Origin of the sequence: Achromobacter insuavis (assembly GCF_902859645.1) — a bacterium.
Taxonomy (GTDB): Bacteria; Pseudomonadota; Gammaproteobacteria; order Burkholderiales; family Burkholderiaceae_B; genus Achromobacter; species Achromobacter insuavis.
The window spans coordinates 54,540-166,428 of sequence record NZ_CADIJR010000004.1 but is presented as its reverse complement, the minus strand read 5'-3'; the positions used below and the strand labels follow the sequence as shown (position 1 = coordinate 166,428).

Below are 111,889 nucleotides of genomic sequence, written 5' to 3'. Positions count from 1 at the left end.
GTCCATGATGCGGTCGCTGTGGAACGGCCCGCGGTCGTTGACCCGCACGATGATGGTCTTGCCGTTGACCAGGCTGGTGACCCGCGCATAGCTGGGAATCGGCAGCGTGGTGTGGGCCGCCGTCATGGCGTACATGTCGTATGGCTCGCCGATCGAGGTCGAGTTGCCGTGGAATTTCTTGCCGTACCACGAGGCGATGCCCTGGCGCTTGTAGGGCTGGCCGGTGGTGTCCGGCACGTAACGCTGGCCGAACACCACGTAGGGGCGGTTGGCGCCGCTGGCGTAGGGCTCGATGCGCGGCACCGCGTCCGGCACCTGGTCCAGGTTGGACGGCGGATTGGCGTCCGGGCCGTCGTCCTTGTAGTACCCGCCGCCCTTTTTACGTCCCCCGGTGGAAGAGCAGCCGGCCACGGCAATGGCCAGCAACAGCATCATCAGGATATGGAGCGGACGGGACAGGATCATGCGGATTCGTCGGGCAGTTGGGTGCGATGGCGCACCAGCAGCGGGTCGTGGTCGGCAAAGCGCTTGGCCAGTTGTTCGACCACATAGACCGAACGGTGCTGGCCGCCGGTGCAGCCGATGGCGACGGTGAGGTAGTTGCGGGTGTCTTGCGTGTACTGCGGCAGCCAGCGGTTCAGGAAGCCGGTGATGTCGTCGATCATCAGCCCCACCTGTTCATAACCCGCCAGCCAGGCGGCGACGGGTTCGTCGCGGCCGGTCAGCGGACGCAGGTTGCGGTCGTAGTAGGGATTGGGCAGGCAGCGCACGTCGAACACCAGGTCGGCGTCGCGCGGCACGCCGCGCTTGTACGCGAACGATTCGAAGGTCAGCACCAGCGGCGCGCGGTCGGCCTGGATCAGGTCGCGGATCCAGGCGCGCAATTGGCCCGGCGTCAGCTCCGAGGTGTCGATGACGTGTTCCTGCTCGCGCAGCGGCGCCAGCAGTTCGCGTTCGAGCGCGATGCAGTCGGTCAGCGACGGCGCGGTGCCGCCGCGTTGCAGGCGGTCGGTCAGCGGATGGCGGCGGCGGGATTCGGAATAGCGCTGCACCAGGGTGTCGGTGCTGGCGTCCAGGAACACCACGCGCAGGCTGGTGCCCATGGCGCGCAGCGCGGTGACCACATCGGGAAGTTCGGCCAGTTCGCCGGGCGAACGCACGTCGATGGCGACGGCCACGCGTTCCAGGCCGTCGTCGCGGGCGTTGGCCACGAACTCGGTCAGGAACCGCACGGGCAGGTTGTCGACGCAGGTGTAGCTGGCGTCCTCGAGCATGCGCAGGGCAACGGACTTGCCTGAGCCTGAGATGCCGGTAACGAGGACGACTTTCAACATGGACATGATTGTGGCACGCTTTTCCAGGAGGATGCCGGCGGGTTGGCATCTGATATGGCCGTAAACTGCGAATCTGCGCCTGTACTGCCTGGCGGGACCCGGCGTAAGCTTGGGCACCCGCACATACGACCGATTCATCTACGCGCCCCGCCGCCATGCGCTTTCGGGGTTGGAATTCGACTTAGTGTTAACTGATCCTAGATGTTAGCCTTCATTTCCTTTCGTAGTGTTTCACTGCCACGGTTCCGGGCAAAATCCCGCCTCCTGGCCGCCGCCGTTGTTGCCTTTTCGACAGCGCCCGCGTTGGCCCAGGACACGCCCCAGGCGCTGCAGCCCGGCACCATGGCGGCGCGGGTGGCGGCCTGTACGGCCTGTCATGGCGAGCAGGGCCGCGCCGGCGCCGACGGGTACTACCCGCGCCTGGCGGGCAAGCCGCAGGAATACCTCTACCACCAGCTGCTGAACTTCCGCGACGACCGGCGCCAGTACCGGCCCATGGCGCACCTGTTGACGGGCCTGCCCGACGCCTACCTGCACGAGATGGCCGCCTATTTCTCGGCGCAGCACGTGCCGTATCCGCCGCCGGTGCGCGCCGAGGTCTCGGCCGCCACGCTCGAGGCCGGCCGCAAGCTGGCGCTGTCGGGCGATGCCGCCCGTGGCCTGCCGGCCTGTGCCGCCTGTCATGGCGCCTCGCTCGGCGGGGTGCTGCCGGCCATTCCCGGCTTGCTGGGCCTGCCGCGCGACTACGTCGGCTCGCAGATCGGCAGCTGGAAGAACGGCCTGCGCCGCGCCGCCGCGCCGGACTGCATGGCGGACATCGCCCACAAGCTCACGCCCGAAGACATCGGCGCCCTGGCGGCCTGGCTGTCGTCGCAGCCGGTGGCCGACACCTATGCGCCCGAGCCCGCCGGCGCTTTGCGCCTGCCCGCCGAGTGCGGCAGCCAGGCGCAACGTTGAGGGCCCGCCGGATGAAACTGATGAAGCGAATCCTGGGCGCCTTGCTGGCGCTGGCCGTGATCGCGCTGGGCGCGCTGTATTGGCTCGGCACGCGCGACGACGCCAGCACCGGCGCGGCCGTGGCGCCGGCCGATCCGCAGCAGCGCATCGAGCGCGGCCGCTACCTGGCGCTGGCCGGCAATTGCATGGCCTGCCACACCGCGCGCGGCGGCAAGGCCTATGCCGGCGGCACGCCCATCCCGACGCCGTTCGGCACGATCTACGGACCCAACATCACGCCCGACGAGAAGACCGGCATCGGCGCCTGGAGCGCGGACGATTTCTGGCAGGCGCTGCACAACGGCAAGTCGCGCGACGGCACGCTGCTGTACCCGGCCTTCCCGTACACCGAATACACCCGCGTGACGCGGGCGGACGCCGATGCGCTGTTCGCCTACCTGCGCACGATCACGCCGGTGAACCAGCCCAGCCGCGCGCCCGATCTCGATTTCCCGTACGACCAGCGCCTCCTGCTGGCCGCCTGGCGCGCCCTGTATTTCCGGCCGGGGGTGCAGGAAGCCGATCCGGGCCAGTCGACGCAGTGGAACCGCGGCCGCTATCTGGTCGAGGGCCTGGGGCATTGCGCCGCCTGCCACGCGCCGCGCAACAGCCTGGGCGCGACGCGCGCGGCCGACGGCCTGGCCGGCGGCATCATCCCGATGCTGGACTGGTACGCGCCGCCGCTGACCAATGATCCGCGGACGGGCCTGGGACGCTGGTCGGCCGAGGATATCGCCGCCTTGCTGCGCACCGGCATGGCGGCGCATTCCAGCGCCAGCGGTCCGATGGCCGAGGTGGTGCTGGGCAGCACCCAGCACCTGACCGAGGACGATGCGCTGGCGATGGGCGTGTACCTGAAGTCGTTGCCGGCGACCCCCGTGGCGGCACGGCCGGCCACGCCGGTCTCGCCGGCGGCCATGGAGCTGGGCGGCAAGATCTACCGCCAGCAATGCGTGCAATGCCACCAGCCGCAAGGCGAGGGCAGTCCCGGCGCCTGGCCCGCGCTGGCGGGCAATCCGACGGTGACCGCGCCGTCGCCGGTCAACGCCATCCGCATGGTGCTGGACGGCGGCTTCGCGCCCGCCACCGCGGCCAACCCGCGGCCGCACGGCATGCCGCCGTTCGGCCAATTGCTCAATGACAACGATATCGCGATGCTGGTGTCCTACATCCGCAACAGCTGGGGCAACGAGGCGGGCGGCGTGATGCCGCTGGAGGTCAAGCGCGCCCGCGCCGCCTCGACCCGCAACTGATCAGGACGATCGCGCGGCCGCGCGCGCCATCTCGCCCAGGACGCGGATGGCGTCGGCCTGGGCCTCGTCCCAGGGGTGGCCGTAGTTCAGCCGCAGCGCGTTGCCGAACCGGCCGCTGGCCGAGAAGATCGGGCCGGGCGCCACGCTGATGCCGCGCGCCAGCGCCTGCCGATGCAGGGCCAGCGCATCGACCGCCGCCGGCATCTCCAGCCACAGGAAAAAGCCGCCCTGCGGCCGCGTCACGCGGGTGCCCGCGGGAAACTCGCGCGCGATCGCATTGGCCATCAGATCCTGTTGTGCCTGCAGCGTTTCGCGCAGGCGGCGCAGGTGGCGGTCGTAGCCGCCTTGTTCCAGGTATTCGGCGATGGCGCCCTGCGCCGGGCTCGACGCCGACAGCGTGGACGACAGCTTCAGCCGCTGCACGCGCTGCGTATAGCGGCCCGCGCTGGCCCAGCCGATGCGGTAGCCCGGCGCCAGGCATTTGGAGAATGAGGAGCAGTGCAGCACCAGGCCCTGCTTGTCGAAGGCCTTGGCGGGCACCGGCCGCGTCGCGCCGAAATACAGTTCTCCGTAGACATCGTCCTCGATCAACGGGATCTGGTGGCGCGCCAGCAGTTCGACCAGTTGCCGTTTCTTGTCCTCGGGCATCAGGCTGCCCAGCGGATTCTGGAACTGCGTCATCAGCCAGCAGGCCCTGGGCGCGTGACGCTGGATCGCGGCTTCCATCGCGCCCAGGTCGATGCCGGTGCGTGGATGCGTCGGCACTTCCAGCGCCTTCAGCCCCAGGCGCTCCAGCGCCTGCAGCGCGCCGTAGAAGGTCGGCGCTTCGACGATGACCGTATCGCCGGGCTGCGTCACCGCCTGCAGACACAGGTTGAGCGCTTCCAGCGCGCCGTTGGTGACCACGATGTCGTTGGCCGGCACGTTGATGCCGGCGATCAGGTAGCGCAACGCGATCTGCCGGCGCAGGCCTGGGTTGCCGGGCGACAGGTCCTCCATCGTGTCCAGCGGATCCTGGCGCTTGAGATGCGCCGACATGGCCTGGGCCAGCCGTGGCAGCGGGAACAGCAGGGGGGACGGAAAGGCGGAGCCCAGCGGCGTGACGTCGCGGTTGCGCACCGAATCGAGGATGTCGAAGATGCGTTCGCTGATCGCCAGTTCGGTCGATTCGCCGTCGGGACAGGAGGTGTCGGGTTCCGGCGGCAGGCTGTCGCCGCGCGCGTTGACGTAGTAGCCGGAGCGGGGGCGGGCGCGGATCAGGCCGCGCGCTTCCAGCAGGTAGTAGGCCTGGAACACCGTCGACGGGCTGACGCCGCGGCTGGCGCAGGCGTCGCGCACCGACGGCAGCTTGTCGCCCACGCGCAGCACGCCGTCGCGGATGGACCTGGCGATCTCGTTGGCGAGTTTCTCGTAAAGGCTCACGGTGCCGCGCGGCGACGCGCGTTCACTTGCTGCTTTGCAGGATCGCCATCGCCTGGCGTTCCATGAATTCGCCCAGGGTGTCGATGCCGCGCAGCTTGAGGATGGTGTTGCGCACCGCGGCTTCGACCAGCACCGCCAGGTTGCGGCCGGCGGCCACCTGCAGCATGACCTTGCGCACCGGCAGGCCCAGCATGTCCTGGGTGATGTCCTGCAGCGGCAGGCGTTCGAACTTGTCCTGCGCGGTGGCGCGCACCAGGTGCACGATCAGCTTCAGGCGCATCTTGCGGCGCACCGAGGTCTCGCCGAAGATGGTGCGGATGTCGAGCAGGCCCAGGCCGCGCACTTCCAGCAGGTTCTGCAGCAGCTGCGGGCAGTGGCCTTCTATCATGTTGGGTGCGGTGCGCGAGAACTCGACCGCGTCGTCGGCCACCAGGCCGTGGCCGCGCGAGATCAGTTCCAGCGCCAGTTCGCTCTTGCCCAGGCCGGATTCGCCGGTGATCAGCACGCCCAGGCCCAGCACGTCGAGGAACACGCCGTGCACGGTGGTGGTGGGGGCGAGCTTCTTGCCCAGGTAGATGCGCAGCAGGTCGATCAGCTGCGCGGCCGCCACCGGGGTGGACAGCAGCGGCACCTGGTGCTGGTCGCACTGGTCCACCAGGTCCTGCGGCGGCGTGAGGCCGTCGGCCAGCAGGATGGCGGGCACGCCGCCGATCAGCAGCTCGTCCATGTGGTGCATGCGGCGGCGCAGGTCGAAGCGGGTGTAGTACGCCAGCTCTTCCTGGCCGAACACCTGGATGCGCGACGGGTGGATCAGGTTGAGGTGGCCCACCAGGTCGGCGGCCGCCATGCCGTCATCGGGAATCGCGCGGTCCGCGGCCCCTTGGCCGGAAATCCAGTTGAAAGGGATTTTGTCGGCGTTGTCGTCGACGAGTTCCTGCACCGTGAGCATGGCAGCGTTTCCGCGAGGGGTCAGAGTTGGCCGGTGGTGAGCATCTTGTGGACGACGGCCGGGTCGGTCTCGGTGGCCAGCGCTTCTCGCAACGCCTTGTTCGACATGAGCTGCGCCAGTTCCGCCAGGATATCCAGGTGCTGCTGCGTGGCGGTTTCGGGCACCAGCAGACAGAGCAGCATCGATACGGGCTGGCCGTCAGGCGCGTCGAACGTGATGGGCTGCGCCAGGCGGATGAAGGCGGCAAGCGCCTGCTCCAGGCCCTTCACGCGGCCGTGCGGCACGGCCACGCCCTGGCCGAGCGCGGTCGAGCCCAGGCGCTCCCGCGCAAACAGGCTGTCGAACACGAGTGCGCGTGCCAAGCCGTGGTTGTTTTCAAAGAGGAGGCCAGCCTGTTCGAACGCGCGCTTCTTGCTCGTGGCGAGCATATCGAGGACGACGTTGCCGGCGGGAAGGATGCGCGACAAATGATTCATCAGGTCATTATAGGGTTATATGACGCACTGCAAAAAAACGCCGGCCGGGGACATCCGCGTCGTGGTCTGAACCCTCCTGGATCAGGCCGCCGGTCCCGGGACGAGAGCGACAGCATAGACCGATAGCGCGGGGTTGTGGGCATTCTTCTCGCGCAGGCGGGTATACCAGTACGGTATGGCGTTGGTGCGCGGCGCGGGTTTGCAGGCGGGAAAAGGCGATCCGCGGGCGTGTGCCGGCGAATGGGGGACGGGAGGTGCGGGGAGGGGAGGGAGTTTGCCGATGCCCCGGCTGGACGATACGTCTAGCGGGACACCGGGACTTAGGCAGGATTCAAGAATCGCTGTTTAGCTTGGCTCGCACGGCGAGCAGGTCATGAAGCGCGGTGTTACTGGGTTGGCGAAAGATTCGCCGCTTGCCGCTTCACGGACTCTGCCGTGTGACTTCGTACCTTGTCCTTGTGCTTGATGACCTGACGGTCGACTTTGTCAGCAAGAAGGTCGATCGCGGCGTAGAGATTTTCATCGGTTGCTTCACAATGAATGTCCTTGCCACTAAGACGCATGGTGATTTCGGCTCTGTGCCGCAGGGGCTCTACTGAGAGCATGACCTGGGTATCGATGACGTGATCGAAATGCCGCAGCACTCGCGCCAGTTTGTTCATGACATATTCCCGGATGGCCGGGGTGACGTCGAGGTGACGACCGCAGATGCTCAGGTTCATAGTGTGCTCTCCTTCTAAAAGAGGAAAAAATGGTGCGCGGAAGGCGCGGTTGGGGTCGTTAGGCGTTCTCCTTGTTTGAGGGGTTCGTTTGATACTAGTGTATAGACTCGGGCCGATAAAACAAGCTGACCTAACGCAAGTTCATGGCATTTTCATGGCGACCGCCCAGGGGCGCGCCCGGGCCCGCGCGGGGGCCCTGGGACTTTCCCCTATCCGGGGGTGTTACATGCGGAAGTGTTCGCCCAGGTAGACGCGGCGCACGGCCGGATCGCCGACGATTTCGTCGGGATGACCGTCGGTCAGCACCTTGCCTTCGCTGATGATGTAGGCGCGGTCGCAGATGCCCAGCGTTTCGCGCACGTTGTGGTCGGTGATCAGCACGCCGATGCCGCGGCCCTTCAGGAAGCGCACGATGCGCTGGATCTCGATCACGGCGATGGGGTCCACGCCGGCGAACGGTTCGTCCAGCAGGATGAAGCGCGGGCTGGTGGCCAGCGCGCGCGCGATTTCGACGCGACGGCGCTCGCCGCCCGACAGCGAGATGGCGGCGTTGCTGCGGATATGGCCGATCTGCAGTTCTTCGAGCAGCAGTTCCATCTGCTCGTTGATCTTGGGCGTGGACAGCGTGCGGCCGTCCGGCCCGATCTGCAGTTCCAGCACCGCGCGGATGTTCTGCTCGACCGTCAGGCGGCGGAACACCGAGGCGTCCTGCGGCAGGTACGACAGCCCCATGCGGGCGCGCTTGTGGATCGGCATCGCGGTGATGACCGAGCCGTCGATCTCGATGCGGCCGGCGTCGGCCGGCACCAGGCCCACGATCATGTAGAAGCTGGTGGTCTTGCCGGCGCCGTTGGGGCCGAGCAGGCCGACCACTTCGCCGCTGGAGACGGACAGGGACACGTCCTGCACCACGGTGCGGCCGTTGTAGGTCTTGCGCAAGCCGGTTGCGCGCAGGCTGCCCTGCTTGACGCCCGAAGGGGCGGAGGTCACGGGAGTCTGCACTGAAGGTTGGTTCATCGTGGCTGCGTGTGGGTGACGTGGTAGGCGCTTTCAGCGCCCCTTCTTCGATTCCTGCTGCTTGCGGCACTCGGCCACCGCGGCATCCGACTTGGCGCGCGGTTCGGCCACGGAACGGACCCGGCCGCCGGCCGCCGAGGAGTTCGGGCCACCCTGGGCTTCGTAGGTGCCGCTCTTCTCGTTGTAGCGCACCCGGTCGCCGCGGATCGTGTCAAACGGTTTGCCACAGACGTAGCGCACCACCACGGCCTGGCCGATCAGGTCGAAGGTGCTGTTGGTGCCGTCGTATTCGGCGCGCAGGCCCTTGCCCTCGATCAGTTCGAAGGTCTCGGGGCGTTCCTGGCGGATGGTGACGACCTTGCCCTTGTTGGCGGTGGCGGTGCCGTACTGGTTGCCGGCGGCGTCCTCGCGCATTTCCAGGTTGTCGGAGGTGAGCGTCATCAGGCCGCGCGTCATGTTGACGTTGCCGGTGAATACGCTCTGCTTCTTCACGTCGTCATAGTGCAACGTGTCCGACAGGATCGTGGTGGTGGGCTCTTCGGCGGGGGCGGTCTTGCTCGAGCCGGCGGCGGCCGGCTTGGGGTCGGCCGCGAGCGCCGGCGCTACCGCCGATGCCATCAGCAGCACCGCGCCAAGCAGGCGCGTGGTGGGGGCAATGCGAATCCGGAAGTCGGTCATGGTTTCTTCTGGTCAGTGGTGTTGGCAGGCGTTTCGGCCGGGCGGCGCGATTTGTTTTCCGTGCCGGCGATTTCCACGTCGGTGGAGGCGGATACCTGCAGTTGGCGTGTCTTGTTGTTGTAGTGCATGCCCTTGCCGTTCATGCGCGAGCGTCCCTTGATGACCTCGGCCGGCAGGTCGGTGTAGACCACGTCGTCGTCGGGCAGCAGGATCAGTTGCTGGCTGCGCACGTCCAGGACGTCGTTGTTGGCGTCCGGCTGGCGGTGCACGTGCGCGTCGCCGTTCATGACGATGCGCTTGCCGCCCTGTTCCATGACGGCCGTCTTGGACACGCCCACGGTGATGGGGCTGGCTTCGCGCTGGCCGACGGCCCGCGGCTGGGTGATGTGATACGAATCGTCGTCCGGGAAATGCTCGGCGTATTCGCCCTCCAGCCGGTTGATGGGGCGGCCGGTGGGGTCGGTGCGCAGCATCACGAAATTGCGCGACCAGGCGTCCATTTCGTGCGTGACGCGGCGCGGCGGGTCCGTCTGGATGGCCCGCTGCGCGTAGTCGGCGGCCCAATACGTGCTGGCGACGAGCACCAGCAGCAGGAACAGCGCGATCAGGGAAGGGAAACGATCTTTCATCAGGTCTGAAGGGCGTGATTGGGGGCGCGTTTACTGGATGGCGCCAGGACCGAGCAGCCCCGGCGCCGCCAGGAAACCGCCCAGCCGGCCCTGGGAGGCCAGCAGCAGGTCGCAGCATTCGCGCACCGCGCCGTTGCCGCCAGGTTGCGTGGCGATCCAGTGGGCCGCCTGGCTGACGTAGCCCGGCGCATTCGGCACGCTGGCGGCGAAGCCGGCGCGTTGCATGGCCGGCAGGTCGATGATGTCATCGCCCATGTAGCCGGTCTGGTTCAGTTGGACCGCGCTGCGCTGCGCAAGTTCGGCCAGCGCGGTGCCCTTGTCGCGCACGCCCTGCATGATCTCGGAAATGCCCAGCTCGGCGGCGCGGCGCGCGACGATCGGGCCGGAGCGGCCGGTCATCAGCGCCACTTTCAGGCCGCCTTCCATCAGCAGGCGCAGGCCGTGGCCATCGAGCGCATGGAAGCGCTTCTGGACTTCGCCGGTCTCGCCGTAATACAGGCCGCCGTCGGTCAGCACGCCGTCCACGTCGAAGACCATCAGGCGCACGGCGGCGGCGCGTTCGCGCACGGCCGGCGCGATACGGGCCAGGACCAGGGCTTCGGCGGGGTGGGTGATCGAGGAGGGAAGGGTCATAGTCATACCACTTTGGCGGCCATCAGGTCGTGCATGTGCAAGGCGCCGAGCAGGGCGCCATCGGCGTCCAGCACCAGCATGTGATTGAGCCGCAGTTCGTCCATCTGGCGCGCGGCCTCGACGGCGAGCGCGTCCGGGTTGATGCTGCGCGGCGAGCGCGTCATGCCGGCCTCGACCGTGAGGCTGCGGATGTCGCCGTGGCGCGCGATCAGGCGGCGCAGGTCGCCGTCGGTGAAGATGCCCACCGGGCGGTGCTGGGCATCGCTCACCACGGTCATGCCCATGCCCTTGGCGGACATGACCTCGAGCGCCTGCGAGACCGGCGTGCCCTGCGCCACGACGGGCAGGGCGTCGCCCTGGCGCATGACGTTGCGCACGTGGGTCAGCAGGCGGCGGCCAAGCGCGCCGCCCGGGTGCGAGCGGGCGAAATCCTGCGGCCCGAACCCGCGCGCCTCGAGACAGGCCACGGCCAGCGCATCGCCCAGGGCCAGGGCCGTGGTGGTGCTGGCGGTGGGCGCCAGGTTCAGCGGGCAGGCTTCCTGGGACACGCTGGCGTCCAGGTGGACGTCGGCCAGCAGGGCCAGTTCGGATTGCGGATTGCCGGTGATGGCGACCAGGCCGGCGCCCATGCGGCGGGCCACCGGCAGGATGGTCAGCAGTTCCTGGCCGGTGCCGGAGTACGAAATGGCGATCAGGACGTCGTCGCGGGTGATCATGCCCAGGTCGCCGTGCACGGCCTCGGCGGCATGCACGAAGAAGGCGGGCGTGCCGGTCGAGGCCAGCGTGGCGGCGATCTTGCGGGCGATGTGGCCGGTCTTGCCGATGCCGCTGACGACCACGCGCCCACGGCAGGCCAGCAGCATCTCGACGACCCGCGCGAAGCTGTCGTCCAGCCGCGCGGACAGGTCCAGGATGCCCTGGCTTTCGATTTGCAGCGTCCGGCGCGCAGATGCCAGCGCGGTCTCGGACGTTGTGGTGGGATGGTCGGTCATCAGGGGATTTTAATATCAGGTTGCGGGTTTGCCCCTGGGAGGGGGGTATGGCATCCTGGCGACTCTTTTATCCGGCTATCAATCTTTCCTTTCCAGGCCCGCTCATGTCCAGCATTCCCAGTCCCGTCCTTGGCACGCCCCTGTCCCCCCTGGCCACCCGAGTCATGCTGCTCGGATCGGGCGAATTGGGCAAAGAGGTCATCATCGCCCTGCAGCGGCTGGGCGTGGAAGTCATTGCGGTGGACCGGTATGCCGACGCGCCTGGCCACCAAGTGGCGCATCGCGCCCACGTGGTGTCGATGACGGACCCGGAAGCCCTGGAAAAAATCATCCGGCAGGAGCAGCCGCACGTTATTGTCCCCGAAATCGAGGCCATTGCCACCAATTTGCTGGTGGACCTGGAAGCCGCCGGCGTGGCGCGGGTCACCCCGACCGCCCGGGCGGCCCAGCTGACCATGAACCGCGAGGGCATCCGCCGCCTGGCCGCCGAGACCCTGGGCCTGCCCACCTCGCCCTACGCCTTCGTCGATACCGAAGACGAACTGCGCCAGGCCATCGACGGCGGCATCGGCTATCCCTGCGTCATCAAGCCGGTCATGTCCTCGTCGGGCAAGGGCCAGTCCGTCATCAAGGGCGCGGACGACCTGGCCTCGGCCTGGCGCTACGCCCAGGAGGGCGGCCGGGTGGGCGGCGGCCGCGCCATCGTCGAGGGCTTCATCCGCTTCGACTACGAAATCACGCTGCTGACCGTGCGCGCCCGCGGCGCCGACGGCCAGGTCGAGACCCGCTACTGCGAGCCGATCGGCCACAAGCAGGTCGACGGCGACTACGTCGAGAGCTGGCAGCCCCATCCCATGTCGCCCGCCGCCCTGGAGCGCGCCCGCGAGATCGCCCTGGCCGTGACGGCCGAGCTGGGCGGCCTGGGCATTTTCGGCGTCGAGCTGTTCGTGGCCGGCGACCAGGTCTGGTTCTCCGAGGTCAGCCCGCGCCCGCACGATACCGGCATGGTGACCATGATCACCCAGGCCCAGAACGAATTCGAGCTGCACGCCCGCGCCCTGCTGGGCCTGCCGGTGGACACCTCGCTGCGCCAGCCCGGCGCCAGCAGCGTCATCTATGGCGGGGTCGAGGCCAAGGCCGTGTCGTTCCACAACGTCGCCCAGGCGCTGGTCGAGCCCGGCACCGACATCCGCCTGTTCGGCAAGCCCGAATCCTTCGTCAAGCGCCGCATGGGCGTGGGCCTGGCGGTCGCCGAGGACGTGGCCGCCGCGCGCGCCAAGGCCAAGCGCGTCTCCGCCGCCGTGACCGTCAAGGCTGGCTGACCCGTTGGTCAGTCCCGGGCGCGCCAGCCGCGGCGCCCCGGATTTCCCGTTGCTTCCCAGCCACCCGCCGACAGGCGGGTGGCTTTTTTTCGTCGTGCGCCCACAACAGATTGCGACTGATTTCGGGGGCGGAGCGACAGAATTGTCATCCCTTGCGGCTATACCCCTGTCATCGGTGTGGTTTGTGTTTTCGCACAGTTTGTTCGATAATTTCAGGAATTTCTGAAAGCGGCGTAACTATTTATGTTTGCCGTCGTTGCATTTGTTGGCCTGGATGGATCATGGTGCTTACCCCTCAAAACGAACGTTTCGTCCTGCACTTCGGCGAAATGGGCAGCCGTTGGGGCGTCAATCGCACCGTCGGCCAGATCTACGCTTTGCTGTTCCTGGCGCCCCAGCCCCTGCATGCCGATGACATCGCCGAGACGCTGGGCTTCTCCCGTTCGAACGTCAGCCTGGGCCTGAAGGAGCTGCAGTCCTGGCGCCTGGTGAAGCTGGTGCACCAGGTCGGCGACCGCCGCGACTACTTCGAGACGCCCAAGGATGTCTGGGAGATCTTCCGCATCCTGATGGAAGAGAAGCGCAAGCGCGAAATCGATCCCACCCTGACCTTGCTGCGAGACACCCTGCTCGAGCCTCCCACGGGGCCCGATGGCGCCTACGCGCAGCAACGCATGACCGAAATGCTGGAGCTCATCGAACTGTCCACCGGATGGTTCGATGAGGTTCAACGTCTGCCGCCGGAGACGCTGCAGAACCTGATGAAGCTGGGTTCGAAAGTGCAGAAAGTGCTGGGCTTCGCCGGCAAGTTGCGGGGCAAAGGCTGATCGCTGATCCGCCCCGATTTTTTCAGGAAACCTCTATGAAGCTGTATACAACGCCCTTATCATGGCGCGAGAGACGGCCTGGGAACCATGCCGGTTGCTGTGGCTACTCACCTGCATGGGAGCGCCCCAATGATTGATCTCGACGTCGTCAACCTGTCGCGATTCCAGTTTGCCGCGACCGCGCTGTACCACTTCCTCTTCGTCCCTCTCACGCTCGGCCTGTCGTTCATCCTGGCCATCATGGAAAGCGTGTACGTCATGACTGGCCGCCCCATCTGGAAGCGGATGACGATGTTCTGGGGCACCCTGTTCGGCATCAACTTCGCGCTGGGCGTGGCCACGGGCGTGGTCATGGAGTTCCAGTTCGGCATGAACTGGTCGTACTACAGCCACTACGTGGGCGACATCTTCGGCGCGCCGCTGGCGCTCGAAGGGCTGATGGCCTTCTTCCTGGAAGCCACCTTCGTCGGCCTGTTCTTCTTCGGCTGGAACCGCATGTCCAAGGTCAGCCACCTGGTGGTGACCTGGCTGGTGGCGTTCGGCACCAACTTCTCGGCGCTGTGGATCCTGATCGCCAACGGCTGGATGCAGAACCCGGTGGGCGCGGTGTTCAACCCCGACACCATGCGCATGGAAATGACCGACTTCGCCGCGGTGATCTTCAACCCGGTGGCGCAGGCCAAGTTCGTGCATACGGTCAGCGCGGGCTACGTGGCCGGCGCCATGTTCGTCATGTCGATCAGCGCCTGGTACCTGCTCAAGGGCCGCCACACCGACCTGGCCAAGCGCTCGATGGCGGTCGCCGCCAGCTTCGGCCTGGCGTCGGCGCTGTCGGTCGTCGTGCTGGGTGACGAAAGCGGTTATCTCACCACCGAACACCAGAAGATGAAGATCGCGGCCATGGAATCCATGTGGCACACCGAGCCGGCGCCCGCGTCCTTCAACCTGATCGCGCTGCCCAACCAGGCCGAACGCAAGAACGACTTCGCCATCGAGATTCCCTACGTCATGGGCCTCATCGGCACGCGTTCGCTGACGACGCCGCTGCTGGGCATCAACGACCTGATCCTGCGCGCCGAAAACCGCATCCGCGACGGCATGGTGGCGTACGACGCCCTGCAGAAGATCCGCGCCAATCCCAAGGATGTCGATGCGCGCATGGTGTTCGACCGCACCTGGCCCGATCTCGGCTACGCGCTGCTGGTCAAGCGCTACCAGACCGACATGAGCAAGGTCACCGAGGAAGACATCAAGAAGGCCGCGGTGGATACCGTGCCGAACGTGGCGCCGCTGTTCTGGGCGTTCCGCGTCATGGTGGCCGTGGGCATGTACCTGATCCTGTTCTTCGGCGTGGCGTTCTGGCTGGCCTCGCGCGGCCGCCTCGACAGCCGTCGCGGCCTGCTGAAGGTGGCGCTGTGGAGCCTGCCGATGCCCTGGATCGCCATCGAGAGCGGCTGGTTCGTGGCCGAGTATGGCCGCCAGCCGTGGGTGATCGAAGGCGTGCTGCCGACGTACTACGCGGCGTCCGGCCTGACCATCGCCGACCTGGCCATCAGCCTGACGATCTTCCTGGTGCTGTACACCGCGCTGTTGATCATTGGCGTCAAGGTCATGCTGCACGCCGTGCGCAAGGGCCCGAAGTCCGACGCGCCGGCCCCGGCCAGCGCCGCCGCCGATCCCGTCCACGCCGCCGTGCGCGCTTAAGGGAGAGAAGCCATGGATACCCTTATTCCTTTTGACTACGCCACCTTGCGGGTGGTCTGGTGGGTGCTGCTGGGTGCGCTGCTGATCGGCTTTGCCGTCATGGACGGCTTCGATCTGGGCGTGGCCGCGCTGCTGCCGGTGGTCGCCAAGACCGACGCCGAACGCCGCGTGGTGATCAATGTGGTCGGCCCCGTGTGGGAAGGCAACCAGGTGTGGCTGATCACCGCGGGCGGCGCCATTTTCGCCGCCTGGCCGCTGTTGTATGCCGCGTCGTTCTCGGGCTTCTACCTGGCGATGATGCTGGCGCTGATCGCGCTGATCCTGCGTCCGGTCGGCTTCAAGTACCGCAGCAAGATGGAAGGCACGCGCTGGCGCAACAGCTGGGACGGCGTGCTGTGCTTCTCGGGCGTGGTGGCCTCGCTGGTGTTCGGCGTGGCCGTGGGCAACATCATCCTCGGCGTGCCGTTCACGTTCGACGAGAACGCGCTGCGCATGGTGTACCAGGGCCACTTCTACCAGCTGTTCACGCCGTTCGCGCTGCTGTGCGGCGTGCTGAGCGTGGTGATGCTGGCGATGCATGGCGCGGTGCTGCTGGCCTGGCGCACCGAGGATCCGATCTCGTCGCGGGCCCGCAACTGGGGGCGTCTGTTGGCGCTGTTGACGCTGGTGCTGTTCGTCGCGGGCGGGTTCTGGGTGAAGGCGCTTGGCGGTCACGCCATCACCAGCGCCGTCGACATGCAGGGACCGTCGGATCCCATGCTCAAGACGGTCGCGGTGCAGGCCGGCGCCTGGATGGCCAACTACGCCAAGTGGCCGCTGATGTGGATCGCGCCCGCGCTGGGCGTGGCGGGCGCCGTGCTGGTGCTGCTGTTGTTGACGCTGCGCGCCAACGTGCTGTCGTTCCTGGCGTCGGCGGTGTCGATCGCCGGCGTCATCCTGACGGTCGGCTTCTCGCTGTTCCCGTTCCTGATGCCGTCGTCGACCAACCCCAAGGCCGGCCTGACGGTCTGGGACGCCTCGTCCAGCCACATGACCCTGTGGATCATGGTGATCGCCGTGGTCATCTTCCTGCCGATCGTCACGCTCTACACCGCCTGGGTGTACCGCGTCATGCGCGGCAAGGTGACGCACGAATCCGTGGGCGACACGCCCAACTCGTACTGATCTAAGGAGCCTTCACCATGTGGTATTTCTCATGGGTACTCGGTCTGGGATTGGCGTGTGCGTTCGCCATCCTCAATGCAATGTGGTTCGAGCTGCGCGAAGGTCACTCGCATGACCCGCGCGCCAGCCGTAACGACGAGTGAGCGGCCGCGCCAGCAGCCTCGAGCATGACCCCTCGGCCACCCTGCGCAAGCCGCCGCGCGAGCAATCGCGCTGGCTGATGGCGCTGGCCGGGGCGGCCCGGCTGCCTCTCATCCTGGCGGGCGCGGCGCCGCTGGTGTCGGGCGCGTTGCTGGTGGTCCAGGCCTGGCTGCTGGCCAGCGTGCTGGACGCCGCCATCGTGCGGCAGGCGCCGCGCCTGGAACTGCTTGGCCAGATCCTGGCCATCGCCGCGTTGATGCTGGCGCGCGCCTGCATCACGTGGGCGGGCGAGCGCGCCGGGGCCGATGCCGCCGAGCGCATCAAGCGCCACGTGCGCCAGGCGCTGTTCGCGCGCCTGCTGCGCAAGGGGCCCGACTGGAGCCGCCGCCAGGCCTCGGGCGAAATCGCCAGTGCGCTGGTGGACCAGGTCGAGGCGCTCGACGGCTTCTTCTCCAAATACCTGCCGGCCATGGCCGCGGCGGCGCTGCTGCCGGTGGCGTTTGCCGTGCTGCTGTTGCCGGTGGATGTGATCGCGGGGCTGGTGCTGTTGATCACTGCGCCGCTGATTCCGCTGTTCATGGCGCTGGTCGGCTGGGGCGCGCAAGGCGCCAGCCGGCGTCACCTGCGGGCCTTCGCGCGGCTGTCGGGATTCTTCGCCGACCGCCTGCGCGGCCTCTCCACCCTGAAGCTGTATGGCCGCGCCGAAGCCGAGGCGGCTTCCGTCGCCGCCGCCAGCGATGCGCTGCGCCAGCGCACCATGTCCGTGCTGCGGATCGCCTTCCTGTCGTCGGCGGTGCTGGAATTCTTCGCCGCGCTGGGCGTGGCGGGCGTGGCCGTCTACATCGGCCTGAGCTACCTGGGGTTCCTGGACCTGCGCTGGTCGCCGTTCACGTTGCAGGCCGGCCTGTTCTGTCTGCTGATGGCGCCGGAGGTCTATGCGCCGTTGCGCCAGTTCGCCGCGCACTACCACGACCGCGCCACGGCGCTGGCGGCGGTGTCGCAGATCGCCACGTTGTTCGATGGCCTGCCGCAAGAGGAAGCCGTCGAACCGCGCCAGGATGCGTCGATGGCGCTGGCATCGGGCGCCGCCGGGTTGACGGTGACGGGCTTGACCATGACGGCGCCTGGCCGGCCCGTGCCGGTGTTGTCCGCGGCGGCGTTGACGCTGGCCCCGGGCGAGCACGCGGCCTTGATGGGCCCGAGCGGCATCGGCAAGTCCACCCTGATCGAGGCCATCGCGCGCCTGCGCCCGGGCGACGGCGACATCCGTCTCGATGGCGTGCCGCTGGGCCAGTGGGGCGAGGCCGACCTGCGCGCGCGCGTGGCGCTGATCGGGCAGAAGCCGCAGCTGCTGGCCGGGTCGATCGCGGACAACATCCGCCTGGGACGTCCCGATGCGTCCGATGCCATGGTGCATGACGCGGCGCGCCGCGCCTGTGTGCTCGAATTCGCCGCCGCGTTGCCGCAAGGGCTGGACACGCCGCTGGGCAGCCGCGGCCATGGCCTGTCGGGCGGCCAGGCGCAACGCGTCGCGCTGGCGCGCCTGTTCCTGCGCGATCCCGGGCTGATCCTGCTGGACGAGCCCACGGCGCATCTGGACGAGGCCACGCAGGCGCGGGTGCTGGACGAGATCCTGGCATTCGCCGCGGGCCGCACGCTGCTGCTCGCCACCCACTCGCCCGCGGTGGCGGCGCGTTTCGCGCGCGTGCTGCGCGTGGCCGATGCCAAAGTGAAAGACGCATGAAGAACCTGTTGCTGCTTCTGCCCCTGTACGTACGCCGCAAGGCCGGCCTGTTGCTTGCGCTGTTCTGTGCGCTGGCGACGGTGGCCGCGGGCGTCGGCCTGCTGGGCGTGTCGGGCTGGTTCCTGACCGGCGCCGCATTGGCCGGCGCCGGCGGCGCCTTCAACCTGTTCGCGCCGTCCGCGCTGGTGCGGGGCCTGTCGTTCCTGCGCATCGTGTCGCGTTATGCCGACCGGGTGGTCGGGCATGCCGCCACGCTGCGCCTGCTGGCCGACCTGCGTGCGGCGGTCTTCACGGCGCTGATCCGCCTGACGCCGCGCCAGCTGGCGCGTTACCGCAGCGGCGACCTGGTGGCGCGCATGACGGGCGACGTCGACGCGCTCGATACCGTGTTCCTGTTCGTGCTGGCGCCGCTGGCGACGGCCATCCTGGCCGGCGCGGCGTTGACCGCGGTGCTGGGGTATTGGGTGCCGGCCGCGGCCCTGGTGTTCGCCCTGGCGCTGCTGGTGGTTTGTGCCGTGGTGCCACTGTGGCTGCTGCGCGCCGCGCGCAAGCCCGGCGAGGCCGCGCAGGAGAGCGCCGCCGGACTGCGCGCCGCCGTGCTCGACGCGGTCGATGGCCATGCCGATATGGTCGCGCTGCACGCGCAGTCGCAGACCCAGGCGCATTTCGAACAATTGTGCGAAGCCAGCGCGCGGGCGCGCGGCAGCCAGGCCCGGGTCGCGGCGCGCGGGCAATGGTTCCTGCAGGCGGCGGCCGGGCTGTCGGTGCTGGCGCTGTTGTGGTTCGGCCTCGCGCGTTACGAAGCGGGCGCGCTGCAGGGGCCGTTGCTGGTGGGGCTGCTGCTGGCCGTGATCGGCATCTTCGAGGTGGCCGGTCCGATCATGCGCGGCGCTTCGCGCATGGGGTCGGCGCTGTCGGCCGCCGCGCGCATCCGCGACGTGGCGCAGCGCGAGCCCGACATGCGCGACCCCGCCGCGCCTAGCCCGCTGCCGACGCGCGGCGCGCTGGAACTGGTCGATGTGTCGTTCGCCTATCCGGCGCGGGCCGGCGAGACGCCGGCGCCGCTGCTGCGCAACGTGCAACTGCGGGTCGAGCCGGGTGAACGGGTCGCCATCCTGGGAGAGAGTGGCGCGGGCAAGTCCACGCTGCTGCATCTGCTGCTGCGCCTGGAGGATCCGCTGGCCGGCCAGGTGCGCTATGCCGGCGTCGATGCCCGCGCCTGTGCGCAGGCGGACTGGCATCGGCGCATCGCGTTGCTGTCGCAGGACGCGCCGGTGTTTCTCGGCACCCTGCGCACCAATCTGCTGATTGGCGATCCGCAGGCCGGCGACGCCGAGCTGGGGCGCGCGCTGGACGCCGCCCGCCTGGGGGAGTTCGTGCGCGGCTTGCCCGACGGGCTGGATACCTGGGCCGGTGAAACTGGCTCGTTGCTGTCCGCCGGGCAGGCGCGGCGCCTGTGCCTGGCGCGGGCGTTGTTGTCGCCGGCCGACGTCATCGTGCTGGATGAACCGACGGCCGGACTGGACGCGGCGGCCGAGGCGGCGTTCTTTGCCGACCTGGAACACGCGGTGCGGGGACGCACCGTCGTGCTGGCCACGCATGCCGTTCTGCCGCCCGGCGCCGTCGACCGCTGTTGCACCTTGCGCGGCGGACAGTTGCATGACATGTCAACACCGGTGGCGGTCCTGGCTTAAGCGCGGTTGCGCGGTTATAGTTCGCCTTGCTTCAATTCTCCAGGGCCAGCTTCCATGCAGACCGACAACGCCGAGTACATCCGGCGCACCATCCGCAGCGTGCCTGACTGGCCCCAACCTGGTGTCATTTTTCGCGACATCACGCCAGTGCTGCAGGACCCGCGTGCGTTCCGGGTGCTGATCGACCTTTTCGTCTACCGCTACATGCGCCAGCGCCTGGATCTGGTGGCGGGCGTGGACGCGCGCGGCTTCATCATCGGCAGCGTGCTGGCCTATGAACTCAACCTGGGTTTCGTGCCGGTGCGCAAGAAGGGCAAGCTGCCGTACCGCACCGTGGCCGAGGAATACTCGCTCGAATACGGCAACGCGGCCGTCGAGATGCACACTGATTCCGTGCGCACCGGCCAGCGCGTCCTGCTGGTGGATGACCTGATCGCCACGGGCGGCACGATGCTGGCGGCCATCAAGCTGCTGCAGCGCCTGGGCGCGAACGTGGTCGAGGCCGCCGCCATCATCGACCTGCCCGAACTCGGCGGGTCGACCAAGATCGCGGCCACCGGCACGCCGCTCTATACCGTCTGTCAATACGATAGCGCGTCGGTCTGAGGCCGGCGCGGGCGCGGACGCTTCAGGCTTTCGCCTCAGGCGTCTGCGTTACGCATCCGCGTCACGCATCCGAGAGTCGCGGCTGGATGAAGTCCAGGAAGGCCTTGGTCTTGGCCGGCAGCATGCGCGACGGCAGCAGGGCGAACAGGGGCAGGGGCGTCAGGCTCCAGTCGGGCAGCACGCGCACCAGGCCGGCCTGCTTGATGGCCCGCTCCATTGCATCGAACACCAGCAGCGGCGTGATGCCCAGGCCCTGTCCGGCCAGGCGTCCCAGCATGCCGACATTGTTGGCCGACAGCCGGCCCGACACCTGCACGCGCTCCACCTTGTCACCCGAATGCAGCATCCAGAAGGATGACTCGTCGCGCATCGTCGGGCGCAGGCACTCGTGGTGGCTCAGGTCCGCCGGCACCCGCGGCTCGCCATGGCGCGCCAGATAGTCGGGCGAGGCGTACAGCTGGTGCGCCATCAGCACGATCTTGCGCGAGATGAGGCTGGAATCGGGCTGTTGCCCGAAGCGCAGGATCAGGTCGAACGGATTGCTGATCGGGTCGATCGGCCGCATGCTCAGGTCGAAATCACATTCGATATCGGGGTGCTGTTCGCGGAACTCGCGGATCACGGCGGGAAGGAACAGCTGCGCCAGGCTGGTGGGCAGCGAGATGCGCAGGCGGCCCTTGGGCTGCACCGCCATGTCCAGCAGCTGGTCGTGGGCGATGCGGGCTTCTTCGACGATATGCCGGCAGCGCTCGAAATAGATGGCGCCGGCTTCGGTCAGGTCGATCTTGCGCGTGCTGCGGTTCAGCAGGCGCATGCCGACGCTGCGCTCAAGTTCACTGACGCGCCGCGAGAGCGTGGACGTTGGAATATTCAAGGCTTCGGCGGCGTGGCTGAAGTTCTTGCGCTTGGCGACCTCGACGAAAAGCGCGATGTCGTTAAGCTGAATATCCATGGTGCCCTCAAACTCCAAATTCCATTTCTGGCAGGTTCATATGATAAGTGGAAATATTGTCCCGCCAGTGGAAATGTCTATTTAGCCAACATGAATGACTATTCCGTCAGATGGGAAACATACGTTCCGTTACCAGGCTGGCGCGCGGCTGAATGCCCGTGTGGCCTTGCGCCATAGGACGCGACCCGTTGTTGCGCGGCGCGAAGCCCGTTCCGGCGGGATACGCTTTGCAATTGTCCCGTACATGCAAATATGTTCACCAAAATAAGGGTTTTTACTAGGGCCTGATCGCCAGATACTGCATCCCAGCAATCGAATTGTCACATTGCCGCCGCCGCCCTGGTGGCGGACGGTGTGCCAGGTTTAGGATGGAGTCATCACAATGAAAGCCCTAGCTACCGCACTCATGGTTACCGCAACGCTGGCGGGCATGTCCGCCGCCCACGCCGATGGCAAGACGCGTGAACAGGTCCAGCAGGAACTGCAGGCCGCCAAGGCCGCCGGCCAGGTCACGTTCGGCGAACTGGACTATCCGCCCGCCATCGCCCAGCAGACGGGCATGACGCGCGAACAGGTCCAACAGGAACTGCAAAGCGCCAAGGCCGCCGGCCAGGTCACCAGCGGCGAGCTGGACTACCCGCCGCGCGCCGCCGCCACGCAGACGGTCGGCAAGACCCGCGAACAGGTACGCGAAGAACTGGCCCAGGCCAAGGCCCGCGGCGAATACACCTTCGGTGAACTGGACTACCCGCCCAAGGGTCGTTGATCCGAGGCTGTCCGCCACGACGCCGAATCGGAAAGCCCCTTGCCCGCCAAGGGGTTTTTTATCTCTCGGTCCGGGGCTCGCCGTCGCCGCCGTTGTCGTGTTTATGCCGCATCGACTGTGCCACCCACGCAACATGTGATGTCGATTTCCCTCGGGCACGGCGACTCGCGGCAGTCCTGAAAACACGAATTGTGAGCAAGAATTCACATTTGATATCAAGGCCTTAATACGCATCTTCCGGAACCGTGCGCGGCATGCGGCGGGCATTATCCCGCCCATGGAAAGTAGTTCTTCGAAATCCGGGTTACTTCAAATTGTTCCAGGGCAGACACTAGATTCAGTGCAGACGCCGCTCGCTTTTTTCGTAGCGGCACGCAGGCCGCGGCGATGTCGCCGCGCGGTTGCGGAATGCCTTTATCTCTCGCCATCTTGGGGACTTTTATGAAGAAGACGCTATTGGCAGTCGCGTTGCTGGCCGGTTTCGCCGGCGCCGCGCATGCCGCTGATTCCGTGACGCTGTACGGTTTGATCGACGCCGGTGTCGGCTACGAGCAAGTGAAGTTCAAGGGCCAGTCGCAAAGCCGCATCGGCGCCGTGCAAGGCGTGAGCAGCGGCTCGCGCTTCGGCCTGCGCGGCACGGAAGACCTGGGTGACGGCCTGCGCGCCGTGTTCAACCTGGAAGGCGGTTTCGGCCCGATGAACGGCCAATCGCTGCAGAACGGTCGCCTGTGGGGCCGCCAGGCCACCGTGGGCCTGGACAGTGATTCGTGGGGCCGCCTGGAATTCGGCCGCCAGACCAACCTGGCCTCGAAGTACTTCGGTTCGATCGATCCGTTCGCCATCAGCTACAACACCGCCAACCTGGGTACGACGTTCAGCAGCGCCAACACCATGCGCCTGGACAACATGGTCCTGTACCAAACCCCCAGCATGGACGGCTTCAAGCTGGGCGTGGGCTATTCGTTCAGCGCCGATGACACCGTCGAAGACGGCGTCAAGGAAAAGCACCAGACCGGCTTCGCCACGGGCAACAACAACCGTGTCCTGACCGTGGGCGCCCAATACCTGAACGGTCCGCTGAACCTGGCCGCGGCCTACGACCGCTTCAATCCGTCCAATGACAGCATCGGCGGCAAGTCCAGCTCGCGCGTCCAGGAATACATCATCGGCGGCACCTACGACTTCGAAGTGGTGAAGCTGGCGGCGGCGTTCAGCCAGACCCGCGACGGCTGGTTCATCGGCCAGAACATGGGCACGACGCCGGACGGCATGCAGAAGCTGGGCTCGTTCAAGCTGGCTGACGGTTTCCGCGCCAATTCCTACATGATCGGCGCCACCGTGCCCCTGGGCCGCCACGCCATCTTCGGTTCCTGGCAGCGCGCCACGCCGAACAACGACAAGCTGACCGGCGACGACGCGACGTTCAACGTCTACAGCCTGGGCTACACGTACGACTTCACCAAGCGCACCAACCTGTACGCGTACGCCTCCTACGGCGACAACTACGCGTTCCAGCACGATGCGCGCGACACCGCGTTCGCGGTGGGTCTGCGTCACCGTTTCTAAGCGAGGGTATCGGCCCGACCGCACCTTGCTGAATGCGCGGCACATCTCCGTGAGCCGCCGAGTGACAGCGAACCCCCCCTTCAGGTTGCGGCCGGGCGAGTCCTGAGCAGAGAAGGGAAGGGCCTCCATGTGGAGGCCCTCTCGTTTTTGGGCGCCTGCTTTTTCGAGGCTTACAGGAACAGCTTGTAGGCCGGGTTGTCGGTCTCGTTCCAGTGGGGGTAGCCGAGCTCCGCCACGAAGCCGCGGAATTGCTTCTTGTCCGCCGCCGGCACCTGGATGCCGATCAGGATGCGGCCGTAGTCGGCGCCCTGGTTGCGGTAATGGAACAGGCTGATGTTCCAGTCGGGGTTCATGGCGTTCAGGAAACGCATCAGCGCGCCCGGGCGTTCCGGGAATTCGAAGCGATAGAGCAGTTCGTCGCGCGCCTGCGCGGACCGGCCGCCGACCATGTGGCGCAAGTGGGTCTTGGCCATTTCGTCGTGCGTCAGGTCGAGCGTATCGAAGCCATGGCGGCGGAAGTGGCTGGCGATCTTGTCGGGTTCGGCCGGCGACGAGACCTGCAGGCCGACGAACACGTGGGCGCGGTCGGAATCGGAAATGCGGTAGTTGAACTCGGTGACGCTGCGTTCGCCGACCAGTTCGCAGAAGCGGCGGAAGCTGCCGCGCTGTTCCGGCATGGTGACGGCGAAGACGGCCTCGCGCATTTCGCCGACCTCGGCGCGTTCGGCCACGAAGCGCAGGCGGTCGAAGTTCATGTTGGCGCCGCAGGCGATGGCGACCAGCGTCTTGCCCTTCAGGTTGTGCTCGGCGGCGTACTGCTTGGCGCCGGCCACGGCCATGGCGCCGGCCGGTTCCAGCACGCTGCGCGTGTCCTGGAACACGTCCTTGATGGCGGCGCAGATCGAGTCGGTGTCCACCACCACGAAATCATCGACGTACTTGCGCGTCAGCTTGAAGGTCTCGGCGCCCACCAGCTTGACGGCGGTGCCGTCCGAGAACAGCCCGACATCGTTCAATTGCACCCGGCGGCCGGCGCGCACGCTGCGCAGCATGGCGTCGGAGTCTTCGGTCTGCACGCCGATGATCTTGATCTCGGGGCGCAACTGCTTGATGTAGGCGGCCACGCCGGCGATCAGGCCGCCGCCGCCGATGGCCACGAAGATGGCGTCGATCGGGCCGGGGTGCTGGCGCAGGATCTCCATGCCCACCGTGCCCTGGCCGGCGATCACGTCGGGATCGTCGAACGGATGCACGAAGGTCAGTTTCTCTTTCTTTTCCAGCGTCTGCGCGTGGGCGTAGGCGTCGGAGAAGCTCTCGCCGGCCAGCACCACTTCGCCGCCCAGCCGGCGCACCGCGTCGATCTTGACCTGGGGGCTGGTGGTGGGCATGACGATGACCGCGCGGCAGCCGAGCCGCGACGCGGCCAGCGCCACGCCCTGGGCGTGGTTGCCGGCCGAGGCCGCGATCACGCCGCGGTTGCGCGCCGCCGGCGCGAGGTTGGCCATCTTGTTGTACGCCCCGCGCAGCTTGAAGCTGAATACCGCCTGGGTGTCCTCGCGCTTGAGCAGGATCGTATTCGCCATGCGCTGCGACAGCAGGGGCGCGGCTTCGAGCGGCGATTCGACCGCGACGTCGTAGACCTTGGAGGTCAGGATGCGTTTCAGATAATCGGTGGACATGGACTGCGCTTGGGGTAGGGGCGGAAAAATGGAGCGCCAGGCTCGCGGGCCCGATGGCGTGAGCGGGATTATTGCAGGGAAAGCCGGGTCGCCCGACGGTTTTCCGCCAGTTTCATCATGGATCGGACGGGCCCGGCCGGCCGCCGGCCCGCGCGCGGCTACACTCGCTGGCATCATGGAAGAAAGCCTGCTATCGGCCATTCATTGGCTACTGAACCTGTTGGCCCTGCCCTCGGTAGGCCTGCCCGCCATCTTCATCGTTTCGCTGATCTCGGCGACGTTGCTGCCGCTCGGCTCGGAGCCGGCGGTGTTCGGCTACATCAAGCTGTCGCCCGACATGTTCTGGCCCGCCATCCTGGTGGCGACCGCCGGCAACACCATCGGCGGCGCCATCAGCTACGCCATGGGCCTGGGCGCGGAAAAGGCCTTCCAGCGCTGGAAGGAACGCCATCCCCATGCGGCGGACGAACATCGCATGCGGGGCCGCTGGAACGAACGGGCGCATGCCTGGATCCATCGCCTGGGGCCGCCGGCCCTGCTGCTGTCCTGGCTGCCGGGGGTGGGCGATCCGCTGTGCGCCGTGGCCGGCTGGCTGCGGCTGCCGTTCTGGCCCTGCGTGGCCTATATGGCCATCGGCAAGTTCCTGCGCTACCTGGCGATGACGGCCAGTCTGCTGTGGCTGTTCCCGGGTCAGGTATAGCGCTGACGTCGCGCTTAATAAGGGACATATTGCGGCGATATTTTGCGGGTTTTGAGCATTTCCCTGGGGGTATTCGGGGGCAGTTCCGGCCAATGGCATAAAATAATTTTTTAAGGGCCCCCTCTTGCCGCCATGAACGCCCCACTCGCCAGCCACATCTTGAACGGGGCGACGCCGCCCGCAGCACCCGCGCGACTGCGCGAAATCCCCTACAACTACACGTCGTTCTCCGATCGCGAGATCGTCGGCCGGCTGCTGGGCGATGACGCCTGGAGCCTGTTGACCGATCTGCGCGGCGAGCGCCGCACCGGGCGGTCCGCCCGCATGCTGTACGAGGTGCTCGGCGACATCTGGGTGGTGCGCCGCAATCCCTACCTGCAGGACGACCTGCTGGACAACCCCAAGCGCCGCAAGCAGCTGATCGATGCGCTGCACCATCGGCTGGGCGAGATCGACCGCCGCCGCGAACCCGGCGCGCCGGCCGAGGTCGGCCACGATCCGCACCGCGACGAGAAAGTGCTGGGCCTGCTGGGCCGGGCGCGTTCGGCCATCGCCGCCTTCGAGGGCGAGTTCGACCAGACCGCCATGCTGCGCAAGCAGGCGCAGAAGGTGCTGGGCCGCATCACCGCGCGCGACAACATCAAGTTCGACGGCCTGTCGCGCGTCTCGCACGTGACCGACGCCACCGACTGGCGCGTGGAGTACCCGTTCGTGGTGCTGACGCCGGATACGGAAGACGAGATCGCCGCGCTGGTCACCGCCTGTATCGAGCTGGGCCTGACCATCGTGCCGCGCGGCGGCGGCACCGGCTACACCGGCGGCGCGATTCCGCTGACCTGGAAGTCGGCCGTCATCAACACCGAGAAATTCGACAAGCTGGGCAAGGTCGAGTCCTGTATCCTGCCCGGGCTCACCGAGCCCGTGGCCGTCATCCATGCCGGCGCCGGCGTGGTGACCAAGCGGGTGTCGGAAGCGGCCGAGGCGGCCGGTTTCGTCTTCGCCGTGGACCCGACCTCGGCCGAGGCCTCGTGCGTGGGCGGCAACATCGCCATGAACGCCGGCGGCAAGAAAGCCGTGCTGTGGGGCACCGCGCTCGACAACCTGGCCTGGTGGCGCATGGTCGATCCGGACGGCAACTGGCTCGAAGTGACGCGCCTGGCGCACAACATGGGCAAGATCCATGACGTGGACGTGGCCCGCTTCGAACTCAAGTGGTTCGATGGCCGCGGCAAGCCGGGCGAGCGCCTGCTCAAGACCGAGACCCTGGAGATCGCGGGCCGCGTGTTCCGCAAGGAAGGCCTGGGCAAGGACGTCACCGACAAGTTCCTGGCCGGCCTGCCGGGCATCCAGAAGGAAGGCTGCGACGGCCTGATCACGTCGGCGCGCTGGGTGCTGCACCGCATGCCCAAGCACACCCGCACGGTCTGCATGGAATTCTTCGGCCAGGCGCGCGACGCGATTCCGTCGATCGTCGAGGTCAAGGGCTACCTGGACGGCGAGGGCCGCGCCCGCGGCGCCATCCTGGCCGGCCTGGAGCATCTGGACGAGCGCTATCTGCGCGCGGTCGGCTACGCCACCAAGAGCAAGCGCGGTTCGCTGCCCAAGATGGTGCTGATCGGCGACATCGTCGGCGACGACGAAGATGCCGTGGCCGCGGCCGCCAGCGAAGTGGTGCGCCTGGCCAACACGCGCCACGGCGAAGGCTTCGTGGCGGTGAGCGCCGAGGCCCGCAAGAAGTTCTGGCTCGACCGCTCGCGCACCGCCGCGATCGCGCGCCACACCAACGCCTTCAAGATCAACGAAGACGTGGTGATCCCGCTGCCGCGCATGGGCGAGTACACCGACCATATCGAGCGCATCAACATCGAGCTGTCGACCCGTAACAAGCTGCGCCTGCTGGGCGCGCTGGACGACTACCTCTGTACGCCCTTGCCGGTCGGCAAGGCCGAAGACGCCGCCGACGACGATGAAACCCGCGCCGAGGTGCTGGCCGAGCGCACGCGCCAGGCCATCGAGCTGCTGGCCGCGGCGCGCCAGCGCTGGCAGTGGCTGCTGGACAACCTGGACCTGCCGCTGGCCGAGGCCATGCCGCAGCTGGACGGCCTGGGCATGTCGCACCTGAGCGCCGCGCTGGCCGAGCGCCTGGCGGCGCAGCCGCAGGCGCGCGTGTTCGACGTGGTGCAGGACCGCACCATCCGCGTGTCGTGGAAGACCGAAGTGCTGGCCGGCCTGCAGGCCGCATTCTCGGGCGCGGCGCGCAAGCCCATCCTGGACGAGCTGGTGGCGATCCACGGCCGCGTGCTCAAGAGCCGCGTGTTCGTGGCGCTGCACATGCACGCGGGCGACGGCAACGTGCACACCAACATCCCGGTCAACTCGGACGACTACGGCATGCTGCAGGAGGCCCACCAGGCCGTGGAGCGCATCATGCAGATCGCGCGCGACCTGGACGGCGTGATCTCGGGCGAGCACGGCATCGGCCTGACCAAGTACGAGTTCCTGACGGAAGCCGAGCTGGCGCCGTTCCAGGATTACAAGCGCCGCGTCGATCCCAATGGCCACTTCAACGCCGGCAAGCTGATGCCCGGCGCCGACCTGCGCCACGCCTGGACGCCCAGCTTCAACCTGATGGGCCACGAGTCGCTCATCATGCAGCAGAGCGACATCGGCGCCATCTCGGATTCGATCAAGGACTGCCTGCGCTGCGGCAAGTGCAAGCCGGTGTGCGCCACCCACGTGCCGCGCGCCAACCTGCTGTATTCGCCGCGCAACAAGATCCTGGCGACCTCGCTGCTGGTCGAGGCCTTCCTGTACGAAGAGCAGACCCGCCGCGGCGTCAGCCTGAAGCACTGGGAAGAATTCGAGGACGTGGCCGACCACTGCACCGTCTGCCACAAGTGCTACAACCCCTGTCCGGTCGACATCGACTTCGGCGACGTGTCGATGAACATGCGCGCCGTGCTGCGGCGCATGGGCCGCAAGTCGTTCAATCCGGGCACGGCCAGCGCCATGTTCTTCCTGAACGCCAAGGATCCGGCCACCATCAACGCCACGCGCAAGGCGATGGTGGGCGTGGGCTACAAGGTTCAGCGCGCCGCGCACGACCTGCTGTCGGGCCTGGTGAAGAAGCAGACCTCGGCGCCGCCGGCGACCGTCGGCAAGCCGCCGCTGCGCGAGCAGGTGGTGCACTTCGTCAACAAGAAGATGCCGGGCGGGCTGCCCAAGCAGGCCGCGCGCAAGCTGCTGGACATCGAGGACGCGAACTACGTGCCGATCATCCGCGATCCGAAGGCCACCACGGCCGACACGGAAGCGGTGTTCTACTTCCCGGGCTGCGGTTCGGAACGCCTGTTCTCGCAGGTCGGCCTGGCCACGCAGGCGATGCTGTGGCATGCCGGCGTGCAGACCGTGCTGCCGCCGGGCTACCTGTGCTGCGGCTATCCGCAGCGCGGCAACGGCATGACCGACAAGGCCGAGCAGATCATCACCGACAACCGGGTGCTGTTCCACCGCGTCGCCAACACGCTCAACTACCTGGACATCAAGACCGTGGTGGTCAGCTGCGGCACTTGCTACGACCAGCTGGCCGGCTACGAGTTCGAGAAGATCTTCCCGGGCTGCCGCCTGATCGACATCCACGAATACCTGCTGGAAAAGGGCATCAAGCTGGAAGGCGCCAAGGGCGTGCGCTACATGTACCACGACCCCTGCCACACGCCGATGAAGCTGCAGGATCCGATGAAGACCGTGCGTTCGCTGGTGGGCGACGGCGCCGTCAAGAGCGACCGCTGCTGCGGCGAGTCGGGCACGCTGGCGGTCAGCCGGCCGGACATCTCGACCCAGGTGCGCTTCCGCAAGCAGGAAGAGCTGCTCAAGGGCGACGCCGCGCTGCGCACCGACGGCTTCACGGGCGACGTCAAGGTGCTGACCTCGTGCCCGTCGTGCCTGCAGGGCCTGTCGCGCTACCAGGGCGACACCGGCATGGACGCCGACTACATCGTGGTCGAGATGGCGCGCCACATCCTCGGCGAAGGCTGGATGGAAGAGTACGTGCGCCGCGCCAACGCGGGCGGCATCGAGCGCGTGCTGGTGTAGCGCGTCGCCGGCCAGTGGCCGGCGCGCCGCGTCTCGCAACGCCCGGCGGATTCGCCGGGCGTTTTGTTTTTCGCGCGGGGAACGAGGCGCATCGTGGCCGCCCGTGACTTGTGCTGCTATTTCATTGCAAATAACATTGCGTCTCAATTGTAATGTGAGGTGTCAGCAGTTTCCATGCCCGTTTTCCCCCGAACCCCGCTCCTCGCCGCCGTCCTCGCGACCATGGCCAGCCTGCCCGCCCAGGGCGCCCTGCAACCCGTCGCCGAAGCGCCGCTGTCCGGCGACACCGAATTCCACTGCCGCTTCGGCCAGGACAACAGCACCGAGTGCGTGAGCACCTACCGCTACACCATCCTGACGCTGGCCGGGCGCGAGCTGGTCTCGCGCATCGACCGCAGTTATGCCGAGAACGACAGCGTCGAGGTCGAGCGCGCCGAGCTGATCCAGCCCGGCGAAAAGCCCGTGCCCCTGACGGCCGACCAGATCGATACCCGCATGGCGCCGAATCCGGACCAGGGTTTCCTGCGCAACAAGCAGACCTCGCTGGCCTTTCCCAACCTGCGGGTGGGCAGCACCATCGTCTACACGCTGCGCGAGCGTTACGCCGGCATCCCGTCGGCCACGCAATTCCACTACGTGCTGGGCTTGCAGCCGCGGGCGGTGCGCCAGGAGCGCTTTCGCGCCGAGTTCAGCGCCGAGCGCCCGATGGTCTGGCGGACCGAGGCGATGGACGCCTATCGCATCGAGGCCTCGCCCGATGCGCGCCGCATCACGGTGGAGCTGAAGGCCACGCCGTACTACTACGCCTACGTCAACGAGTCGGACAAGGGCTATCTGCGCCAGTCGCCGCGCCTGGAGATCGGCAGTTCGGCCGCCTTGCAGGACCATTTCGGCCCATTCGCGGCGCGCTACAACGCCATCCTGGCGGCGGCCTTGCCCGAAGGCGCGGCCGCGGCCGTCGCGGCCCAGCGGGGCAAGGCCCCGGCGCAGATCGTGGCCGCGCTGATGCGCCACATCCATGAGCGCTATCGCTACCTGGGCGACTGGCGCAACAGCGAACGCGGCCAGATTCCCTTCGCGCTCGATGAGATCGAGCGGCGCGGCTATGGCGACTGCAAGGACCTGTCGGTGCTGCTGACGGCCATGCTGCGCGCGGCCGGCATCGCCGCCGAACCCGCGCTGGTGACGCGCGGCACGGTGGCGCCGGCGGTGCTGCTGCCAGGGCTGTCGGCGCCCAACCACGCCATCGTGCGCGCCCAGGTGCAGGGCCAGACCTGGTGGCTGGACCCCACCAATCCGGTGTTCGTGCCGGGCTTCACCATGCCCGACATCCAGCAGCGCTGGGCCTTCGTCATGGACGATCAGGGCAATGTGCGGCGCGAGGACATTCCGCTCGAACGCCCCGCGCCCAGCGTCGTGGTGACGCGCCATGAACAGTTCGACAAGGACGGGCAGGCCAGCGTGCGCGCCTCTGTCGAGGTCAGCCGCATGGTGGCGGCGGAAGTCAGCGTGGGCGATCAGCAGAACGGCGCGACGGCCATGGACCAGGCGCTGTGCCGCAGCTTCGCCGCAGAGAACCGCGACTGCCGGCTGCGGCGCGCCGCCAGCGATTTCGTGGTGCCGGCGGCCTACCGCATCGACGCCACGCTGGTGGACCTGCGGGCGCTGGAACGGGTCGGCCGCCAGCAGGTCTACACGCACACCGAATTGAGCGATGACTGGGAGTTCTTCGCGCGCTACCGCCAGGCGGGCCAGCTGGCCGACATCTACCTCGGCACGCCGGAAACCACCTCCTATGACGTGACGCTGGCCGGCGGCAAGGTCGACGCGCCGCCGCTGCATTGCCAGGTCCGGTCGCCGTGGATCGACGTGGACCTGGACGGCAAGGCGGCCAAGGCGGGCTACCAGTACCGCTACCGCAGCGCCAGGAAGGTCAGCTGGTTCAGCCATGACGAGATCGGCTCGGAGGCGTTCGGGCAGGCGATCGAGCAGGGCCGGCAATGCGTCGAGGCATTGCGCATGGTGGTGACGCTGCCGCGCAAGTGAGCGCTGGACGCGGCAGCGCCACCCAGGAAAAACGCGGCCGGAGGGCCGCGTTTTTCATATCAGGCAGGTCGCGCTCATTCGAGCTTGATGTTGGCCTTCTTGATCACTTCCGCCCAGGCGGTGCGTTCCTGGTCGGCATAGGCCTTGAATTCCTGCGCCGACAGCGGCATCGGGATGACGCCCATGTCCAGCATCTTCTGCGACACGGCGGGCGACTTCAGCGCGGCGTCGAGTTCGGCGGACAGCTTCTTGACCACGGGCTCGGGCAGGCCGCCGGGCGCGACCAGGCCTTGCCAGGCGTAGGCGGTGAAGTCCGACACGCCTTGCTCGGCCATGGTGGGCGTGTCCGGCAGCACGGCGACGCGCTCGGGCGTGGCCGCGGCCAGCACGCGCAGCTTGCCGGCCTTGACGTTGGGCAGGCCCGCGGCCAGGTCGATGAACATCACATCCACCTGTCCGCCCAGCAGATCCTGGATGGCGGGCGCCGCGCCCTTGTAGGGCACGTGCAGCAGGTTGGCGCCGGTGCGCTGCTTGAACAGTTCCAGCGCCAGGTGGTGCGGCGAGCCGGCGCCGGCCGAGGCGGCGGTCAGTTTGCCGGGTTCTTTCTTGGCGGCCTGGATCACGTCGTCGACCGTCTTGTAGGGCGAGTTGACGTTCACCGCCAGCAGCAGCGGGAACTTGGCGATGCCGCCGATGTAGGTGAACTTGGACGGGTCGTAGGCCAGCTTGGCGTACAGCGTGGGGTTGTACGCCAGCGTGCCGGAATCGGCGGTGCCGATGACGTAGCCGCTGGGTTCGGCCTGCGAGATCGCGGTGGCGCCGATGATGGTGGCGGCGCCGGGGCGGTTCTCGACCACGATGGTCTGGCCGAGCGGCTTCTCGATGCCGCTGGCGACGGTGCGCGCGACCACGTCGGCGCCGCCGCCGGCCGGGTAGGGCACGATCCAGCGGACGGGTTGGGCGGGCCAGGATTGGGCCGAGGCCGCGGTGGCGGCCAGCGACAGGGCGGCAAGCGCCAACAGGCGCCGGGCGTGTTTGTGCATGGGGTGTCTCCTCGTTTTTTTGCGAGGGTATTATGCCCCGGCCGCCCGGCAATATGCGCTCGTTTGCGGCCCCGGAATCAGCGGCTTATTGCGGATCGGGGTAGCTGCGGGCGCCGAAGATGGCGGTGCCGATGCGCACTTCGGTCGAGCCTTCCTCGATCGCCAGCTCGAAATCGCCGCTCATGCCCATGGACAGGCGCTCCAGCGACACCCCGGCGATGCTTTCCTGGCGCAACTGGTCGCGCAGCTCGCGCAGGGCGCGGAAGCAGGCGCGCACTTCCAGCGGGTCGGGCGAATTGGCCGCCATGGTCATCAGGCCCTGCACCCGCAGGGTGGGGAAGTCCGCCGTGATGCGGCGCAGGAACGCCGCCACGTCGGCGGGGGCCATGCCGTACTTGCTGGGTTCGCTGGAGGTTTTGACCTGCACCAGCACGTCCAGGGTCCGGCCCTCATTGACCAGGCGGCGGTGCAGGGCCTCGGCCAGATCGAGCCGGTCGAGCGACTGCAGCTCGGTGGCGTCGCGCGCCGCGTCCTTGGCCTTGTTGGTCTGCAAGTGACCGATCAGGACCCATTGCAGGCCCTGGCCGGCCAGCGCGGCCGCCTTCTGGCGCAGTTCCTGGGTTTTGTTTTCGCCGAAACGGGTCAGGCCCAGGGCCATGGCCTCGCGCACGGCATCCACCTCGAACGTCTTGCTGACGGGCAGCAGCGTCACGCTGTCCGGCGCCCGGCCGGCGCGTTCGCAGGCCTGGGCGATGCGTTGCCGGATCCGGGCCAGGCGGGTGGCCATGGTGTCTACATCGGTCATGCGGGGTCTCTTGGGAACGGAATGTCCCATAGTGTAGGACGCGCGTGCACCGTTTCGCCACACCGCGCCGCGCAGGGGCGCGTGTTCGTTGACCCTGTCTGAGCGGCAGGCTTAGAATTTGTCGATATTTGTTTAGATTTCAATGTTCTAAACCCGCCAGCGCCGTCGTTGAACGGCGCGGGTCCTTCCTTTCTCCTCGTCGTCCCTTCCGCCATGTCCAGCGCCGCGCCCGAGTACGCTTTTGCCACGCCTTTCCTGAATCCCCCCGCTTCCCCGATCCGTTCGCTCATGCCTTACGCGATGCGCCCCGGCACCATTTCGCTGGCGGGCGGCTATCCCGCGCAGGAACTGTTCGACGTGGATGGCCTGACGATCGCGTCGACCCAGGTGCTGGCGCGCCTGGGCGCCTGCCTGCAGTACTCCAACATCGATGGCCAGGCCAGCCTGCGCAACGAACTGGCGCGCCTGTCGGCGGCGCGCGGCCTGCACTGCAATCCGGACACCGAACTGGCCGTCACCGGCGGTTCGCAGCAGGCCATGGCCTTGCTGTCGCGCGTGATGCTGCAGCCGGGCGACCACGCCATCATCGAATCGCCCGCGTTCCCCAATTCCGTGCAGGCGCTGCGCTACACCGGCGCCACCGTGCACACCGTGCCGTCCGGCCCGGATGGCGTCGACATCGATGCGCTCGATGAACTGGCCGCGCGTATCAAGCCCAAGATCGTCTGCGTGGTGGCCTCGTTCTCCAATCCCTGTGGCGCCACCATCTCGCGCCAGCGCCGCCTGCGGCTGCTGGAGCTGGCGGTCAAGCACCGCTTCCTGATCGTCGAGGACGATCCCTATAGCGAACTGCGCTTTGCCGGCGAAGCCGTGCCGCCCATCATGGCGCTGGCCGAGGGCGAAGCCCGCAACTGGGCCGTGTACCTGGCCAGCATGTCCAAGACCATGGCGCCCGCGCTGCGCATCGGCTGGCTGGTGGCCCCGCCCGAGATCCGCCGCCGCTGCGTCGGCGCCAAGGCCGCCGACGACATGGCCTCGTCCGCGTGGATCCAGGAAGTGGTGGCGCAGTACCTGGCCAACGGCCGCTATGAAGAACACGTGCCGCGCATCCGCGCCGCCTACGGCCTGCGTTGCGACGCCATGGCCGCCGGCCTGGAGCGCGAACTGGCCGGCCGCATCACCTTCAGCAAGCCCGAAGGCGGCATGTTCTTCTGGGCGCGCCTGAACGGCGAGGTCGACGCGACCCGCCTGCTGCCCTATGCCATCGAGCACGAAGTGGTCTACGTGCCGGGCAAGGCGTTTTACGCCGACGCGGCCCAGGCCGACCTGCACGCCATGCGCATGTCGTTCGCCACCATGAACGAAAGCCAGATCGCGCAGGGCATGCAGCGGCTCAGCCGCGCGCTGGACGCCTGCGAGGCCAACCAGCCGGTGTCGATTTCGCTGGCGGCGTGATATACCCAAATAAGCGCTTGTTATTTGGCGCGGGCGCTTCATGTCGATAAGCTTCTCGCCTCGGCGCGCTTGCGCGCCCTGCTACAACAGGGCGCTTGCGCGTCCCGGTACAACAGGAAAACAAGTCATGAACATTGCAAAAGGGTTGGCGGGCGCGGCGTTGTTGTTTGCCGCGGCACAAGGGGCACAAGCGGCGACGCTGGACGTCGTGCGCCAGCGCGGGGCGGTCACCTGCGGCACCACCACGGGCTTCGCGGGCTTCTCCGCCCCTGACGCGCAGGGCAAGTGGCAGGGCCTGGACGTGGACCTGTGCCGCGCCATCGCCGCGGCGGTGTTCGGCGACGCCGACAAGATCAAGGTCGTGCCGCTCAACTCGCAGCAGCGCTTCACCGCGCTGCAGTCGGGCGAAGTCGACGTGCTGACCCGCAACACCACCGTGACGCAGCAGCGCGACACCGCGCTGGGCATCATCCACGCCGGCATCAACTTCTACGACGGCCAGGGCTTCCTGGTGCCCAAGTCGCTGGGCGTCAAGAGCGCCAAGGAAATCAACGGCGCGACCATCTGCCTGCAGACCGGCACCTCGAACGAGAACACGCTGGCCGACTGGGCGCGCGCCAACAAGGTCACTTACAAGCCGGTGGTGATCGAGACCTTCAACGAAGTGGTCAACGCCTTTGCCGCGGGCCGTTGCGACGTGTTCTCGACCGACGCCTCGGGCCTGGCCTCGATCCGCATCTCCAAGCTGCAGAAGCCCGACGACTACGTGGTGCTGCCCGAGATCATCTCGAAGGAACCGCTGGGTCCGTTCGTGCGCCAGGGCGACGACGCGTGGCTGAACATCGTGCGCTGGTCGCTCTCGGCCATGATCGAGGCCGAGGAATACGGCGTGACCTCCAAGAACGTCGACGAGCAGGCCAAGAGCGACAACCCCAACATCAAGCGCATCCTGGGCGTGACGCCCGGCGGCGGCGCCAATCTGGGGCTGGACGAGAAGTGGGCCTACAACATCGTCAAGCAGGTCGGCAACTACGGCGAGAGCTTCGAGCGCAACGTCGGCGAGGGCAGCCCGCTGAAGATCAAGCGCGGCCTGAATGCGCAGTGGACGCAAGGCGGCCTGATGTACGCGCTGCCGATCCGCTGAGCGCGGCGTGATCCGGCGCGCCGGCCGGATCCGCCAATAAAAAACCGATGCCGCGGCATCGGTTTTTTATTGGGCGCGTATTGCGTCGCGGGCCGTCAGCCGCGCCGGTAGACCTGCGCGATCCGGGTGAAGGCGTTGCGCAGTTCGCGCGTGCCGCCCTGGAAGATCACGGGCCGGCCGCGGTGCGTGAACACCACCAGCCGCTTGGAGAAGATCATCGGCACGAAGCGCGCTTCGCGCACGTCTTCCCAGGCCACCTCGCGGCGCGAGAACCAGGTCTGGCGCAAGCCGCGCTCGTCGATGGTGGTGATGGACGTCTGCATGTGCCAGGACACGAACAGCAGGCCGATGAAGCACAGCCCCACCACCAGCGCCATCGAGCTTTCGAGCGGCTGGCCCGGCGCGCGGATGGCGGTGGTGACCACCTGCACGCCCAGCACCGCCAGGATCACCCAGGTCAGGATGCGCACCCAATCGGGCCACGCCTGTCCCGACAGGGGCAGCGGGCCGAGGGCGCGAAGCAGGGCGGCGTGTTCCTCGGGCGAGGGGGACGGGACGGGGGACGTCATGCGGCTGCGGAGTTCCGGTAGCGTTGCGGAAAGACTTGCGCCGGTCGACCCGGGCGCTCACGCGAAACGCGCGCAGCCATTCTACGGCGTTTCGCGTCAGGCGGCCCGCTTGGCGGCAATGGCGTTGCCGGCCCGGCTGGAGCCCTTGCGATTGAGGTTGGCCGACATCCATTGGCCGATATCCACCACCGCGTCGAAGTCGACGCCGGTGTCGATGTCCAGGCCGCGCAGCATGTACAGCACGTCTTCGGTGGCGACGTTGCCGGTCGCGCCCTTGGCGTAGGGGCAGCCGCCCAGGCCGGCCACCGAGGCGTGGAAGATCGAGATGCCGGTCTCCAGCGACGCCAGGATGTTGGCCAGCGCCTGGCCGTAGGTGTCGTGGAAGTGGCCGGAGACGCGCGCCGGGTCCACCACGCGGGTGACCGCGGCCATCACGTCGCGCACGCGCTGCGGCGTGCCCACGCCGATGGTGTCGGCCACGTCGATCTCGTCGACCTGCATGGCCAGGTAGCGCTGGGCCACGTCGACCACGGATTCGATCGGCACTTCGCCCTGGTAGGGACAGCCCAGCGCGCAGCTGATGCTGCCGCGCACGCGGATGCCGGCTTCACGGGCGGCCTGCACCACGGGTTCGAAGCGCGCGATGGATTCGGCGATCGAGCAGTTGATGTTCTTTTGCGAGAAGGCCTCGCTGGCCGCGCCGAAGATGACGATCTCGTCCGCGCCGGCCGCCAGCGCGCCCTCGAAGCCCTTCATGTTGGGCGTGAGCACCGAATAGATCGTGCCCGGGCGGCGCTGGATGCGCGCCATGACGTCGGCGCCGTCGGCCATCTGCGGCACCCACTTGGGCGACACGAACGAGGCCGCCTCGACGTTGGGAAAACCGGCGGCCGCGAGGCGGTCGATCAGTTCCACCTTGATGTCGGTGGGGACGAATTCCTTTTCATTCTGCAGACCGTCGCGGGGCGAAACCTCGACGATCTTGACGCGTGTGGGCAATGCCATGTCTCTTCCTGTATCGGTATCGGGGGCGGCCGCGGCGGCGGCTCGGCGCCAACGCCAATATTAGCGCCATCGCATCCGGCCCCGCTCGCGGCCGGGCCAAGGGTTGTCCGGGCGCTGGCCGGCCCCGGCCTTGCCCGTGGCGCGGTCCCTTATTTCAGGCGTTGGAAGCGGCCGTCGTCCAGGCGCGCCACGCGCGCGGCCAGTTCCAGCTCCAGCAATTGCGCCTGCAGGTCGGCGGTATCCAGGCCGCAGCGGGCCTGGATCGCGTCCAGGTGCAGCGGGTCGAAGCCCAGCGCCTCCAGCACCGGATGGGGGGCGGCTTCCCTGGGCGCGGCGTCGTCGGCCGGCGCGGCCGGGCGGGCGTCGGGCCGCGAGCCGCCGCCCAGTTCGTCGGTGATGTCGGCCGCGGTTTCCACCAGCTTGGCGCCCTGGCGGATCAGCGCATGGCAACCGCGCGACAGCGGCGAGTGGATCGAGCCGGGAATGGCGAACACCTCGCGCCCGCTTTCGCCCGCCAGCCGCGCGGTGATGAGCGAGCCGCTCTGTTTCGCGGCCTCGACCACCAGCACGCCGCGCGCCAGGCCGGCCACGATGCGGTTGCGCTTGGGAAAGTGCTGCGGCAGGGCGCCGGTCCCCATCGGCAATTCGGACACCAGCGCGCCGTGCGCGGCGATGCGATGCGCCAGGTCGCGATGCCGCGCCGGGTAGATGCGGTCGATGCCGGTGCCCATCACCGCGACCGTGCCGGCGCCGCCGGTGCCGGCGTCCAGCGCGCCCTCATGGGCCGCCGCGTCGATGCCCAGCGCCAGCCCGCTGACCACGCGCCAGCCATTGCCGGCCAGGTAGCGGGAGAAGGCGCGGGCGTTTTCCTGGCCGCCGGGGGTCGCGTTGCGGGCGCCCACGACCGCCAGCGCCGGCCCCTGCAGATAGGCCGGGTCGCCGTTGACGTAGAGCAGGATGGGCGGGTCGGCGATGGTGAGCAGGCTTTGCGGATAGGTGGGATCGGCCAGCGTCAGGATGTGATGGCCGGGCGCCTCGACCCACTGCAGCGCGCTGTCGACCTGCGCGGCCATCTCGGCCGGCATGGGGGCGGCCAGCTGGCGGGCCAGCGCATCGGGCAATTGGCGCGCCAGGGCCGAGGCGCGCTGCGCGTAGATCTGTTCCGGCAGGCCCAGCGCGCCCAGCAGGGTGCAGGCGGTGGCCGAGCCGATACCGGGTTCCAGGGACAGGCGCAACCAGGCGGACAGTTCAGCGGGGGTGTGGGTGAGCGGCATGTTCGAGAGTGTCGCATGGCGGCCACGGCGGTCCCGGCAAGGGGGATCGAATGGTCCCGGCCGGACCGGCCCGTAAATCGGGGGCGGGTGGGGCCGGATAATCCTCGGCTTAGCCGAAAACTATTAGAAATCAAGAATCTAATGAATTAAACTGTTGGTCAGGCACTCTTACCGACGATTCCTTTTCAATGGCATTACTCCCTATTCTTCGCTACCCGGATCCGCGCTTGCACAAGAAGGCCAAGCCGGTCGCCGAGGTCGATGACCGCATCCGCCAACTGGTGCGCGACATGGCCGACACCATGTACGACGCGCCGGGCGTGGGCCTGGCCGCGACGCAGGTTGACGTGCACGAGCGCGTCGTCGTCATCGACGTCTCCGAAGAAAGCAATCAGCTGCTGGTGTTGATCAATCCCGAGATCACCTGGCACAGCGACGATTACAAGATCTACGAAGAAGGCTGCCTGTCGGTCCCGGGCATATATGACGAAGTCGAGCGCGCCTCGCGCATCCGCTGCAAGGCGCTGGACATCGACGGCAAGCCGTTCGAGTTCGAGGCCGACGGCCTGCTGGCCGTGTGCGTGCAGCACGAGCTCGACCACCTGGAAGGCAAGGTGTTCGTCGAATACCTGTCCAACCTGAAGCAGAACCGCATCAAGACCAAGCTGAAAAAGGCCGAGCGCGAAGCGCTGCGCGCCTGACGCCCGTTTCCTCCTTCCCGGTCCGATCCCCATGCGCCTAGTTTTCGCCGGCACGCCGGAATTCGCCCGTATCGCCTTCGACGCCCTGCGGGCCGCCGGCCACGACATCCCGTTGGTCATGACCCAGCCCGACCGTCCCGCGGGTCGCGGACTCAAGCTGACCCCGAGCCCGGTCAAGCAGGCCGCGCTCGATGCCGGCATCGAGGTCGCCCAGCCGCGCAGCCTGCGGCTCGATGGCCGCTACCCCGAGGAAGCCGCCGAGGCCCGCGCCCTGCTCGAGCGCATCGCGCCCGACGTCATGGTGGTCGCGGCCTATGGCCTGATCCTGCCGCAGTGGGTGCTGGACCTGCCGCGCCTGGGTTGCCTGAACATCCACGCCAGCCTGTTGCCGCGCTGGCGCGGCGCGGCGCCGATCCAGCGCGCCATCGAGGCCGGCGATGACCGCACCGGGGTCACCATCATGCAGATGGACGCGGGCCTGGACACCGGCGACATGCTGCTGGAACGCATCGTGCCGATCGGCGCCGACACCAATGCCGCGCAATTGCACGACGCGCTGGCGCTGGCCGGCGGCGAGGCGATCGTGGCGGCCCTGGCCGCGCTGGGCCAGGGCGGTTTGACGCCGACCCCGCAGCCCGAGGAAGGCGTGACCTACGCCGCCAAGCTGGACAAGGCCGAGGCCGCGCTCGATTGCAGCCAGGCGGCGGAACTGCTGGCGCGCCGCGTGCGCGCCTTCAACCCGGTGCCGGGCGCCAGCATCCGCCTGCCAGGCCTGGCCGATCCGGTGAAGGTGTGGCGCGCCCAGGCCTTGCCGCAGCCCGCCACGGCCGCGCCCGGCAGCGTGCTGCGCGCGGACGCCGAGGGCATCGACATCGCGACCGGCGAGGGCGTATTGCGCTTGCTGGAGTTGCAGAAGGCCGGCGGCAAGCGCCAGCCGGTGGACGTGTTCGTGCGGGGCTGGCAGCCGGCCTGAGGCCGGCCGTCGCCGCCAGGGTCCGGCCGCCGTGGGGCGGGCGGACCGTTTTCAGGGACGCCGGGCCAGCAGGTCCAGATAGGCGCCCGACAACAACTGCTCCGGCGCGATCTGCAGGCTGGCCAGCAGTTCATGGGCCTCGGCCATGCCGTCCTCGACGCTTTCGCCGTCGCGCAGCACCACTTCCAGTTCCAGGAATTCCCCCAGCCCCTCGACCCGATCCAGGTGGATGCGGGTGCGGCCGGCCATGAACAGCAGGCGCTGCTTGCGCACGCGCCCGATCACGCCATAGGCCAGCCCCAGCGCATCGCGCAGGGTGTCGGGCGAGGCGGTCGGCGAAATGACGTAGAAGCTTTCCTTGGGGCCGGCGGCGTCGGCGCGGCGGTAGAAGATCAGTTCGCCCTTGCCATCGGCGAACACGCGCAGCTTGAGCCGGCCGTCGGGGCAGGCGAAGAAGGTGTCGTCCTGCGCGATGGCGACCGGCGCCTTGCCGGACAACGCCGCCGCCAGCGGTTCGAGGGCCGCCAGGCTGGCGACCCTGGCCTTGATTTCGACGTTGCGCGCCATCAGCGTGTCCTTGTCGGGGCGCCGCGTCAGGCCAGCGCGGCCGGCAGTTCGGCGACCTGCATGAACAATTCGTCGGGGCCGCGGTCGCGCAGCGCGTCGACGTGGTTGTAGCCCCAGGCCACCGATCCCACGCGCACGCCGGCCTTGCGGGCCGCGTCGATGTCGCGCATTTCGTCGCCCACCAGCAGGAAACGTTCCGGCGCGGTGCCGTGGCGCTGCAGCAGGCGGTCGATCTTGGCGGCCTTGCCGAACAGGTCGGTGCCGCATTCGTAGTCGTCGAACAGCGCCGCGGTGTCGGGGCCGAGCACGCGCTGCACATTTTCGAGCGAGTTCGAGCTGACCACCGCCAGCCGCAGCCCGCCCGCCTTCAGGCGGGCCAGCGCGTCGGGGATGCCGTCGAACAGGTGCACGCTGGGATCGATCTCCTGCATCAGGGTGCGCACGTGCGCCATGATGGCGGGCAGTTTCCACAGCGGGATGCCGAGGAACTTCAGGATCTCGCCGGCATCGCGGTGGCGCAGCTGGTCGCGCTCGGCGGCGTCGATCTTGCGGAAGCCGTACTTGTCGGCCACCGTGTTGAGGATGGAATTGAACCAGGGCATGGTGTCCGCCAGGGTTCCGTCGAAATCAAAAGCTGCGATGTCGTATTTCAAGAAAAAATCCGATGCCGATCTACATGGGGTGAAGCAGATACTGCACCACCGGCGCCAGGTCTTCAAGCGGCGGTGCGCCCGCGACGACGCGCTGGGCGTTGGTCCAGGGGTAGTCCAGCGCCAGCAGCCAGCCGAATACCGCTTCGGCGTCGGCGGGCGGCAGCGTCACCATGGTCTCGATCGTAATGGTCAGGTGGGTGGCGCGGTACGGCTCCGGCTGGAAGGTCCAGGCGTAGCGGCCGCAGCCCACGCGCACGTTGCCGGTGGCCTTCTCGGTCATGCCGACGATCCAGTCACAGGAATAATCGGACAGACGCACGTCCGCCTCGGGCCGCGCCAGGTAGAAGGTGTAGACGTTGTCGTAGGTCTGGCCGAACTTGCGCACCAGCGTGTCGGTGATCGCGGCCAGGCCGTGGGATTCGGGCGGAAAGGCGATGGCCTGCGTGCGCAGCGCCATCTTCAGCACCGCCTGCGGCGCGAAGGCGCGCGCCATGTAGTGCGGGCGGTTTTCGTCCTTGGCGTGGAAGTAATCGCGCAATACGGACTCGGTGCTGGCGGGAGACGACGAACCGGTGGACATTGCGGGTTTTCCTTGGGGGCGGTTTAGGGGGCGCGATGCTCGGGCTTGACCGGCTCGAACCACTTGGAAACGTTGGGCGGCTCGTAGATGGCGTAGCGGTCCAGCAGCGTCGCCGGATCGCTTTCCACCACCAGCATGTCGCGATGCTGCGGGCGCATGAAGGCTTCGTCGACGGCATGGTCGACGAACTGCATCAGCGCGTCGTAGTAGCCGGCGATGTTGAGCAGGCCGCAGGGCTTGCTGTGCATGCTGAGCTGGGCCCAGGTCCAGACCTCGAAGAATTCCTCGAGCGTGCCGGCGCCGCCGGGCAGCGCGATGAAGCCGTCGGCCTTGTCCATCATCATGGCCTTGCGCTCGTGCATGCTCTGCACCAGATGCAGTTCGGTCAGGCCGCGATGGGCCTGTTCCTTCTTCTGCAGCAGTTCCGGGATCACGCCGATCACGCGGCCGCCGCCGGCCAGCACCTCGTTGGCGATCACGCCCATGATGCCGACGACCGAGCCGCCGTAGACCAGGCCGAGGTCGCGCTTGACCAGTTCACGGGCCAGCACGCGGGCCTGTTCCAGGTATTCGGGGCGCGCGCCGGGATTGGAGCCGCAATACACGCAGATGTTCTTCAGGGTCATATGAAGCTACTAATTGCCGGGCCCGTTACAGATTGCGTCACGGGCCGTCCGGGAAGCCGATAGTTTACGAGAAGCGCCGGACGCGTTTTTGCGCGGCGCGCGAAAGCCCGATATGGGGCCATGGGCAATGTTTGGACACAGCATCTTTTCGCATGGCCGGTAGACTGGGTTGTTCGGAACGACTGGAAGTCCAGCGTCGTATTGCCAACCCCACAAGGAGCTAACGATATGGAAAACACGACCCGTAACCACGACAAGGCGAGCCGCCCCTTCGACATGGATGTGAAGGCGATTCGCGCCAAGGCGCGCCAGGACATCGAGTCCGGCGCCGTCACCGACACCTACCGCGCGGACCGCAAGACCGTGCTCAAGCTGCTGAACGAAGCGCTGGCCACCGAGATCGTCTGTGTGCTGCGCTACAAGCGCCACTTCTTCATGGCCCGCGGCCTGAACGCCGAGCCGGTGGCGGCGGAATTCGCCGAGCACGCCACCCAGGAACAGGACCACGCCGACAGGCTGGCCGAACGCATCGTGCAGCTGGGCGGCGAGCCCAACCTGTCGCCCAAGGGCCTGCTCGAGCGCAGCCACTCCGAGTACATCGAGGGCGCCACGCTTGAGGAGATGATCAAGGAAAACCTGATCGCCGAGCGCATCGCCATCGACAGCTACCGGCAGATGATCGACTACATCGGCGAACAGGATTCGACCACGCGCCGCCTGCTCGAAGAGATCCTGGCGGTCGAGGAAGAGCACGCGGACGACATGTCCGATTTCCTGGCCAAGCACTGAGGTGTTGCCGGCCCGTGCCGGCCTTTACGGAGCGCCGGCGGCCGCATCGTGGCGGCGCGCCGCCGCATCCAGTTGCGCATGGTGCCTTTCGGCCCAGCGGTCCAGCGCCACCAGCGCCACGTTCAACGATTTCCCCAGGTCGGTCAGGTGATAGCGCACGTGCGGCGGCACGGTGCGCATGTCCTCGCGCCGCACCAGCCCGTGGCGTTCCAGGTCGCGCAGCGTCTGCGTCATCATCTTCTGTGAAATGCCGTCGAGCTTGCGCAGCAGTTCGTTGTTGCGCAGCGGGCCGCGCGCCAGCGCCGGCAGCACCAGCGGCACCCACTTGCCGGAGATCAGCTCGAGCGCGCGGCGCGACGGGCAGGCGGCGTCGAAGACGTCGCCGGAGGAAGCGGGAGAGACAGCCATGTCGGGCCCTTCATGGTTACCAAAAGGTGCGTACTTGTGCCTGGGTAACTATAGGCCCTAAGCTGGCCGCATTCCAATCTCGAAGGGAGGCCGCGATGGCCTGGTGGATCCTGTTGGCCGCGAGCGCGGTGGAAATCGTGATGGCGCTGGCGTTGAAGTACGCCGACGGTTGGACGCGGTTCTGGCCCAGCGCCATCGGCATCGTCGCGGCCCTGGGCAGCATCTTCCTGCTGACGCTGGCGATGCGGCATCTGCCCGCTGGCACCGCCTACGCGGTCTGGACCGGCATCGGTTCCGTGGGCATCACTGTGCTGGGGATCGCGCTGTTCGGGGATTCGCCGTCGGTCGCGCGCCTGGCGTGCATCGCGCTGATCGTGGGCGGCGTGGCGGGATTGAAACTGCTGGAAGCCTGAAGGCAGCCGGCGGCGGACGCCGCCGGCAGGCAGGACAGTTAGATCGTGTCGGCCCAGAGGTCGTATTCGTCGGAGTCGGTGACGCGCACGCGCACCATGTCACCGGCCTTGAGGGCGCGGTCCGAACTGACGTAGACGCAACCGTCGATTTCCGGCGCGTCGCCGGCGCTGCGGCCCACGGCGCCATCTTCATCCACTTCGTCGATCAGCACGTCGATCTCGCGGCCGACCTTGCGCGCCAGGCGCGCGGTGGAAATCGACTGCTGCAGTTCCATGAAGCGTTCCCAGCGTTCCTGCTTGACCTCGTCCGGCACCGGATTGTCGAGCAGGTTGGCGGGCGCGCCTTCCACCGGCGAATACTGGAAACAGCCGACGCGGTCGAGCTGGGCTTCCTGCATCCAGTCCAGCAGGTACTGGAAGTCTTCCTCGGTCTCGCCGGGGAAGCCGACGATGAAGGTCGAGCGGATGGTCAGGTCGGGGCAGATCTCGCGCCACTTCTTGATGCGCGCCAGCGTCTTGTCCTCGAATGCCGGACGCTTCATGGCCTTGAGGATGCGCGGGCTGGCGTGCTGGAACGGGATGTCCAGGTAGGGCAGGATCTTGCCCTCTGCCATCAGCGGAATCACTTCGTCCACGTGCGGATACGGATACACGTAATGCAGGCGCGTCCAGACGCCCATTTCGGACAAGGCCGTACAGAGCTCGGTCATGCGGGTGCGCACCGGGCGGCCGTTCCAGAAGCCGCTGCGGAACTTGACGTCGACGCCGTAGGCGCTGGTGTCCTGCGAGATCACCAGCAGTTCCTTGACGCCGGCCTTGACCAGGCGCTCGGCCTCGCTGAGCACATCGCCCACCGGGCGGCTGACCAGGTCGCCGCGCATCGACGGGATGATGCAGAAGCTGCAACGGTGATTACAGCCTTCCGAGATCTTCAGGTAGGCGTAGTGGCGCGGGGTCAGCTTGACGCCCTGCGGCGGCACCAGGTCCAGGTAGGGGTTGTGGTCCTTCTTGGGCGGCGCGGCGTTGTGCACGGCGCGCACCACTTCCTCGTACTGCTGCGGGCCGGTCACGGCCAGCACGCTGGGGTGCACGTTGCGGATCACCGATTCCTCGACGCCCATGCAGCCGGTGACGATGACCTTGCCGTTCTCGGCCAGCGCCTCGCCGATGGCTTCCAGCGACTCGGCCTTGGCGCTGTCGATGAAACCACAGGTGTTGACCACCACGACGTCCGCGTCGTTGTACTCGGGCGTGACTTGGTAGCCTTCGGTGCGCAGTTGGGTCAGGATGCGTTCGGAGTCGACCAGGGCTTTGGGACAGCCCAGGCTGACAAAGCCGACTTTGGGGGAAGACATGGAATACCTCGGTGGGCGCGAGCCGGCGCCAATGATCAAATACTGCGCAATTTTAGCGCGGCAGGGCGGGGGGCCGTTATTTTAGCGGGTTGCCGGGCGCGTCAGCGATTGAAGTGCGTCCCCAATATCCGGAGGGGCGCCGCCGGGCGTCACGCGCCGCTGCGGCGATACAGCGCCAGGGTGCCGGCTAGCCCGATCATGAGCGAGCCGCAGACCCGGTTCAGCCAGCGCAGGCCCGAGCCCTGGAAGGCCCGCACCAGCTGCGCGCCCAGGGTGGCGTAGGCCAGCATGGTCAGGATGTTCATCAGCGCCAGCACGGCGGCCACGGTGGCGTATTGGGGCAGCAGGGGCGCCTGGGTGTTGATGAACTGCGGCAGGAAGGCGGACATGAACAGCAGCGCCTTCGGGTTGGTCAGCGCCACCACGAAGCTGCGCAGGCCCAGTTTGAGGCCCACGGGCCGGGCGGCGCCGGGTTCGGCGGCCGGCAGCACCAGCGCGGCGTCCGAACGCAGCATCTTCCAGCCCAGGTAGGCCAGATAGGCCGCGCCCGCCCATTTGATGGCATGGAAGGCGACCTCGGAAGCGGCCAGCACCACGCCCAGGCCGGAAGCCACCGCGCCCACCAGGATGAAGTCGGCCAGCACCGCGCCGCCCATGCCCCAGCAGGCGGTGCGCACGCCGTGGCGCGAACCGTTGCTCATGGCGAGCAGGACGGTCGGGCCGGGCGTCACGATGGCGACGGCCGAGGCCAGGATGAACAGCAGCAGCGTGGCGGTGGACATGGCGGGCTCCGAGGCAAGCGGCCAGTGTGACGCGCCCGGCGCGGTTCGTCCAGCGCCCGCCACGAGGCCGTCGGCGGGGGCGGCGGCCCGCGCCGGGCTACCATAGCGGTCTTGTCCTTTGATTTGCTGCCATGTCCACGCGTTCCGATACCCCCCATCTGGCTCCCCCGCTTTCCGCCGTCCTGCTTTCCAGCGCGCGCGTGGTGGAGGACGTCCTGGAAGGCCGCTCGTTGACCGATGCCCTGGCCGAGGTCGACGGCGCCCTGCGCCCCGCGGCGCAGGCGGTGTCGTTCCACGCGATGCGCTACCTGGGCTGGGCCGACGCGGTCGGCCGCGAACTGGTGCAGCGCTACCCCAACGTGCTGTTCGAGTCGCTGCTGCTGGTGTCGCTGACGCTGCTCAAGGCCGAGGGCGAGGCCGCGGCCGCGCTGCCGGGCATGCCGGTCTACGCGCCCCACACGGTGGTGGACCAGGCCGTCACGGCCGCGGCCTCGACCCGTTCCCTGGCCTCGTTCAAGGGCCTGCTCAACGCCTGCCTGCGCCGCTTCCTGCGCGAGCGCGCGGCGCTGGAGGCCGCGGTGGCCGACAGCCCCGAGGCCGAATGGAACCATCCGGGCTGGTGGGTCAAGCAATTGCGCGTGGCCTATCCGCAGCAATGGCAGGAGATCCTGCGGGCGGCCAACGTGCCGGCGCCGCTGACCCTGCGCGTCAACCGCCGCCGCGCCAGCCGCGAGCAGGTGCTGGCCGCGTTCCAGGACGCGGGCCTGGCCGCCGAGCCGGTGGGCCAGGCCGGCCTGGTGCTGGCCACGCCGCGCCCGGTGACCCAGTTGCCCGGTTTCGCCGAGGGCTGGTGGTCGGTGCAGGACGCCGGCGCCCAATTGGCCGCCGAACTGCTGGCGCCCAAGGACGGCATGCGGGTGCTGGACGCCTGCGCCGCGCCGGGCGGCAAGACCGCCCACCTGCTGGAGCTGGCCGACATCGACCTGCTGGCCCTGGACGCCGACGCCGACCGTCTGGTGCGGGTCGGCCAGAACCTGGACCGCCTGGGCCTGGCGAGCGAGCGGGCGCGGCTGCAGGCCGCCGACGCCGCCGACCTGGACGCCTGGTGGGACGGCAAGCCCTTCGACGCCGTGCTGGCGGACGTGCCGTGCACCGCCTCGGGCATCGTGCGGCGCCATCCCGATATCCGCTGGCTGCGCCGCGAAAACGACGTGCGCCGCACCGCCACGCTGCAGGCGCGGATCCTGGACGCGCTCTGGCGCACCGTGGCGCCCGGCGGCCGCCTGCTGTACGTGACCTGCTCGATCTTCCCGATCGAGGGCACGCGCCAGGCACTCGAGTTCCTGCAGCGCCACCCCGAGGCCCAGCGCCTGGACGCGCCGGGCCAATTGCTGCCAGTTGCGGTCGATGCAACACCCGCGGCGCAACGCGATGGATTTTTCTACGCCTTGTTTGCCAAGCAGTCCTGAATCGCCAAGAATAGGGGGCATGACGGGGTTTCGGTGTCGTATGTCCATCATTTCACGCTTATTTCTGGGGTTGTTGTTCGTAACTGCCGCGCTGTCGTTGGCGCCGGCCGGTCAGGCACACGGGTCCGAACCGAAGGTGGTGCGCGTCGAACCGGTGGTGCGGGGCGACAAGCTTGAAATCGACGCCGACATCGAGTTCGAACTGAACCAGCAACTGCGTGACGCCGCCCAGCGCGGCGTGCCCCTGTACTTCACCGCCGACCTGACCATCACGCGCGAGCGCTGGTGGTGGTTCGACAAATCCCTGGTGGACACTTCCCGCACCTGGCGCGTGATCTACAACGCGCTGACGCGCCAGTGGCGCGCCGGGGTCGGCGAGCTGTCCTTCCCGGTGGCGTCGCTGGACGACGCCATGAGCGTCATCCGCCACGTGCGCAACTGGCAGGTGGCCGATGCCGACGATTTCGACGAAGGCGTGGTCTATGGCGGCCAGTTGCGGCTGCGGCTGGACACGTCGCTGCTGCCCCGGCCGTTCCAGGTCAATGCCCTGAACAGCAGCTCCTGGGTCCAGGGCACGCCGTGGACCGATTTCTCGTTCTCGCTGGGTGACAAGGAGAAAGACCCCTCATGAGGCTGTTGCTTCGGCTGGCCCTGATGGTCGGCGCGGTGAGCGGCCTGGCGTTGCTGGGCCTGCTGGCATGGTCCACGGGCAATGCCTCGCGCTTCGCCCGTTATTACGACACCCTGCTGATTCTCAACGGTATCTTCGCCCTGGCGCTGTTCGTCTGGGTGGTGGCGCTGACGGTGCGGCTGGCGCGGCAGATCCGGCGGCGGCAGTTCGGCGCCCGGCTGACGGCCCGCTTCTCGCTGGCCTTCGCCCTGATCGGCGTGGTGCCCGGCGCCCTGATCTACACGGTCTCGGTGCAGTTCATGTCGCGCTCGATCGAGTCCTGGTTCAACGTGCGGGTCGACACCGCGCTGGAGGCCGGCCTGAACCTGGGCCGCGCCGCGCTCGACTCGCTGCTGGCCGACCTGGACGCCCGCGCCCGCTCGATGGCGGCCGAACTGAACCGCAATTCCGATACCGGCGTGACGCTGGCCCTGACCCGGCTGCGCGAAGCCAACGGCGTGCAGGAAGCCATGGTCTTCACCGGCAGCGGCCGCATGGTGGCCTTCTCCACCAGCCAGTACGGCCAGTTGCTGCCGGCGATGCCGCCATCCACGGTCATGAACCAGCTGCGGCTGTCGCGCGGCTATTCGGCGGCCGAGGCCGACGATCCGGTCAAGCCCGGCACCGACGGCGGGCTGCACCTGCGCGTGGTGATTCCGCTGACCGGCCCCGACCGCTACGACAACCTGCTGGGCGCCGCCTCGGAGCCGCGCTGGCTGCAGCTGCTGCAGCCGGTGCCCGAGCAGATCGCGCACAACGCCAACCTGGTGCAGCAGGGCTTTCGCGACTACCAGGAACTGGCCCTGTCGCGGCTTGGCCTGCGCAAGCTCTATGGCATCACGCTGACCCTGGCGCTGCTGCTGGCCGCCTTTGGCGCCATCGCCGTGGCGCTGTCGCTGTCCAAGCGGCTGGTGCGGCCGCTGCTCAGCCTGGCGGGCGGCACCCAGGCCGTGGGCGTGGGCGACTACCGGCCGCTGCCCGAACCGCCCGAACGCGACGAGGTCGGCCAGCTCACCCGCTCCTTCAATGCCATGACGCGCCAGCTCGACGAGGCCCGCCGCATGGTCGAGAGCAACCGCCAGCAGCTCGAACGGTCCAACGTCTACCTGGAAAGCGTGCTGTCGAATCTGTCCTCGGGCGTGCTGGTGTTCGACGAGTCCTTCCGCGTCACCACCGTCAACCAGGGCGCCCAGACCATCCTGCAGGCCGACCTGCGCTCGGTGATCGGGCGGCCGCTGGAAACCGTGGACGGCATGCTCGAATTCGCGAATGTCGTGCGGCAGGCGTTCTCCACCCACGCCGCCGTGGGCTCCGAACGCCAGCACTGGCAGCAGCAGTTCGAGATCGCGCCCAAGCAGGGCGACACCCCCAACGGGCCGCAGGCGCTGACGCTGCTGGCGCGCGGCACCCACCTGCGGGTGGACGGCCGCGGCAACGGTTACCTGGTGGTGTTCGACGATATTACCGAGGTGATATCGGCCAACCGCACCGTTGCCTGGGGCGAAGTGGCGCGCCGCCTGGCCCACGAAATCAAGAATCCGCTGACGCCGATCCAGCTGTCCGCCGAGCGCCTGGCGATGAAGCTGGAAGGCAAGCTGCCGCCGGCCGAGGCCCAGATCGTCGAGCGTTCCACCAACACCATCGTCAACCAGGTGGCCTCGCTCAAGCAGATGGTGGATGATTTCCGCGAATACGCCCGCACGCCGCCGGCGGTGATGCAGCGCATCGACTTCAACGCGCTGGTGGCGGACGTGCTGTCCCTGTACGGCTGGGAGCCGGACGGCGCCGCCTCGGTGCGTTCGACCTCCGGCAAGGCGCTGAACCTGGACGTCAGCCTGGGCGCGGACCTGCCGGCCATCGAGGGCGATCCGACCCAGCTGCGCCAGGTGATCCACAACCTGCTGTCCAACGCCCGCGACGCCATCGCCGAGAAGGGCGGAGAAGGCCGGGTCAGCGTCACCACCCAGCTGATGCGCAGCGAGCAGCCCGACCGCGCCGACCAGCAGGCCCTGCGTTTCACGGTGGCCGACACCGGGCCGGGCTTCCCGCCGCAGGTCATGCAGCGGGCCTTCGAGCCCTACGTAACCACCAAGTCCCACGGGACTGGGTTAGGATTGGCAATCGTACGCAAGATCGTTGAAGAGCATGGCGGGCGGATCGACCTTGCGAATCGCAAGGAAGGAGGCGCGCGGATCTCCATCTTGTTGACCCGGCTTGCTCCCGGGGCAGATACTATGGACGCGACCGCGCAAGAAAAGGATAATGCGGCTACGCAATAGGTGGATGCTTTATGGCCAGAATTCTGGTGGTTGACGACGAAGTCGGTATTCGCGAGCTTTTGTCGGAAATCCTTTACGACGAAGGGCACACGGTCGAATTGGCCGAAAACGCGGCGCAAGCGCGCGCCGCGCGCCTTCGCATGCGTCCCGATCTGGTGCTGCTGGACATCTGGATGCCGGACACCGATGGCGTCAGCCTGCTCAAGGAATGGGGCTCGCAGGGCCTGCTGGACATGCCCGTCATCATGATGAGCGGCCACGCCACCATCGACACGGCGGTCGAGGCCACCCGCATCGGCGCCATGGATTTCCTCGAAAAGCCGATCACGCTGCAGCGTCTGCTCAAGACCGTGGCCGCCGGCCTGGCCCGTGGCCGCGTGCCGCATCCGGCGCCCGCGGCCGCGCCCGCGACGGCCAGCGCCACCGTGGCCCTCGAAGACGAGCTCGATCCGCCGGCCCTGTCGACGGCGCCGGCCAACGAAGTCCCGGTCACCGCCAACGGCCAGCTGGGCAGCATCTCGCTGGACCAGCCGCTGCGCGAGGCGCGCGATGAGTTCGAGCGCATCTACTTCGAATACCACCTGGTCCGCGAAAGCCACAGCATGACCCGCGTTTCCGAGCGCACCGGCCTCGAGCGCACCCACCTCTACCGCAAGCTCAAGCAATTGGGCATCGAGTCGGCGCGCAAACGGGGCGCATGAAGATCCTGATCATCGGCGCTGGTCGCGTAGGCACCAGCGTGGCTGAGAACCTGGTGTCCGAGCAGAACGACATCACGGTGATCGATTCGGATCCCTCGCAGCTGCAATACCTGCAAGAACACTTCGACCTGCGCGTCGTCCATGGCGACGGCTCGCAGGTGTCGGTGCTGGAAGGCGCCGGCGCCGCCGATACCGACCTGCTGATCGCCTGCGCCGCCTCCGACGCGGCCAACATGGTGGCCTGCAAGATCGCCCGCCAGCTGTTCAACATCCCCCGCCGCATCGCCCGCATCCGCTCGGGCGAATTCTCCGAACATCCCGAGTTGATGAGCGAAGAGGGCTTCTGCATCGACGCCATCATCAGCCCCGAGCGCAGCGTCACCACCTATCTGCACAGCCTGATCGAGTTCCCCGAGGCGCTGCAGGTGGTGGAGTTCGCCGAGGGCCGCGTCAGCGTCGTGACCGTGCGCGTCAGCCATGGCAGCCCGATGGCGCATCATCCCGTCGACAAGCTGCGCGATGTCTGGCCCGACGTCACGGCGCGGGTGATCGACGTGCTGCGCGGCGGCCGCCCGCTGCGGGCCGGCTCGGGCACCGTGATCGCCCCGGGCGACGAGGTGGTGCTGGTGGTGGACACGCGCCACGCCCGCCGCGCCGTGCGGCAGCTGCGCGAAGCCGAAAAGGCCGTGCGCCGCGTGATGATCGCCGGCGGCGGCAATATCGGCCTGCGGCTGGCGCGCGCGCTGGCCGAAGAGAACTACAGCGTGCGCATCATCGAGCGCGACCTCAAGCGCTGCGAATACCTGGCCACGCAGCTGCCCGACAGCGTGCTGGTGCTGCACGGCAGCGGCACCGACGAGGCGCTGCTGGAGCGCGAGAACATCGAGGACATGGACACCTGGCTGGCGCTGACCAGCGACGACGAGGACAACATCATGTCGTCGCTGCTGGCCAAGCGGCTGGGCGCGCGCAAGGTGATCGCGCTGATCAACCGCCAGGCCTATGGCGAGCTGATGCAGGGCAGCCATATCGACATCGCCGTGTCGCCGTCGCAGGCCACCATGAGCGAGCTGCTGCGCCACGTGCGCCGCGGCGACGTGGCGGCGGTCCATCGGCTGCGCCAGGGCGTGGCCGAGGCGCTGGAAGCCATCGCCCACGGCGACCGCTCCAATTCCAAGGTGGTGGGGCGGAAGGTGGGCGAGATCAGCCTGCCCAAGGGCGCCAGCATCGGCGCGCTGGTGCGCGAGGACGAGATCATCCTGCCGGATGCCGATACCGTGATCGAGACCGACGACCACGTCATCGTCTTCGTGCCCTCGCGCAAGCAGATGCCGCGCGTGGAAAAGCTGTTCCAAGTCTCGGCGTCGTTCTTCTGATGAGCCCGCGCGTCCCGTTTCCCGACGGACCGGCGGCGGCCGGGGAGGCCGCATGAGGCGCGTCCTGGCGACCCTGCACATCCTCGGCCTGACCATGGTGATGTTCGCCCTGACCATGCTGATCCCGCTGGGGGTGGCCTACATCGGCGGCGACGCGGCGCGCGACGCCTTCCTGCATGGCTTCCTGATTTCCGTCGGCATCGGCGTCGCGCTGGCGGCGCTGACGCGGCGGGCCCGCAGCGAGCTGCGCGCCCGCGACGGCTTCGTGCTGGTGTCGGCGGTGTGGGCCGGCCTGCCGCTGCTGGCGGCGATCCCGCTGCTGATCTACTTCCACCGCGCCGGCCTGCCGCTGTCGTTCACCGGGGCCTATTTCGAGGCCATGTCGGGACTGACGACCACCGGCGCGACCGTGCTGACCAATCTGGATGCCTTGCCGCCGTCGATCAACCTGTGGCGCGCCACCCTGGTCTGGGTCGGCGGCATGGGGATCCTGGTGCTGGCGGTGGCGATCCTGCCGCTGCTGGGCGTGGGCGGGCACCAGGTGGTGCGGGCCGAGACGCCCGGCCCGATGAAGGACGAGCGCCTGACGCCGCGCATCGCCAGCACCGCCAAGGCGCTGTACGCGGTGTACTTCGCCTTTTCCATCCTGTGCTTTCTGGCCTACCGCGCGGTCGGCCTGTCCTGGTTCGAAGCCTGGTGCCACATGGCCACGACCATGGGGCTGGGCGGGTTCTCGACCTGGGACGACGGCTTCGCGCACTTCGATTCGGTGGCGGTCGAGATGGTGGCCATGGTGTTCATGCTGATCGCCGGCATCAACTTCGCCACGCACTTCAATGCCTTCCGCCAGCGCAGCGGGCGTGCCTACCTGCGCTGCCCGGAGGCGATTCCGTACCTGGTCGTGGTGCTGGGCGTGGGGCTGGTGATTTCGGTGTTCCTGTACGTCAAGGGCGTCTACCAGGAGCCGCTGGAGGCCCTGCGCTACGGCATGTTCAACACCATTTCGATGGCCACCACCACGGGCTACGCCAATACCGATTTCGCCCAGTGGCCGCTGTTCGCGCCCCTGACCATGCTGCTGCTGTCCGGGTTTGCCACCTCGGCGGGGTCCACGGGGGGCGGGATCAAGATGATCCGGGCCATCCTGCTGGTCAAGCAGGCGCGCAACGAGCTGGTCACCATGTTGCATCCGCATGCCGTCAGCCCCGTGCGGGTCAACGGCCGCGCGGTCGAGGCCCGCACCATGTCGTCGGTGCTGGCTTTCATGCTGTTCTACGGCCTGTCCATCGCTGTCTTCACCAGCCTGCTGCTGCTGTCCGGGCTGGACCCGATCACGGCCTTCTCGGCCGTGTTCGCCAGCGTCAACAACACCGGCCCCGGCCTGGGACCGGTCGGGCCCATGGGGAATTTCGCGGTGCTGTCGGACTTCCAGATCTGGGTCTGCACCTTCGCCATGCTGATCGGCCGCCTGGAGCTGCTGACCGTGCTGGTGCTGTTCACGCCGATCTTCTGGCGCAAGTAGGCGGCGTCGCCCGGATGTCCGGGGCCTTGGACGTCGAGCCGCAGGCCCTCGGGGACGGATCCAATTCATAAGGGATAACCCTGATTCGGGTTATCCCGCCCACACTGAAAAGCCGCGCCCAGACTGCGCTCGCGGGCCGCCCGGTCCGGCGAGCCGCGCCGTCATTACGTTGTGAGTGCTCGCTCACTTTGTTCTAGAGGGCAAAACCGAATGCATCGTGATGTTGCACACAAATGTCACGATTTTCAATCGTTTTGCCACAAACATGCGGCTATTATGCGTTCACAAGCCGCCGTCTAGCGCCCCCCGGGAAGTTGCCGGGCTTCAAGGTCGAACGGCGCACCCCCTCATCAAACATCCGAAGGAGTCCGAGATGGAACAGATCCCGTTCATTTCGTCGGCCCCCAACACCCTGGGCATCGAACTCGAGCTGCAACTGATCGACCCCCGCAGTTTCGACCTGACCGCAGCCTCTGACGAGCTGCTGGCCCAAATGGCCAACCACCCCATCGCCGATCGCGTGAAACCGGAAATCACGCGCTCCATGATCGAACTGAATTCCTCGGTGCACGAGCACCCCATGGGCCTGCTGGCGGAAATGCGCGAAATGCGCGATGCCCTGGTCGAAGCGGCCGACGCCGTGGGCGTTTCGGTGGCCGGCGGCGGCGCTCACCCATTCATGCGCTGGCAGGAACGCTCCATCTCGGATACCCCGCGCTTCCAGTACCTGGCCGAAATGTATGGTTACCTGGCGCGTCAATTCACGGTGTTCGGCCAGCACATCCACCTGGGCGTGAAAAGCGGCGACGAAGCCATCAAGCTGCTGCGCCGGCTGTCGCCCTATGTGCCGCACTTTATCGCGCTGTCGGCCTCGTCGCCGTACTGCGAGGGCGTCGATACCCTGTTCTCGTGTTCGCGTCTGAACGCGGTCAACAGCTTCCCGCTGGCCGGCCACATGCCGCCCGAGGTCAAGGACTGGTACCAGTTCGAGGCCCACATTGCGCAACTGCGCGCCTATGGCCTGGCCGAGAGCATCAAGGACCTGTACTGGGACATCCGCCCCAAGCCCGAATTCGGCACGGTGGAAATCCGCGTCTGCGATACGCCGCTGACCGTCGAGCGCGCCTGCCAGATGGCGGCCTTCGCCCAGGCGCTGGCGGTGCTGCTGATGCGGGAGGACGATCCCAGCGACAAGGCCTGGCTGTCCTACCGCAGCAACCACTTCCAGGCCTGCCGTTTCGGCCTGCAGGGCAGCTACGTGACGCCGGACGGCCAGCGCCTGCGCCTGATGGATCACCTGCGCGCGCTGTTCCAGCGGCTGATGCCGGTGGCCGAAGAGCTGGGGACCGGCGACATGATCGCGTCGCTGCGCGACGAGGCCATGCGCAGCGGCAATGATTCGCGCTGGCTGCGCAGCCAGTTCCATCGCCTGCGCGACCTGCCGCTGGTGGTGGAATCGATGTCGCAGGCCTGGCGCGGCGAGTCCGCCCAGGCCGCGCCGGCCGAGCCGACCGCGGTGTTGCGGCGGCGGATCCGCGCCACGTCCGAGCCGATGCAGCCCCTCTCGCCGGCGGAACCGGGCGTCACCGCGCCGCTGCCCGAACGCCTGCACTAGGCGCCAGGCCTTTCCGGGCCCATCCGCCCCGGCTGGCCGTCCCGTTTCGGGGGCGGCACGCCGGGGCGTCTTGTTTCAGGGCGTGCCGCGCTGGCGGCCGCCGATGGCGCTGACCGACAGCCGGGTCTCGCCGGCGGTGCCGCGGTGGGTGGCGGCGCGCCAGGCGTGGCCGTAGGCTACTTCGATGCTCAGGGCGATGACGCCGTCCGGGCGGCGCTGGGCCTCCAGCGCGGCGCACAGGCGCGCCCGCCAGTCGCGCCCGACCAGGCCGCCGCGGCGGCCGGCGGCGGGGTTGCCGCCCAGGGCGCGCACGTCCTGCAGCAGCTTTTCCGGGGTGCGGTAGGTCAGCGTCAGAATCTCCTGGTCCATGACCGGATCGGCGAAGCCGTTTTCCACCAGCAGGTCGCCGAAGTCATGCATGTCGACGAAGGCCGGGGTGGCGGTGCGCAGTCCGGCGTCGTCCAGCGCCTGGCGCAATTCGCGCAGCGTGGCCGGCCCCAGACAGGAAAACATCGCCAGCCCGCCGACCTTGAGGATGCGGCGCCATTCGGCCAGCACGGCATGCGGTTCGCGGTGCCAGTGCAGGGCCAGGTTGGACCACACCAGTTCCAGCGATTCCGGCGCCAGGCCGGTGGCGGCCAGGTCGGCGTTGACGAAGCCATTGGCCGGACCGCGCCGCGCCAGCTTGCCGATCCAGGCCGACAGGCCGGCCGGGGCGTGGCGCTTGCGGGCGATCTCCAGAAGCGGCTCGCAGTTGTCCAGGCCGGTGTAGGCGGCTTCGGCATAGCGTTCGCGCAGCAGCGCCAGGTTGTCGCCGGCGCCGCAGCCGGCGTCGAGCATGGCCTGGGGCTGCACGCGGATGTACTGCAGCCTGCCGAGCATGCGGCGGGCGACTTCGCCGTACAGGAACTGGGCGTCCGACAGGTCGCCACGGCGGGCGAATTGGCGCGGCACGTCGGCGGCGACGAGCGGGAGCGAGGGCGGGGTGGCGGGTGCGGGCAGGGACATTTCGGTCGCGCCCGGGGCGGCGCCGCGGGCGGATCATGATTTCATGGGGGATGGCTCACATTATTGCCCATCCCGGCCGCGGCGGCCGATTGTCCCTACAGGCCATGGGGCGGCGGTTGCTGGCCCGGGTGCCCTGCGACTGCCCGCTGTGCGGGGCGCGGGTCGGTGGCGCCCGCCTGTGCGAGGGCTGCGAAACCGACCTGGCCGAAGCGTCGCTGGCGCCGCGCTGTCCGCGGTGCGCCCAGCGGCTGGCGCCGGACGCGCTGCATTGTGCCGACTGCCTGGCGCGGCCGCCGGCTTTCACCGGCACGATCGCCGCCTTCGACTACGAGCCGCCCGCCGAGGTGTTGATCCGCCAGCTCAAGACCCAGCTGCGGCTCAGCGCGGCGCCGGTATTGGCGCGGCTGCTGGCGCATGCGGTGTGGTCCGAGCCGCCGCCGCACGCCTTGCTGCTGGCGCCGGTGCCGTCCAGCCGCGCGTCGCTGCGTCGGCGCGGCATGAATCCGGCGGCCGAGATCGCCCGCGGCCTGGCGGCGCTGCTGGGCTGGCCGCTGCTGCGCGGGGCCTTGCGGCGGCGGCGTGAAACGCCCCGGCAGACCGCCCTGGGGCGCCGCGCCAGGCTGAGCGGCGCCCGGGGCGTGTTCCATTGCCCGCGCGACCTTTCAGGCCGCCATGTCGGCTTGGTGGATGACGTCATGACCACGGGCAGTACCGCGGATGCGGCTGCTCGCGCGTTGCTGGCCGCGGGCGCGGCCAGCGTGACGGTGCTGGTCGCGGCGCGCACGCCGCGCACGGGCTGACGCCCGGCGCCGGCGCGGGGGCTGCGCGCCATGCGGCCTCGCGGGCCGGGGCGGCCGTCCAAATCGGCGACAATCGCTGCTGCGCGGCCAAGGCCGGCCGCCCGTCATTCAACGTCTTTGCATCCGTCCGCCATGTTCCACGTCATCCTCGTCTGCCCCGAGATTCCGCCCAACACGGGCAATGCGATCCGCCTGTGCGCCAATACCGGCGCGCAATTGCACCTGGTGCGCCCGCTTGGTTTCGAACTGGACGATGCGCGCATGCGGCGGGCGGGGCTGGACTATCACGAGTGGCAGCCGGTGCGCGTGCACGACACGCTGCAGGAGGCGCTGGCGGATACGGGGGCGGCGGCTTCCCACATCTATGCCTTGACCACGCAGGCGCAACGCAGCGTGGGGGATGTGCGGTTCGAGGAGGGGGATGTGTTCGTGTTCGGGCGGGAGAGCGCCGGGTTGTCGGCGGAGCACCATGCGATGTTCGCGCCGCAGCAGCGGTTGCGGTTGCCGATGCGGGCGGGGCAGCGGAGCTTGAATTTGTCCAATGCCGTGGCGGTTACGGTGTTTGAGGCTTGGCGGCAGTTGGGGTATGAGGGGGGGACTTAGGTTCTTTAGGCGCGAGTGACGGGGCAGGCGGGGGATGGCGGGGCTACGATTGCGGTCCGGAGCCTTCGCTCCGGACTTGCCTAGGCGGCCCCCCCCTTCGTCATCTTCGTCACAGCCTTCGGCTGTTCCTTCAGATTCCCTCGGGCGCATCTACACGCCCCGCCATCCCCCGCCTGCCCCGTCACTCGCTCGCGTCGTGACTTGACCGCGGGTGGTGGGGCGAGTTGTTTGCTTGGCGTTTTTGCCGGCAATCTTTGGGGGAGAGGGCTTGCGGGCTTAGTCCAGTGACAGGTTCAGCTTCTGGATGACTTGGTCCCAGCGGGCCTTTTCGTCCTGGATGCGGACGGTCAGGGCCTCGGGGGTGGAGGCGGCGGGGGTGAAGTATTGCAGGGCCATCTGCTTGCGGACCGCGTCGCTGTTGATGATGCGGTTCAGTTCGCTGTTCAGGCGCTCGATGATGGGCATCGGCGTTTCGGCGGGGACCAGGATGGCGTTCCAGGAGATGGCTTCGAAGTCGGGGTAGCCCTGCGAGGCCATGGTGGGGATGCCGGGCAGGGTGTCGCTGGGCTGCAGGCTGGTGACGGCGAGGATCTTGACCTTGCCGTCGCGGGTCTGGGGCACGGCAATGGCGGGGACCATGAAGCCGGCCTGGATGTCGCCGCCGATGATGGCGCTGATGACCTGCGGGAAGCCGGCGTAGGGGATGTGCGCCATGTCGATGCCGGCGCGTTCCTTGAACATTTCCATGGCCAGGTGGGCCGAGCTGCCGGGGCCGACGGAGCCGTAGTTCAGCGAGCTGCCGTGTTCCTTCACCATGCGGACGAAGTCCTGCACGGAATTGACGTTCTTCAGGTTGCCGGGCACGGTCAGCACATTGGGGCTGGTGCCGACCAGCGTCACGGGCGCCAGGTCCTGCAGCGGGTCGTAGCCCAGCGTCTTCTTGTAGAGCGTGGGCGCGGTGACCAGCGGGCCGTTGATCGTGTAGAGCAGGGTGTAGCCGTCGGGTTTGGCCTGGGCGACGATGCGGGTGCCGATGTTGCCGCCGGCGCCGGTCTTGTTGTCGATGACGATGGGTTGCCCCAGCGCCTGCGCCAGCGGTTCCGAGATGGTGCGCGCCAGGATGTCGGGCGATGAGCCGGGCGGGAACGGCACCACCATGTGGATGGGGCGGTCAGGCCAATCGGCGTGGGCGGCGGCGGGCAGGATGGCCGCCAGGCTCAGGCAGAGGCCGCGCAGCAGGGGGCCGACCCGGAACGTGCGGGTTTGCGTCATGAAGGATGTCTCCTGGGTGTCGTGCGTCGTGTTGTTATGAGGACGGGGATGGGGTCCGGGAGCGCGGGCGGTGTCAGCCCGCGTTGCCGTGTTCGTCGCGGGCGTCGCGCGCCAGCAGAGTGGATACGGCCGTCATGGGCGCGACGCCGTCGAACAGCACGGCGCATACGGCTTCGGTGATGGGCAGTTCGACGCCGATGGCGCGGGCGCGTTCCAGCGCGGCGCGCGCGCAGCGCACGCCTTCGGCGGTGATGCCGCTGGCCAGGATGTCGGCCAGCTTGCGGCCGGCGCCGATTTCCAGGCCGACGCGGCGGTTGCGCGACAGTTCGCCGGTGGCGGTCAGGACCAGGTCGCCCAGGCCGGTCAGGCCGGCGAAGGTCTCGGGCTGCGCGCCCAGCGCGACGCCGAAGCGCGTCATTTCAGCCAGGCCGCGGGTGATCAGCGCGGCGCGGGCGTTGGTGCCCAGCGCCAGGCCGTCGCCGATGCCGCAGGCCACGGCGATGACGTTCTTGAGGGCGCCGCCCATTTCCACGCCGACCAGGTCGCCGCTGGCGTAGACGCGCAGCGCGGCGCCGTGCAGGGCCTGGGTGGTGGCGGCGCGCAGGGCGGCGTTGTCGCTGGCGACGGTCAGCGCCACGGGCAGTCCCTGGGCGACTTCGCGAGCGAACGACGGACCCGACAGGACGCCGCCGACGGCGCCGGGCAGGGCCTCGCGCACGATTTCGTGGGGCAGCCTGGCCGTGTCGGCTTCAAAGCCCTTGCAGGTCCAGACGATGGGCGTGTCTTGCAGGCCCAGTGCGGGCAGGCGGCGCGCGAGTTCCGCGCAGGTGGCGGCCAGGCCGGCCACCGGGACGCCGAGGATGATCAGCCCCGCCGCGCCGTCCTGTTGCAGGCTGCGCAGCGTGGCGTCGAGATCAGGGGTAATCGTCAGTGCCTGGGGCAGGGCGATGCCAGGCAGGTAGCGCGCGTTTTCGTGGCGGGCGGCCATGTCGGCGGCCTGCGCCGGATCGCGCGCCCAGAGTACGGTGGGGTGGCGGCGGCTCGCGGCCGCCGCCAGCGCGGTGCCCCAGCTGCCCGCGCCCAGGACGGCGACGCGCAGGCTGGGCGGAGTGGGCTGGTTCATGGGGCGCCGCGGTCTGCCTTATTGGCGGGTGGCGCTGGCGGGCAGGATGATGCCCGAGTCGCTGCCATTGCCGTTGGCGTTGCTTTGCTGCTGTTGCAGTTCCGCCAGGCGCTGTTCGTACAGGGCCTGGAAGTTGACTTCGGTCAGGTGCAGCGGCGGCATCGAGGTGCGGGTGATCGCGTCGGCGATGTTGGCGCGCAGGTACGGGTACAGCATCGTCGGGCAGACAATGCCCAGCAGCGGATCGAGCTGCTCTTCGGGGATGTTGGCGGCTTCGAAGATGCCGGCCTGGGTGCCCTCGACCAGGTACACGACCTTGTCGTTGATGCGGGTGGTGACGGTGACGGTGACCGTGGTCTCGAACACGGTTTCGGCCAGGCGCTGGCCGCCCACGGTGATGCTCACTTCAACCTGGGGCGCTTCTTGCTCCAGGAAGACGTGGGGCGCGTTCGGCATTTCCAGCGAAAGGTCTTTCAGGTAGACGCGCTGCAGATTGAACGAGGGCGCGTCGTTGCCGCCTTCTTGCTGGGTGTTTTGGTCTTGATCAGCCATGAGTGTTTCCGTTGGTGGGAGGGGCAAAAAGGGGCGTTAGCCGTTGAGCAATGGGGTCAGGCCGCCCGAGCGGTCCAGCGCCATCAGGTCGTCGCAACCGCCGACGTGGGTATCGCCGATGAAGATCTGCGGTACCGTGCGCCGGCCGGTGCGTTCGATCATGCGATCGCGCTGGCCGGGCTCGCGGTCGATCTGGATGATCTCCAGGTCGGTCACGCCGCGCTGCTCCAGCAGCGCCTTGGCGCGGGCGCAGTAGGGACAATAGTCCTTGCTGTACATGACAACTTTATTCATAGGCGCTCCAGGCGGATTCTGTCGATAAGATGGGGGCGCGTCGCCCGCGTTCAACCCTTCTGGGTGACCGGCAGGCTGGCGGCCAGCCAGGCGCGCATGCCGCCATCGAGCGGCACCACGTCGGCGAAGCCCTGCGCGCGCAGCTTGGCGGCGGCGCGGGCGGAATCACGGCCATTGTCGCAAACCACGACCAGCGGCTTGTTCTTGGGCAGCGAGGCGGCCTTCTGTTCCAGATCGGCGGCCGGGACGCTGCGGGCCTGGGCGATGTGGCCGGCCTGGAACTGTTCGGCGGGGCGCACGTCGACCCACACGGCCTGGCGCTGGTTGACCATCTGGATGGCTTCCGTGGTGCTGACGGCCGAGCCGGTGCGGCCCTTGCGCAGGGCGGGAATGGCCAGCATGACGCCGGAAACGACGGTTACGGCGACAATGAAGATGTTGTTTTTATCGAGCAAGAATTGCAGAAGGTCCACGGGGCATCCTGAAGGGCGGCGTCTAGCCTGGTAAGGGCGAACCCTGAAGCGCCGCGCCGCCAAATTCACGGGTGCGCCGGGGCAAAATCAAGGGCAAAATCGCTCAATTATAAAATGAGCGCATTCCGCAACTTTAACCCGCGTTACAAGCGTGCCAAACCATGCATAAACTCGTTCTGATGCGCCACGGCGAAAGCCAGTGGAATCTGGAAAACCGTTTCACCGGCTGGACTGACGTCGACCTGACCGAAACCGGCCGTGAACAGGCCCGCAAGGCGGGCGAATTGCTCAAGAAAGAAGGCTACACCTTCGATCTGGCCTACTCGTCGGTGCTCAAGCGCGCCATCCGCACCCTGTGGATCGCCCTGGACGCCATGGATGCCATGTACACCCCGGTGGGCGTGAACTGGCGCCTGAACGAGCGCCACTATGGCGCCCTGCAGGGCCTGAACAAGGCCGAGACCGCCGCCAAGTACGGCGACGAGCAGGTGCTGGTCTGGCGCCGCGCCTACGCCATCGCGCCGGAACCCCTGGCGCTGGACGACGAGCGTCACCCGCGCTTCGACAGCCGCTACGCCAAGATCCCGGCCGACCAGCTGCCGGCCACCGAGTGCCTGAAGGACACCGTGGCGCGCGTGCTGCCGTTCTGGAACGAGTCCATCGCCCCGGCCATCCGCGCCGGCCGCAAGGTGCTGATCGCCGCCCACGGCAACAGCCTGCGCGCCCTCATCAAGCACCTGGACAACGTCTCGGACGACGACATCGTCAACCTGAACATCCCCACTGGCCAGCCGCTGGTGTATGAATTGGATGATGACCTGCGTCCGATCCGCCACTATTATCTCGGCGATGCCGCCGAGATCGAGGCGGCCATGGCCGCGGTCGCGGCCCAGGGCAAGGCTAAGAAGGACTGATATCCATGGTGCGCATGGCGGGGTGGTTGTTGGCGGTCATGCTGGCCGGCGGGGCGCTGCCGGCGGGCGCCGCGCCCAACGATCTCGCCGGCCGCCAGTCCGAAGCCGAGAAACAGCAGGCGCAGCTGCGCGACCGTATCGAGAATCTGCAAAAGGACATCGATACGCGCGAGGCCGCCCGCAAGGAAGCCGCCGACGCCTTGAAGCAGTCGGAATCGGCGATTTCCCGCATCAATCTGCGCCTGAAGGAACTGGCCGAGTCCAGCCGCCAGGCGACCACCGACCTGTCCGGCCTGGAAAAGCAGATCACGGCCCAGCAGGCCGTGCTGGTCAAGCGCCGGGTCGAGCTGGCCGACCAGCTGCGCACCCAGTACACCAGCGGCCTGTCGCCCTGGACCGCGCTGCTGTCCGGCGACGATCCCCAGGTGCTGGGCCGCAACCTGGGCTACCTCGATTACGTGTCCCAGGCCCGCGCCCGCGCCGTCGAGGCGCTGCGCGCCGACATCGACCGCCTGGCGGCCCTGCAGGGCCGCGCCGACGCCCGCCGCGCCGAGATCGAGAAGCTGGTGGCCGAAACCTCCGAGCAGAAGGCCGCCCTGGTCGCCCAGCAGAAAGAGCGCGGCACCCTGCTGGCGCAGCTGGAAGGCCAGATCGCCGCCCAGCGCGCCGAAGCCAACAAGCTGGGGCGTGACGACCAGCGCCTGTCGCGCCTGATCACCGACCTGGACGCGGCCATCGTCAAGCAGGCCGAAGAGGCCCGCAAGGCCGAGGAAGCGCGGCGTCGCGCCGAGGAAGCGCGCAAGGCCGAGGAAGCCCGGCGCGCCGAAGAGGCGCGCAAGAAGGCCGAAGCCGATCGCCGCGCCGAGGAAGCCCGCAAGAAAGCCGAGGCCGACCGCAAGGCGGCGGCCGACAAGGCCACGGCCGACAACGCCCGCCGCGACCGCAACGCGCGCGAGGCCCGCGAGGCCGCCGAGGCGCGCGAACAGGTCGAGGCCGCGTCGCGCCAAGGCCGCGGCCCGGTGGTCGTGGCCGATCCGGACGCCGCCGGCCTGCGCCCGGCCGACACCCGCCATCCGCGCCTGACCGGCCCGGCCGAGACGCCGCCCGCGACAAAACCCGCGGATCCCCCCAAAAAGACGGAACCTGTCGAGGAAGAAGCCGCTCCAACCCGTAGTGCGTCGACCCAGCAGACTCCGCGCGCCGCCCCGGTGGGCGGCGGCAACGGCCTGCGTCACGGCCTGGCCGCGCCGGTGCGGGGCCAGGTGCAGGGACGCTTCGGGGTCGACCGCCCGGATGGCGGCGTCTGGCGCGGCGTGGTGCTGCGCGCGGCCGAAGGCACGCCGGTGAAGGTGGTGGCCCCTGGCACGGTGGTCTATGCCGATTGGCTGAGGGGTTTTGGCAATCTCATCATTGTGGATCATGGCCAGCAATATTTGACCGTCTATGCTTACAACCAAAGTCTGCTCAAACGGGTGGGCGATTCCGTCGCGGCGGGAGATACTATTGCTACGGTAGGCGCAACCGGCGGCCAAGTGGAATCCGGCCTATACTTTGAAATTCGCCATCGCGGCGCTCCTGTGGATCCAGCCCAGTGGCTGGCCCAGTAAAGCCAAAAACCCTCAAGGGCGAAAACCATTCGGGAAGTGTGCATGAGCACTCGCAAGTTTCGCGGTTTCGGTCTGATTGCCATCGGTGCGGTGGCAGGTGTCTTGCTCAGCGTGGGCGTGACGGCTGTCGCCCAGCGCGGCAGCCCCTTGCCGCTGGATGAACTCAGGCAACTGAGCAACGTCTTCGCCGCCATCAAGAACAACTACGTCGAGTCGGTGGACGACAAGACGCTGATCGACAACGCCATCTCCGGCATGGTGTCGAACCTGGACCCGCACTCCGCCTACCTGGATGCCGACGCGTTCCGCGAAATGCAGACGGCCACGCAGGGTGAATTCGGCGGCCTGGGCATCGAAGTCGGCGCCGAAGACGGCTTCGTCAAGGTCATTTCGCCCATCGAAGACACCCCCGCCGCGCGCGCGGGCGTCATGGCCGGCGACCTCATCATCAAGATCGACGACACGCCCACCAAGGGCATGTCGCTGAACGACGCCGTCAAGCTCATGCGCGGCGCGCCCAAGTCGCCCATCACGCTGACCATCATGCGCGCCGACCGGCCGCAGCCGATCGTGCTCAAGATCGTGCGCGACATCATCAAGGTGCGCAGCGTGCGCAGCAAGATGCTGGACAACGGCGTGGCCTACGTGCGCATCGCCCAGTTCCAGGAAAAGACCGGCGTCGACCTGGCCAAGCAGCTCAAGGACCTGGGCGCCAAGGAAGCCCCCAAGGGCCTGGTGCTCGACCTGCGCAATGACCCGGGCGGCCTGCTGACCAGCGCCATCGGTGTGTCCGGCGCGTTCCTGCCGGCCGACGCCCTGGTGGTGTCGACCGACGGCCGCACCCCGGACGCCCGCCACAAGTACCTGGCGACCCCGTCGGAATACGCCCGCGGCGAAAGCAACTACCTGTCGGGCCTGCCGGCCTGGACCAAGACCGTGCCGATGGTGGTGCTGGTCAACGTCGGTTCGGCCTCGGCTTCCGAGATCGTGGCCGGCGCGCTGCAGGACCACAAGCGCGCCAAGGTGCTGGGCAACCGCACCTTCGGCAAGGGCTCGGTGCAGGTGATCCTGCCGCTGTCGGAAACCACCGCGGTCAAGCTCACCACCTCGCGTTACTTCACGCCCAGCGGCCGTTCGATCCAGGCCACCGGCATCGAGCCCGACTACGTCGTGGCCGACACCGCCGACGGCGACCTGTTCCGCCTGCCGCGCGAAGCCGACCTGCAGCGTCACCTGTCGAACCCGGGCACGGCCAACGAAGTGAAGTCCAACTCGGACCAGGACAACGTCGACGTGCCGACCAAGGTGTTCGAGTTCGGCGGCAAGGATGACTTCCAGCTGCAGCAGGCGATCAACCTGCTGGCCGGCAAGCCGGTGCAGAAGGGCTCGGCCCGCGCCCAGGCCAAGGCTGACGCCAAGCCCGGCGCCGGCAACGCCCAGCGCATGAAGATCACGCCGACCGGAGTCGAGCCCAGCAAGGACAAATGAACGACGAGCAACTACTGCGCTACGCCCGCCACATCCTGCTCGACGAGCTGGGTATCGAAGGGCAGGAAAGACTGCTGGCGGCGCGTGTGCTTATCGTAGGGGCGGGTGGACTGGGTTCGCCCGCCGCGCTCTACCTGGCCACCGCCGGCGTCGGCGACATCACGCTGGCCGATGACGACGTCGTCGAGCTCAGCAACCTGCAGCGCCAGATCCTCCACACCACCGCGAGCGTCGGCCGGCCCAAGGCCGAGTCCGGCCGCGATATGCTGGCCGCCTTCAATCCGCAGACCCGCGTGCATGCCCGCGTCGAGCGGTTGCAGGGCCAGGCCCTGTCGGACGCCGTGGCGCAGGCCGACCTGGTGCTGGACTGCACCGACAACTTCACTACCCGCCACGCCATCAACCGCGCCTGCGTGCAGCATCGCAAGCCGCTGGTGTCGGGCGCGGCCATCCGCTTCGACGGGCAGGTCAGCGTCTACGACCTGCGCGACCCCGAGGCGCCTTGTTATCACTGCCTGTTTCCCGAGGCCGACGACGTCGAAGAGGCCAATTGCGCCACCATGGGCGTGTTCGCCCCGGTGGTCGGCATCATCGGCAGCATGCAGGCGGCCGAAGCGCTCAAGCTGCTTTCCGGCGTGGGCGAGAGCCTGTCGGGGCGCCTGCTGTGGCTCGACGTGCGCACCATGCAGTGGCGCAGCGTCAACGTGCAGCGCGATCCCGAGTGCGCGGTTTGCGCGGCCCGAGGGCATTGATCCGTCCGCCCCGTGGATATTCTGTCCCCGTAAAATCTGCATGTCATGATCCGTGCGAACAATATTAAAGGTTTGAAATACCTGCTATAACGCCAGCCAGCCTTCCTCTCATGGCAGGCAGCTTTGGACGTATCGGAGTGGAAACAGGATTGAGCTTCAGCCTGCCGAAATGGCGGCTGACCCGATGGTTGACGGATTCCGGGCAGCACACGCCTGCGGACATCCGCGCCGCGCTGATTGCCAGTCTGTTCGGCACCCTGCCCATCTTCGCGGGCGGCGTCATCAATACCCTGATGATCTCGGGCGTGGTCGCCTGGCGCCGGCCCGAGCCGCTCTATATCTCCTGGCTGGCCCTGGAGATCGTGCTGGCGGTGGTGCGGGTCACCATCCTGCGCTCGGCCTTGCGCAACGCCGCCCGGGGCGGCAACACCCATACCGACATCTATATCGTGCTGGCGCTGCTGTGGGCGTTCAGCGTCGGCTACGGCGTCTTCGTCACCTTCCTCAACCATGACTGGCTGGCCGCCACGCTGGCCGGCGTGTCCTGCGGCGCCATGGCGGGCGGCATCTGCTTTCGCAACTACGGCGCGCCGCGGCTGGTGGCCGCGATGATCTTCCTGAGCCTGGGGCCGATGTGCCTGGGCGCGCTGTTCGCCGGCGAATACGTCACCGCCATCGTCTTCATCCAGATCCCGTTCTACCTGGTCAGCATGAGCATCGCCTCGCAGCGGCTGCGCCGCATCCTGGTGTCCACCATGCTGGCCGAGCGCGAGAACGAACGCCGCGCCAGCCTGGACGCGTTGACCGGCCTGGCCAACCGCGCCGGGCTGGAAGCGGCGCTCGAACGCATCTGCGCCAGCGCGCGCGGGCAGGACAGCGCCGCCGCGCTGTTCTACATGGACATGGATGATTTCAAGATCATCAACGACACCCACGGCCACGCCGCCGGTGACCATGTGCTGAAAACCATCGCCCAGCGCATGCGCGCCATGCTGCGGGTGGACGACGTCGCGGCCCGCATCGGCGGCGATGAATTCATCGTGCTGGCCACCGGCATCGACGCCACCGCCGCGCTGCGCCTGGGCAACCATCTGCTGCGCGATGCCATCCAGCCGATCACGCTGGCCGACGGCACGCGGGTCAGCGTGGGATTGTCGATCGGCATCTCGATCATTTCCGGCGCCGACCGCAAGGCGCAGTCGGTGCTGGATTCGGCCGACGCGGCGCTGTACCGCGCCAAGGCGCAGGGCGGCCGCCGCTGCGCGGTCGCCGGCGCGCCCGATCTGGACGAAGTCCGCGAGACCGGCGACGCCGCCGCGACGGCCTGAGGGCTGGCGCCTCAAGCCGCAAGCCCAAGGCACGACACATTCCCCGGTTTCTTCAAAGTTATCAGATAACCTGAAAAGTCTGCGCTATACTCGGCCGCTATGCTGACCAAGAGCCTCACCCTGACCGAACAGGTCGCCCGCCAGATCGCGGGCGACATCGCCCATGGCGTCTATCCCGTGGGCGCCAAGCTGCCGGCCGGCCGCGTGCTGGCGGAACAGTACGGCGTCAGCGCCGCGGTCATCCGCGAGGTCACCGAGCGCCTGCGCGCGCAGGGCCTGGTGCAGAGCCGCCAGGGATCGGGCAGCGTGGTGCTGGCGCGCACCGGCGCGCAGGGCTTCCAGGTGCCCGCCGACATCGCCGTCAGCCGCGAGCAGCTGGCCAGCGTCTACGAACTGCGCATGGAACTGGAAGGCGGCGCCGCCGCGCTGGCGGCCGAGCGTCGCAACGCCGCCGACCTGGAGGCCATGGCTAGCGCCCTGGCCGACCTGGAACATCACCAGCACCATCCCGAACACGGGGTCGAGCACGACATCGCCTTCCACCTGGCGATCGCGGCCGCGACCCACAATCCGTTCTACCAGGACCTGCTGCAGTACCTGAACCTGCAATTGCGCCTGGCTGTCAGCACCGCGCGCGCCAACAGCCGCCAGCTGGCCGGCATGACGGACGCCGTGCACCACGAACACGTCGCCGTGTTCGAGGCCATCCGCGACAGCGATGCGCCGCGCGCGCGGCTCATGGCCGAACGCCACCTGCGCCAGGCGGCCAGCCGCCTGCGCCTCGATTCCCTCTTTCCCGCCTCCAGGCAGACATCATGAGCCCAACCGACATCGCCCAGCGCCTGGTCCAGGCCCTCGGCCCCGACACCGTCTTCACCGCCAGCGAGGACATCGCGCCCTGGCTGTCCGACTGGCGCGGCCTGTACAACGGCCACGCGCAGGCGGTGGTCCGTCCTCGCACCACCGCCGACGTCGCCACCTGCCTGGCGCTCTGCAACGAGGCCGGCGTGCCGGTGGTGCCGCGCGGCGGCAACACCGGCCTGTGCGGCGGCGCCACGCCCGATGCCGCGCCCGTCAACGTCGTGCTGAGCCTGGACCGCATGAACGCGGTGCGCGCCATCGACACCGTCGCCAACACCATGGTCGCCGAAGCCGGCTGCATCCTCGGCAATCTGCGCCGCGCCGCGCAGGACGCCGGCCGCCTGCTGCCGTTGAGCCTGGCCGCCGAAGACTCCAGCCAGATCGGCGGCAACGTCGCCACCAACGCCGGCGGCGTCAACGTGGTGCGCTACGGCATGGCGCGCGAGCTGGTGCTGGGCCTGGAAGCGGTGCTGCCCAACGGCGAGATCTTCAACGGCCTGCGCACCCTGCGCAAGGACAACACCGGCTACGACCTCAAGCAGCTGCTGATCGGCTCCGAAGGCACGCTCGGCGTCATCACGGCCGTGGCGCTGCGCCTGTACCCGCGCACCGACGTGCGCTCGGTGGTGCTGGCCGCGGTCGAATCGCCGGCGCAGGCGCTGCAGCTGTTCGAGATCCTGTTCGAGCAATGCGGCGCGCGCCTGCAGGCCTTCGAGTATTTCTCCGGCGACTGCCTCGACCTGGTCCTGACGCACGCCGCCGGCGTGCAGGAGCCGTTCGATCAGCGCTACCCCGCCTATGTGCTGGTCGAGCTGGCCGACACCACCGACGAAGCGGCCCTGACCGCGCTGCTGGAAAACGTGATCGGCACCGCGCTCGAACGCGGCCTGTGCCTGGACGCGGCCGTGTCCGCGTCGCTGGCGCAGCTGCAGGCGCTATGGAAGCTGCGCGAGGAAATCTCCGAAGCGCAACGCGCCGACGGCCCGCACCTGAAGCACGATGTGTCGCTGCCGATCGAGAGCATTCCCGATTTCATGGTGTCGGCCGAAGCCCGCGTGCGCGCGCTGTACCCGGACATCCGCCCCTTCATCTTCGGCCATTTCGGCGACGGCAACCTGCACTACAACCTGTCGCGCCCGGCGGGCGCGGATCGCGGCTGGGTGGCCGAACACGGCGCCGCCATCACCGACGCGGTCCTGGACGAGGTCAACCGCTACGGCGGCAGCATCAGCGCGGAGCACGGGATCGGGCAGCTCAAGCGGGAGCATTTCCTGCATAGCAAGGATGCGGTGGAGTTGCGGTTGATGCGGGAGATCAAGCGGGTTTTGGATCCTAAGGGGATTATGAATCCTGGAAAGTTGCTGTAAGAGGGGCTTGTTGGCGGGGGGGAAGGCGCTTCGTAGGTCGCCCCTCGTCCGGGCGGACCCGATGGCGGGCGCCCACGATTGCGGTCCGGAGCGTTCGCTCCGGACTTCCCCGTTGTCATCCTCGTCCGCCTTCGGCTCCCTTCGGATTCCCTCGGGCGCATCGAGGTTGCCCGCCATCGGGTCCGCCCGACCGAGGGGCTACGTGCGTCTTGGCTCGGTGCGCTGCTAGACCTGTGTGCAGGGCATGAAACCTGCAGGGCTGCCCATTGCGGCCGCGCGGGCGGCCGCAATGGGCGTTTGTGTCGCTGCAAGTGATTTGGGTGCGCTGCGCGATGGTGCAGAGTGGTTTTCTGGTGCGCCCATCTCCTTTGGGGGGCGGTGGTGGGCGGTGCGGTGGGTACTGGTTTGCGCGTGGCGAGCGCTTGCGCCGCCCCCAAACAGTCGTGGGGCTTGCGGTGTTTCTGTGGCGCGCGGCTTTTGGACTTCGGTTTTTCGACGGTCTTCCTTTTCTCTCTTTTCTCTCGCCATCGAGTTCGCTCTCTGCAAGCCAGGGATCCCGCGCGCTTAGCTATTCGCTTCTCCAAGCCTGATGCACGCAGATCATTGCCATCCATTCGTAGCGCCTTCGAGAAACGCGCAGCGCCACCCGGCACTCGTCGACCTCGCGTAAGCCAAAAAAAGGCCGCCCGCGCGGCCGGCTTTTGGCGGGCATGCCCAGCCCTTTTGAAAATACCCCGGCCCCCGCAAAAATGCCAAGTACGCAGATATCCCCGGCGACCGCCCACACCGACACCGCTCCGGGCGTCTCAAGAATCCAACCCTCGCAACCCAAGATCAGACCAACTCCGCAAAAAAACACCACGGATAACAAAAAAGGCCTGGAGCAACGCATCCAGGCCTTTCATATCGCCCCAAGTCCACCAAACCGCCGCCATCAGCGACCAGCCCGGCAAAGGCGAAATCCGTTCAGAAGATCACTGCCGGTGATAAACCTCGGCGCCCTTCTTCACGAACTCGATCGACTTCTCCTGCATGCCTTTTTGCAGGGCGTCTTTTTCGCTCACGCCCTGCGACGCCGCGTAGTCGCGCACATCCTGCGTGATCTTCATGCTGCAGAAATGCGGTCCGCACATCGAGCAGAAGTGCGCCACCTTCATCGAATCCTTCGGCAGCGTCTCGTCGTGGAACTCCTTGGCCGTGTCCGGATCCAGGCCCAGGTTGAACTGGTCGTCCCAGCGGAACTCGAAGCGCGCCTTCGACAGCGCGTTGTCGCGGATCGCCGCGCCCGGATGGCCCTTGGCCAGGTCCGCCGCGTGCGCCGCGATCTTGTACGTGATGATGCCGTCCTTCACGTCCTTCTTGTTCGGCAGCCCCAGGTGCTCCTTGGGCGTCACGTAACAGAGCATCGCCGTGCCGTACCAGCCGATCAGCGCCGCGCCGATGCCCGAGGTGATGTGGTCGTAGCCCGGCGCGATGTCGGTCGTCAGGGGGCCCAGCGTGTAGAACGGCGCCTCGTGGCAGTGTTCCAGCTGCAGCTCCATGTTTTCCTTGATCATCTGCATCGGCACGTGGCCCGGGCCTTCGATCATCACCTGCACATCGTGCTTCCAGGCCACCTGCGTCAGCTCGCCCAGCGTCTTGAGCTCGGCGAACTGGGCTTCATCGTTGGCGTCATAGCCCGAGCCCGGGCGCAGGCCGTCGCCCAGCGAGAAGCTGACGTCGTAGGCCTTCATGATTTCGCAGATTTCCTCGAAGCGCTCGTACAGGAAGCTCTCCTTGTGGTGCGCCAGACACCACTTGGCCATGATCGAGCCGCCGCGCGAGACGATGCCCGTCATGCGGTCCGCCGTCATCGGAATGAACGGCAGGCGCACGCCGGCGTGGATCGTGAAGTAGTCCACGCCCTGTTCGGCCTGCTCGATCAGCGTGTCGCGGAAGATCTCCCAGGTCAGTTCCTCGGCCTTGCCGTCGACCTTCTCCAACGCCTGGTAGATCGGCACCGTGCCGATCGGCACCGGCGAATTGCGGATGATCCATTCACGCGTTTCGTGGATGTGCTTGCCCGTCGACAGATCCATGACCGTGTCGCCGCCCCAGCGGATCGCCCAGGTCATCTTCTCGACTTCCTCGCCGATGCCCGAACTGACGGCCGAGTTGCCGATGTTGGCGTTGATCTTGACCAGGAAATTGCGGCCGATCGCCATCGGCTCGACTTCCGGGTGGTTGATGTTGGCGGGGATGATGGCGCGGCCGCGCGCGATCTCGTCGCGCACGAACTCCGGCGTGATGGCGGCCGGGATGGCGGCGCCGAACGACTGGCCCGGGTGTTGGCGCAGCAGGCGCTTGACCATTTTCTCGCCGTCCGGACCGCTGTCGCGCAGCGTCTGCAGGTAGTGTTCGCGGCGCAGGCTTTCGCGGATCGCCACGTATTCCATTTCGGGCGTGATGATGCCGCGGCGCGCGTAGTGCATCTGCGAGACGTTGGCGCCGGCCACGGCGCGGCGCGGCGGGCGCTGCAGGTCGAAGCGCATGGCCGTCAGCTTGGGATCGGTCAGGCGTTCCTTGCCGTAGTCGCTGGTCGGGCCGGACAGCACTTCCGTGTCGCCGCGCTCGTCGATCCAGGCGCGGCGCACTTCCGGCAGGCCGCGGCGGATGTCGATCTTGGCATCGGGGTCGGTGTAGGGGCCGCTGCAATCGTAGACGGTCAGCGGCGGGTTCTTTTCGCCACCGAACATGGTGGGCGTGTCGTCCTGCTCGATCTCGCGGAACGGGACGCGGATGTCGGGACGGGAACCGACTTCGTAGACCCGGCGGGATTTGGGCAACGGGGCGACCGCGGCCGCGTCGACTTCGGCGGTGGCGGCCAGGAATTTGGGATTGGCGTTCATGGAAAGCTCCAAGCGAATGGTTTGGAGCCGATCGGGAATGGACTCCCGCCATGCAGGCATGGCGGGAATACGGCTCCCAGCATCGGCATTATCCGTACTGGTACGAAGGGACTCTCTCAACACGTCGGGCCGGTTCGGCGCGACGAGTACCCCTGCGCGAAAGCGAAGTATAGAGCCTGCCCGGTCCCCGCGCGAATGACGGTCGATGCTGCGCTGCGGCAGCGCGATCCTCGATGGATTGCCGATGCTGGTAGTACCGCTTTACATTTGGAATCAGTCTGCGGAGACAGTGCCATATAGGTTCTGTACACTTTTTCGGTCAGCCGGGGGTCAGCCCTCCGGCCTCAGTCCACTCAAGAAGGAAACGAGCATGCAACTTACCCTACGCAAACTGGCACCCGCCCTGGTGGTCATGACCCTTGCGCTTGCGGGTTGCAAGACCGCCCCGACCAAATCCGGCGCCGCCGCCACGCCCGATGCGGCCGGCCAGCAGCAATCCTCCGGGCAGCAGCAGCCCGCCACCGCCTCGGTGGTCGAGTTCTACGTGGCCCAGACCCAGGCCGCCCCTGGCCTGGTCGAAGTCAGCCTGCCCGACGGCAAGCTCTACATGCAGCAGCAGCCCGTGCTGACGCGCGCCGACCTGACCGAAGCCGCCGCCCTGGTGGATCGCCAAGGCGCCAATTTCGTTGGTCTGCGTTTCTCGGAAGCCGGCACGCGCAAGCTGACCGAGATCAGCACCCAGAACGTCGGCAACATGCTGGCGCTGGTGATCGATCGTGAACTGATCGCCGCCCCGCGCATTGGCGAACCGCTGAACCGTGGCGTGCTGGCCTTCGGCGTGCCGTCGGCGCAAGCGGCCTCCGACATCGCCGCCAAGATCCGTGGCGAAAGCGCGCCGGCCCCGGCGCCCGCCAAGCCCTGATCTTTCCAGGCATGAAAAAACCCGGCGATGCCGGGTTTTTTTTGTCCTGCTTCCGCCCTTGTCTCAGCCCTTGCGGCCGCGCGGCTTGACGCCGCGACGCGCCGTCATGGCTTCAATGAAGGCCAGTGTCACCGCCTCCAGCGCCACCCGGTCCTCGGCCGTGAGCGTGTCGAGCATGGCGGGCGAGATCGTGGCGTAGGGCCATGGCGCCAACGGCCGCCCGCGTCGCGCAATGGCGCGGGGCAGGGGCTCCGAGACGCCGGTGGCCGGCAGCGTATCGCTCAGGTCGTAGCTTTCCATGGGCAGTTCCATGGGACCCTTGCCGGTCTCCAGCCATTCGAGTTCCACCTTCAACACCTGCGCCAGCTTGCGCAGGGAACGGCTCGAATGCCGCAGCCCGCTCTCATAGCTGCCGATCGCGCTCTGCGACAGGCGGGTCAGGCGCGCCAAGGTTTTCTGCGTGTGGCCACGCAAAAGACGGGCGTGCTTCAGTCGGTCTGAAAAAGTCTTCACGCGTCGATTGAAGCTTGCGCCGTAGGCACTTTGGTGGATATAAATATTACTTAAGTGATAAGTTCGAAGAGGCGCTCACATGCAGGAAAGAGGTTACGTCCTCGTCGTGCAACTTGGTGGAATGGCATGCAACAAGTTCGTGCATACCTTACGTCAATTTCAATGGGAGGTCGGTCTGTGCCGCTCGCCGGAGGGCCTGTTGGCGCGGCTGCGCAATGAACCCGCCGATGCCATCGTGTTGCGCGGCGCCACCGACGACCTGCCGCAACTGATTGCGGCGTTGCGTCGCGCCGCGCCGGGTTGCGCCGTGGTCTGGCAATCCCCCGAAGATTCCGCGCCGGCCCGCATCGCCGCGCTCGACGCGGGCGCTCATGTGTGCGTGCCGCTGCAGGCGAACATCCCCGAATGGGATGCCGTCCTGCGCAACCTGATTCGCTACCAGCATCCCGCGGCCGACGCCATGCCGCGCTGGCGCGTCGATGGCCGTGGCCGCATGCTGGCCGGGCCCGCCGGTGAACGGCTGCCCCTGACCAACACCGAACGCGCCTTTTTCGTCAGCTTGTTGAATGCGCCGCACCAGTGCCTGCCGCGCGAGGGCTTCTTCCCCGATGCCACGCGTGATTCGCTGGACGGCGCGCGGCGTGTCGATGTGCTGGTGTCGCGCCTGCGTTCCAAGGCGCGTCGGCTCAACATCGACCTGCCGGTGCTGGCCGTGCGCGGGTGGGGCTACATGCTGCTGCCGCAGGGCGTGCCGGCCGAACAGCAGTAACCTGGCCCGCCGCCGGCGCGGTCCGGCTGGCGCGGTGCGGACGGCCATTGCGATCACGTGCTCCCGGTCGCAAGCAGGCGCTGTCCCGACCACAAAAAAAGGCGCCCCTGAGGGCGCCTTCTTCATCGTCAACCGGCGGTGCCTGTCAGAGCACGACCAGGTTGTCGCGATGCATCAGTTCGGGGTCGGTCATGCTGCCGAGGATGCGCGCGATCTGCGATGACGGCTGGCGCAGGATGCGGCGCGTATCCACCGACGAATAATTGATCAGGCCGCGCGCGCATTCGCGGCCCTGGCCGTCGACGCAGGCGACCACGTCGCCGCGGCCGAATTCGCCTTCCACGTCCACCACGCCGATCGGCAGCAGGCTCTTGCCTTCACGCAGCAGCGCCTGCACGGCGCCGTCGTCCAGCACCACGCGGCCGCGCAGGCGCAGGTGGTCGGCCAGCCATTGCTTGCGCGCCGACCAGACGGGCAGTACGGCGCGCAACTCGCTGCCGATGCATTCGCCTTGCGCCAGGCGCGTCAGCACGTTGCGTTCGCGGCCCGAGGCGATCACGGTGTGCGCGCCGCTGTGCGCGGCGCGCTTGGCCGCCAGCACCTTGGTCAGCATGCCGCCGGTGCCGATGCCGCTGCCGGCGCCGCCTGCCATGGCTTCCAGCGCCGGATCGCCGGCCTGGGCGTGGGCCATGAACTTGGCGTCGGGATTCTTGCGGGGGTCGGAGTCGTACAGGCCGCGCTGGTCGGTCAGGATGATCAGCGTGTCGGCTTCGATCAGGTTGGTGACCAGCGCGCCCAGCGTGTCGTTGTCGCCCAGCCGGATCTCGTCGGTGACCACGGTGTCGTTTTCATTGACGATCGGCACCACGCCCAGGCGCAGCAGCGCGAACAGCGTGCTGCGCGCGTTCAGATAGCGGTGGCGGTCGGCCAGGTCTTCGTGGGTCAGCAGGATCTGCGCGGTGCGCAGGCCGTATTCGGCGAAGGCCGCTTCGTAGGCCTGGCACAGGCCCATCTGGCCCACCGCCGCCGCGGCCTGCAGTTCGTGCATCACCGACGGGCGCTTGCGCCAGCCCAGGCGGGCCATGCCTTCGGCGATGGCGCCGCTGGACACCAGCACCACCTGCTTGCCCTGCTTGTGCAGCGCGGCGATCTGGGCGGCCCAGTGCGCCACGGCGGCGCGATCCAGGCCTCGGCCTTCATTGGTGACCAGCGACGAGCCGACCTTGGCGACAAGGCGCTGGGCGTGGGTGACGACGGAAACGGCGGGTGATTCGGCAGACATGATGGCGGCGGGCTGCGGCGCGAAAAAGGCGTAATCGAATGAGATTGCGATTATGGCTTATTCGTCGCCACGCGGCGCGGCCGGCTTCTTGTCGGCGTCGGTGCGGGTGTCGTCGAAGCGCGGGTCTTCGGCGACGTAGGTGCCGTCGGCCTGGTCCTGCGCCAGCTGTTCCTTTTCGCGTTCCGCGTCGAGGTAGTCCTGCAGCGCGTAGATCAGGTCCTGGGTGCCTTCGCCGGACAGGCCGGAAATGCCGAACACCGGGCCCTTCCAGTCGTACAGCTCGATGAAGCGGCGCTTGGTGTCCTCGGGATCGGTCACCATGTCCAGCTTGTTCAGCACCAGCCAGCGCGGCTTGGCGGCCAGCTCGGGATCGTAGCGGCGCAGTTCCTCGACGATGGCGCGGGCATCGACCACGGCCTGCTCCACGGGATCCGCGTCGGGATCGGGGGTGGACACGTCGACCAGGTGCAGCAGCACGCGGGTGCGCGCCAGGTGGCGCAGGAACAGGTGGCCCAGGCCGGCGCCTTCGGAGGCGCCTTCGATCAGGCCGGGGATGTCGGCCACGACGAAGCTGCGCGACGGCGAGGTGCGCACCACGCCCAGGTTCGGGTGCAGCGTCGTGAACGGGTAGTCGGCGATCTTCGGCTTGGCGTTGGAGATGCGGGTGATCAGCGTGGACTTGCCGGCGTTGGGCAGGCCCAGCAGGCCGACGTCGGCCAGCACCTTCAGTTCCATGCGCAGGTAGCGGTGTTCGCCTTCCTTGCCGGGCGTCCACTGGCGCGGGGCGCGGTTGACGCTGGACTTGAAGTGCATGTTGCCCATGCCGCCCTGGCCGCCCGCGGCCAGCACGACTTTCTGCTCGTGGCGGTTCAGGTCGAACAGGACTTCGCCGGTGTCGGCGTCATGGATGATGGTGCCGACGGGCACGCGCAGCGTGATGTCCGGGGCGGCGGCGCCGTACTGGTCCGAGCCGCGGCCGTTTTCGCCGTTCTTGGCGCGGTGCAGGCGCGCGTAGCGGAAGTCGATCAGCGTGTTGATGTTGCGATCGGCCACCGCGAAGATGGTGCCGCCGCGTCCGCCGTCGCCGCCGTCCGGGCCGCCCTTGGGGATGAATTTTTCGCGGCGAAAGCTCGCCACGCCATTGCCGCCTTTGCCGGCGACGACTTCAATGGTGGCTTCGTCTACGAATTTCATGATGTCTGCGCGTGTATGAGATAGGGGGCTTCGCCGCAACGCGGCGAGGGTCACCGCGCATTTGCGGTGGCCGGAAGGAAAAAAAGCCCTGCCGCGTGCGACAGGGCTTTGCCGTTCTGGCCTGCGGCGGATCGCTGAGGCGACCGCGCCGCTGGCCGGATCGTGCTGCGTCGAGGATTACTCGGCGGCGACGATCGAAACGGTTTGCTTGTTCAACGCGCCCTTGAAGCCGAATTGAACCTTGCCGTCGATCAGCGCGAACAGGGTGTGGTCCTTGCCCATGCCGACGTTCACGCCAGCGTGGAAACGGGTACCGCGCTGACGCACGATGATCGAACCAGCGGGAATCAGTTCACCGCCGAAAGCCTTGACGCCCAGACGCTTCGATTCTGAGTCGCGTCCGTTTCGCGTAGAGCCGCCGCCCTTTTTCTGTGCCATGTTTAGCTCCTGCTAATGTGGTACCGAGTCGCGTCTTAAGCCGTGATGGCTTCGATGCGGATTTCGGTGTAGTTCTGACGGTGGCCCTGACGCTTCTGATAGTGCTTGCGACGGCGCATCTTGAAGATCTTGACCTTGTCGTGGCGGCCTTGCGCAAGAACCGTTGCCTTGATCACGGCGCCGGCGACGAGGGGCGTACCAACTTTCAGTTGGTCGCCTTCGCCCACGGACAGCACTTGATCCAGGGTGATTTCTTGCCCAATGTCAGCCGGTATCTGTTCTACCTTGAGTTTTTCGCCAATGGCAACACGGTACTGCTTGCCACCGGTTTTTACGACCGCGTACATGGGGTATTCCTTAAATAGGTAAATGGGCTTATTCGCTTGCCGGCCCTGCTGGGCTGGCGGTACTTGCCTGGCGGTTGGACGACCCTGGATGTTCGGGGCCGTGCTGCATGCTGGAAGGCTGCGTATCAAGCGGGCGTGGACTCTGGGCCCATCCGCTTTTCCCCGCGTTTGCTTCCCTGCGGTTTACCGGGCGCGTAGTGCGTAATTCACCGACGTAATTCGGCCATCACTGACCGAATCCGGGATATTAGCGTGGGGCTGGGGAAAAGTCAAAAAGCGCTTGCGGGGTAAGGGCTTAGGTGTCGCCTGGACGCCGCGGCGGCCGTTCCGGATGGTGAAAAAAGGGGGGCCGATCAATGCGGATGACGGCCGTCGATGGCGGGCGCGTCCCGGGGCGCGGGGCGTTCCCGGGTCCGGCTTTGGTTCCTGACAGCCCGTATAATCGCTGGTCGAATCCCCCGCCATTGCGGCGGCCCAGCGGTAAGAGCTGTTACATACGGCTCGTTTCACTCTCCGGATACGTCTTGAATCTCCCCGCGCTCATTGCTCCCATAGTTGACGATATGAAAGCCGTCGATGCGGTTATCCGCGAGCGGCTGAATTCCGAGGTGGTGCTGATCCGTACGATCGGCGACTACATCATTGGCGCCGGCGGCAAGCGCATGCGTCCGGCGATGGTGCTGATGGTGGCGCGCGCGCTGGGCTACGAAGGGACGCATCACCAGTTGCTGGCCGCCGTCGTGGAATTCATCCATACGGCGACGCTGCTGCATGACGACGTGGTCGACGAGTCCGACCTGCGCCGTGGCCGCGAGACCGCCAACGCGGTGTTCGGCAACGCCGCCAGCGTGCTGGTGGGCGACTATCTCTATTCGCGTTCGTTCGAGATGATGGTCGAGGCCGACTCGATGCGCATCATGAGCATCCTGTCCGAGGCCACCACGGTGATCGCCGAGGGCGAGGTGCTGCAGCTGCTGAACGTGCACGATCCGGACGTGTCGCAGGAGCGCTACCTGCAAGTCGTGCGCTACAAGACCGCCAAGCTGTTCGAGGCCGCGGCCCAGGTGGGCGCGGTGCTGGCCGGCGCCACGCCCGAGCAGGAAGCCGCCGCCGCCGCGTATGGCCGGCATGTGGGCACCGCCTTCCAGCTGGTCGACGACGTACTGGACTACAGCGGCGATGCCGCCGCGCTGGGCAAGAACGTGGGCGATGACCTGCGCGAGGGCAAGCCGACGCTGCCGCTGATCCGCGTGATGGAAGTGGGCACCCCGGAACAGCAGCAATTGATCCGCGACGCCATCAAGACGGGCGATGCCGATTTCGCCGCCGTGGCCGCCGCCATCCAGGCGACGGACGCGCTGGAACACGCCCGCCAGGCCGCCGAGGTCGAGGCGAATCGGGCCCGCGAAGCACTTTCTTCGTATCCCGTTTCCCCTTTTCTAAATTCTCTGTTAGAATTCTGCGCTTTCGCGGTGAATAGAGATCGCTAGCTGAAAAGCAGTGCTGGAAACAGTCGCTAAACAGCGTGGTGGTGAAATGTTCACCAGGCGGGAAGGCCCAAGCCTTCAAGCCGAAGCGGAAAGATGATTTGGTTGCACTGAGCGCAACGAAGTCAGTAGCTGTAAGGTGTGGGTGATGTATAGGCCCATACCCAGACTCGGGGCGTAGCTCAGCCTGGTAGAGTACTGCGTTCGGGACGCAGGAGTCGGAGGTTCGAATCCTCTCGCCCCGACCACTTATCTGTGGTCGAATTCTTGGTGGTGTTCCCGACACCATCAGCAATAGCCGGATCCGCGAAAGCGGCGCCGGCTTTTTTGCGTCTGGGGCCCGTAATCGGGGGAAGCGGCGCGGGATCGTGCGCGGCAGGGGCGTGCGGTCGGCATGGCCGGCGAATACGTTGCCAGCCAATACGTCGCCGGCCTGTACACGCCGCCGGGTCAGCGGATCACCGCGTAGCCGGCCGTCTCGGCCGCCTGTGCCATGCCGTCCAGCACCGTGTACGCGGCCGGGTCGGGCCGGGTGAAACGCGCCACGTGGGCGGCGCGCAGCAGCGGCTTGTGCGCCGGATCCTCATGCATGGCCAGTAGTGCGTCCGAGAGGGCCTGTGCGGCGGCCGGATCCACGTCGGGGCCCGCCACCAGCAAGGGGTTCGGGGTCCAGGGCGTGTACGCCAGCGTGCGCAGCCCGGCCAGCGCGGCCGGATCATGCTCGCGCAGCAGATCCAGATACCAGGCGTCCGCGGCGGTCAGGTCGATCTCGCCGTCGGCCAGGGCGCGCAGCAGGCCGCGCGGGTTGCCGTAAGGCCCCTTGGAGGCCGCGAACAGGGCGCCGCCGGGCGGGGCAACCTTGGCGAGCGCCGCGCGCGGCGCGTTCCAGCCGGATTGCGAGTCCTGCACCATCCAGCCATAGCGGCTGCCGGCCGCGTCGGCCAGCGACGACCACGTGCAGTCGGCGCGAACCAGGAATTCGCTGCGATAGCGTGGCAGGCCCTCGTAGGCCGGCCAGTCGGGCACCACCGCGGCCATGGCGCCGAATGCCCTGCCGGCCTTCAGCGCCCTCACGTAGGGCCAGCCGCACATGAAGACGCCGCACAGGCCGGGCCGTTCCCAAAGCTCGCCGATCGGCGCCGGCCAGCCATGTTCGACGAATCGCACGCGCAGCCCGGCGCGATCATGCGCGGCCCGCAGCAGCGCATGCCAGGCGGCCCGCGCCGCGGGCGCGACGTCGTACATGCGCGTCGAAGTCATGAATTCCATGGCCGGCTTCCTACGCGAACTTGAGGGTCTGGCCGAGGCCCATCTTGCGGGCTTTCTCCAGCATGGCGTGGCCGAGCGCGATGTCGGTGGTGGACAGGCCGCGGTGCCAGAACAGGATGGTCTCGTCATCGCGCTCGCGGCCCGGCTTCAGGCCGGCGACGATCTGGCCCAGTTCGGCGTGCAGGTTTTTCTCGGTAATGCGGTCGCTGTCGACGTGGGCGCGCAATGCGCCGTAGGGCAGACCCTTGCGGCATTGGCCCCAGTCATCGACCACCACTTTGCTCATGATGTCGGTCAGGCTCAGTTCCACCGCGCTCATGGTGCCATAGGGCATGACCAGGGCGCCGGGCTTGATCCATTCGGTCTTGAGCAGCGGCGTGGGCTGGGGCAGGCGCGAGGCCTCCACCACGATGTCGGCGCCGCGCACGCAGGATTCCCAGTCGTTGACGACCTTCACGGGCTTGCCCAGGTCGCGCGACAGGCGTTCGCCGAAGGCCTGCTGGCTTTCGGGGCGGCGCGAATGCACGCGGATCTCGTCGAAGTCGTAGAGGCTGTCGAGCAGGCGCACATTCCAGTACGAGGTGCCGCGCGAGCCGATATGGCCCAGGACCTTGCTGTCCTTGCGGGCCAGGTACTTGGCGCCCAGCGCGGTGACCGCGCCGGTGCGCATGTCGGTAATGGCGGTCGCGTCCACCACCGCCAGCGGCTTGCCGTTGACCGGATCGAACAGGTTTAGCAAGGCCATCTCGGAAGGCAGGTCGACCTTGTAGTTGTCGACGAAGTCGCTGACGACCTTCACGCCGGCCACATGCAGCGGCGCGATATAGCCGCGCAGCACGTTGAAATGCCCCTTGTCGGAGGATTCCGGCACCAGATGCATGCGCGGCTCGATGACGGTCTGGCCGCGTCCCTGGGCGTCCAGCGCGCTTTGCACGGCGGCCAGGATTTCGGCGTCGGTCAGGCCCAGCGCGCGCACGTCAGGGCCGTTCAGATAGGTGATGTCGATGGATTGCATGTTGTCTCCCTTGTTTATTGAATTGGCTGGATGCCGGCCTGCTTGACGATGGCCGCCCATTTGTCGGTTTCCTGCTTGATCGCCTGGCCGAAGTCGGCGCGGTTGGATCCGGCCGGATCCACGCCCAGGCCGGCGAACTTCTGGCGCACGGATTCCTTCTGCAGCACGGCGGCGATATCGGCCTGCAACTGATCGAGGATGTCGGGCGGCACCTTGGCCGGCGCGACGATGCCGTACCAGGAGGTCACGTCAAAGCCCGGGTAGCCGCTCTCGGCCACGGTGGGCACGTCCTTCAGTTGCGGCAGGCGCTGCGGGCCAGCCACGGCCAGCGCGCGCAGCTTGCCGGACTGGATGTGCGGCAATACGGTGGATACGCCGGCGAACATCATGTCGACGTTGCCCGCCACCACGTCGTTGACCGCCGCGGCCATGGCGTTGTACGGGATATGGCGCGTGACGATGCCGGCCGACTGGTTGAGCAATTCACCCGCCAGATGGGCACCGCTGCCAGGTCCGGGGGAGGAGTAATTGAGCTTGTCCGGATGCTGGCGGGCGTAGGCCACCAGTTCGGTGAAGGTCTTGGCGGGCACGCGCGCGTTGACCACCAGCACGTTGGGCGAGGTGGCCAGCATGGTCACCGGCGCGAAGTCCCTGGCCGTGTCGAAGGGCAGCTTGGTGTAGAGCAACGGGTTGACCGTCAGATTGCCCGCCGGCGCCAGGGCCAGCGTGTAGCCGTCCGGATTGGCGCGCGCGACATAGTCCATGCCGATATTGCCGGACGCGCCGACTTTGTTCTCGATGATGACCGGCACGCCCCATTTGCTGTTGAGTTCCTGGCCGACGATGCGCGGCAGCGCGTCGGCGATGCCGCCGGCGCCGAACGGGACGACGATGGTGACAGGGCGGGCGGGATACTTGCCGTCGGCCGCGCCGGCGGGCGCGGACAAGGCAGTGGCGAGAAGGGTGCTACTCAGGCACAGCGCGACATACTTGTTCATGGTCATTCCCCTTGTTGCAGATCTGGCTGCGGCGCGGCGCCTACGGTGTGACGGCGCGCTCTTCATCAAGAAACCGTTCGGCGCGCGCAATGTCGTCGGCCAGTCTCCTGTCTTGTGAAAGAAACGGTACTTCCTGGCGGAATGCGGCCAGCACGGCGCCGGTTCCCTTGCCCACCGGGCGCTGTCCATCGGCGCGCGTGCGCAGGTCCACCGCCTGCGCGGCGTGGATCAGTTCGATGCCCAGCAACGTGCGCAGGCGCACGGCCTGTTGGCCCAGGCGCTGCGCGGCCAGCGGCCCGTTGGTGGCCACGTCCTCGATGTTGCCGGCGACCGCCAGCGCATCGGACGAGACGGGATGCGACAGCGCGCGGATCTCGGTGGCCAGCAACGAGACGGGCTTCTGGATGGTGGTGTAGGCCAGCGTGGTGTCGTTGGGCGACAGGAAGCGCGGCAGCCTGGTGAAGGCGGGATCGCCCATGCGCAGCACGCGTTGCGCCGAGGACTGCGCCACCTGTGACAGCGCGATCCCGACCGATTGCAGGGGCACCACCCAGGCCGTGGGATCGAACCCGGCGCTGGGCACCACGGCGCCGCGCTGTGGGCCCTGGGTCACGTAGTAACGGGCTTCCTGGGCAGAAACGCCGGGCGGCGGCGCCGCGTCCAGGATCACGGTCGGGTTGTCGTCGGAACTGTTGATCTGCACCCGCAACTGGACATCCAGCTGCCGCAGGGCTTCGCGCGCCGCGCCGTGCACCTGGCTCACGGTGCGAAAGCTCAGCGGGTCCTGCAGCGAGCGCTGCTCGTCCGCCTGCCACAGCGCGCTGCCGTCGAGCAGGGACAGGATGCGTTGGGCCACCTGTTGCTGGGCCGGATAGGGCCGCTGCGCCTGGGTGATGGCCAGCAGGGGCGCGATATTGCCGTTCAAGCCCTCGAGTGACAGGGCCGCGACTTCATCCGCGCGGTCGAGCATGCGCCCGGCTTCGTCCGCGGCCAGGATGGCCAGCGCGGCGCCGTAGGCATTGGAGCTGAGCAGGGACAGCGAGTCCTTGGCGTAGGGCTTGACCGGCGCCAGGCCGACGCGGCGCATCGCGTCGGTCGCGGGCATGGCTTTGCCGTCCAGCTCGATCATGCCTTCGCCCATCATGGCCAGGCCGATCTGCGGCAGGATGGTGATGTCGGCCTGGCCGACCGACCCCTGCCCGAGTACGACGGGCGTCAGGCCCTTGTTGAGGAAGTCGACGTATTGGCGCACCAGGGGCGGGCTCATGCCGGTGCCGCCGAACAGCGCGGTATTCAGCCGGATCAACATGGCGGCGCGCACGGTTTCGGTCTTCGCCGGCTCGCCGTAGGCGACGGTGTGCGACAGCAGCATGCGGTGATTGAAGGCGGCTGACGCTGCCCGGGCCTCGTCGGACAGCGTGTCGCCCGAGAAAATCGTCTGGTCCTTGTTCTGGCCGACGCCACGGTTCAGCCCGTAGACGGGCTGCCCCAGGCGGCCATATGCCAGCAGCAGGTCGTGCGAGCGGGTCACGCGCTGCCAGGAGGCGTCGGTGGGCGCCACCGCCTGGCCGCGCCGGGCCACCGCGATCACGTCCGACGGGGTGAGCGACCCGCCGTCCAGCGCCAGGGAGCTTTGCTTGTCCGCGACGCGCGCTTGCGCCTCGGGCGGCGCAGCGGCCGCGGTGGGCGTGGCGGGCAAGGTTGCCGCCAGGGCCAGCAGCAGCGGTCCCGCGAGCCTGCGCGAGACCGCGCTCAGCTTTCGTCGGAAGCCCCTGATGGAGCGCGGCCCTGCAAGGGCGCGGGAAAACGATGGCGTAGCGCACTGCGTTGCATTCATGGACACGTTCCAGAAAGTGCAATGTCGGAGGGAGTCTTTTGTACTTGCCTATACAAGTACAGTCAACCGTGTTTTCCCGACATGGCACCCGCTGGCGCGTGTCCCGGTGGCGCGAAGGTCAGTCCTTCATGGCGCTGCCGTCATAGAGATCCGTGCGGCGATGCTCCCAGGCCGGCAGGCCGGCGCGCAGGGTGGCCACCCGTTCCGGGTCGAGGTCGGCCGTGATGTGGCCGGTGCGGTCGGGCATGCAGGCCAGCACGGTGCCCCAGGGGTCGATGATCATGCTGCGCCCCAGGCAGGGCAGGCCCGGGCCGTCGCCGCCGATCTGCGCGGCGGCGATCACGTAGCACTGGTTTTCGATGGCGCGGGCTCGCAGCAGGGTTTCCCAATGGTCGCGCCCGGTGTGCAGGTTGAACGCCGCGGGCACCACCAGCACGTTGGCGCCGCGTCCGCGCAGCGCGCGGTAGAGCTCGGCGAAGCGCAGGTCGTAGCAGATGCTCAGGCCCAGCGTCAGGCCGGCGGCCTCGACCGTCTGCAGATGGGCGCCCGGCGCGAAGTCGGCGGATTCGCGGTAGGGCGTGCCGTCGACCACCGCGTCATACAGGTGGACCTTGCGGTAGGCGGCGGCGATGCTGCCGTCCGGGGCGAAGGTGACGCCGGTGTTGCCGAGCCGCTCCTGGCCCGCCAGCCGTTCATGCATCGAACCCAGGTGGATCCAGCAGGCGTGGCGTTGCGCCAGCGCGGCCAGGCGCGCGGTGACCTCGCCGGGAATCGGGCTGGCGGCGGCCCGCAGCGTGGATGGGGCGCCGCGCACGTCGCTGTATTCGGGCGTGACGATCAACCTGGCGCCGTCGTTGGCCGCGGCCGTGATCGCGTGTTCCAGCGCCGCCAGGTTGGCGTCGCGGTCGCCGCGGCTGTCGAGCTGGATGGCTGCGACTCGGATGGACATGGGGGTTTCCTTGTCAGTGTTCCCGCGCCTGGGCCTGCAGCCCCAGCGCGACGGCGCGCGCGATCTGGCCCAGCAGCGCGGCGCCTTCGCCGCCCTGGAGCGTGTGCGCGGTCTGCCAATCGGTGAAACCGTCGGCTAGCACCGCCAGCACCACGCTGCGGTCGGCCACGGTGAGGATGCCGGCATCGTGGCGCAGGCCCGGCAACTGGCCGGCCTTGCTGGCCAGATGGGCCGGCGCGGGCAGCGCGGCGCCGAAGTGGGCGCGTTCGCGCTGGTCGGCCAGCAGGTCGAGCGCGAAGGTCCGCAGGGGCGCGGGCAGCATGCCGTCGCGCAGCAGCCAGCAGAGCGCGGCCGTGGCGTCGTCGGCGCTGGTGAAGTTGTCGCGGCCGGCCTCGCGCGCGGCGGCGTCCATCATGCGGCGCTGCAGGCGGCTCGCCGGCAGTCCGGCGCGCTGGCTCCATTGGTTGATCTCGTCGAACCCCAGCAGCTCGATCAGCGCGTTGGTGGCGACGTTGTCGCTGAGCACGATCATCAGCCGCGCCAGTTCGGCCAGCGACAGGATGGTGACGCTGGGCAACTGGGCCAGGATGCCGGTGCCGCCGGCGCGGTCGGCGCAGGCGGGCAGCACCAGCGGCTGGCCAAGCGTGTAGCGGCCGCCGGCCACGGCTTCGAGCAGCGCCAGCAGGATGGGGATCTTGATGATGCTGGCCGACGGTTGCGCGCGGTCGGCCTGGCGCGCCAGCACGACGCCGCCATCCAGGTCGCGCAGGCTCAGCGAGACCCGCGCGGGCGTGGCCGCCAGCAGGGGCGCCAGCGCCGCGTCGACGTGCTGGCGCAAGGCATGGTGGTCCAGCGGCTGCGATCCCAATGGGAACATGGTCGATCTCCTCAGACCAGGAAGAAGAACAGGGACGAGAACAGGCAGAGGTTCACCAGGATCACCGCCCATCCGTTGTAGAGCATGTATTTGAGCTCACCCGAGCGCGCCAGGCCCATCTGGCCGAACATGTCCGAGGTGGGGAACGGGCCGAACCAGTCGATCTGCGAGCTGCCGAGGATGACCGCGGTGGTGGCGGCGGGGCCGACGCCGGCGGCCGCCAGCAGCGGGCCGAAGATCTTCGCGGTGAAGGTCATCTGCGCGACCGCGGCGCCGGGGATGTGGCCGATCACGTTGAACCACAGCACGATGACGCACAGCATGGCGCCGCTGATGCCGGCCAGGTGCGGCTTCGCCAGCTCCAGCACGGCGTGGTAGGCGTTGAGCTGGTCCACCAGCACCAGCACCGGATTGAACAGCCAGAACAGGAAGAAGATCCAGATCAGCTTGCCGGCGCCCGCGTACATCGCCTGCAGGATCGCGCGCGGACCCATGCCGCCGGCCAGTCCGGTGGTGGTGGCCAGCGCCACCATGACGATGATGGCGAAGGCATAACCCGCCTTGGCGAGCACGCCGACGATCGCCAGGAGAACGATGGTCAGGCAGAACGCCCACGCCGCCCGCACGGCGCTGCGCGAGGGGGCCGCATCGAGGTCGAAGGCGGCCGCGCCGGCGCCGGCTTCGTCGTATTGGTGGCTGGCTTCGGTCTTTTTCTGGATGCGGCCCGACATGAACCAGCCCGCCAGCAGCGTCGCCACGGCCATCGGGATGCCCGCCACCATCAGGTACTGCGGATAGCTCAGTCCGGTCAGGCCGGTCACCGTGACCACGTTGGGCGTGAAGGGGCCCAGCACCAGTCCGGCGGAGCCCGCGGTCTGGAACAGGGCGGCCACCGTGGGCGGCGACAGGCGCACGGCGGCGGCGATCGGGATGACCACCGCGGCGATGATGGCGTTGCCGCCGGCCAGGGTGCCCAGGGCGCCGCAGATCAGGGTCGAGGTCACCATGATGCCCAGGCGCACGCGCACCTGGTTCGACAGGCCGATGCGGCGCACGATGGCGCGCACCATCTGTTCCGCGGCGCCGGTGCGCGCGGCGACTTCGCCCACGCCGGCGCCCAGCACGATGATCAGGCCGACCACCGCGATGAACGAGCCGAGCGAGTCGGCCAGCAGCTTGCCCATGGCGATGGGCGTGGTGCCGGTCATGATGGCGCCGAGCACGATGGCGGCGATGGTGGACAGCACGATGTCCACGCCCAGCAGCGCGATGATGGCGAACACCAGCACGGGCGTCAGGCCCCACAGGCTGGTCTGGCCGGGCAGGGTGAAATGGGTGTACAGCGCGATCGCCAGGCCCACCAGGAATGCCGCGATGGCGGCATTGCGCCGGCGCGGGTGCAGCGAGCCGCCGGCGGGCGGGCGTGGCGCCGCCGCCGTCTGTGCCAATGAAGTCATGTCTTCTCCGTCCCTATCGATTTGTGGCCAGGCCGTGACGCGCTGCGCATCCGGCGGTGTCGGCCTATTGTTGTGATCCCGTCCTGCGGTGCGGCAGGCGTGGATGCCCAGCGGTCCCATGTCCAGGTCGCCAGGCCGCATCGGGCGGCCCGGCGCTGGACGGTGAGAGTGTGGGCGCGACGGGCGACAGGTTCAAATGAGTGGTGCGGGTGTGACCATAACCAAAGGTTATGTGTGATGCGCGGCCCCGACGCGCATCACGGACTTGCCGATCTGTTCGCGCGCCTCGAGCCGGGCATGGATCCGTTGCACGTCTTCCATCTCGTAGCGGCCTTCGATGGCGATATCGAGCGACCCTTCGAGCAGCGCGCCGAATACCGCGTCGGCGCGGCGCTGCACCGTGGCGCCGTCGCGCATGTGGTCGGCCAGGCGCGGCCGCGTCAGGAACAGCGAGCCGGCCTCGCCCAGTTCGATCGGGTCCAGGTCGGTGACCGAGCCGGAGACGTTGCCGTAGTTGATGACGAGTCCGCGCGTGCGGCAGGCGCGCAAGCTGTCGCGCAGGGTGGTCTTGCCGACCGCGTCGAACACCACGTCCACGCCCGCGCCGCCGGTGGCCTCGCGGATGCGGTCGGCGAAGCGGCCATCGTCGTAGGGCAGGGCGTGATGCGCGCCGCGCGCGAGGGCGACGGCGCATTTCTGCGCGCTGCTGGCGGTGGCGAAGATGGTGGCGCCGCGCCGCGCGGCCATCTGCACCAGCAACTGGCCGATGCTGCCCGAGGCCGCGTGGATCAGGCAGGTGCTGCCGGGGCCGAGCCGGGCGATGTCTTCGACCAGGTAGTGCGCGGTGGCGCCCTGGAAGATCGCGGCGGCGGCCAGGTCGAACGGGATGGCGTCGGGGATCTTCGCGACCTTGGCCGCCGGCACGCTGGCGTACTCGGCATAGCTGCCCCAGGCGATGCACCAGGCGACGCGGTCGCCCGGCGCCAGGTGCGTGACGTCGGCGCCGACCGCGACGATGTCGCCGGCGCCTTCCATGCCGAGGGTGCAGGGCAGGCGCACGGGGTAGGTGGCGGAGGCCGCGTACTTGCCCTGGCGGGTGTGCACGTCCATGAAGTTGATGCCGGCGTAGGCGACCCGCACCACCACGTGGCCGGGGGCGGCGGCGGGCATGGGATGGTCCGTGCGTAGCTGCAGGACCTCGGGGCCGCCGTAGCGTTCTATCAGGATGGCTTTCACTGCGAAGGATTCCTTGTGGGGAGGGGCGCGTGGTCGCGCCGATCAGTGCCAGCCATCGTAGAAGGCGTGAATCGGTCTGGGAATTCCCCAGGAATTCACGGGGTCCGTGCGGAAATGATCGGAACGGGCGAGGGCCAGGCGCGCCAGCCGGGGGCGCCGGATCGGACGCGGCCTTGGCCTGAAAAGCAGGATCGAGTCGCGCTCCTGTCTGGGCTATCCTGCGGCAGGCGCCAGCCGTGCTGGCGCGCCGCGTTGTTTCCCCTGTTGCCGCCAGGCCCGCGCCTGCCGGCACGCATGATTCCGAGAAGCCGATGTCCTCCCGCACCCTGTTCCGTCTTTGCCTGGCCGCCATGTTCAGCGGCGTCTTCGGTAGCCTGGGCGCACAGGCGCAGGCACCGGCACCAACGCAGATACCGGCGCGGACGCCCTCCGCCGCCGGCGCACCGGCCGCGCGCGGGGACCAGCTCGTCGGCGAAACCGTGGCCGACCGGCCGTCGACGGTCTATCGCTTTGAAACGCATCGCCTCGATTCGGCCGATGGCAAGCGCCATTACCGCATCCAGATCGCCGTGCCGCGCCAGGCCGCGCCGGCTGGCGGCAGCGCGGTGTTGTACCTGCTGGACGGCAACGCGGCGCTGGCCACGCTGACCGACGCCGATCTGGCCCGGCTGGGCGCGGCCGGCGCGCCGGTGCTGGTGGCCGTGGGCTATGACGTGCCGACGCGCAACGACGTGGTTGCGCGCGCCTATGACTACACGCCGCCCGTGTTCGAGCAAGGCGTGCGGCAGCCGGATCCAGTGGTGCTGGGCCGCGCGGGCGGCGGCGCCGACGTGTTCCTGGCTTTCCTGCGGGAACGGGTCAAGCCGCTGGTGCGCGGGCGCGCCGCGGTCGACGTGAAGCGCGAATACCTGTGGGGCCATTCCTATGGCGGCCTGTTCGCGTTGCATGTGCTGTTCACGCAGCCTGACACGTTCGCGCGCTACATCACGGGGGACCCCTCGGCCTGGTGGGCGGACGGCGCCTTGCTGCGGGAGTGGCGGCGCTTCGATGCGCGGCGCGCGGCCGGCAAGCGCGTGATCGTGCTGGCGGGCACCCGGCCGCGCGACCCGGCGCGCCAGCGGCCCGATGCGCCGTCGACGCGGCCGGATGGCACGCCGATCGACTTGCAGCCTGCCGTGCGCGCGATGGTGGCTGGCCTGCGTGAGGGCGGCGCGGATGCCCGCTACGAGGCGTTCCCGCAGTTCGGCCATGGCGAGATGCTGCGGGTGTCGCTGGCGCACGCGTTGCAGGTCGCCGTCGAACCGTAGGCGTGCCCAGGCGTCAGGACGGCGCATGGTAAAAACGGAATCAGGATCCGGGAATTTTCTCCCACAAGATCTTTCTCTTCGTGAGCAGGTAATCCGATGTTCGACTGGCAGGACCTGTATTACTTCACCGTATTGGCCCGCACCCAATCGTTGTCGGCGGCCGCCCGCGAGTTGCAGGTCGAGCATGCCACCGTGGGGCGCCGCATCGACGCGCTGGAGAAATCGCTGGGCCTGCGGCTGGTGGACCGGTTGCCGCGCAGCCGGCCGCTGACCGAGGACGGCCGCGCGCTGGCGCGCCTGGCCGGCGCCATGACCGAGATCGCCACGGGCGTCGAGCAGCTGTCGCGCATTGCCTCGATCGAGGTGGCCGGCACGGTGCGGGTCAGCGCGCCGCCGTCGCTGGCGAGCCATTGCATTGCGCCGTGCATGGCCGCGCTGCGCGAGCGGCATCCGAAACTCAACGTGGTGCTGTTGCCGTCGCGGTCGCGGGTGGCGCTGGACCGGGGCGAGGCCGACATCGCGCTGCGCACCGTGCGTCCGGAAGAGGAGGCGCTGGTGCGCAGGAAGATCGGCGTGGTGCGCTTCGCGTTGTACGGCAGTCCCGGGTTCGGCGAGCAGCCCGCCGACCAGTGGCGCTTCATCGCGTACGACGAAAGCGGCGATGCGCTGCCGCAGCAGGCCTGGTTGCACCAGATCCGCCGCCACCGGCCGGTGGTGTTCGCGGCCAGCGACCTGGCGGCGCAGCAGATGGCGGCGCGGTCGGGGCTGGGCGCGGTGGTGCTGCCGACGATCGTCGGTGACAGCGACGCCATGCTGCAACGGCTGGCGGTGGAGGGCGAGGCGCCCTCGCGCGATCTCTGGCTGGCGGTGTTTCCGGATCTGCGCCGGTCGCCCGCGGTCAAGGCGGTGATGGATTTCCTGGTGGAGTGCGTGCAGCAGGAGCCGCGCTTGCGCGCTTGACCGCCGCGAACGGCGTGGCCGCGGGCGGCTATTTCCCGGGGGCCGTGGCGCCCTCGGCCAGCATCTGGCGCAGTCGGGCGCGGCGCCGTTCCAGGTCGGCGATCTGCCGTTCGACCGAGGCCAGCCGTTGGCGCTGCACGTCGGAGGTTTCCGGGCAGGCCGCCGCGCCTTCGATCATGCGCATGCAATCGGGAAAGCCCTGGATTTCGGCGAGGCTGAAGCCGGTCGCGATCAGGCGCTGGATCTGCCGTACCTGGCTGACCGCCGCGGACGCAAAGCTGCGGTAGCCATTGGCGGCGCGCGAGGAGGCCAGCAGGCCGTGCGCGTCGTAATGGCGGATCGAGCGCAGGCTGGCGCCGGTTGCGCGGGCTAGGGCGCCGATCGACATCGGCTTGGCGGCGGGCGGGGGCGTCATGGCATATCTTCACGAAACGACCGCTTGACTCTAACACCGGTGTGACGGTTGAGACTGTGATTCCCCTTTTGTCATCCAGGAGTCAGTCCCATGCCGGGCCCCTTGTTTTTCCGTTGTTTCCGCCGCCTGCTGGCGGCCGCCGCGCTGCTCCTGGCGAGCGCCGCGGCGCATGCCGACAGCCGCCAGTACACCGCCGTCGCGCCCGACGGCGTGACCCTGGCCATCCAGGAGTCCGGCGATCCGGCCGGCCCCGCCGTGGTGTTCGTCCACGGCCTGCTCGGCAGCCGCCTCAGCTGGGACGCGCAAGTATCCAGCCCGTTGCTGCAGCGCTACCGCCTGATCACGTACGACCTGCGCGGCCATGGCCAGTCGGGCCAGCCGACCGCGCCGCAGGCCTACACCGACGGGCGCCGCTGGGCCGATGACCTGGCGGCCGTGATCGCGGCGTCGGGCGTGCGCCGGCCGGTGCTGGTGGGCTGGTCGCTGGGCGCGGCCGTGACGACCAATTACCTGGCCGCGCATGGCGACGCGGACATCGCCGGCGCGGTCTACGTGGGGGGCGTGATCGAACTGGAAGCCAGCCAGATCGCGCCGCATCCCGAGGTGTATCGCGGCATGGCGTCGAGCGACCTGAAGACGCACCTGGACGCCGAGCGCGCGTTCCTGGCGCTGTGCTTCGCGACGCAGCCCGACACGGTGACATTCGAGCGGCTGCTGGCCAATGCCGCGCTGGCGTCGCCCGGGATGCAGGCCGCGGTGCCGCGGATGACGATCGCGGCGCGCGAAGGCCTGGGCGCGATGCGCAAGCCGCTGTGGCTGATCTACGGGGCGCGCGATGCGCTGGTGCGCGTCGAGCCGTCGCTGGAGCGCGCCAGGCGCCTGAATCCGCGCCTGCAGGCCACGGTGTATGCGGCGTCGGGACACGCGCCATTCCTGGAGGAGGCCGAGCGCTTCAACCGCGATCTAGCGGGATTCATCGACGCCGCCAACGGGCGTTGACGCCAGCAGCGCGCGGATGCGATCGGCGGCCTGCGGCGAGGCGGGGTGATAGACCACCATGGACAGGTCCGGCCGGCCGTCGACCGAGAACCCGGAGTATTCCAGTTCGAGCAGGCCGGCGCGGGCGTGGCGCAAGCGCTTGGTGCCTTCGCCGTGGACGCGCACGTCGTTGTCGCGCCACAGCGCCGCGAATTCCGCGCTGTCGCGGCTCAATTCCTCGACCAGCCGGGCGACTTCGGAGGCGGCGCCGGCGCGGGTCACGTCGGCGCGAAAGGCGCCCACCACGAAACGGGCAATGCCCTCCCAATCGTCCTGCGCCTGACGCACGCGGGGATTGCAGAAGACCAGCCGCAGGATGTTGCGCTGCTCGGGCGCCAGGGCGCCGTAGTCGGTCAGGACGACCGCGGCCGCGCGGTTCCAGGCGACCACGTCCCAGGTGGCGGTGCGGATGATGGCGGGGCTGATTTCGAGCGCGTCCAGCAGGCGCTGCAGGCGCGGCGTCACGCCCTGGGCCGACTGGTATTTGACGTCCGGGGGATGGCCACGGCCCAGCAGGAACAGATGATGCCGCTCGGCCTCGGTCAGCATGAGGCCGGCGGCGATGCGGTTGAGCACGTCGGCCGAGGGCGCGCCGCCGCGGCCCTGTTCGAGCCAGGTGTACCAGGTGGCGCTGATGTTCGAGAGCTGCGCCACCTCTTCGCGGCGCAGGCCCGGCGTGCGGCGGCGGCTGGCGGTGAAGCCGAACGCGGCCGGGTCGAGCCGGCCGCGGCGGTCCTTCAGGTAGGCGCCGAGCGGGTTGTCGGTGGGCGATGTCATGGCCAGCCAGTTGAGATATATACCCCTATAAGCTCACTACTTTAACAGGATAGATCGGCGTCGCATGATGGCAGCCTGACAACCCAGGAGAGCGATCTTGCGCATCTTTCTGACCGGCGCGACCGGCTTCATCGGCTCGAAAATCGTGCCCGAACTCATCAACGCGGGGCACCAGGTGCTTGGCCTGGCCCGCTCCGACCGCGGCGCCCGGGCGCTGCAATTGGCGGGCGCCGACGCGCACGCCGGCGACATCGAGGACCTGGACAGCCTGCGGCGCGGCGCGTCCGCCTGCGACGCCGTGATCCATACCGCCTTCGACCACGACTTCGCCCATTTCGTGGCCAACTGCGAGAAGGACCGGCGCGTCATTCTCGCGCTGGGCGAGGCGTTGCAGGGGTCGGCGCGGCCGCTGCTGATCACCTCGGGCACGCCGATGGGCAGCGCGGCGCCCGGCCAGCCGGCCACCGAGGACCATTTCAATCCGGCGCATCCGAATCCGCGCAAGGCGTCGGAGCTGGCGGGCGAGGAATTGCTGGCGCGCGGCGTCCGCGTGTCGGTGGTGCGCCTGTCGCAGATCCATGACACCGAGAAGCAGGGGCTGGTGACCGAGATGGTGGCGCTGGCGCGGGCCAGGGGCGTGTCGGGCTATGTCGGCGACGGCGCCAACGGCTGGTCGGCGGCCCATGTGTCGGACACGGTGCGGCTGTACCGCGCGGCGCTGGAACACGGCGAGGCCGGCGCGCGCTATCACGCCACGGCCGAGTCGCCCATTCCGTTCCGCGATATCGCGCAGGCCATCGGCGACCGCCTGGGCGTGCCGGTGATCCGCATGGACGAGGCGGCGGCGGCCGCGCATTTCGGCTGGCTGTCGCACTTCGTCGGCCATGACATGTCGGCCTCGAGCGCGGCTACGCGCGACCGGCTGGGATGGCGGCCGACGGGGCCGGGGCTGCTCGACAGCCTGGCACAGTTGCCGGTCTGAGGCGCGGGGCCAAGGCTGGCGACGTCCAGGCCGGACGCGCCGCCGTGGGCGGCGTCAGCCGCCGGAATCCGACCCCGGCGCGCGCCGCGTCGGGCGGGCGCCGGCGTCGTTGGCGGCGCCGCTTTCGTCGTCCACGGTGAGGCCGCCGCCGGACATGATGCCCTTGGCGATGTCGTCGGCGGACTTGCCGCCAAAGCCGTGCTCGCCGGCGACGATGCGGAAGCTGTCGCCCTCGAGCGGGCTTTGCAGCGTGGCCGAGGACAGCAGCACACCGTTTGACCGCAGCTGCACGCGCTTGCCGACGCGGTTGCGGGTGAAGTCGGCCAGGACCTGGCGGCTCTCGGGTTGCAGCACCACGTCGACGAAGCGCATTTTGGTCTGCGGTTCGATGCCGGGCGTGGCGCTCTGCGCGCGCAGGGCCACGGTCTCGGCGTGGGAGGCGGCGGCGGCCAGCAGCAGGGCGGCGCAGGCGAGGGATCGGAAGGCGCTCATGGGGGCTCCGGGAAACGGACGGATCGATGCCGGCATCCTAGCCCGATCGGCGGCGCCGCATATTACGACTTGTATGCGAACGCTGGCATTGCCTGCCGCCGGCCTTTGAGCGCGGATTGTTGGCCGCTAATATGTCGGCTCGATGATCGTCCCAGGCCGCGGATCCGCCGGCCGCTCCGAGGAAACCCGTCCCATGAAGCTGCATGCCCCCTGGTTCCTGTCCTGTCTGCTGCTGGCGGGCGTTGCCCACGCGGGTTCGGCGCCCGCCGAACTGTCGTGTGTGTCGGAGAGCGGCAAGGTCGCGCTGCGCGGCGTCATCCCGTCGCCGTCTTCGGAAGAGCTCAAGCTGACGCTGACGTATGTCGGCGCCACATTGGGATTCGACGCGGACCGGGATCCCGCCTATGTCGTGTCGGATTTTCCGTTGGGCGTCTTCACCCTGGTGGCGCCGGACGAGGTCTGGCCGTTGACGCTGTATGCGCTGCCGGCCAGCGTGGCGGTCAAGAAGGATGGCACCGGCGCCGTGGTGGGCACCTTCCAGGCCAAGCTCACCGGGCCGCGTCCGGGCGGACCGGGCGCGAATCAGCCGCTCAAGGCCACGGTCAACTGCAACTACCACTACTCGGTCTGAATCCGGCGGGGCATTCCGGGTAATCCCGATACCGGGATTTTCGGCAAAATTTGTATGATGACCATATGAATAAGCCCCGGGAGTTCCCCATGCCGTACCCGCTTTCCGCCGCCCGCGGCCGCCTCGTGGCGAGCGCGCGATGACCCCGGAAACCCGCATTCGCGAGGAGATCTGCACGGTCGGCGCCAGCCTCTACCAGCGCGGCTACACCGTCGGCGCGGCCGGCAACATCAGCGCCCGGCTGGACGACGGCTGGCTGATCACGCCCACCGATGTCTGCCTGGGCCGCCTGGACCCGGCCGAGCTGGCCAAGGTCGACCTGGCCGGCAACTGGGTCTCGGGCGCCAAGCCCTCCAAGACCCTGGCGCTGCACCAGGGCATCTACCAGGCCGACCCCGCCGCGCGCGGCGTCGTGCACACCCATTCGACCCATCTGGTCGCGCTGACGCTGGCGGGCGTGTGGCGCGAGGACGAGGTGTTGCCGCCGATCACGCCGTACCAGGTGATGAAGGTCGGGCGCATTCCGCTGATTCCCTATCGCCGCCCCGGCGATCCGGTGGCGGCGGCGCAGGTGGCGGCGCTGGCCGCGCAGGTGCGCGGGGCGCTGTTTGAGCGTCTCGGGCCGGTGGTGTGGGAACGCTCGGTGTCGCATGCCTCCTATGCGCTGGAGGAACTGGAAGAGACCGCGCGGCTGTGGCTGATGTCCGATCCGCGCCCCGCGCCGCTGTCCGAGGACGCCATCGAGGAACTGCGCGCCACCTTCGGCGCGCGCTACTGATACGACGGGCGCCCCGCGCGCCGGCGGTCCGCGTGGACGCGGACCGCGAACCTACGGAGACGACGAGATGCCGCGCCTGGCCGCGAACCTGAGCATGATGTATGCGGAGCACGCTTTCCTGGACCGGTTCGGCGCGGCCGCGCGCGACGGCTTCCAGGGGGTGGAGTTTCTGTTCCCCTACGAATTCGCCGCCGCCGAGATCCGCGCGCGGCTGGATGGCCACGGCCTGTCGCAGGCCCTGTTCAATGCGCCGCCCGGCGACTGGGCGGCGGGCGAGCGCGGCATCGCCGCGCTGCCGGGGCGCGAGGACGAGTTCCGCCGCGGGCTGGATCTGGCGCTGGAATATGCGGCGGCGCTGGGCAACCGCAGGCTGCACGTGATGGCGGGCCTGGTGGCGCCGGGAAGCGACCGCGCCGCCCACCGCGAGGTCTACCTGCGCAATCTGGAAAGCGCGGCGCGCGCCGCCGCCTCGGCCGGCGTGACCATCGTGATCGAGCCGATCAACCCGCGCGACATGCCCGGCTTCTTCCTGACCCGCCAGGACGAGGCGCAGGCCATCCGCGCCGAGGTCGGCGCCGACAACCTGCGCGTGCAATTCGATTGCTATCACTGCCAGATCGTCGAGGGCGACCTGGCGGTCAAGCTGCGCCGCGACATGGCGGGCATCGGCCATATCCAGATCGCCGGGGTGCCGGACCGGCACGAACCGGACCTGGGCGAACTCAATTACCCCTACCTGCTGGCGCTGATCGACTCCCTGGGCTACACGGGCTGGGTCGGCTGCGAATACCGGCCCCAGGGCGCGACGTCGGCGGGCCTGGCGTGGGCCCGACCCTATCTCGCGGGAGGCGAGCGATGAAGATACTGATCACCGGCGGCGCGGGCTTCCTCGGCCAGCGCCTGGCGCGCAAGCTGCTGGAGCAGGGAAGGCTGGCGCTGGGCGGCGCGCCCGAACCCATCACGCAGATCGACCTGCTGGACGTCACGCGCACCGACGCCATCAACGACACCCGCGTGCGCTCGGTCCAGGGCGACATCGCCGACCCGGCGGTCCTGGATGCCCTGATCGGCGCCGACACGGCGGCGGTGTTCCACCTGGCCGCGATCGTCAGCGGCCAGGCCGAGGCCGATTTCGACCTGGGCATGCGCATCAACCTGGATGCGTCGCGGGCGTTGCTCGAGGCCTGCCGCCAGCGTGGCCACCGGCCGCGCGTGGTGTTCACCAGTTCGGTCGCGGTCTATGGCGGCGCGTTGCCGGAGACGGTGCGCGACGACACCGCGCTCAATCCGCAGTCTTCCTACGGCACGCAGAAGGCGATCGCCGAGCTGCTGCTGGCCGACTACACGCGGCGCGGCTTCGTCGATGGCCGCGCGTTGCGGCTGCCGACCATCAGCGTGCGGCCGGGCCGGCCCAACGCGGCGGCCTCGTCGTTCGCCAGCGGCATCATCCGCGAGCCGCTCAATGGCGAGCCGGCGGCCTGCCCGGTGGGGCCGGACACGCGCCTGTGGCTGCTGTCGCCGCGGCGCGCGGTGCAGGCGCTGATCGCGGGCTGCGAGCTGGACGCGGCCGCGGTGGCCGATCGCCGGCCGATCAATCTGCCGGGCGTGTCGGTGACCGCCGCCGACATGGCGCGGGCGCTGCGCGAGATCGCGGGCGATGCGGTCGCCGACCGCATCAGCTGGCAGGCCGATGCGCGGGTGCAGGCCATCGTCGGCAGTTGGCCGGGGCGCTGGGACACGGCGCGGGCCACGCAACTGGGCCTGGAAGGCGACAGCGATTTCGCCGAGATCATCCGCGCCTACATCGGCGACGACTTGCGGGGAACGGTATGAGCCATCATGAGCAAGCCGCGCGCGATGTCGGCGTGATCGGCCTGGGCGCCATGGGCGCGGGCATCGCGCAGAGCCTGCGGCGCGCCGGCCATCGGGTGCATGCCTACGATATCCGGCCGGGCGTGGCGGCGGCGTTCGCCGAACAGGGGGGCGTGGCCTGCGACACGCTGGCGGCGCTGGCCGCGGCCTGCGACGTGGTGGTCAGCGTGGTGGTGAACGCGCAGCAGACCGAGAGCGTGCTGTTCGGCGACGGCGATCTGGCGGCGGCCCTGCGGCCCGGCAGCGTGTTCGTGATGTGCTCGACCGTGGATCCGTCCTGGTCGAGCGCGCTGGAGGCGCGCCTGGCGGCCCTGGGCGTGCTGTACCTGGATGCGCCGATCTCGGGCGGCGCGGCCAAGGCCGCGGCGGGCGAGATGACCATGATGACCGCCGGCGCGCCGGCCGCCTACGCGGCGTGCGGGCCGGTGCTGGACGCGATGGCGGCCAAGGTCTACCGGCTGGGCGACCGCGCCGGCGCGGGCAGCAAGGTCAAGATCATCAACCAGCTGCTGGCCGGCGTGCATATCGCCGCCGCCGCCGAAGCCATGGCGCTGGGGTTGCGCGAAGGGGTCGATGCCGATGCGCTGTACGAGGTCATCACCCACAGCGCCGGCAACAGCTGGATGTTCGAGAACCGCATGGCGCACGTGCTGGCGGGCGACTACACGCCGTTGTCGGCGGTGGACATCTTCGTCAAGGACCTGGGACTGGTGCTGGACACCGCGCGCCACAGCAAGTTTCCGCTGCCGCTGGCGTCCACCGCGCACCAGATGTTCATGCAGGCGTCGGCCGCCGGACACGGGCGCGAGGACGACAGCGCGGTCATCAAGATCTTTCCCGGAATCACCTTGCCGGAGTCCGCATGACGATCAAGCTGGGCTGCATCGCCGACGATTTCACCGGCGCCACCGATCTGGCCAACAACCTGGTGCGCGCCGGCATGCGCACGGTGCAGGCCATCGGCGTGCCCGACGGCGCGCTGGAGACGCCCGCCGACGCGGTCGTGGTGGCATTGAAGACCCGCACCTTGCCAGCCGCCGACGCGGTGGCGCAGTCGCTGGCCGCGCTCGAATGGCTGCGCGCGCAGGGCGCCGAGCAGATATATTTCAAGTACTGCTCGACCTTCGACAGCACGACGCAGGGCAATATCGGCCCGGTCGCCGACGCGCTGATGACGGCGCTCGGCACCGATTTCACCATCGCCACGCCGGCCTTTCCGGACAACAAGCGCACGGTGTTCAAGGGCTACCTGTTCGCCGGCGACGTACCGCTGAATGAATCGGGCATGCAGCATCATCCGCTGACGCCGATGACCGACGCCAACCTGGTGCGCGTGCTGTCGGCGCAGACCCGGCGCAAGGTCGGCCTGATCGACTATGCGGTGGTGGCGCGTGGCGCCGAGGCGATTCGAGGCCGCATCGATGCGTTGCGGCGCGAGGGCGTGGAGATCGCCATCGTCGACGCCATTTCCAACGATGACCTGCTGGCGCTGGGGCCGGCGCTCAAGGGCATGCCGCTGGTGACGGCGGGCTCGGGCGTGGCCATCGGCCTGCCCGGCAACTGGGGGCTGGCGCGGGGCGCGGCCGCCGGCCTGCCGCGCGAGCCGGGAACGCAGGCGGTGGTGGCGGGAAGTTGCTCCATCGCGACCCAGGGCCAGGTCGCCGCGTTCATCGCGGCGGGCGGGCCGGCGCTGGCGCTCGATCCGCTGCGCATCGCCGCGGGTGACGACGTGGTGGCGCAGGCGCTGGCCTGGGCCGCGCCGCGCCTGCCCGATGGCCCGGTACTGATCTATTCGACCGCCCGGCCCGACGCCGTGCAGGCGACCCAGGCCAGCCTGGGCGCGGCGCGCGCCGGGGCGCTGGTCGAAGACGCGATCGCGCGGATCGCGGCGGGCCTGGCGCGGCTCGGGGTGCGGCAGCTGATCGTGGCCGGCGGCGAGACCTCGGGCGCGGTGGTGCAGGCGCTGGGCCTGACGCAATTGGCCATCGGCGAGCAGATCGATCCGGGGGTGCCGTGGTGCGCGGGCCAGGCGCAGGCGGTGGGGGCGCGCATCAGCATCGCCCTGAAGTCAGGCAATTTCGGCGGCGTGGATTTCTTCACGCGGGCCTTCGGCCAGGACGCCTGACGGCGCGCATTGACGGCGCGTATTGGCGGCGCCTATTGAGGCCGCATTTCAACCAGGCGGATTGACGAGCCGCCTCAGCGATGCGCCTGGCGCAGGCGTCCGGCGGCGTTGACCATGTGGATGCGGGCGGCTTCGCGCGCCGCCTCCACGTCCTGGCGGCGGATGGCATCCGCGATGGCGGCGTGTTCCTGCAGCACCGCGCGCATCTGGTCGGCGTGGCGCGCCTCGTTGCCGCGCGTGACGCGGGTGGCGGCTTCCAGGTATTGGCTGACGAACGCCAGGGTGGCCAGGAAGTAGGGGTTGCCGGTGGCCTGCGCGATGCAGCGGTGGAAGGCCACGTCTTCCTTGACGCCGTCGCCGCCGCGCTCGACCGCGGCGGCAATGGCCGCCAGCGCGTCGTCGATGGCCGCCATGTCGCGCTTGCTGCGCTGGGCCGCGGCCTGCGCCGCGATTTCGGTTTCGAGCGCGCGCCGCAGGTCGACGATGTGCAGCACCGCGTCCAGCGACGACAGTTCGGCCGCGTCGATGCGCAGCGCGCGCTGGCCGCCTTGGCCGGTGACGAACACGCCGCTGCCCTGGCGCGCCTCGACGATGCCGTCCTGGCGCAGCCGCGACACTGCTTCGCGGATGACGGTGCGGCTGACGCCGAACTGCTCGGCCAGGCGCGTTTCGGTGGGCAGTTTTTCGCCGGGCAGCACGCGGCCCGCGTCGATCTCGGCGAGCAACTGCTTGGCCACCGTATCGGTCAGCGTGGGGGGCGTGTGGAGTCGGGGAAACGCCATGGCATGGGACCGCGCAAGGCGGGCGGGACGTGGCTCTGGGATGGGGGGCTCATGATAACCCGCCGGCTCACGCCGCCGCGCGGGCGCGGTTCAGGCAGTCGATGAAATACTGCGCGGCCGGCGTCGGCGGCGAATCCGCCCGCGTCAGGATCGACACCCGCGCCGCGGGCAGCGGATGCGCCAGCGGCAGGATGCACAGCGACGTCGGCGCCAGCACGCGATGCAAGCCGTTGCGCACGAAGAAACCCACGGCGTCGCTCTGGCCCAGTATCGCCAGGGCGATGGCAATGGATTGACAGGGAATCACGTCGGCGGGCGGCGGCAGGCCGCGTTCGGAGTAGGCCAGCCGCAGCAGGTTGGTGGGCGTCTGCGTATTGCCCGGCATCAGCCACAGCAGGTCGCTCAGCTCGGCCAGGTCGGTCGCGTGGCGCAGGGGATGGTCGGCGCGCGCGCCCACCGCCAGCGGCAGGGTGAACAGCGTGGTGCGGGCGAAGCCGTCGTAGATGTCGCCGTCGTATTCGGTCTGCACCACCAGGTCATAGCGGCCGGTTTCCAGCTGTTCGTGGCTGTAGGGCGGCGCGACCTCATGGAAGGCCACGGCGACGCGCGGCATGCGCGCGCGGAACGCGGCCAGCGCCGTCGGCAGGATCGGCAGCACCGACGAGCTGATGGCCAGGTTGAGCGTGCCGCCCTCGCCATCGCGCATCTGGTCGATGTCTTCCTGCGCCCGCCGCGCTTCCTGCAGGATCAGCACGGCGCGCTTGTGCAGCGCCTGGCCGTAGGGCGTCAGCTCGACGCCCTTGGCGCTGCGCCGCACCAATTCCGCGCCCAGGCTCTGTTCCAGTTCGCGCAGGCTGCGCGTGGCCGCCGGCTGCGTCACGCACAGGGCGCGCGCGGCGGCGCGGATGCTGCCGTGCTCGGCGATCAGCACGAAGGCGCGCAGCTGGCGCAGGTTCATCGGAGCGGGCACGGTGGGGTATAAGCAAAAGTCATCGCTGCAGCAAAAATACTGTCTTTTGCGTTTCGCCCGCCATCCGTATATTCACTAGCACCGCACGGATACCGGCACACGGACCGGCGGAGACGGATCGGACATCAAGGGGAAAACATGTCTATCGCCATCGCGGCCGGCGCCGGCGCGCGCAGCCTGCATACGCCTTCCATGCGCCGGCGGGTCATCGCCGGCACCACCATCGGCAACGCGCTCGAGTTCTTCGACTTCACCGTATTCACTTTCCTGATGCTGGTCATCGGGCCGCTGTTCTTTCCGGCGGCCTCCGGCTACGGGCAACTGCTGCTGACCACGGCCACCTTCGGCGTCGGCTTCCTGATGCGGCCGGTGGGCGGCATGCTGATCGGCTCTTACGCCGACCGCCATGGCCGCCGCGCCGCCATGACGCTGACGCTGTGGCTGATGGGTCTGGGCTGTGCGCTGATCGCCGCCGCGCCCACGCATGCGCAGATGGGGCTGCTGGGGCCGGTGATGATGGTGCTGGCGCGGCTGATCCAGGGCTTTGCCGCCGGCGGCGAGGTGGGCGCGTCGACCACGCTGCTGGTCGAGCACGCGCCGCCCACGCGGCGCGGCTTCTATTCCAGCTGGCAATTCGGCAGCCAGTCGCTCGGCGTGGCGCTGGGCGCCGTGGTGGTGGGCACGCTGACCGCCGCGCTGACCGCCGAGCAGATGCAGGCCTGGGGCTGGCGCGTGCCGTTCGTGATCGGCATCCTGACGGTGCCGGTGGGCGCTTACATCCGCCGCAATCTCGAAGAGACGCTGCACGTCGACGAGCCGGCTGGCGGCCGGCCGCGCGCCGTGGGCCACCAGCCGCTGCGCCGCGTGTTCGCCGAACACAAGACCGAGGTCGCCAAGGGCATCCTGCTGATGATCGGCGGCATGGTGTGCGCGCAGATCATCGGCTTCTACATGCCCTCGTATGCGCATCGCGAACTTGGCTTGCCGGCGACCTCGACGCTGTCGGCCAGCGTGGTGGTGGGCGCGGTCGGCTTCCTGTTCGCGCCGCTGGTCGGCATGCTGGCCGACCGGGTGGGGCGCAAGCGCGTGATCTTCTGGTCGCGCGTGACGACGGTGGCGGTGCTGCTGCCGTGCTTCCAGTGGTTGATCGCGGCCCCCAGCAGCGCGCGGCTGATGCTGGTGGTGGGGCTGCTGTCGATCCTGCTGGCGCTGCAATCCGCGCCGGGCATCACCATGCTGCCCGAATTGTTTCCGAAAGCCGTGCGTACCACGGGCATGTCGGTGGTGTACGGTCTGGGGATTTCCGTCTTTGGCGGCTTCGCCCAGTTCTTCGTGACCTGGCTGCTGCACGTGACCGGCAATCCCATGGCGCCCGCCTGGTACCTGATGGTGGCGGTGGCGCTTTCCACGGTGGTGCTGTTCTGGATACGCGACCGCACCGGCGACGATATCGACAACCAGGAGGCCTGATGCAATCCGCTAGCCCTTACTTTTCCCGCAGCTATGCCCTGGCGCGCGAGCGCTTCACCGCCGCCGCCCGGCCGCTGGCGACGCGTTTCGCGTCCTATGCCATCGAGCCCAAGGGGCGCGAGGGCGAGGACCTGGCCACCGATGTCGCCCTGATCGGCGATGCCGGCGCCAGGCGGCTGCTGATCATGACCTCCGCCACCCATGGCGTGGAAGGCTTCTGTGGCTCGGGGTGCCAGCTGGCGTTGCTGGACGACGCCGAGATGCTGGACCGCGCGCGCCAGGCCGGCGTGGCGCTGCTGCTGGTGCACGCGGTGAACCCGCATGGCTTTTCGTGGATCGCGCGCACCGACGAAGGCAACGTCGACCTGAACCGCAACGCGCAGCCGTTCGACGGCCAGCCGCTGCCGGCCAACCCCGGCTACGGCCGGATCCATGAGCTGCTGCTGCCGGCGCAATGGCCGCCGTCGGACGCCAACCGCGAACAGATCGCCGCCTACATTGGCGAACATGGCCTGGCGGCCTTCAAGCAGGCCGTGACCCGCGGGCAGTACACGCACGCGGACGGCCTGTTCTATGGCGGCGACCGCCCAGCCGCGTCCCTGCGCAACCTGCGCCGCATTCTCGAAGAGCACGCCGCCGGCCATGCGCAGATCGGCTGGATCGACGTGCATACCGGGCTGGGGCCGCGCGGACACGGCGAGAAGATCTATGCCGGCCGCCGCGACGAGGCCGAAGTGGCGCGCGCGCGCCGCTGGTGGGGCGCCGATATCGCCGTGCCCTACCAGGGCACATCGGCCTCGGTGGACATCACCGGCCATCTGGCCGGGCTGGCCTACCAGGCCTGCCCGGATGCGGTGCCGACGCTGATGGCGCTGGAGTACGGCACGCAGCCGTCGGAACAGGTGGTGGACGCGCTGCGCGGACGCAACTGGCTGCGCGCGCATCCCGATGCGCCGGCGGCCTTGCGCGACCAGATCCTGCAGGCCACGCTGGACGCGTTCTATTGCGACGCGCCGGACTGGCATGGCGCGGTGCTGGGGCAAAGCCGGGTGGCAGTACTGCAGGCCGTGCTGGGGCTGGAGGCCGCGGCGGACTGAGGTATCAGGGCCGATCCAGGGGATCGGCTTGCTTTGTCATCGAAATGTTATATCATCCTTCAGCTATTTGTAATGATATAACATCCATGAGGGTAAAGATGACAGGCAAGACGCAGGGATCGCAGGGAACCCGGGGCAAGCGCGGCGCGGTGGCGGCGCGGCGCAGGAACGGCGCGCGGGCGCTCAAGCCGCTGGTCTGCTCGCTGATGCTGGCCGCGCCGGTGGCGCAGGCCGAGACCGAGGCCGATCCGTCGCGCCATCGCACGCTGGCGCCGATCACGGTGTCCGCGAATCCCTTGGGCCTGGACCTGAACAGCACCATGCTGCCGGCCTCCGTGCTGGAAGGCGATGAACTGGTCGAGCGCCGCGCCGGCACGCTGGGCGAGTCCCTGAAGAGCCTGCCGGGCGTGAACAGCGATACCTTCGGCGGCGGCGCCAGCCGGCCCGTGATCCGCGGCCAGACCGCGCCCCGCGTCAAGGTGCTGTCCGACGGTTCCGAGGTGATGGACGCCTCCGGCATCTCGCCGGACCACGCGGTGACGGTCGAGCCGTTGCTGGCCGAACGCATCGAAGTGCTGCGCGGCCCGGCCACGCTGCTGTACGGCGGCGGCGCGATCGGCGGCGTGGTGAACGTGGTCGACAAGAAGATTCCCACCGCCGTGCCCGAGAAAGGCGTGGAGATGGAAGCCGAATTGCGCGGCGCCACCGGCACCAAGGAGCGCGCCGGCGCGATCGGCATCACCGCCGGCGAAGGCCAGTTCGCGGTGCGGGTCGAAGGCATGAAGCGGCGCACCAGCGACTACGACGTGCCGGACTGGCCCGGCGGCAAGCTGGCCGGCTCCTACAGCGAATCGACGCAGGGCTCGGTCGGCCTGTCGTGGATCACGCCGCGCGGCTACGTGGGCCTGGCATTCACGCACCTGGAAAGCAAGTACGGCCTGCCCGGCCACAATCACGAGTACGAGGGTTGCCATCCGCATGGCACCCACCTGCATTGCGGCGGCCACGACCACGACCATGGCGACGGCGATCACGAAGATCACGACCATGACCACGCGCACGGCGGCGTGCCCTACGTGAAGCTGCGCAGCGACCGCGTGGACCTGCGCGCCGAATACCAGGACCCGTTCGCCGGCTTCGAGAAGATCCGCGTGCGCGGCGGCCTGACCGACTATCAGCACGAGGAGATCGAGGGCGGCCAGGTCGGCACCCGCTTCAAGAACAAGGGCTACGACCTGCGGGTCGAGTTGCAGCACAAGCCGCTGGCCGGCTGGCGCGGCGTGATCGGCTTGCAGAACGCCTACAGCGACTTCCGCGCCGACGGCGAGGAAGCGTTCCTGCCGCGCAGCCGCACCCGTTCCAACGGCCTGTTCGTGCTGGAGGAATACCAGCTGAACGACTGGCGCTTCGAACTCGGCGCGCGCCAGGACTGGCAGCGCATCGCGCCCGCCGGCGGCGCGCCGCGCAGCAGCCTGTCGGGCACGTCGTTGTCGGCCGCCGCCATCTGGGACTTCGCGCCGCAGTACTCGGTGGCCCTGTCGCTGTCGCGCTCGCAACGCTTGCCGACCGCGCAGGAGCTGTACGCCGACGGCGTGCACCTGGCCACCAACACCTATGAACTGGGCAATACCGGCCTGGGCCGCGAGACCTCGCGCAACATCGACCTGACGCTGCGCAAGCACTCGGGCGACACGACGTTCTCGGCCAGCGTGTTCCACAACAAGGTCAAGAACTACATCTACGCCGACACGCTGGACCGCTATGAGGATTTCCGCCTGATCGAGTACACCCAGCGCGACGCCGAATTCACCGGCGTGGAAGGCGAGCTGCGGCACCAGTTCACGCCGGTGTTCTCGGCGGCGGTGTTCGGCGACTACGTGCGCGGCAAGCTGACTGGCGGCGACGGCAACCTGCCGCGCATTCCGGCGGCGCGCGCGGGCCTGCGCGGCAACGTCAAGTGGCAGCAGTGGTCGGGCGGCGTCGAGTACGCGCGCGTGTTCTCGCAGAAGGACATCGCCGCGTATGAGAACAGCACGCCGGGCTACAACCTGGTCAATGCCGTGGTGGCGTATCGCGGCCGCTACGGCGCGACGGGCTACGAGGTCTTCCTGCGCGGCACCAACCTGCTGAACAAGCTGGCCTACAACCACGCTTCGTTCATCTCGTCGGTGGCGCCGCTGCCGGGCCGCAGCGTGATGCTGGGCGTGCGCATGACGTATTGAGGGATCGCGGCGCGGCGGGCGTGACGGGCGGATATGCTAATTTCCAGGCATGCCGCCCGCCCCGGAGTCCGCCATGCTGAAGTTCGCCGCCAATCTCTCGATGATGTACCCGGAACACGCGTTCCTGGACCGCTACGCGGCCGCCGCGGCCGACGGCTTCGCGGGCGTGGAATGCATGTTTCCCTACGAAGCGCCGGCCGCGTTCGTGCGTGAGCGCATGGATGCCGCCGGCGTGTCGCAAGTCCTGTTCAACGCGCCGCCAGGCGTGGCCTCGCGCGGCGAGCGCGGGCTGGCCGCGCTGCCGGGCCGGCAGGACGAATTCCGCGCCGGCATCGAGCAGGCGCTGGGTTACGCCACGGTGCTGGCCTGCGCCCAGGTCCACGTGATGGCGGGCTTGATCCCTGAAGGCGTCACGCGCGCCGAGATGCTGGACTGCTACCGCGAGAACCTCGACTGGGCCGCGCGCCAGGCGCGCTCCGCTGGCGTGACGCTGCTGATCGAGCCCATCAACACCCGCGACATCCCCGGCTATTTCCTCAATCGCCAGGACGAGGCGCACCAGGTGGTGCAGGCCGTCAACGCGCCCAACCTGAAAGTGCAGATGGACCTGTACCACTGCCAGATCGTCGAGGGCGATGTCACCGCCAAGCTGCGCCAGTACCTGCCCACCGGGCGGGTCGGACACCTGCAGATCGCCGGCGTGCCGCTGCGGCAGGAACCGGACCGGGGCGAGCTGGATTACGGCTGGGTCTTTTCGGTGCTGCGCGAGCTGGACTACAGCGGCTGGATCGGCTGCGAGTACCGTCCGGCCGCCGGCACCTCGGCCGGCCTGCGCTGGCTGGCCGCGGCCCGCGGCTGATGCGGCGCCGCGCCGATGCCGCGTCCATGATCGTCGCCGCAGTCCTGCTCGCCGGGCGCCAAAAATATAGTTAATATGTTAATTAAATTCAAAATACCAGGAGACAACCCCATGTCCAGAAGAGGCTTCATCCGCCGCGCGCTGGGAACCGTGGCCGTGGCGGCGTTCGCCGCGCAGGCCGCGCCCGCGCTGGCCGGAGAATTTCCCGAGCATCCCATCCGCTGGCTGGTGCCATTCAGCGCCGGCGGCGGAAGCGACCTGGCCACCCGCATCGTGGCCAAGCACGTGAGCCAGGCGCTGGGCCAGCCCGTGGTGGTGGAGAACCGCCCCGGCGCCGCCACCATCGTCGCCGCGCAGGAAACCGCGCGCGCCGCACCCGACGGCTACACGCTGATGACCGCCGGCATGAGCACGCTGTCGCTCAACCCTTGGCTCTACAAGCAGCTGCCGTATGACCCGTGGAAGGACCTGAAGCCGGTCTCGACGCTGGTGGCGCTGCCGATCGTGCTGGTGGCGTCGCCGGCTTCCGATCTGAAGAACATGCCGGAAGTGATGGCGTACCTGTCCGACGACAAGAAGGCCAGCTACGCCTCGCTGGGCGTGGGCAGCCCGCACCATCTGGCGATGGAACTGTTCCTGTCCCAGTTCGGCGGCAAGGCCACCGCGATTCCCTACAAGGGCACGCCGCCGGCATTGCAGGACGTGGCGGCGGGCGTGGTGCCGCTGATGATGGCCGACCTGGCCGCCGCGCGGCCGTTGATCCAGGCGGGCAAGCTGCGCGCCATCGCGGTGCCGGCCAACGAGCGCTCGGAGCAGTTGCCCGACGTGCCCACCTTCGGCGAGGCCGGCGGCCCGCCGCTGGAAGCCACCGCCTGGCAGGGCGTGGTGGCGCCGGCGCGCACGCCCAAGGCGGTGGTCGACAAGCTCAGCGGCGCGATCCAGGCGGCGCTGAAGTCACCCGAGGTGATCAAGCAGCTCAAGCTGCAGGGCATGGAGCCGATGGGCAGCTCGTCGAACGACTTCTTCGACTACGCGCATCGCGAGTACGAGAACTGGGGCGCGGTGATCCGCCAGAAGAATATTTCGGTGGATTGACGGGTCTTAGCCCGCGGCCGCCGCGCGCTTTTGCCGCCGCGCGGTGGCGGCGCAGCCGGCCGAGGCGATGATGATGCCGCAGATCGCCAGCCACTGCGTGCCGGACAGGTGTTCGTTCAGCACGATGACGCCGGCCAGCGCGCCCATCGCGGGCTCCATGCTGAGCAGCACGCCGAAGGTCTTCTGCGGCAGGCGCCGCAGCGCCACCATTTCAAGCGAATAGGGCAGGGCGCTGGAGAGGATGCCGACCGCCACGCCGGCCAGGATCAGCTTGGGGTCCAAGAGCGCCATGCCGGCGTGGGCCGCGCCCACCGGCAGCGCCACCATGGTGGCCGCCAGCAGGCCCAGCGAGGTGGCCTGTCCGCCATGCACGTTGCCGGCCATCTTGCCGAAGATGATGTACAGCGCCCAGCACACCGCCGCGCCCAGCGCGTAGCCGATGCCGGCGGGATCGAGGTCGTGCATGGATTGGCCGGTCGGGATCAGCAGCACCAGCCCGGCCAGCGCGCAGGCGATCCAGACGAAGTCGATGGCGCGCCGCGACAGCACCACGGCCAGCGTCAGCGGGCCGGTGAATTCGATGGCGATGGCCACGCCCAGCGGCAGGGTGCGCAGCGCCATGTAGAACAGCAGGTTCATGCAGGCCAGCGTCACGCCGTACAGCGCGATCTTGGCGGCGTTGCGCGCGGTCAGCGGAAAGCGCCACGGACGCCAGAACGCGATCAGGATGATGGCGCCGATGACGATGCGGTACGCCGTGGTGCCTTGCGCGCCCACCTCGGGAAACAGCGACTTGGCGAACGACGTGCCGATGCACAGCGAGGCCATGGCGCCGATCAGCGACAGCGTCGGCATCAGGGTGGAGGCGGACGTATCGCGTCCGGAGGGAAGGGTGGCGGCGGTCATGATGCGGCGTCTGCGGAAAAATCAGGGGTTCAGGGTCGAGGCGGTGGAGTAGAGCACGTAGAGGGCCAGGCCGAGCATGATCGCGCCCAGCAGCCCCTGCTGCATGCGCAGGAACCACGGGTTGCGTCCGACCCAGCCGCGGATGCGCGATGCGCCGTAGGCGAAGCAGCTGCCGTAGGGCAGGCTCAGCGCCTTCATGGTCACGCCCAGCACCAGCATCTGGATCCACACCGGGCCGTTGTCCGGCGTGGTGAACTGCGGCAGGAAGGCGATCATGAACAGCAGCACCTTCGGGTTCAGCAGATTGGTC

General features: G+C 68.4%; 107 protein-coding genes and 1 tRNA gene (2 of these 108 only partly in view). 56 read left to right on the top strand and 52 right to left on the bottom strand.

Features of this window, described 5'->3' with window-relative positions:
• Nucleotides 1-465, bottom strand: the 5' end (the start) of a protein-coding gene (locus H0523_RS04635; RefSeq protein ID WP_054429285.1) for a septal ring lytic transglycosylase RlpA family protein. Its footprint begins 495 nt before the window's first position; only the first 465 of its 960 coding nucleotides appear in the window; its start codon is at nt 463-465; its stop codon lies off the left edge, out of view.
• Entirely contained in the window at nt 462-1,334 is an 873-nt protein-coding gene (rapZ, locus tag H0523_RS04630; RefSeq protein WP_035361057.1) for an RNase adapter RapZ, read from the bottom strand. Before rapZ ends, H0523_RS04635 begins: the two co-directional genes overlap by 4 nt.
• A gap of 201 nt (nt 1,335-1,535) precedes the next feature.
• On the opposite strand from rapZ, the gene H0523_RS04625 reads away from it, so the two are divergent.
• Together H0523_RS04625 and H0523_RS04620 are read left to right on the top strand one after the other, a co-directional pair.
• Nucleotides 1,536-2,291 carry a c-type cytochrome gene (locus H0523_RS04625; RefSeq protein ID WP_156333355.1) on the top strand — a complete coding sequence of 252 codons (756 nt, stop codon included), beginning with the start codon at nt 1,536-1,538 and terminating at the stop codon, nt 2,289-2,291.
• Between the two features lie 11 nt (nt 2,292-2,302).
• Nucleotides 2,303-3,583 carry a c-type cytochrome gene (locus H0523_RS04620; protein ID WP_054429286.1) on the top strand — a complete coding sequence of 427 codons (1,281 nt, stop codon included), beginning with the start codon at nt 2,303-2,305 and terminating at the stop codon, nt 3,581-3,583.
• Here the strand turns inward: H0523_RS04620 and H0523_RS04615 are convergent, their stop codons facing one another.
• The 9 genes from H0523_RS04615 to H0523_RS04575 form a co-directional block, all read right to left on the bottom strand.
• Complete coding sequence (locus H0523_RS04615) at nt 3,584-5,005, bottom strand: aminotransferase-like domain-containing protein (protein WP_054429287.1); 1,422 nt, start codon at nt 5,003-5,005, stop codon at nt 3,584-3,586.
• Between the two features lie 22 nt (nt 5,006-5,027).
• Nucleotides 5,028-5,954, bottom strand: a complete 927-nt coding sequence (hprK, locus tag H0523_RS04610) for an HPr(Ser) kinase/phosphatase (protein WP_006216298.1) — start codon at nt 5,952-5,954, stop codon at nt 5,028-5,030.
• A gap of 20 nt (nt 5,955-5,974) precedes the next feature.
• Nucleotides 5,975-6,430 carry a PTS sugar transporter subunit IIA gene (locus H0523_RS04605; protein WP_006391807.1) on the bottom strand — a complete coding sequence of 152 codons (456 nt, stop codon included), beginning with the start codon at nt 6,428-6,430 and terminating at the stop codon, nt 5,975-5,977.
• Nucleotides 6,431-6,816: 386 nt separating this feature from the next.
• Complete coding sequence (gene hpf / locus H0523_RS04600; protein WP_006391806.1) at nt 6,817-7,152, bottom strand: ribosome hibernation-promoting factor, HPF/YfiA family; 336 nt, start codon at nt 7,150-7,152, stop codon at nt 6,817-6,819.
• A gap of 222 nt (nt 7,153-7,374) precedes the next feature.
• Entirely contained in the window at nt 7,375-8,169 is a 795-nt protein-coding gene (lptB, locus tag H0523_RS04595; protein WP_049076872.1) for an LPS export ABC transporter ATP-binding protein, read from the bottom strand.
• 33 nt (nt 8,170-8,202) lie between these two features.
• The gene (gene lptA, locus H0523_RS04590) at nt 8,203-8,847 is read right to left on the bottom strand and encodes a lipopolysaccharide transport periplasmic protein LptA (protein ID WP_054429288.1); all 645 of its coding nucleotides are present in this window, start codon (nt 8,845-8,847) and stop codon (nt 8,203-8,205) included.
• The gene (lptC, locus tag H0523_RS04585; RefSeq protein ID WP_054429289.1) at nt 8,844-9,476 is read right to left on the bottom strand and encodes an LPS export ABC transporter periplasmic protein LptC; all 633 of its coding nucleotides are present in this window, start codon (nt 9,474-9,476) and stop codon (nt 8,844-8,846) included. Before lptC ends, lptA begins: the two co-directional genes overlap by 4 nt.
• A 30-nt stretch (nt 9,477-9,506) precedes the next feature.
• On the bottom strand, nt 9,507-10,109 hold the full coding sequence (locus H0523_RS04580) for a KdsC family phosphatase (RefSeq protein ID WP_054429290.1): 603 nt from the start codon (nt 10,107-10,109) through the stop codon (nt 9,507-9,509).
• 2 nt (nt 10,110-10,111) lie between these two features.
• On the bottom strand, nt 10,112-11,101 hold the full coding sequence (locus tag H0523_RS04575) for a KpsF/GutQ family sugar-phosphate isomerase (protein WP_054429291.1): 990 nt from the start codon (nt 11,099-11,101) through the stop codon (nt 10,112-10,114).
• A 104-nt stretch (nt 11,102-11,205) separates the two neighbouring features.
• On the opposite strand from H0523_RS04575, the gene purT reads away from it, so the two are divergent.
• The 8 genes from purT to H0523_RS04535 all read left to right on the top strand — a co-directional run bounded on the left by purT (nt 11,206) and on the right by H0523_RS04535 (nt 20,303).
• Nucleotides 11,206-12,423: a formate-dependent phosphoribosylglycinamide formyltransferase gene (gene purT / locus H0523_RS04570; protein ID WP_054429292.1), complete on the top strand. Its 1,218-nt coding sequence runs from the start codon at nt 11,206-11,208 to the stop codon at nt 12,421-12,423.
• A 281-nt stretch (nt 12,424-12,704) separates the two neighbouring features.
• Nucleotides 12,705-13,250 (top strand): GbsR/MarR family transcriptional regulator, encoded by a 546-nt coding sequence (locus H0523_RS04565; RefSeq protein ID WP_049076860.1) that lies wholly within the window; start codon nt 12,705-12,707, stop codon nt 13,248-13,250.
• Between the two features lie 129 nt (nt 13,251-13,379).
• Nucleotides 13,380-14,954, top strand: a complete 1,575-nt coding sequence (locus H0523_RS04560) for a cytochrome ubiquinol oxidase subunit I (protein WP_054429293.1) — start codon at nt 13,380-13,382, stop codon at nt 14,952-14,954.
• A 12-nt stretch (nt 14,955-14,966) separates the two neighbouring features.
• Nucleotides 14,967-16,118: a cytochrome d ubiquinol oxidase subunit II gene (cydB, locus tag H0523_RS04555; RefSeq protein ID WP_054429294.1), complete on the top strand. Its 1,152-nt coding sequence runs from the start codon at nt 14,967-14,969 to the stop codon at nt 16,116-16,118.
• 17 nt (nt 16,119-16,135) lie between these two features.
• Nucleotides 16,136-16,261, top strand: a complete 126-nt coding sequence (gene cydX, locus H0523_RS04550; RefSeq protein ID WP_054474887.1) for a cytochrome bd-I oxidase subunit CydX — start codon at nt 16,136-16,138, stop codon at nt 16,259-16,261.
• On the top strand, nt 16,258-18,003 hold the full coding sequence (cydD, locus tag H0523_RS04545) for a thiol reductant ABC exporter subunit CydD (RefSeq protein WP_054429295.1): 1,746 nt from the start codon (nt 16,258-16,260) through the stop codon (nt 18,001-18,003). The genes cydX and cydD overlap by 4 nt, the downstream gene beginning before the upstream one ends.
• A complete protein-coding gene (cydC, locus tag H0523_RS04540) occupies nt 18,000-19,697 on the top strand; it encodes a thiol reductant ABC exporter subunit CydC (protein WP_054429296.1) in 1,698 nt (565 codons plus the stop codon). The genes cydD and cydC overlap by 4 nt, the downstream gene beginning before the upstream one ends.
• Before the next feature lie 54 nt (nt 19,698-19,751).
• Nucleotides 19,752-20,303, top strand: coding sequence for an adenine phosphoribosyltransferase (locus H0523_RS04535; protein WP_054429297.1), 552 nt, complete (start codon nt 19,752-19,754; stop codon nt 20,301-20,303).
• Between the two features lie 61 nt (nt 20,304-20,364).
• On the opposite strand, the gene H0523_RS04530 is transcribed toward H0523_RS04535, so the two are convergent.
• Entirely contained in the window at nt 20,365-21,255 is an 891-nt protein-coding gene (locus H0523_RS04530) for a LysR family transcriptional regulator (protein WP_006391793.1), read from the bottom strand.
• Nucleotides 21,256-21,637: 382 nt separating this feature from the next.
• On the opposite strand from H0523_RS04530, the gene H0523_RS04525 reads away from it, so the two are divergent.
• Together H0523_RS04525 and H0523_RS04520 are read left to right on the top strand one after the other, a co-directional pair.
• A complete protein-coding gene (locus H0523_RS04525) occupies nt 21,638-22,021 on the top strand; it encodes a DUF4148 domain-containing protein (protein WP_054429298.1) in 384 nt (127 codons plus the stop codon).
• Nucleotides 22,022-22,462: 441 nt separating this feature from the next.
• Nucleotides 22,463-23,587: a porin gene (locus H0523_RS04520; protein WP_054429299.1), complete on the top strand. Its 1,125-nt coding sequence runs from the start codon at nt 22,463-22,465 to the stop codon at nt 23,585-23,587.
• A gap of 170 nt (nt 23,588-23,757) precedes the next feature.
• Here the strand turns inward: H0523_RS04520 and ilvA are convergent, their stop codons facing one another.
• Nucleotides 23,758-25,266 carry a threonine ammonia-lyase, biosynthetic gene (ilvA, locus tag H0523_RS04515; protein ID WP_054429300.1) on the bottom strand — a complete coding sequence of 503 codons (1,509 nt, stop codon included), beginning with the start codon at nt 25,264-25,266 and terminating at the stop codon, nt 23,758-23,760.
• A 175-nt stretch (nt 25,267-25,441) separates the two neighbouring features.
• On the opposite strand from ilvA, the gene H0523_RS04510 reads away from it, so the two are divergent.
• The 3 genes from H0523_RS04510 to H0523_RS04500 all read left to right on the top strand — a co-directional run bounded on the left by H0523_RS04510 (nt 25,442) and on the right by H0523_RS04500 (nt 32,107).
• A complete protein-coding gene (locus tag H0523_RS04510) occupies nt 25,442-25,966 on the top strand; it encodes a YqaA family protein (protein WP_054429301.1) in 525 nt (174 codons plus the stop codon).
• Nucleotides 25,967-26,098: 132 nt separating this feature from the next.
• Nucleotides 26,099-30,061 carry a DUF3683 domain-containing protein gene (locus tag H0523_RS04505; protein ID WP_054429302.1) on the top strand — a complete coding sequence of 1,321 codons (3,963 nt, stop codon included), beginning with the start codon at nt 26,099-26,101 and terminating at the stop codon, nt 30,059-30,061.
• A 174-nt stretch (nt 30,062-30,235) separates the two neighbouring features.
• Nucleotides 30,236-32,107 carry a DUF3857 domain-containing transglutaminase family protein gene (locus H0523_RS04500; RefSeq protein ID WP_054429303.1) on the top strand — a complete coding sequence of 624 codons (1,872 nt, stop codon included), beginning with the start codon at nt 30,236-30,238 and terminating at the stop codon, nt 32,105-32,107.
• A 74-nt stretch (nt 32,108-32,181) separates the two neighbouring features.
• On the opposite strand, the gene H0523_RS04495 is transcribed toward H0523_RS04500, so the two are convergent.
• Entirely contained in the window at nt 32,182-33,150 is a 969-nt protein-coding gene (locus H0523_RS04495; RefSeq protein WP_054429304.1) for a Bug family tripartite tricarboxylate transporter substrate binding protein, read from the bottom strand.
• A gap of 85 nt (nt 33,151-33,235) precedes the next feature.
• Nucleotides 33,236-33,955 carry a YggS family pyridoxal phosphate-dependent enzyme gene (locus tag H0523_RS04490; RefSeq protein ID WP_054429305.1) on the bottom strand — a complete coding sequence of 240 codons (720 nt, stop codon included), beginning with the start codon at nt 33,953-33,955 and terminating at the stop codon, nt 33,236-33,238.
• A gap of 213 nt (nt 33,956-34,168) precedes the next feature.
• Between H0523_RS04490 and H0523_RS04485 the strand changes: the two genes are divergently transcribed.
• Both H0523_RS04485 and H0523_RS04480 read left to right on the top strand, forming a co-directional pair.
• Entirely contained in the window at nt 34,169-35,410 is a 1,242-nt protein-coding gene (locus tag H0523_RS04485; protein WP_054429306.1) for an aminotransferase-like domain-containing protein, read from the top strand.
• 127 nt (nt 35,411-35,537) lie between these two features.
• On the top strand, nt 35,538-36,554 hold the full coding sequence (locus tag H0523_RS04480) for an amino acid ABC transporter substrate-binding protein (protein ID WP_006391783.1): 1,017 nt from the start codon (nt 35,538-35,540) through the stop codon (nt 36,552-36,554).
• Nucleotides 36,555-36,649: 95 nt separating this feature from the next.
• On the opposite strand, the gene H0523_RS04475 is transcribed toward H0523_RS04480, so the two are convergent.
• From H0523_RS04475 to dprA, 3 genes are all read right to left on the bottom strand, one after another.
• Complete coding sequence (locus tag H0523_RS04475; protein ID WP_054429307.1) at nt 36,650-37,123, bottom strand: hypothetical protein; 474 nt, start codon at nt 37,121-37,123, stop codon at nt 36,650-36,652.
• Nucleotides 37,124-37,219: 96 nt separating this feature from the next.
• Nucleotides 37,220-38,128 (bottom strand): hydroxymethylglutaryl-CoA lyase, encoded by a 909-nt coding sequence (locus tag H0523_RS04470; RefSeq protein ID WP_006389909.1) that lies wholly within the window; start codon nt 38,126-38,128, stop codon nt 37,220-37,222.
• 149 nt (nt 38,129-38,277) lie between these two features.
• Complete coding sequence (gene dprA / locus H0523_RS04465; RefSeq protein ID WP_054429308.1) at nt 38,278-39,402, bottom strand: DNA-processing protein DprA; 1,125 nt, start codon at nt 39,400-39,402, stop codon at nt 38,278-38,280.
• A gap of 188 nt (nt 39,403-39,590) precedes the next feature.
• Between dprA and def the strand changes: the two genes are divergently transcribed.
• Together def and fmt are read left to right on the top strand one after the other, a co-directional pair.
• Nucleotides 39,591-40,103: a peptide deformylase gene (gene def, locus H0523_RS04460; RefSeq protein WP_006391779.1), complete on the top strand. Its 513-nt coding sequence runs from the start codon at nt 39,591-39,593 to the stop codon at nt 40,101-40,103.
• 31 nt (nt 40,104-40,134) lie between these two features.
• Nucleotides 40,135-41,076, top strand: coding sequence for a methionyl-tRNA formyltransferase (fmt, locus tag H0523_RS04455; protein WP_054429309.1), 942 nt, complete (start codon nt 40,135-40,137; stop codon nt 41,074-41,076).
• A gap of 51 nt (nt 41,077-41,127) precedes the next feature.
• On the opposite strand, the gene H0523_RS04450 is transcribed toward fmt, so the two are convergent.
• The 4 genes from H0523_RS04450 to H0523_RS04435 are packed head-to-tail and all read right to left on the bottom strand — an operon-like array spanning nt 41,128 to nt 43,502.
• Nucleotides 41,128-41,643 (bottom strand): class IV adenylate cyclase, encoded by a 516-nt coding sequence (locus H0523_RS04450; protein ID WP_054429310.1) that lies wholly within the window; start codon nt 41,641-41,643, stop codon nt 41,128-41,130.
• A 26-nt stretch (nt 41,644-41,669) separates the two neighbouring features.
• Nucleotides 41,670-42,296: an HAD hydrolase-like protein gene (locus H0523_RS04445; RefSeq protein WP_054429311.1), complete on the bottom strand. Its 627-nt coding sequence runs from the start codon at nt 42,294-42,296 to the stop codon at nt 41,670-41,672.
• Nucleotides 42,297-42,315: 19 nt separating this feature from the next.
• The gene (locus tag H0523_RS04440) at nt 42,316-42,876 is read right to left on the bottom strand and encodes a hypothetical protein (protein WP_054429312.1); all 561 of its coding nucleotides are present in this window, start codon (nt 42,874-42,876) and stop codon (nt 42,316-42,318) included.
• 23 nt (nt 42,877-42,899) lie between these two features.
• Complete coding sequence (locus H0523_RS04435; protein ID WP_054429313.1) at nt 42,900-43,502, bottom strand: LOG family protein; 603 nt, start codon at nt 43,500-43,502, stop codon at nt 42,900-42,902.
• Between the two features lie 228 nt (nt 43,503-43,730).
• On the opposite strand from H0523_RS04435, the gene H0523_RS04430 reads away from it, so the two are divergent.
• Entirely contained in the window at nt 43,731-44,291 is a 561-nt protein-coding gene (locus tag H0523_RS04430; RefSeq protein WP_054429314.1) for a ferritin-like domain-containing protein, read from the top strand.
• Between the two features lie 24 nt (nt 44,292-44,315).
• Here H0523_RS04430 and H0523_RS04425 read toward each other — a convergent pair whose 3' ends face one another.
• Entirely contained in the window at nt 44,316-44,699 is a 384-nt protein-coding gene (locus tag H0523_RS04425) for a winged helix-turn-helix transcriptional regulator (RefSeq protein ID WP_054429315.1), read from the bottom strand.
• Between the two features lie 95 nt (nt 44,700-44,794).
• Between H0523_RS04425 and H0523_RS04420 the strand changes: the two genes are divergently transcribed.
• A complete protein-coding gene (locus tag H0523_RS04420) occupies nt 44,795-45,112 on the top strand; it encodes a DMT family transporter (protein ID WP_054429316.1) in 318 nt (105 codons plus the stop codon).
• 38 nt (nt 45,113-45,150) lie between these two features.
• Here H0523_RS04420 and rimO read toward each other — a convergent pair whose 3' ends face one another.
• Complete coding sequence (gene rimO, locus H0523_RS04415; RefSeq protein ID WP_054429317.1) at nt 45,151-46,467, bottom strand: 30S ribosomal protein S12 methylthiotransferase RimO; 1,317 nt, start codon at nt 46,465-46,467, stop codon at nt 45,151-45,153.
• A 149-nt stretch (nt 46,468-46,616) separates the two neighbouring features.
• Nucleotides 46,617-47,249 carry a LysE family translocator gene (locus H0523_RS04410; RefSeq protein WP_054429318.1) on the bottom strand — a complete coding sequence of 211 codons (633 nt, stop codon included), beginning with the start codon at nt 47,247-47,249 and terminating at the stop codon, nt 46,617-46,619.
• A 131-nt stretch (nt 47,250-47,380) separates the two neighbouring features.
• Between H0523_RS04410 and rsmB the strand changes: the two genes are divergently transcribed.
• The 7 genes from rsmB to H0523_RS04375 all read left to right on the top strand — a co-directional run bounded on the left by rsmB (nt 47,381) and on the right by H0523_RS04375 (nt 56,881).
• Nucleotides 47,381-48,718 (top strand): 16S rRNA (cytosine(967)-C(5))-methyltransferase RsmB, encoded by a 1,338-nt coding sequence (rsmB, locus tag H0523_RS04405; RefSeq protein WP_054429319.1) that lies wholly within the window; start codon nt 47,381-47,383, stop codon nt 48,716-48,718.
• Between the two features lie 40 nt (nt 48,719-48,758).
• Complete coding sequence (locus H0523_RS04400) at nt 48,759-49,349, top strand: DUF4390 domain-containing protein (protein ID WP_156333358.1); 591 nt, start codon at nt 48,759-48,761, stop codon at nt 49,347-49,349.
• Nucleotides 49,346-51,667 carry a sensor histidine kinase gene (locus H0523_RS04395; protein ID WP_054429321.1) on the top strand — a complete coding sequence of 774 codons (2,322 nt, stop codon included), beginning with the start codon at nt 49,346-49,348 and terminating at the stop codon, nt 51,665-51,667. The genes H0523_RS04400 and H0523_RS04395 overlap by 4 nt, the downstream gene beginning before the upstream one ends.
• Before the next feature lie 11 nt (nt 51,668-51,678).
• The gene (locus H0523_RS04390) at nt 51,679-52,368 is read left to right on the top strand and encodes a response regulator (RefSeq protein ID WP_054429322.1); all 690 of its coding nucleotides are present in this window, start codon (nt 51,679-51,681) and stop codon (nt 52,366-52,368) included.
• A complete protein-coding gene (gene trkA, locus H0523_RS04385) occupies nt 52,365-53,744 on the top strand; it encodes a Trk system potassium transporter TrkA (protein ID WP_054429323.1) in 1,380 nt (459 codons plus the stop codon). The genes H0523_RS04390 and trkA overlap by 4 nt, the downstream gene beginning before the upstream one ends.
• A 52-nt stretch (nt 53,745-53,796) precedes the next feature.
• On the top strand, nt 53,797-55,266 hold the full coding sequence (locus tag H0523_RS04380; protein ID WP_054429324.1) for a TrkH family potassium uptake protein: 1,470 nt from the start codon (nt 53,797-53,799) through the stop codon (nt 55,264-55,266).
• A gap of 373 nt (nt 55,267-55,639) precedes the next feature.
• Nucleotides 55,640-56,881: a YbdK family carboxylate-amine ligase gene (locus H0523_RS04375; RefSeq protein WP_054429325.1), complete on the top strand. Its 1,242-nt coding sequence runs from the start codon at nt 55,640-55,642 to the stop codon at nt 56,879-56,881.
• Nucleotides 56,882-56,956: 75 nt separating this feature from the next.
• Here the strand turns inward: H0523_RS04375 and H0523_RS04370 are convergent, their stop codons facing one another.
• Complete coding sequence (locus tag H0523_RS04370; protein WP_054429326.1) at nt 56,957-57,889, bottom strand: methyltransferase domain-containing protein; 933 nt, start codon at nt 57,887-57,889, stop codon at nt 56,957-56,959.
• A gap of 89 nt (nt 57,890-57,978) precedes the next feature.
• Between H0523_RS04370 and H0523_RS04365 the strand changes: the two genes are divergently transcribed.
• Both H0523_RS04365 and H0523_RS04360 read left to right on the top strand, forming a co-directional pair.
• The gene (locus H0523_RS04365) at nt 57,979-58,689 is read left to right on the top strand and encodes a ComF family protein (protein WP_353739111.1); all 711 of its coding nucleotides are present in this window, start codon (nt 57,979-57,981) and stop codon (nt 58,687-58,689) included.
• Between the two features lie 132 nt (nt 58,690-58,821).
• Complete coding sequence (locus H0523_RS04360; protein WP_054429327.1) at nt 58,822-59,292, top strand: tRNA (cytidine(34)-2'-O)-methyltransferase; 471 nt, start codon at nt 58,822-58,824, stop codon at nt 59,290-59,292.
• Nucleotides 59,293-59,568: 276 nt separating this feature from the next.
• Here H0523_RS04360 and H0523_RS04355 read toward each other — a convergent pair whose 3' ends face one another.
• The 5 genes from H0523_RS04355 to H0523_RS04335 form a co-directional block, all read right to left on the bottom strand.
• Nucleotides 59,569-60,564, bottom strand: a complete 996-nt coding sequence (locus tag H0523_RS04355) for a Bug family tripartite tricarboxylate transporter substrate binding protein (protein ID WP_054429328.1) — start codon at nt 60,562-60,564, stop codon at nt 59,569-59,571.
• A 73-nt stretch (nt 60,565-60,637) separates the two neighbouring features.
• On the bottom strand, nt 60,638-61,687 hold the full coding sequence (locus H0523_RS04350; RefSeq protein ID WP_054429329.1) for an NAD(P)H-dependent glycerol-3-phosphate dehydrogenase: 1,050 nt from the start codon (nt 61,685-61,687) through the stop codon (nt 60,638-60,640).
• A gap of 18 nt (nt 61,688-61,705) precedes the next feature.
• Nucleotides 61,706-62,239 (bottom strand): protein-export chaperone SecB, encoded by a 534-nt coding sequence (gene secB, locus H0523_RS04345; RefSeq protein WP_006391756.1) that lies wholly within the window; start codon nt 62,237-62,239, stop codon nt 61,706-61,708.
• A 36-nt stretch (nt 62,240-62,275) separates the two neighbouring features.
• Complete coding sequence (grxC, locus tag H0523_RS04340; RefSeq protein ID WP_006391755.1) at nt 62,276-62,533, bottom strand: glutaredoxin 3; 258 nt, start codon at nt 62,531-62,533, stop codon at nt 62,276-62,278.
• A gap of 50 nt (nt 62,534-62,583) precedes the next feature.
• Nucleotides 62,584-63,006 carry a rhodanese-like domain-containing protein gene (locus H0523_RS04335; protein ID WP_006391754.1) on the bottom strand — a complete coding sequence of 141 codons (423 nt, stop codon included), beginning with the start codon at nt 63,004-63,006 and terminating at the stop codon, nt 62,584-62,586.
• A 161-nt stretch (nt 63,007-63,167) separates the two neighbouring features.
• Here H0523_RS04335 and gpmA point away from each other — a divergent pair, with 161 nt between their 5' ends.
• From gpmA to H0523_RS04300, 7 genes are all read left to right on the top strand, one after another.
• Complete coding sequence (gpmA, locus tag H0523_RS04330) at nt 63,168-63,920, top strand: 2,3-diphosphoglycerate-dependent phosphoglycerate mutase (RefSeq protein WP_035359662.1); 753 nt, start codon at nt 63,168-63,170, stop codon at nt 63,918-63,920.
• A gap of 5 nt (nt 63,921-63,925) precedes the next feature.
• Nucleotides 63,926-65,527 carry a murein hydrolase activator EnvC family protein gene (locus H0523_RS04325; protein WP_082404351.1) on the top strand — a complete coding sequence of 534 codons (1,602 nt, stop codon included), beginning with the start codon at nt 63,926-63,928 and terminating at the stop codon, nt 65,525-65,527.
• A gap of 42 nt (nt 65,528-65,569) precedes the next feature.
• Complete coding sequence (locus H0523_RS04320; RefSeq protein WP_054429330.1) at nt 65,570-67,015, top strand: S41 family peptidase; 1,446 nt, start codon at nt 65,570-65,572, stop codon at nt 67,013-67,015.
• Nucleotides 67,012-67,767, top strand: coding sequence for a HesA/MoeB/ThiF family protein (locus H0523_RS04315; protein WP_054429331.1), 756 nt, complete (start codon nt 67,012-67,014; stop codon nt 67,765-67,767). Before H0523_RS04320 ends, H0523_RS04315 begins: the two co-directional genes overlap by 4 nt.
• A 149-nt stretch (nt 67,768-67,916) precedes the next feature.
• The gene (locus tag H0523_RS04310; protein ID WP_082404352.1) at nt 67,917-69,095 is read left to right on the top strand and encodes a GGDEF domain-containing protein; all 1,179 of its coding nucleotides are present in this window, start codon (nt 67,917-67,919) and stop codon (nt 69,093-69,095) included.
• A gap of 99 nt (nt 69,096-69,194) precedes the next feature.
• Entirely contained in the window at nt 69,195-69,914 is a 720-nt protein-coding gene (locus H0523_RS04305) for a FadR/GntR family transcriptional regulator (RefSeq protein WP_054429333.1), read from the top strand.
• The gene (locus tag H0523_RS04300; protein WP_054429334.1) at nt 69,911-71,323 is read left to right on the top strand and encodes an FAD-binding oxidoreductase; all 1,413 of its coding nucleotides are present in this window, start codon (nt 69,911-69,913) and stop codon (nt 71,321-71,323) included. Before H0523_RS04305 ends, H0523_RS04300 begins: the two co-directional genes overlap by 4 nt.
• Before the next feature lie 974 nt (nt 71,324-72,297).
• On the opposite strand, the gene thiC is transcribed toward H0523_RS04300, so the two are convergent.
• Nucleotides 72,298-74,211: a phosphomethylpyrimidine synthase ThiC gene (gene thiC, locus H0523_RS04295; RefSeq protein ID WP_054429335.1), complete on the bottom strand. Its 1,914-nt coding sequence runs from the start codon at nt 74,209-74,211 to the stop codon at nt 72,298-72,300.
• 370 nt (nt 74,212-74,581) lie between these two features.
• Between thiC and H0523_RS04290 the strand changes: the two genes are divergently transcribed.
• The gene (locus tag H0523_RS04290; protein ID WP_054429336.1) at nt 74,582-75,133 is read left to right on the top strand and encodes a SecDF P1 head subdomain-containing protein; all 552 of its coding nucleotides are present in this window, start codon (nt 74,582-74,584) and stop codon (nt 75,131-75,133) included.
• Between the two features lie 63 nt (nt 75,134-75,196).
• Here H0523_RS04290 and H0523_RS04285 read toward each other — a convergent pair whose 3' ends face one another.
• Nucleotides 75,197-75,646 carry a helix-turn-helix domain-containing protein gene (locus H0523_RS04285; protein WP_050813108.1) on the bottom strand — a complete coding sequence of 150 codons (450 nt, stop codon included), beginning with the start codon at nt 75,644-75,646 and terminating at the stop codon, nt 75,197-75,199.
• Between the two features lie 139 nt (nt 75,647-75,785).
• Between H0523_RS04285 and H0523_RS04280 the strand changes: the two genes are divergently transcribed.
• Nucleotides 75,786-76,415 (top strand): winged helix-turn-helix domain-containing protein, encoded by a 630-nt coding sequence (locus tag H0523_RS04280; protein ID WP_231689814.1) that lies wholly within the window; start codon nt 75,786-75,788, stop codon nt 76,413-76,415.
• Nucleotides 76,416-76,560: 145 nt separating this feature from the next.
• On the opposite strand, the gene proB is transcribed toward H0523_RS04280, so the two are convergent.
• The 4 genes from proB to rplU all read right to left on the bottom strand — a co-directional run bounded on the left by proB (nt 76,561) and on the right by rplU (nt 79,676).
• The gene (gene proB / locus H0523_RS04275) at nt 76,561-77,697 is read right to left on the bottom strand and encodes a glutamate 5-kinase (protein WP_054429338.1); all 1,137 of its coding nucleotides are present in this window, start codon (nt 77,695-77,697) and stop codon (nt 76,561-76,563) included.
• Between the two features lie 57 nt (nt 77,698-77,754).
• On the bottom strand, nt 77,755-78,891 hold the full coding sequence (gene obgE, locus H0523_RS04270; RefSeq protein WP_054429339.1) for a GTPase ObgE: 1,137 nt from the start codon (nt 78,889-78,891) through the stop codon (nt 77,755-77,757).
• Nucleotides 78,892-79,068: 177 nt separating this feature from the next.
• Nucleotides 79,069-79,329, bottom strand: a complete 261-nt coding sequence (gene rpmA, locus H0523_RS04265) for a 50S ribosomal protein L27 (RefSeq protein WP_006216229.1) — start codon at nt 79,327-79,329, stop codon at nt 79,069-79,071.
• Between the two features lie 35 nt (nt 79,330-79,364).
• Complete coding sequence (gene rplU, locus H0523_RS04260; protein WP_006389960.1) at nt 79,365-79,676, bottom strand: 50S ribosomal protein L21; 312 nt, start codon at nt 79,674-79,676, stop codon at nt 79,365-79,367.
• Between the two features lie 524 nt (nt 79,677-80,200).
• Here rplU and ispB point away from each other — a divergent pair.
• Both ispB and H0523_RS04250 read left to right on the top strand, forming a co-directional pair.
• On the top strand, nt 80,201-81,166 hold the full coding sequence (gene ispB, locus H0523_RS04255) for an octaprenyl diphosphate synthase (protein ID WP_054429340.1): 966 nt from the start codon (nt 80,201-80,203) through the stop codon (nt 81,164-81,166).
• Nucleotides 81,167-81,334: 168 nt separating this feature from the next.
• A tRNA-Pro gene (locus H0523_RS04250) sits at nt 81,335-81,411 on the top strand.
• Between the two features lie 202 nt (nt 81,412-81,613).
• Here the strand turns inward: H0523_RS04250 and H0523_RS04245 are convergent.
• The 8 genes from H0523_RS04245 to H0523_RS04210 form a co-directional block, all read right to left on the bottom strand.
• Nucleotides 81,614-82,432, bottom strand: a complete 819-nt coding sequence (locus tag H0523_RS04245; RefSeq protein ID WP_054429341.1) for a phosphate/phosphite/phosphonate ABC transporter substrate-binding protein — start codon at nt 82,430-82,432, stop codon at nt 81,614-81,616.
• A gap of 10 nt (nt 82,433-82,442) precedes the next feature.
• On the bottom strand, nt 82,443-83,447 hold the full coding sequence (locus H0523_RS04240) for an ornithine cyclodeaminase family protein (RefSeq protein WP_054429342.1): 1,005 nt from the start codon (nt 83,445-83,447) through the stop codon (nt 82,443-82,445).
• Between the two features lie 14 nt (nt 83,448-83,461).
• A complete protein-coding gene (locus tag H0523_RS04235; RefSeq protein ID WP_054429684.1) occupies nt 83,462-84,445 on the bottom strand; it encodes a Bug family tripartite tricarboxylate transporter substrate binding protein in 984 nt (327 codons plus the stop codon).
• A gap of 40 nt (nt 84,446-84,485) precedes the next feature.
• Nucleotides 84,486-86,144 (bottom strand): HAL/PAL/TAL family ammonia-lyase, encoded by a 1,659-nt coding sequence (locus H0523_RS04230; RefSeq protein ID WP_054429343.1) that lies wholly within the window; start codon nt 86,142-86,144, stop codon nt 84,486-84,488.
• Between the two features lie 256 nt (nt 86,145-86,400).
• A complete protein-coding gene (locus H0523_RS04225) occupies nt 86,401-87,231 on the bottom strand; it encodes a carbon-nitrogen hydrolase family protein (RefSeq protein WP_082380364.1) in 831 nt (276 codons plus the stop codon).
• Between the two features lie 13 nt (nt 87,232-87,244).
• Nucleotides 87,245-88,108, bottom strand: a complete 864-nt coding sequence (locus H0523_RS04220; protein ID WP_054429344.1) for a serine hydrolase — start codon at nt 88,106-88,108, stop codon at nt 87,245-87,247.
• 11 nt (nt 88,109-88,119) lie between these two features.
• Entirely contained in the window at nt 88,120-89,565 is a 1,446-nt protein-coding gene (locus tag H0523_RS04215) for a gluconate:proton symporter (RefSeq protein ID WP_054429345.1), read from the bottom strand.
• 228 nt (nt 89,566-89,793) lie between these two features.
• Complete coding sequence (locus H0523_RS04210; protein WP_054429346.1) at nt 89,794-90,801, bottom strand: quinone oxidoreductase family protein; 1,008 nt, start codon at nt 90,799-90,801, stop codon at nt 89,794-89,796.
• Between the two features lie 311 nt (nt 90,802-91,112).
• On the opposite strand from H0523_RS04210, the gene H0523_RS04205 reads away from it, so the two are divergent.
• Complete coding sequence (locus H0523_RS04205) at nt 91,113-92,108, top strand: alpha/beta hydrolase-fold protein (protein WP_054429347.1); 996 nt, start codon at nt 91,113-91,115, stop codon at nt 92,106-92,108.
• 96 nt (nt 92,109-92,204) lie between these two features.
• The gene (locus H0523_RS04200; protein ID WP_054429348.1) at nt 92,205-93,068 is read left to right on the top strand and encodes a LysR family transcriptional regulator; all 864 of its coding nucleotides are present in this window, start codon (nt 92,205-92,207) and stop codon (nt 93,066-93,068) included.
• Between the two features lie 28 nt (nt 93,069-93,096).
• On the opposite strand, the gene H0523_RS04195 is transcribed toward H0523_RS04200, so the two are convergent.
• Nucleotides 93,097-93,483, bottom strand: coding sequence for a MerR family transcriptional regulator (locus H0523_RS04195; protein ID WP_054429349.1), 387 nt, complete (start codon nt 93,481-93,483; stop codon nt 93,097-93,099).
• Between the two features lie 90 nt (nt 93,484-93,573).
• Here H0523_RS04195 and H0523_RS04190 point away from each other — a divergent pair, with 90 nt between their 5' ends.
• Entirely contained in the window at nt 93,574-94,482 is a 909-nt protein-coding gene (locus tag H0523_RS04190) for an alpha/beta fold hydrolase (protein WP_054429350.1), read from the top strand.
• Here H0523_RS04190 and H0523_RS04185 read toward each other — a convergent pair.
• Nucleotides 94,447-95,298 carry a helix-turn-helix transcriptional regulator gene (locus tag H0523_RS04185; protein ID WP_156349978.1) on the bottom strand — a complete coding sequence of 284 codons (852 nt, stop codon included), beginning with the start codon at nt 95,296-95,298 and terminating at the stop codon, nt 94,447-94,449. The two genes, H0523_RS04190 and H0523_RS04185, sit on opposite strands and share 36 nt — an antisense overlap.
• A 97-nt stretch (nt 95,299-95,395) precedes the next feature.
• Between H0523_RS04185 and H0523_RS04180 the strand changes: the two genes are divergently transcribed.
• Nucleotides 95,396-96,280, top strand: coding sequence for an SDR family oxidoreductase (locus tag H0523_RS04180; RefSeq protein ID WP_054429352.1), 885 nt, complete (start codon nt 95,396-95,398; stop codon nt 96,278-96,280).
• Nucleotides 96,281-96,334: 54 nt separating this feature from the next.
• On the opposite strand, the gene H0523_RS04175 is transcribed toward H0523_RS04180, so the two are convergent.
• Nucleotides 96,335-96,772 carry a SecDF P1 head subdomain-containing protein gene (locus H0523_RS04175; RefSeq protein WP_054429353.1) on the bottom strand — a complete coding sequence of 146 codons (438 nt, stop codon included), beginning with the start codon at nt 96,770-96,772 and terminating at the stop codon, nt 96,335-96,337.
• 193 nt (nt 96,773-96,965) lie between these two features.
• On the opposite strand from H0523_RS04175, the gene H0523_RS04170 reads away from it, so the two are divergent.
• The 6 genes from H0523_RS04170 to otnK all read left to right on the top strand — a co-directional run bounded on the left by H0523_RS04170 (nt 96,966) and on the right by otnK (nt 102,178).
• Entirely contained in the window at nt 96,966-97,403 is a 438-nt protein-coding gene (locus H0523_RS04170) for a hypothetical protein (protein WP_054429354.1), read from the top strand.
• A 139-nt stretch (nt 97,404-97,542) separates the two neighbouring features.
• Nucleotides 97,543-98,181, top strand: a complete 639-nt coding sequence (gene otnC, locus H0523_RS04165; protein WP_054429355.1) for a 3-oxo-tetronate 4-phosphate decarboxylase — start codon at nt 97,543-97,545, stop codon at nt 98,179-98,181.
• Between the two features lie 67 nt (nt 98,182-98,248).
• On the top strand, nt 98,249-99,040 hold the full coding sequence (gene otnI / locus H0523_RS04160; RefSeq protein ID WP_054429356.1) for a 2-oxo-tetronate isomerase: 792 nt from the start codon (nt 98,249-98,251) through the stop codon (nt 99,038-99,040).
• Nucleotides 99,037-100,014 (top strand): D-erythronate dehydrogenase, encoded by a 978-nt coding sequence (gene denD / locus H0523_RS04155; protein ID WP_054429357.1) that lies wholly within the window; start codon nt 99,037-99,039, stop codon nt 100,012-100,014. The genes otnI (H0523_RS04160) and denD overlap by 4 nt, the downstream gene beginning before the upstream one ends.
• A complete protein-coding gene (gene ltnD, locus H0523_RS04150; protein WP_054429358.1) occupies nt 100,011-100,919 on the top strand; it encodes an L-threonate dehydrogenase in 909 nt (302 codons plus the stop codon). Before denD ends, ltnD begins: the two co-directional genes overlap by 4 nt.
• On the top strand, nt 100,916-102,178 hold the full coding sequence (gene otnK, locus H0523_RS04145) for a 3-oxo-tetronate kinase (protein WP_054429359.1): 1,263 nt from the start codon (nt 100,916-100,918) through the stop codon (nt 102,176-102,178). The genes ltnD and otnK overlap by 4 nt, the downstream gene beginning before the upstream one ends.
• Before the next feature lie 74 nt (nt 102,179-102,252).
• Here the strand turns inward: otnK and H0523_RS04140 are convergent, their stop codons facing one another.
• Nucleotides 102,253-102,960 (bottom strand): FadR/GntR family transcriptional regulator, encoded by a 708-nt coding sequence (locus H0523_RS04140; RefSeq protein WP_054429360.1) that lies wholly within the window; start codon nt 102,958-102,960, stop codon nt 102,253-102,255.
• A gap of 67 nt (nt 102,961-103,027) precedes the next feature.
• Nucleotides 103,028-103,918 (bottom strand): LysR substrate-binding domain-containing protein, encoded by an 891-nt coding sequence (locus tag H0523_RS04135; protein ID WP_054429361.1) that lies wholly within the window; start codon nt 103,916-103,918, stop codon nt 103,028-103,030.
• A gap of 150 nt (nt 103,919-104,068) precedes the next feature.
• Between H0523_RS04135 and H0523_RS04130 the strand changes: the two genes are divergently transcribed.
• From H0523_RS04130 to H0523_RS04110, 5 genes are all read left to right on the top strand, one after another.
• The gene (locus tag H0523_RS04130; RefSeq protein ID WP_054429362.1) at nt 104,069-105,400 is read left to right on the top strand and encodes an MFS transporter; all 1,332 of its coding nucleotides are present in this window, start codon (nt 104,069-104,071) and stop codon (nt 105,398-105,400) included.
• Nucleotides 105,400-106,497 carry a M14 family metallopeptidase gene (locus H0523_RS04125; RefSeq protein ID WP_054429363.1) on the top strand — a complete coding sequence of 366 codons (1,098 nt, stop codon included), beginning with the start codon at nt 105,400-105,402 and terminating at the stop codon, nt 106,495-106,497. The genes H0523_RS04130 and H0523_RS04125 overlap by 1 nt, the downstream gene beginning before the upstream one ends.
• Nucleotides 106,498-106,703: 206 nt before the next feature.
• Nucleotides 106,704-108,719, top strand: a complete 2,016-nt coding sequence (locus H0523_RS04120) for a TonB-dependent receptor domain-containing protein (RefSeq protein ID WP_231689826.1) — start codon at nt 106,704-106,706, stop codon at nt 108,717-108,719.
• 73 nt (nt 108,720-108,792) lie between these two features.
• Nucleotides 108,793-109,578, top strand: coding sequence for a 2-oxo-tetronate isomerase (gene otnI, locus H0523_RS04115; protein ID WP_054429364.1), 786 nt, complete (start codon nt 108,793-108,795; stop codon nt 109,576-109,578).
• Between the two features lie 111 nt (nt 109,579-109,689).
• On the top strand, nt 109,690-110,673 hold the full coding sequence (locus tag H0523_RS04110) for a Bug family tripartite tricarboxylate transporter substrate binding protein (RefSeq protein ID WP_054429365.1): 984 nt from the start codon (nt 109,690-109,692) through the stop codon (nt 110,671-110,673).
• 6 nt (nt 110,674-110,679) lie between these two features.
• Here H0523_RS04110 and H0523_RS04105 read toward each other — a convergent pair whose 3' ends face one another.
• Together H0523_RS04105 and H0523_RS04100 are read right to left on the bottom strand one after the other, a co-directional pair.
• Nucleotides 110,680-111,579 carry an EamA family transporter gene (locus H0523_RS04105; RefSeq protein ID WP_054429366.1) on the bottom strand — a complete coding sequence of 300 codons (900 nt, stop codon included), beginning with the start codon at nt 111,577-111,579 and terminating at the stop codon, nt 110,680-110,682.
• A 21-nt stretch (nt 111,580-111,600) separates the two neighbouring features.
• Nucleotides 111,601-111,889, bottom strand: the final stretch of a protein-coding gene (locus tag H0523_RS04100) for a LysE family translocator (RefSeq protein ID WP_082404354.1). It continues 356 nt past the right edge of the window; the window shows 289 of its 645 coding nt (coding positions 357-645); the start codon falls outside the window, past its right edge — the gene reads right to left on this strand; its stop codon occupies nt 111,601-111,603.

Coding starts and splice junctions, on each gene's coding strand:
- rapZ (WP_035361057.1), bottom strand. CDS start 1,334: ATGTTGAAAGTCGTCCTCGTTACCGGCATCTCAGGCTCAGGCAAGTCC.
- H0523_RS04625 (WP_156333355.1), top strand. CDS start 1,536: ATGTTAGCCTTCATTTCCTTTCGTAGTGTTTCACTGCCACGGTTCCGG.
- H0523_RS04620 (WP_054429286.1), top strand. CDS start 2,303: ATGAAACTGATGAAGCGAATCCTGGGCGCCTTGCTGGCGCTGGCCGTG.
- hprK (WP_006216298.1), bottom strand. CDS start 5,954: ATGCTCACGGTGCAGGAACTCGTCGACGACAACGCCGACAAAATCCCT.
- H0523_RS04605 (WP_006391807.1), bottom strand. CDS start 6,430: ATGAATCATTTGTCGCGCATCCTTCCCGCCGGCAACGTCGTCCTCGAT.
- hpf (WP_006391806.1), bottom strand. CDS start 7,152: ATGAACCTGAGCATCTGCGGTCGTCACCTCGACGTCACCCCGGCCATC.
- lptB (WP_049076872.1), bottom strand. CDS start 8,169: ATGAACCAACCTTCAGTGCAGACTCCCGTGACCTCCGCCCCTTCGGGC.
- lptA (WP_054429288.1), bottom strand. CDS start 8,847: ATGACCGACTTCCGGATTCGCATTGCCCCCACCACGCGCCTGCTTGGC.
- lptC (WP_054429289.1), bottom strand. CDS start 9,476: ATGAAAGATCGTTTCCCTTCCCTGATCGCGCTGTTCCTGCTGCTGGTG.
- H0523_RS04580 (WP_054429290.1), bottom strand. CDS start 10,109: ATGACCCTTCCCTCCTCGATCACCCACCCCGCCGAAGCCCTGGTCCTG.
- H0523_RS04575 (WP_054429291.1), bottom strand. CDS start 11,101: ATGACCGACCATCCCACCACAACGTCCGAGACCGCGCTGGCATCTGCG.
- purT (WP_054429292.1), top strand. CDS start 11,206: ATGTCCAGCATTCCCAGTCCCGTCCTTGGCACGCCCCTGTCCCCCCTG.
- H0523_RS04565 (WP_049076860.1), top strand. CDS start 12,705: ATGGTGCTTACCCCTCAAAACGAACGTTTCGTCCTGCACTTCGGCGAA.
- H0523_RS04560 (WP_054429293.1), top strand. CDS start 13,380: ATGATTGATCTCGACGTCGTCAACCTGTCGCGATTCCAGTTTGCCGCG.
- cydB (WP_054429294.1), top strand. CDS start 14,967: ATGGATACCCTTATTCCTTTTGACTACGCCACCTTGCGGGTGGTCTGG.
- cydX (WP_054474887.1), top strand. CDS start 16,136: ATGTGGTATTTCTCATGGGTACTCGGTCTGGGATTGGCGTGTGCGTTC.
- cydC (WP_054429296.1), top strand. CDS start 18,000: ATGAAGAACCTGTTGCTGCTTCTGCCCCTGTACGTACGCCGCAAGGCC.
- H0523_RS04535 (WP_054429297.1), top strand. CDS start 19,752: ATGCAGACCGACAACGCCGAGTACATCCGGCGCACCATCCGCAGCGTG.
- H0523_RS04530 (WP_006391793.1), bottom strand. CDS start 21,255: ATGGATATTCAGCTTAACGACATCGCGCTTTTCGTCGAGGTCGCCAAG.
- H0523_RS04525 (WP_054429298.1), top strand. CDS start 21,638: ATGAAAGCCCTAGCTACCGCACTCATGGTTACCGCAACGCTGGCGGGC.
- H0523_RS04520 (WP_054429299.1), top strand. CDS start 22,463: ATGAAGAAGACGCTATTGGCAGTCGCGTTGCTGGCCGGTTTCGCCGGC.
- ilvA (WP_054429300.1), bottom strand. CDS start 25,266: ATGTCCACCGATTATCTGAAACGCATCCTGACCTCCAAGGTCTACGAC.
- H0523_RS04510 (WP_054429301.1), top strand. CDS start 25,442: ATGGAAGAAAGCCTGCTATCGGCCATTCATTGGCTACTGAACCTGTTG.
- H0523_RS04505 (WP_054429302.1), top strand. CDS start 26,099: ATGAACGCCCCACTCGCCAGCCACATCTTGAACGGGGCGACGCCGCCC.
- H0523_RS04500 (WP_054429303.1), top strand. CDS start 30,236: ATGCCCGTTTTCCCCCGAACCCCGCTCCTCGCCGCCGTCCTCGCGACC.
- H0523_RS04495 (WP_054429304.1), bottom strand. CDS start 33,150: ATGCACAAACACGCCCGGCGCCTGTTGGCGCTTGCCGCCCTGTCGCTG.
- H0523_RS04490 (WP_054429305.1), bottom strand. CDS start 33,955: ATGACCGATGTAGACACCATGGCCACCCGCCTGGCCCGGATCCGGCAA.
- H0523_RS04485 (WP_054429306.1), top strand. CDS start 34,169: ATGTCCAGCGCCGCGCCCGAGTACGCTTTTGCCACGCCTTTCCTGAAT.
- H0523_RS04480 (WP_006391783.1), top strand. CDS start 35,538: ATGAACATTGCAAAAGGGTTGGCGGGCGCGGCGTTGTTGTTTGCCGCG.
- H0523_RS04475 (WP_054429307.1), bottom strand. CDS start 37,123: ATGACGTCCCCCGTCCCGTCCCCCTCGCCCGAGGAACACGCCGCCCTG.
- H0523_RS04470 (WP_006389909.1), bottom strand. CDS start 38,128: ATGGCATTGCCCACACGCGTCAAGATCGTCGAGGTTTCGCCCCGCGAC.
- dprA (WP_054429308.1), bottom strand. CDS start 39,402: ATGCCGCTCACCCACACCCCCGCTGAACTGTCCGCCTGGTTGCGCCTG.
- def (WP_006391779.1), top strand. CDS start 39,591: ATGGCATTACTCCCTATTCTTCGCTACCCGGATCCGCGCTTGCACAAG.
- fmt (WP_054429309.1), top strand. CDS start 40,135: ATGCGCCTAGTTTTCGCCGGCACGCCGGAATTCGCCCGTATCGCCTTC.
- H0523_RS04450 (WP_054429310.1), bottom strand. CDS start 41,643: ATGGCGCGCAACGTCGAAATCAAGGCCAGGGTCGCCAGCCTGGCGGCC.
- H0523_RS04440 (WP_054429312.1), bottom strand. CDS start 42,876: ATGTCCACCGGTTCGTCGTCTCCCGCCAGCACCGAGTCCGTATTGCGC.
- H0523_RS04435 (WP_054429313.1), bottom strand. CDS start 43,502: ATGACCCTGAAGAACATCTGCGTGTATTGCGGCTCCAATCCCGGCGCG.
- H0523_RS04430 (WP_054429314.1), top strand. CDS start 43,731: ATGGAAAACACGACCCGTAACCACGACAAGGCGAGCCGCCCCTTCGAC.
- H0523_RS04425 (WP_054429315.1), bottom strand. CDS start 44,699: ATGGCTGTCTCTCCCGCTTCCTCCGGCGACGTCTTCGACGCCGCCTGC.
- H0523_RS04420 (WP_054429316.1), top strand. CDS start 44,795: ATGGCCTGGTGGATCCTGTTGGCCGCGAGCGCGGTGGAAATCGTGATG.
- rimO (WP_054429317.1), bottom strand. CDS start 46,467: ATGTCTTCCCCCAAAGTCGGCTTTGTCAGCCTGGGCTGTCCCAAAGCC.
- H0523_RS04410 (WP_054429318.1), bottom strand. CDS start 47,249: ATGTCCACCGCCACGCTGCTGCTGTTCATCCTGGCCTCGGCCGTCGCC.
- rsmB (WP_054429319.1), top strand. CDS start 47,381: ATGTCCACGCGTTCCGATACCCCCCATCTGGCTCCCCCGCTTTCCGCC.
- H0523_RS04400 (WP_156333358.1), top strand. CDS start 48,759: ATGTCCATCATTTCACGCTTATTTCTGGGGTTGTTGTTCGTAACTGCC.
- H0523_RS04395 (WP_054429321.1), top strand. CDS start 49,346: ATGAGGCTGTTGCTTCGGCTGGCCCTGATGGTCGGCGCGGTGAGCGGC.
- H0523_RS04390 (WP_054429322.1), top strand. CDS start 51,679: ATGGCCAGAATTCTGGTGGTTGACGACGAAGTCGGTATTCGCGAGCTT.
- trkA (WP_054429323.1), top strand. CDS start 52,365: ATGAAGATCCTGATCATCGGCGCTGGTCGCGTAGGCACCAGCGTGGCT.
- H0523_RS04380 (WP_054429324.1), top strand. CDS start 53,797: ATGAGGCGCGTCCTGGCGACCCTGCACATCCTCGGCCTGACCATGGTG.
- H0523_RS04375 (WP_054429325.1), top strand. CDS start 55,640: ATGGAACAGATCCCGTTCATTTCGTCGGCCCCCAACACCCTGGGCATC.
- H0523_RS04370 (WP_054429326.1), bottom strand. CDS start 57,889: ATGTCCCTGCCCGCACCCGCCACCCCGCCCTCGCTCCCGCTCGTCGCC.
- H0523_RS04360 (WP_054429327.1), top strand. CDS start 58,822: ATGTTCCACGTCATCCTCGTCTGCCCCGAGATTCCGCCCAACACGGGC.
- H0523_RS04355 (WP_054429328.1), bottom strand. CDS start 60,564: ATGACGCAAACCCGCACGTTCCGGGTCGGCCCCCTGCTGCGCGGCCTC.
- H0523_RS04350 (WP_054429329.1), bottom strand. CDS start 61,687: ATGAACCAGCCCACTCCGCCCAGCCTGCGCGTCGCCGTCCTGGGCGCG.
- secB (WP_006391756.1), bottom strand. CDS start 62,239: ATGGCTGATCAAGACCAAAACACCCAGCAAGAAGGCGGCAACGACGCG.
- grxC (WP_006391755.1), bottom strand. CDS start 62,533: ATGAATAAAGTTGTCATGTACAGCAAGGACTATTGTCCCTACTGCGCC.
- gpmA (WP_035359662.1), top strand. CDS start 63,168: ATGCATAAACTCGTTCTGATGCGCCACGGCGAAAGCCAGTGGAATCTG.
- H0523_RS04325 (WP_082404351.1), top strand. CDS start 63,926: ATGGTGCGCATGGCGGGGTGGTTGTTGGCGGTCATGCTGGCCGGCGGG.
- H0523_RS04320 (WP_054429330.1), top strand. CDS start 65,570: ATGAGCACTCGCAAGTTTCGCGGTTTCGGTCTGATTGCCATCGGTGCG.
- H0523_RS04315 (WP_054429331.1), top strand. CDS start 67,012: ATGAACGACGAGCAACTACTGCGCTACGCCCGCCACATCCTGCTCGAC.
- H0523_RS04305 (WP_054429333.1), top strand. CDS start 69,195: ATGCTGACCAAGAGCCTCACCCTGACCGAACAGGTCGCCCGCCAGATC.
- H0523_RS04300 (WP_054429334.1), top strand. CDS start 69,911: ATGAGCCCAACCGACATCGCCCAGCGCCTGGTCCAGGCCCTCGGCCCC.
- thiC (WP_054429335.1), bottom strand. CDS start 74,211: ATGAACGCCAATCCCAAATTCCTGGCCGCCACCGCCGAAGTCGACGCG.
- H0523_RS04290 (WP_054429336.1), top strand. CDS start 74,582: ATGCAACTTACCCTACGCAAACTGGCACCCGCCCTGGTGGTCATGACC.
- proB (WP_054429338.1), bottom strand. CDS start 77,697: ATGTCTGCCGAATCACCCGCCGTTTCCGTCGTCACCCACGCCCAGCGC.
- obgE (WP_054429339.1), bottom strand. CDS start 78,891: ATGAAATTCGTAGACGAAGCCACCATTGAAGTCGTCGCCGGCAAAGGC.
- rpmA (WP_006216229.1), bottom strand. CDS start 79,329: ATGGCACAGAAAAAGGGCGGCGGCTCTACGCGAAACGGACGCGACTCA.
- rplU (WP_006389960.1), bottom strand. CDS start 79,676: ATGTACGCGGTCGTAAAAACCGGTGGCAAGCAGTACCGTGTTGCCATT.
- H0523_RS04245 (WP_054429341.1), bottom strand. CDS start 82,432: ATGGAATTCATGACTTCGACGCGCATGTACGACGTCGCGCCCGCGGCG.
- H0523_RS04240 (WP_054429342.1), bottom strand. CDS start 83,447: ATGCAATCCATCGACATCACCTATCTGAACGGCCCTGACGTGCGCGCG.
- H0523_RS04235 (WP_054429684.1), bottom strand. CDS start 84,445: ATGAACAAGTATGTCGCGCTGTGCCTGAGTAGCACCCTTCTCGCCACT.
- H0523_RS04225 (WP_082380364.1), bottom strand. CDS start 87,231: ATGTCCATCCGAGTCGCAGCCATCCAGCTCGACAGCCGCGGCGACCGC.
- H0523_RS04220 (WP_054429344.1), bottom strand. CDS start 88,108: ATGTTCCCATTGGGATCGCAGCCGCTGGACCACCATGCCTTGCGCCAG.
- H0523_RS04215 (WP_054429345.1), bottom strand. CDS start 89,565: ATGACTTCATTGGCACAGACGGCGGCGGCGCCACGCCCGCCCGCCGGC.
- H0523_RS04205 (WP_054429347.1), top strand. CDS start 91,113: ATGTCCTCCCGCACCCTGTTCCGTCTTTGCCTGGCCGCCATGTTCAGC.
- H0523_RS04200 (WP_054429348.1), top strand. CDS start 92,205: ATGTTCGACTGGCAGGACCTGTATTACTTCACCGTATTGGCCCGCACC.
- H0523_RS04195 (WP_054429349.1), bottom strand. CDS start 93,483: ATGACGCCCCCGCCCGCCGCCAAGCCGATGTCGATCGGCGCCCTAGCC.
- H0523_RS04190 (WP_054429350.1), top strand. CDS start 93,574: ATGCCGGGCCCCTTGTTTTTCCGTTGTTTCCGCCGCCTGCTGGCGGCC.
- H0523_RS04185 (WP_156349978.1), bottom strand. CDS start 95,298: ATGACATCGCCCACCGACAACCCGCTCGGCGCCTACCTGAAGGACCGC.
- H0523_RS04175 (WP_054429353.1), bottom strand. CDS start 96,772: ATGAGCGCCTTCCGATCCCTCGCCTGCGCCGCCCTGCTGCTGGCCGCC.
- H0523_RS04170 (WP_054429354.1), top strand. CDS start 96,966: ATGAAGCTGCATGCCCCCTGGTTCCTGTCCTGTCTGCTGCTGGCGGGC.
- otnC (WP_054429355.1), top strand. CDS start 97,543: ATGACCCCGGAAACCCGCATTCGCGAGGAGATCTGCACGGTCGGCGCC.
- otnI (WP_054429356.1), top strand. CDS start 98,249: ATGCCGCGCCTGGCCGCGAACCTGAGCATGATGTATGCGGAGCACGCT.
- denD (WP_054429357.1), top strand. CDS start 99,037: ATGAAGATACTGATCACCGGCGGCGCGGGCTTCCTCGGCCAGCGCCTG.
- ltnD (WP_054429358.1), top strand. CDS start 100,011: ATGAGCCATCATGAGCAAGCCGCGCGCGATGTCGGCGTGATCGGCCTG.
- otnK (WP_054429359.1), top strand. CDS start 100,916: ATGACGATCAAGCTGGGCTGCATCGCCGACGATTTCACCGGCGCCACC.
- H0523_RS04140 (WP_054429360.1), bottom strand. CDS start 102,960: ATGGCGTTTCCCCGACTCCACACGCCCCCCACGCTGACCGATACGGTG.
- H0523_RS04135 (WP_054429361.1), bottom strand. CDS start 103,918: ATGAACCTGCGCCAGCTGCGCGCCTTCGTGCTGATCGCCGAGCACGGC.
- H0523_RS04130 (WP_054429362.1), top strand. CDS start 104,069: ATGTCTATCGCCATCGCGGCCGGCGCCGGCGCGCGCAGCCTGCATACG.
- H0523_RS04125 (WP_054429363.1), top strand. CDS start 105,400: ATGCAATCCGCTAGCCCTTACTTTTCCCGCAGCTATGCCCTGGCGCGC.
- H0523_RS04120 (WP_231689826.1), top strand. CDS start 106,704: ATGCTGGCCGCGCCGGTGGCGCAGGCCGAGACCGAGGCCGATCCGTCG.
- otnI (WP_054429364.1), top strand. CDS start 108,793: ATGCTGAAGTTCGCCGCCAATCTCTCGATGATGTACCCGGAACACGCG.
- H0523_RS04110 (WP_054429365.1), top strand. CDS start 109,690: ATGTCCAGAAGAGGCTTCATCCGCCGCGCGCTGGGAACCGTGGCCGTG.
- H0523_RS04105 (WP_054429366.1), bottom strand. CDS start 111,579: ATGACCGCCGCCACCCTTCCCTCCGGACGCGATACGTCCGCCTCCACC.